Consider the following 109,460-nt stretch of genomic DNA (forward strand, 5'->3'; position numbering starts at 1 on the left):
CCGCTAGGCGAGTGCGGCGCGCGCAGGACCGGTCCGCAAGCGGCGGATGGCGATGCCGGCGACAGCCAGCTCGTGGGCGGCCCGCGATGCCGGCGGCAGCGGCGAGGGATCGAAGCCGTCCAGCCTGCGCTCGGCTTCGTCTAGATGACCAATCAGCAGCAGGCGCCGAACTTCGAGGTTGCGCGCATGCGCGGCGTTGACGCGGTCGCCATGCTTTTCAAGCGTCGCCCGCGCGGTGTCGAGTGCCTTGGCCGGCCAGGCGAGGTCGCGCGAGACGAGCGCGATCTCGGCCTCGGCGACGATACACCTCGCGCGGGCCACGGCCTCCCTCGGGCTGAATGCGTGCGCCGCCCTCTTGAGAAGAACCTTCGCCCTATTCAGGTCGCCAAGCTGCGCCATCGCGATACCGCGCAACGCAAGGGCCGGCGCATCGTCGCGCAGCGCAACCCGTTTCAAGGCGCCGAGCGGATCGCCCGCCGCGAGCGCATGCGCCGCGGCCGTGATCAGCGAGTCCATCGGAATCCCGTCACACTTGTCACTCCCATGGCTTCGACATCCGGCGCTAAGTCCATCTCACCAACCAGTCGTATCGAGAATGGCGACTGTAGCCAACCTGAGTTGCGACGCGCCTGAGTTGCGGCGCGATTATGCACTGAGCTCGAACACAACGATAAGCACTAGGAGAGACGCAATGAAGATCGAAGGCACAACTATCCTGGTGACTGGAGCCAATCGGGGCATCGGTCGGGCACTGGTCGAGGAAGCCCTGAGCAGAGGCGTAAAGCGCGTCTATGCCGCAACCCGCCAAGCCATGGCTCACCCCGACCGGCGTGTAACGTCCCTGACCATGGATGTAACGAACGCCGCGCAGATCCGGGAGGCCGTCGAGAAAATCGATGCTCTCGATATCCTCATCAACAACGCCGGCGTATCGCCCTTCGACGACCTCAGCGACCGTCGCGTGCTCGAACAACAGCTCGCGGTAAACCTCTTCGGCGCGTATGACGTGACCCAGGCTCTGCTGCCGTTGCTGGCCCGGTCGCGGGGAGCCATCGTCAACATTCTGTCGCTGGCCTCGATTGCCGCCGTGCCGTTCAGTCCGGCTTACTCGATCTCGAAGGCGGCCTCGTTCTCACTGTCACAGTCGTTGCGCACCCTCTTGGCCGGACGGGGTGTCAGCGTCCACAGGGTCCTTCCCGGCCCCGTGGACACGGACATGACACGGGGCCTGGACATCCCGAAGGCCTCTCCGGAGTCTGTTGCGCGAGCGATCCTGGACGGCGTGGAGAACGGCGAGGAGGAAATCTTCCCCGATCCCATGTCGGAATCCGTGGCGGAGGGTTGGCGCAGCAGTGCGGTCAAGGCGCTTGAACGCCAGTTTGCAGCCTATGCGGAAGCAAGCCCGTCAAGTGAAGCAAGCCCGTCAAGCAGTGGGCACGAAAGAAGCAGCGAAACGATTACCCGCGAGGCCCATCCTTGCTGCTCGGCCTGAAATTGCGGACGCTTGTGCAGGGGGCGGCGGCATCGCCGCTCTGGGCGGAAGCGAATCCCCACAAGCGAAACGGAGCATCATTTTCGCTTGTCGAAATGCGCTTCAGCTTCTTGTCGCCTGATACGCCTCTGATATCGCCGCCGGGCGAAAAAGACGATCAAGTCTGCCAGCCAACCTGGAGCATTGAGATGGAGCAAGGCATCACGCGCGCTATCAATTTGCCGACCATTCATCGCTACATTGGAAAAATCCGAGGGTTCCGTTTGTCGAGCTTCGACCCATTGACGAATACTCGCCCCGTCCGGCAGTTTCGCCGCAAAAGCCAGTTCACGTCTCATGCAAACCCACTCCACCCGGTGGCGCAATTCCTCCTCATAGCCAATGCCTCGCTGATGGAGACGCGCATGCGTCGCCTCATGCACTATCGCGCTGGCGATCTGGTCGGTCAGCGTGTGCTCGCCTAGAACAAATCGCCGATCAAGCTCGCAAGTCGAAGTCGATTTCACAAATTGCGCAGCGGCACCTGGATTGATTGTGATCCAGATCCGTTTGAGATCGCGGACCAGACGGCTGTATCGAACAGGGTCAAATTCTTGAATCAATCGCAGCGCGGCGGCAACCTTATCTGCATCTTTCCCACCGCTCTCGCCATTATAGAAAACTGGCAACCCATCGATCGTTCTCTTGTCGATCGACTTTATAGCCAACCAGCTGAAAACACGGATCACTATCTCTGAACCACGCCGCTTTTCAGTCTTCTCCGGATGGGGCAAGACTTTCCTCAGTTGCGGTCGTCGGGGAAACTTGGAATAGGCATGAACTCGACGCCGTCGTCGGCGAGGCTCTTGGCCTCGTCCAGCGTCGCCTCGCCATAGATGCCGCGCGGATCGCTTTCGCCGAAATGGATCTTGCGCGCTTCCTCGGCGAATTTGTCGCCGACATAGTCGGCATTCTCGCGCACCTTGTCGGCCATGGCCTTGAGCTGCGCCAGCGCCTGCTTCTGCGCCTCGCCCATGGCCAGCGCGATGCTTTCGCGCTTGCGCCCGGTGGAGACGGCAGGCGCCATCAGCGCCTTGTCGACCCTGTGCGAGCCGCAGGTCGGGCAGTCGACGAAGCCGCGCTTCTTCTGGGTGTCGAAATCGTCGTTGCTGCGGAACCAGGCTTCGAATTCGTGCTCGTGTTCGCAGATCAGGGAAAAGCGGATCAAGAGGCGGCACCCCTGAGACGCGGCGCCTGCGCCAAACCGGCGTTTACGGCAAAATCGCGTGCGTTTTTGAGATTCGGTATCTTCTTGCGCGCTGCGACCGACTGCGCCGGGTCGATTTCGGCGACGATCACCGCCGGCTCGTCATGCGCTGCTTCGGCGATGATGCGGCCCCAGGGATCGACGATCAGCGAATGGCCATAGGTTTCGCGACCGTCTTCGTGCACTCCGCCTTGCGCGGCGGCGACGACATAGGCGCCGTTCTCGATGGCGCGCGCCCTGAGCAGCACATGCCAATGCGCTTCGCCGGTCTGGCGGGTGAAGGCGGCGGGCACCGCAAGCAGATCGGCGCCGGCCAGCGCCTCGGCGCGGAACAGCTGCGGGAAGCGCAGATCGTAGCAGACGGCAAAGCCCAGCTTCGCGCCATCGATTTCGGTGACGACAGCCTCCGTGCCCGGCTCATAAGCGGCGGATTCGCGCCAGCTCTCGCCATTGTCGAGATCGACGTCGAACATGTGGATCTTGTCATAGGTGGCAATCGTGGCGCCGTCAGGCCCGAACAGAAGTGCGCGGTTGGCGAGCTTGCCGTCGGCGCGCAGAATGGCGGTCGAGCCGATATGCAGGAAGATGCCGAGTTCGTTGGCCAGCTTCCGCGACGTCGAGACGATGATGTCTTTGTCTTCGGAGGTGAACGAAGCGGCCCGGGCTTGGCTGTCGCGGATCAGCGCGCCGGTCATTTCCGGGGTCTGGATGTAGCTCGCGCCCAGGCCTGCCGCCTCGCGCACCAGCCGTTCCAGATCGACCGCATTGCGCTCCGGGCTGGTTCCCGAACGCATCTGGATCGCCGCCGCCTTGAAACCAGTCATCGTCATGTCCTTACCTGGCCGAGCCGTTGGCGAGCAATCTGTCCAGCCGTCCTTCCGCCTCCAATTCGTGGAGATCGTCGGAGCCGCCGACATGCGTGTCGCCGATGAATATCTGCGGAAAGGTGGAACGGCCGTGAGCCCGGGAGATCATCTCCTGGCGCAGCTCCGGCGAGAAGGAGGCGTCGTGCTCGGTGTAGGCGACACCCTTCCTGTCGAGCAGCCGCTTGGCCGCAGTGCAATAGCCGCACATCATCCGCGTGTAGATCGTCACATCGACCATCGGTCAGCAACCCTGCCTCGTTCCGCTGTCATATAGGCTATATAGGCGCCGATTCGTCGGCCCGAAAGTCCCCCGGCAGCACGCGCGCGAAGGTCAGTACGTCGACTGCGCCGGCACCGCCCTTTTTTAACGCCCTGGCGACCGCACGGACCGTGGCGCCGGTGGTGTAGACATCGTCGATCAACAGCACCCGGCGGCCGGCGATTTCGATCTCCGCTTCATCAGGCACTGTGAATGCGGCGCGCACATTTTCCTCGCGTTCCCGCCGCTCCAGCCCGACCTGCTGGCGCGTGAGTTTGACGCGCTTGATGGCTGATGGCGCGAAGGGCCGATCGCCGAGCTGCGCCACCGCCCGCGCCAGTTCCGCCGACTGGTTGAACTGCCGCCTGAAGAAGCGCCGCCAGTGCAGCGGCACCGGCACGACCACGTCGGCCTCGGCGATGAGCTCGGCACCGGCGCGAAGCATCCAGCGCGCCATCCACGGCGCCAGATCGGTGCGGTCCTGGTATTTCAGCCCTTGCACCATCTGGCGGGCCACGCCGGAATAGGCAACCGCCGCGCGCGCGCGCTCGAATGGCGGCGGGTCGGCTATCGCCTCCGCCGACAGGAACCCCTCACCCATATTGTGGGTGAACGGCGTGCCCATCACCGGGCACCATGGCCGTTCCAGCAGCCTGAGTTTCGGCCAGCAGGCGCCGCACAACACGCCGGGTTGCGAGACATGGCGGCGGCAGCCGGCGCAGACCGGCGGGAACAACAGGCGCGCCGGCCAGCCCAATGCCTTGCGGGCAATGCTCTTGATCGCAATACGCTTGATCTCCGGCATGGGATCGGCCACGTGGTTGGTCCTCCGCATCACTATATCAGAGAGCGAAGCACAAGGACCTGCCCATTGCAGCTTGTAATCGACACCTCGCTCTGGCTGGCGCACAAGCGTCGGGCACTGGCCCGCCCTATCGCCGGGGCGGATTTCCTCATGCGGCGGGCGGCCGAGGATCTTGCCGACCGGCTCGGCGCCGTCGAACGCAAGTTCGGCAAGGCGGCCTCATTGTTTTGCCAGACGCCGGCAGCAGCAGAGGTGCTCGCAGAAAGCGGCAAGGTAGCGGAAAACGTGCGCGTCGAGGCCGACGCCGCTTTCCTCGACGGCCGGCCAGGAGTGGTGGCGCCGTTGGAAACCGTGCCATTCGAGCCGGAAAGCCTCGATCTCGCTGTCTCGCTGCTGTCGCTGCAGGCGATGAACGACATTCCCGGCATGCTGGTGCAGATCCGCCGGGCGCTAAAGCCGGACGGGCTTTTCCTCGGCGCCTTCGCCGGCATAGGCACGCTCTCCGAACTGCGCGAAAGCCTGCTTGCCGCCGAGACCGAGCTCTACGGCGGCGCCAGCCCGCGTGTGATCCCGTTCACCGATGTCCGCGACGCCGGCGTGCTGCTGCAGCGCGCCGGCTTGGCGCTGCCGGTTGCCGACGTCGAGACGATTACGGTGCGCTACGATTCCCTCTTTGGCCTGGTCGCCGACCTGCGCGCAATGGGCGAGACCAGCGCGCTTGTCGACCGCAGCAGACGGCCGGGCACCCGAGCGCTGTTCGCGCGCGCCGCCGAAATCTATGCGGAGCGGTTTTCGGACGCCGATGGCCGCGTCAGGGCGAGTTTCTCGGTGGTCTGGATGTCAGGCTGGGCGCCCGATGCCTCTCAGCAAAAACCGCTGAAGCCGGGCTCCGCAAAAATATCGCTGAAGACGATCCTGGAAAACCCCAGCGGCCCCTGAGCATATCCCTGCGCAAAAGCTAGGCGTAGCCCCTGCGCAACAGCCGAGCGAATCACTGCGCAAATGCGTTGGCAAGCCTGCTGCTGTTGTCGCTGAACAGCCACTCGATCGCACCGGCAGCCTGGCCGATGCCTGTGACAATGGCAAGCGACAGCACGGCCACGATCAAACCATATTCGATAGCCGTCGCACCCCTCTCGTCTTCTAAAAATCGTTGCAGCAAGATTTTCATGGGCGCCCATCCCTCTTGCCGGAACCTAGCGCCGACCCGTTAAGAAAGGTTAACGTGACAGGCTTAACGCGCGGTGAAACAGCTGCATTCCAATGCATGTCGCGCAAAAGTGTGCAGCGGTTTTGCGATAACGACATGCATCGAAACATAAGCGCGTCGCACGAGGCCGGTCGAACGCGACGCGCTTCAGATATCTGTTGAGGACGTCAGCAGTCACCGCTGCTTCTGCCATCGGCCCGAATGACGCAAACCGAACTGGGCAGCGGCTGCAGCACGCTCTTGCGCAGCGTATAGCTGTCGCGCTGGCCGATCGAGCCGGTGCTCATTGTATCAAGCCCATCGCGGGCAAACTGCGATCGGGTCCGGCTGTCGAGGTAGGGTGTCGCGATCAAGGCCAGAGCCACCGCGGCCGAGCCGAACAAAAGGGCGATGCGCAATATTCCCATGCCAGCATTGGCGGCGCCAGGAAGGCGATCGGGCCAAGGCAAGTCCCAGTCCTTGTCGAAGCTCATGCAAATCGCTCCCCAGCGGTGGAATCGGCGTAACCGCTTTGCGTCAATTTTTCACGGCCAGATAAATCTTTCATTAACGCTGCTGATATCGCTTCGCGGAGCTGCCCGGTTTATGGGAGATCGGCCGTTACAGCAGATCGATGAGGAACTGGATCAGCGGGGCATCGGCCGGCGGCATTGGAAAATCGCGCATCTGGCGCGGCCGCACCCATTTCAGCACCTGCCGTTCCTTCGGCTGGGCAATGCCGCGGAAGCGACGGCAGACGAACAGCGGCATCAGCAGGTGAAAATCATCGTAGGAATGGCTGGCAAAGGTGAGTGGTGCCAGGCAAGGGATATCGGTCTCGATGCCGATCTCCTCATACAGTTCGCGGATCAGGCATTGTTCCGGCGTTTCGCCGGGCTCGACCTTGCCGCCCGGAAACTCCCATAGGCCGGCGAGTTGCTTGCCTTCGGGCCGCTGCGCCAAAAGCACGCGCCCGTCGGCATCGACTAGCGCGCAGGCCGCAACCAGGAGCAGGCGCTTGCCGAGCGTGTCTGAGCCGCTCATGCGCCTTGTGGCCGGCGATAGTGATAGCGATAGACTTCGTCGAATCCGAGCGAACGGTAAAGCGCCAGCGCCGGCGCGTTGTCCGCCTCGACTTGCAGCCAGGCTTCCCGCGCCCCGCGCAGTCGCGCCCATTTCAGCGCCGATCGGATGAGGTGGCGGCCATGGCCCTGGTTGCGCACCGATCTGTCGGTGGCGATCTCGAACAGCCCGGCAAGGTCGCCGTCATGCACGCAGATCAACGTTGCCAGCGGCTCGCTGCCGTTCTCCAGCGCAAACAGCCCGGCCTCCGGCTGGATGGCGCCAATGATCTCCGACAGGCCGGGCCGTAGCGACACGTCCGAACCGCTCACCTTGAGCGCTGCGCCGATGAAACGGCTGATGTCCTTCAACGGAATCTGGTCCATGGCGTCGTCGAGCATGGCGTCCGCCAGCGGCAGCCGCATGACCAGCGACTCCGCGAATGTGCTCCAGCCCTCGCCGTCGAGGTACTTTGAGAGGTCCGGCCCAGACAGCGGCGAGACGCGAAAGGTCAGCGGCCTGCCATAGGCGTCGAAGCGACGGCTGGCGCGGCCGATGCGCTCGGCAATGTGCTGAATGTCGCCCGGATCGAGCGGATTGACCGAATTCAGCCGCTTGGCCGGATGGCCGGCCGTCAGCCGCACGACCCAGGTGCCGTCATAATGGACGGCGGCCGCCGGCCAGGCGCGAAAGCCAGCCGCCTCGTAGCGGCGCACGATCGCCAACACGCTTGCCGGATGTCTGGAAGCCAATGTCATCAGCTCCGATAATCGCCATTGATGGCGACATATTCCTTGGTGAGATCGCAGGTCCACACCGTCGCCTTGCCGCGGCCGATGCCGATATCGGCGCGGATGCGGATCTCGTCGCGCTTCATATACGCCGAAGTCGCCGCTTCGGAATAGGCGGCGTCGCGCTCGCCCTGATATGCCAGGCGGTTGTCGCCGAACCAGATCGACAGAAGGTCGCGGTCGGCCGGTTCGCCGGCCTTGCCGACGGCCATGACGACACGGCCCCAATTGGCGTCCTCGCCGGCGACTGCCGTCTTGACCAGCGGCGAATTGGCGATCGACAGCGCGATGCGCTTGGCCGAGCGGGCCGATTTGGCCCCGGTGACGGTGACCTCGACCTGCTTGCGGGCGCCCTCGCCGTCGCGCACCACCTGTAGCGCCAGCGACTTCAACACCTTGCCGAGGGCACGGCGGAACGCGCCGAGGCGCGCATCCTTGGGGTCGGAAATCGCCGGCGCGCCACGCCTGGCGGCAGCAGCTGTGGCGAACATCAGCAGCGTGTCGCTGGTCGAGGTGTCGCTGTCGACGGTGACCGCGTTGAAGGTCTTGGCCGTGCCGCGCGACAAGAGATCCTGCAGCGCCGGTGCTGCGATCGGCGCATCGGTGGCGATGAAGGAAAGCATCGTCGCCATGTCGGGCGCGATCATCCCCGCGCCCTTGGCGATGCCGTTGATGGTGACGTCGGCATTGCCGAGCTTGACCGTCGCGGTCGCCAGTTTGGGATAGGTGTCGGTGGTCATGATTGCCTTGGCGGCTTCGGTCCATAATTCCGGCTTGCCGTCCTTGATCAGCCCGGCCAGCAGGTGGCTGAACTTACCAGTATCGAGCGGTTCACCGATGACGCCGGTCGAGGCCAGGAACACCTCGCCTGGCGTGCAGCCGGCCGCCTTCGCCGCCGCCTCGCCCGTGAGTGCGGTCGAAGCGCGGCCCTTCTGGCCGGTAAAGGCATTGGCATTGCCGGAATTGACGACCAGAACGCGCGCCTTGCCCGCCGTGAGGTTTTGCCGGCAGAAGTCGACCGGCGCCGAGGGGCATTTCGACCTGGTGAACACCCCGGCGACGGTGGTGCCGGCGTCGAACACCATGGCCAGCAGATCGGTACGGTTCTTGTATTTTATGCCGGCCTCGGCGGTGGCGATGCGCACGCCCTCGATGGTCGGCATCTTGGCATATTTCTTCGGCGCGAGCGGCGAAACCTGTGCGGACATGGAAGACCCCGGGCGGGAAAATCGCGAAAGGAACGCCGGTTTGCCCGATAGCGCGCGTCGGCGCAAGCCGTTTTCACAGCCGTTACGGGTGCCGGACGCCTGACACTGCCTCATGCCGCAAGCAGGGCTGTTGCAAATTTGTTGGCATCGCTGCGGCCGATAGCGCTATGATCCTGCCCCATGGGCAGGCTTGTGGTCTTGGCACTGGCGTTTCTGGGCTTTCTGCTGCTGCGCGCGGATGCGCAGACGGCGCGGCGCGTGGCGCTTGTGGTCGGCAACGGCAGCTACGCCAAAGCCGGCACGCTGGCCAATCCCGTCAACGATGCGCTCGACATTGCCGACAAGCTGCGCGCCATCGGTTTCGAAGTGATCGAAGGCAACGATCTCGGCAAGCGCGAGCTCGAACGCAAGATCGGCGAATTCTCCGATGCGCTGCAGGGCGCCGGTGCCGGGCTGTTCTACTATGCCGGCCACGGCCTGCAGGTCGACGGGCGCAACTTCATCGTGCCGGTCGACGCCAGGCTGGACATGCCGGTCAAGCTGCAGCTCGAGGCGGTGCCGATCGACGAGGTCCTCGACATCATGGAGCAGCAGACCAAAGTCAGCCTGGTCTTCCTCGATGCCTGCCGCAACAACCCGTTTGCCCGAAGCCTCAGCCGCAGCGCCACGACGCGCTCGGCGACGGCTCTCGCCGGCCTCGCCCAGTTCGAGTCGACACGCGGCTCGTTCATCGCCTTCTCGACGGCGCCCGGCGCCGTCGCAATGGACGGGACGGAGCGCAACTCGCCCTTCGCCGCCGCACTTTTGCGGCATATGGCGGAACCCGGACAAAGCATCAACGACATGATGATCGCGGTGCGCCGCGATGTCGTTTCCGCAACGCGCGAGGCGCAGCGTCCCTGGGAGCAGGGATCGCTGCTCGAGCGTTTCGAATTTGTGCCGGGCGGAGACAGTGCCCAGCAACCGAAACCGGCCGTCACCCCGGCGCCCGCGTCTGAGGTCGCAGCGCTCGAACGCTCCGTCGGCGACAAGGGCGCCATCGAGCAGTTTCTGCGCCACGACTATCTGGCGCCTGATGCCAAGGCGATGCGCGAGACCGTCAAGCGGCTTTACGGTGCGTCGGCCACCATCTACGGCACGCGCTACGACAGCGAGGCCATCGTCAAGGTCAAGACTGACTGGTTCGCGCAATGGGCGTCGTGGTCGTTCGGTCTTGAGCCCGGCAGCCTTGAGGTGACGCCGCACGGCAAGGACCGCGCCGATGCGGTTTTCGCCATGACCTACGATTATGTGCCGAAGGACCACTCGGCGCAGCGGCTGACCGGCAAGGCACGGGTCATGCTGGAACTCGTGCTGGCCGACGGCGAGTGGCGCGTTGCGTCGGAAACGTCGCAGGCGCTGGAATGAACATCACCGGACCGCTGGGTTAATGAACCCGCGAAACGCCCGCTGCACGCCCGGAATCAGTCCCCAGATCATGATCGAGACCATCAGCGGCGCGATGACCAGTGTACGCTGCCAGATTTGCCACTCCTTGGTCAGCGGAAAAACCATGTACAAAATGGCAGTGATCAGCGGGTAGACGCCGAGCAGCACCAGCAGGGCGAAGCGCAAGCGCGAAAACGCGTGGCGACAGTCGAGGTCATTGCTGTTCTCCTTATCGTTACGGAACGTTCCGTTACATATGAAACGGATCGTTTCGTTTCGTCAAGGGGCTGTGTATGATGGCTGCTGAGATCATCGGCAAGGAAGACGAGATGGGCGAAACCACCGATCCCGGGCGCAAATCAGCCGGCGCACGGCGCAGCCCCGAAAGCGCCGATGCCATTCTCGATGCCGCCGAAGCGGTACTGGTCGAAGCCGGCTATTCCGGCTTCTCCATCGAGGCGGTGGCGCGGCGGGCGCGCGCCGGAAAACCGACGATCTATCGCTGGTGGCCAAGCAAGGCCGCTCTGCTGCTCGACGTCTACCAGCGGCAAAAGCGTGTCGACAATCCCGACACCGGGAACCTTGAGCAGGACCTCGTCGGCTTCCTGAAGAGCTTGTTTGCGCACTGGCGCGACACATCGTCGGGCAGCGTGTTCAGATCGCTGATTGCCGAGGCGCAGTCGGACGAAAAAGCGGCCGCCGCCCTTGCCGAATACGCGAGAGGCCGTCGTGTCCACACCGGCCAGATGGTCGAACGCGCCAAGGCAAGGGGAGAGGTGGCAGCCGATGTCGATGCCACTGTCGTCGCCGACCTGATCGCCTCGTACGCCTGGACGCATCTTCTGACGAACCGCCTCGACGAGGACGAAGCGACGCTGCACAGGGCGGTCGGCTATGTCTTGAAAGGCATCGTCGCTGGCGATGCCGGCGATGCCACGGCGGTCCGGCGGCGGCGTCGACGCATCATCGTTCGCCCTACCAAATAGAAGCGACAGGGCGGCAGCGCGCCCTGTCGTAGCTCAATCTGGCCTATTTCGCGCTTTCCAGTGCGTCGACCGTCTTCTTCAGGTTGGCATCGGGGATGTCGACCTTGGCGTTGGCGCGCAGCGACTTGACCAGCGCGAAATACTTGTCGCGGATGACCGCCTGGCGGGCCTGGTCCTTGACCTCGTCGAAGGCCGGCGGCTGCTTGGTGCGCTTGTCCTCGACCTTGATGACGTGCCAGCCGAACTGCGACTGTACCGGCTGCTCGGTGTATTTGCCGACCGCCAGCGCAAACGCCGCCTTGTCGAATTCCGGCACCATCTGGCCAGGCCCGAACCAGCCGAGATCGCCGCCGCTGGTCTTGCCGCTCGGATCGCTGGTGTGCTCGTTGGCAAGCTTCTGGAAATCGGCACCGCCGTCGAGCTGCTTGATGATGGCGTCCGCCTCTTCCTTCGTCTTCACGAGGATGTGACGGGCGTGCACCTCGTTGGTGGGCGGCGTGTTGGCGATTTCCTGGTCGTAGCGGGCGCGGACCTCGGCATCGGTAACTTTGTTGACGACGCCCTTCTCGACCATTTCGCCATGCAGCGCGCGCTGCTGCAGGAATGCCATGCGGCGCTGGAAGTCGGGATCCTTGTCGAGGCCGGTGGTCACCGCCTGGGCCGCCATCACGCGGATTTCGATCGCCGCCGACAGCGCCGCGGCGCGGCGCTGCTCGGGCGGAAGCTGCGCGAACTGCTGCGACAGCTCGCCCTCGGCAAGCCCAAGGTCTGCCTCGGTCAGCGTCTGGCCGTTGATGGTGGCGACCACGGCGTTCGGATCGACCGGCTTGGCCGCCGGGGCGGGTGCCGCCGGCTGGGCAGGGGCGGCTTCCTGCGCCATCAACGGCGACAGCGAGAGGGCCGACAGCCCGAATGCCAGACCAAGGCTGGCGAGCGACGCGCGGCGGAACAATACAGACATTACGATTATCTCCAAAGCGGGGTAGCTAGAGCGGAATGGCTTCCAGACCAGCAGGATTGTGGCGGAATTTGGCGCGGTCGACAGGGCGAGCGCGGCGTTGACATCGAATGAGCCCCCTCTTATCTGTCCAACGACTTTGCGTCCAGAACCGTTTTCCGGGCGCTTTTTGCGTTTGTCCGCGTTCACGCGGATTTGATGGGGGCCGGCCGGCGCCCGTCGCAATGACTTGGAATGCTATCGAAAGGGCCATTGGATGGTCAGTCTCGGCGGTCTCGCCCGTAAGGTTTTCGGCTCCTCCAACGATCGTCGGGTCAAATCGACCCGGCCGCGCGTCGAGGCGATCAATGCCATGGAAAACGAGATGCGGGCGCTTTCCGACGCCGAGCTTCAGGCCCGCACCGACAAATTCCGCCAGGACATCGCCAACGGCGCCAGCCTCGACGACCTTCTGGTGCCGGCCTTCGCTACCGTGCGCGAGGCCGCCCGCCGCGTGCTCGGCATGCGGCCGTTCGACGTGCAGCTGATCGGCGGCATGGTGCTGCACAATGGCGGCATCGCCGAGATGCGCACCGGCGAAGGCAAGACGCTGGTGGCGACGCTGCCGGTCTACCTTAACGCGCTCGCCGGCAATGGCGTCCATGTCGTCACCGTCAACGATTACCTGGCCACGCGCGACTCCGAATGGATGGGCCGCGTCTACAAATTCCTCGGCCTCAAGGTCGGCGTCATCGTCCACGGCCTGTCCGACGAGGAGCGCCGCGTCGCCTACGCCGCCGACGTCACCTACGCCACAAACAACGAGCTCGGCTTCGACTATCTGCGCGACAACATGAAATACGAGCGCGCCCAGATGGTGCAGCGCGGTCACAGCTACGCCATCGTCGACGAAGTCGATTCCATCCTGGTCGACGAAGCCCGCACGCCGCTGATCATTTCCGGTCCGCTCGAGGACCGTTCGGAAATGTACAACACCATCGACACCTTCATCATCCAGCTGCAGCCGCAGGACTACGAGATCGACGAGAAGCAGAAGACCTCGATCTTCACCGAAGAAGGCACCGAGAAGCTGGAGAACATGCTGCGCGATGCCGGCCTGCTCAAGGGCGAGTCGCTCTACGACGTCGAGAATGTCGCCATCGTCCATCACGTCAACAACGCGCTGAAGGCGCACCGGCTGTTCCAGAGGGACAAGGACTATATTGTCCGCAACGGCGAGATCGTCATCATCGACGAGTTCACCGGCCGCATGATGCCCGGCCGCCGCTATTCGGAAGGCCTGCACCAGGCGCTCGAGGCCAAGGAGCATGTGGCGATCCAGCCGGAGAACCAGACGCTCGCCTCAGTCACCTTTCAGAACTATTTCCGCCTCTACAAGAAGCTGGCCGGCATGACCGGCACGGCGCTGACCGAGGCCGAGGAATTCGCCAACATCTACAATCTCGACGTCACCGAGATCCCGACCAACCTGCCGGTCATCCGCATTGACGAGGACGACGAGGTCTACCGGACGGTAGAGGAGAAATACAAGGCGATCGTCAAGGAGATCAAGGAAGCCCGCGCCAAGGGCCAGCCGACGCTGGTCGGCACGACTTCCATCGAGAAGTCGGAGCAACTGGCTGAACGCCTGCGCAAGGAAGGTTTCAAGGATTTCGAGGTGCTGAACGCCCGCCACCACGAGCGCGAGGCGGCGATCGTCGCCCAGGCGGGCAAACCGGGCGCCATCACCATCGCCACCAACATGGCCGGCCGCGGCACCGACATCCAGCTCGGCGGCAATGCCGACATGCGCATTGCCGAGGAGCTTGGCGACATGCCGGCCGGCCCCGAGCGCGAGGCCAGGGAAAAGGACATCCGCGACGACATCGCCCGGCTGAAGGAAAAGGCACTCGCCGCCGGCGGTCTTTATGTGCTCGCCACCGAACGCCATGAATCGCGCCGCATCGACAACCAGTTGCGCGGCCGCTCGGGCCGCCAAGGCGATCCCGGCCGCTCGAAATTCTTCCTGTCGCTGCAGGACGACCTGATGCGCATCTTCGGCTCCGAGCGCATGGACGGCATGCTGCAGAAACTCGGCCTCAAGGAAGACGAGGCAATCATCCATCCGTGGATCAACAAGGCGCTGGAAAAGGCGCAGAAGAAGGTCGAGGCGCGCAACTTCGACATCCGCAAGAACCTGTTGAAATATGACGACGTCTCGAACGACCAGCGCAAGGTGGTGTTCGAGCAGCGCATCGAGCTGATGGACGGCGAAGGCTTGTCCGAGACCATCACCGAGATGCGCGAAGGCGTCATCGAGGAGATCGTCGCCAAGAACATTCCCGAAAACGCCTATGCCGAGCAGTGGAACGTCGCCGGGCTCAAGGCCGAGATCGCCGAATTCCTCAATCTCGATCTGCCGGTCGAGGACTGGGTCAAAGAAGAAGGCATTGCCGAGGACGACATCCGCGAGCGCGTCAGCCAGGCTGCCGAAGCCGCCGCCAAGGAGCGCGCCGAGCGCTTCGGCCCCGACGTGATGACCTATGTCGAGCGTTCCGTGGTGCTGCAGACGCTCGACCATCTGTGGCGCGAGCACATCGTCAATCTCGACCATCTGCGCTCGGTCGTCGGCTTCCGCGGCTATGCCCAGCGCGATCCGCTGCAGGAGTACAAGGGCGAGGCGTTCGAGCTGTTCCAGGCGATGCTGGGCAATCTGCGCCAGGCCGTCACCGCGCAATTGATGCGCGTCGAGCTGGTCCGCCAGGCGGCGGACGCGCCGCCGCCCGAGGCCCCTGACATGTTCGGCAGCCATATCGACGGCAGCACCGGCGAAGACGATTTCGACGGCGGCGAGACGGCCGTGCTGGTCCGCCAGGAAAGCAACGCCATCGTCGCCCCCGAAGACCGCGACCCGAAGAACCCGGCAACCTGGGGCAAGGTCGGCCGCAACGAGGCCTGCCCGTGCGGGTCGGGCAAGAAGTACAAGCACTGTCATGGGGCGTTTGCGTAAGGCTGCGCTTTCCTTCTCCCCGTGATGGGGAGAAGGTGCCCTAAGGCGGGGCGGCACGGACGTCTGCGACTAGCCAATCTCCCCACCTGAGGGGGAGATGGCCGGCAGGCCAGAGGGGGGCGGTGTCCCGCCGACACCAAAATACGCATTTCGAATTTTCTGTATCTCGACCGGCGGTGGTGTTTGAGTTTGAAATCTAATAGCCGGGTGACGCACGCGCTGATGTCCGCGCTTCATGAAGATCGGAACCTGCTAAAGTGGGTAAAGACACTACTTTGATTCAATAACCCCGTTCGAGGTCGATCTTGTTGGACAGAGGCTCTCCTCTGGCGACTTGACCGCAGAGATCGGCGGCCTGGTCGATTCCAGAATCCACCCAGAAGCTCGCGACATGAGGTGTGACGGTCACCTTGGGATGAGTCCACAACGGCGATGAAGCCTCCAGCGGTTCACGCTCAAACACGTCAAGACAAGCACCAGAAAGCTGACCTTCGTCGAGAGCGCGGATCAGGTCGGCTTCGTTGACATGCGCGCCCCTGCCGACATTCAAAGGTAGGCACCTCGCTTCATTTTTCCAAAGGCACTCAAGTTCAGTATCCCACGAGTCTCACCAGTCAGGGGAAGTGAACAGATAACGTAGTCCCGACTTGTGAGTGCGCCCGCAAGCTGGGCACGGCCAAAGTAACTGTGTATGCCAGGAAGCGTCTTTTGATGACGAGACCAGACTGCTGTGTCGTAGCCAAAGTCCGCAAACAGCTTTGCGGCCCAGCCACCGATCCGGCCCGCACCAAGCACAACTATTCTTGTCTCGGAGATCTTCCGCGGCGCGATCGGATTCCACAACTTGCGGGCTTGTAGACTCATGTAATCCGCAACATGCCGTTGCTGGCAGAGAACGCGAAGGACGATGTACTGCACCACTTCCGAAGCCTGCTCACGCGTTGCGAGCCTGATGAGCGGAACACTCTTGGGAAAGCTCTGAAGATCAATACCCTCGACACCGGCTCCCAAATAGACGACGGCGCTTAGCCCCGTCATGGCATCAAAAAAGCCAGGACTGGCGCCCTTGTCGATCAGCACAATATCTATGTCACTTTTGTTCCCGGCGTCTGGCCAAAGCCTGAACTCCAGCTGCGGCACACGGGTTTTCAGCTCAGCAGCCCACACTTGTGCATCAATGTAGTCAGGATACTCATTGACCATCAGAACGGTAATGGGCTCGCCTAACACTTCGCCCCTCCCAGATTCAGGTAATCAGGCATCCACCGGATTACCGTTCTGTTGAGACTGAGGTTTGCGCAAACTGGCACCAGTTGCAAGATCAGACCCCGGCAAAAATGGCGTTGGTGATCCGCCAAAGCCGTGATGTCTGCCCGCTGCTGGCCGAGGATGTCGATTTCGCTTTCTTCAAGGCATAGTTCTCCCCTTGTTTTGCTGAAACGCATGACAACCGGGCCGGTCACGCCGGTGATGGATGGGGCGATGGCCGGAGTTCCGCGATCAGCCGCAGGATGTCGGTGAAGAGTTGCCTCGGGATAGCGACCTCCGCATCTGGAAGGCGACATAACGCCCATGGCTGATAACCTCGGCAACGATCTTGATGAGCTTCTTTGTGAGCTGGTAAGTGGTGCCAGAACATCCTTCCTGGCCTTTAGGTCCGGTTGGCATTCTTAGTTCTCCGCATGGCTAAAGACGACAGCGCCGTTGTCCTTACGAACTTCAACGGACACGATTCCATCGTCACCCTTTCGGGTTTGGAACATGGAGGTTGCATGATCTTTCGCGGTCTTCTCGTCGTCGAAGATCACCTTGTCGACGATGCCCTGCCTTCCATACCAAATGACAGTGTAGACCATTGTTGCTGCCATGCGTTCCGCTAAGCATATAGGCGTTTTCGCATATGGGGCAAACGAGATAGGCGTTTCCGCGTATTTCAAACTGAGACACTAAAGAGCAGGGTGAAGGGTTGCGCGAATGATGAATATGAAGCAGCGCGCCGCCCCTCATCCGCCTGCCGGCACCTTCTCCCCGTGAACGGGGCGAAGGAACACCCACCCAACCGTTTCTTAATGTGTTTTCGCTACACGCATAGCCAGAAAAGAAGCGGAAAACGGAGTGTGATCGGGGTGCGCTTTTCCGCGGCGACGACAGCCGGGCGGTTCCTGCCGCAGCGCTTTGCGCTGCGCATAAGGCCGCTGCTTGGCCTGATCGATGCCGTGCTGTTCAGCGCCGGCGAGCGCGGCGAGGCCGGCCGCATGTCGCTGATCGCCTTTTCGGTCCGCATCGTCAGCGCCGTCATCGCCTTCGTCAGCCAGGTCTTGATGGCGCGCTGGATGGGCTCGTTCGAATACGGCATTTTCGTCCTCGTCTGGGTAACGATGGTCATCGTCGGCAACCTCGCCTGCCTTGGCTTCCACACCTCGGTCATCCGCTTCATTCCCGAATATCGCGAGCGCGGCATGCTGGCCGAATTGCGCGGCATCGTGCAGGCCAGCCGGCTGTTCGTGCTGGTTGCCTCCACGGCGATCGCCGGGCTCGGCGCGCTCGGCGTCTGGCTGCTGTCGCCCTTTATCGAAGACTATTATGTCGTGCCGTTCATCCTCGGCATCATCTGCCTGCCGATGATCGCCATGTCCGATCTTCTGCAAGGGCTGGCGCGCGCCAATTCCTGGGCGCTGTTTGCGCTGTCGCCGACCTTTCTGGTGCGGCCGCTGCTGATCCTGGCGTTCATCGCGCTGATGCTGCTGGTCGGCTACGCGCCGGATGCCAAAACGGCGATCTTCGCCGCGATCGCCGCCACCTATGCCACCACGCTCGGTCAGCTCATCGGCGTCACTTCACGCATGGACAGAAGGATCCCGGCCGGGCCGATGAAGCTGCATTTCGGCCAGTGGTTCATCGTCTCGCTGCCGATCTTCCTGGTCGAGAGCTTCTTCTTCCTGCTCACCAATGCCGACGTGCTGATGGTGGGCGCCTATCTCGATCCCAACGACGTCGCCGTCTATTTCGCCACCGTCAAGACGCTGGCGCTGGTGCATTTCGTCTATTTCGCGGTCAAGGCCGGTGTCGCCCAGCGCTATGCGCAGTTCACTCATGGCGAGCCGCAAAAGCTCGCCGCCTTTGCCCGCGAGACGGTGTCGTGGACGTTCTGGCCGTCGCTGGCGATGGCGCTGCTGGTGCTGACGCTGGGCGAGCCGATGCTGACCCTGTTCGGCCCGGAATTTGCCGCCGGCTATCCGCTGCTGTTCCTTTTGGTGTTCGGCGTCGTCGCTCGGGCCGCCGTCGGCCCTTGCGAAAGCCTGCTCACCATGAGCGGCAACCAGAATATCTGCGCCGCCGTCTACGCCATGACCCTGGCCTTCAACATCGCCCTCAACGTCGTGCTGATCCCGCTCTTCGGCCTGTGGGGCGCGGCGATGGCCACCGCCTTCGCCATGATCTTCGAGGCCGGCGCGCTGTCCTTCACGGTCTGGCGCAAGCTCGGCATCGTCATGGTGATTTTCGTGCCCGCCAAAGGAGCCGCCTGATGGCTGCCGTCCCCTTGCTCGAGGAAACCAGCGGCGGCCCGGCCGGTGCCATGGTGTCCGGCCTTGCCGGGCTTGCCCGCGAAGCTGATCCCGCCCATATCGAGATCCTCGCCAACAACCGGCCCGAGCGCAAGCTTGCCATCTATCCGGCCTCCGCCGGCTTCGACCTGGTCGAGGAGCTCGACTATCTCTGCACCCGCACGATCGAGCCGAACGTCTTCTTCAATCCGCGCTTCCTGGCTCCGGCCATGCCCAGGCTCGAGGACCGCGAGGTGCGGCTGGCGGTCATCCGCGACGGCGACCAGTATCGCAACCGGCTGCGCCTGCTGGTGCCGTTTTCGGTCGAGCGGCCGATGGTGCCGCTCGGGGTTCCCGTCATGCGCACCTGGTCGAGCCCGTTCGGCCCGATCGGCACGCCGCTGGTCGACCGCGACGATCCGATCGGCGTCATCGAGGATTTCTTCTCGATGCTGTCCAGGCCGCATCTCAAGCTGCCGAAGGTCTTCGTGCTGCCCGACATAAGGCTGGATGGCCCGGTGGCCAGCCTGCTCGCCAGCGTCGCCGAGACGCGCGGCCTGACGCTGGTCACCACCGGCAAGGCCGACCGCCCGGTGCTCGAAAGCGAGCTCGACGGCGAGGCGTATCTGAAGGCTTCGCTGCGCGCCCACCATTATCGCGAGTTTCGCCGCCTGAAGCGCCGCCTCGCCGACCTCGGCCGGCTGGAGCATGTCGTGGCGCGCGGGCCCGACGAGATCCGCCACGCCATCGAAAATTTCCTGACATTGGAGGCCGCCGGCTGGAAAGGCCGCGAGCGCACCGCCATGGCCATCGACCGCTACCGCGCCGCCTTCGCCCGCGAGGCGGTGCACCGGCTGGCCGAGCAGGATCTTTGCCGCATCCATTCGCTGACGCTCGACGGCCGCACCATCGCCTGCCTGGTCGTCTTCGTCGAGGCCGGCGTCGCCTATACCTGGAAGACCGCCTATGACGAGACGCTCGCCGCCTATTCGCCGGGCACGCTGCTGATGATCGAGGTGACCAGGCAGCATCTCGACGACCCCAACATCATGATGACCGATTCCTGCGCGGTGCCCGACCACCCCGTGATGAGCCGGCTGTGGAGCGAACGCAAGCCGATGGGCACGCTGGTGATCGGGCTGACGCCGGACGCCGACCGCCCCGCCCGCCAGGCGGCCTCGCAGCTTCACCTCTACCGCGAGACCCGCAACATGGCGCGCCTGCTGCGCAACCGGATGAGAAGCCTGCTGCGGCGACGGTAGCGCATCGGGTCCAAAGGGGGACCCGGCCCAGCCGACCGTCTCCGCACCATCGACCTGCTCGGGCCTAGGTCGTCAGGGTTAATTCTCCCGATCAGCGGAAAGGATTAGCATCGACGCAGTCCCAACAGGGATGAGGCGATCAATTACGGCCGCGCGTCCAGCATCACTGCCGCCTCGGTCCTGCACGGCCAGAAGAAAAATCTGGGAGGAATGCATGACGAAAACAACTCACCTCAGGCGTCTCGGTATCCTCACATTGGCAGGTCTCGTCGGCGCGTGTCTGAACGCCGCCGCTCCTCGGGCCGCCGAACCCGACAAGGCCGAGATCGATGCCCTGCGTAAATCGCTGTCCAGGTATGAAGACTACAAGGTTGCCATTCGCGAGCTTTATCTGTCGACGGTTGGATGCGTCTTCTACAGCGGCGAAAAGGTAGAGGGAGCGATGGACTACCCGAAGGGCGCGATGGGCATCCATTTCGTCAACGTCACGACTGTCGGCCCGACCGCGGATCCGACGCGCCCCAATGTGCTGATCTATGAGCCGGTCGGCGGCGAATTGCGCCTGGTCGGTGTGGAATGGCTCGTGCCCTTGACGCCGGACACCAAGGAGCCGCCGAAGCTCTTCGGCCAGACATTCATGGGGCCTATGGAGGGGCATTATCCGCTCATCCCGAAGGAGTTCCACCACTACGACCTTCACGCCTGGCTGTTCAAGGAGAACCCACTCGGAATGTTCAGCCCGACGAACCCGGACGTGAAATGCGACAATTATGCGTTTCCGATGCCGGAGCAGCCGACCAAGATGGTGCCGGGGCCGATGTGATAGCGGCTCGGGCTGCGATCCGCAGCTTGCCAGGAAGGGCTGCCGGATCTCAGACGTTATCCCAGAGGACGCTCCTGGGATAACGCCCAAGTAACCTCTCGAGGTTTCCCGGAAGAAAATGGTGCCCTCAGCCCGGATCGAACCGGCGACGCATCGGCAGCCTAGGGCAATTTCGCCATAGCGCATTCGCTGCGGGGCCGTTGGGCTCGCAGCGCGGTCGCCTATGACTTTGCGGGCATGGCTTGGACGAAAGCCGCCATCTGGCGTTCGAGCGCCTTGAACGCGCTGCCGCGCCAGCTCTCGGCCATGGACGCCGATTTTGGATCGGGGAAAATTTCCTCCTCCCCTCGCGCCATGCCGTCCAGGATACCTTTCGCGACGCTCTCCGCGGAGCTCTTCGGTATGTCGGCGTCTCTGCTCATGTCGGTGTCTATGGGACCAGACAGGACCGCATGAACGCTCACGCCACGAGCGCCGGCGAGAGCACGTAGCGATTGCGTCATGGAGAACGCGGCGGCCTTCGACAGCGAGTAGGACGGAATAATGGGGAAGGGAACGAGGGCCGCTTCCGACAGGATGTTGACCACGGCGCCGCGCGAACGCGTGAGCAGCGGCAGCAATGCGTGGGTTACGCCGTGCACGCCGAGCAGGTTGACGGCGAGGTGTCGCTCGAGCGCAGCACGATCGCCGAGGTCGTCGTAGAGCCCGATGCCAGCATTGTTGATGAGGATATCGAGGGACCCGATCCGCTCGACAGCCGCCCCAATCTGCGCCGTATCGGTCACGTCCAGGATCAGCGGCGTGATACGCTGATCCGCGTGGGCGAGCGGTTTGCGCGCGCCAGCATAGACGCGCTTGGCACCCCGCCTCAATATTTCCTCGACCAGCGCCTTGCCGAGGCCGCGGTTGGCCCCGGTTACCAGAACGGCCTTGTCTGTGACTTCCATCGATTTTGGCACGGCGATCTCTCCTCCTACTTGCATGAATGCAAGCCATTCGTTCTTGCATCATGCAAGTAGGTTATAGGTTTCTGTTCCATGCTTGGATGCCGTCCCCCTTTGCGTTGCTCCAGGGCAGCCGGCACCGGCACCGTCGCCGGGCGAACCCTTGCAATCAGGACCCGACTTCCAATGTCGTGTAGGAGATCGGCGATGGGCGCTCCAGGAAGGCGCCGGTTATGGCCGAGACGAAATTCTTCGCGTCCGCCGAGCGTAGAAAAGCGTCGCGCTCCTGCTTCGATATCCAGCGCTCGACGCAGATCGTAACATGGGGCTCCGCCTCCGAGCGAAAGACGCTGTAGTCGATGCATCCGCTTTGCCTGCGGGCCGCCCCTGCTACGTCCCGCAGGGCATTCCGCACCTTGCTCTCGATGCCGGGCTTCGCCGCTGCCGTCGTCATGACGATCATCTCGGCGCCATCGCTCGCTGTCTTGCGCTCGAGGCCGATGTTCTCGTTTTGCGGCACGACCGTTGGATTGGCGTTCTCTTCGCCCTTGTTGGGCTGCCCCTTGCCCGTCGAAATCAGGTCGCGAAGACTCGCGACATAGAAGCGCCAGGAGTCATGGCAGACGTCGTAGCATTCTTCACTCGGCTTCAGCCCGACATGGGTGAAGCGCAGCTCGGTACCCTTGTCGGTCGGCGCGATCTCGAAGACCACGTCCGTGCCGGTCCACTCGGTCGCATCCTTGACGAAGTTGAAGTAGTTCTGGACGACGTGCCAGACGACCTTCTTGCCGGGCACAAGCTCCGTAACCTTGAAGGTACCGCGGTGGATATCCTTGAAGTGATAGTAGAATATCGCACCGAGCTTGTTGGTATCGCCGTCGATGTCTTCGGACCACCAGGCGCGCGGATTGACAACCGCCGCAAAAAGCTCTTCCGGGCTTTGCTCAACGACAAATGACGTCGTGTAATCTTCATCCTTTTTCATGACATATCTCCTGTCTGGATCCGACGGTTGATGGGCACCCAAGTCTCGGGCGATGAAGTGAGCGACGCTCTCTCGAGCTCCATCGCTTGCATCATGCAAGCACAATGCATACTTGCATGATGCAAGTCAACAGGGTATGTTCACGCCATGCTTGGTCGTCTTTATGAAAAACAGAACTGCTCGGCCTCACGCGCCCTGGAGCTGGTCGGCGAGCGCTGGAGCCTGTTGATCCTGCGCGACGCGATGTTCGGCGGCTACACGCGCTTTTCGCAATTCCAGAAGAGCCTGGGGATTGCCACCAACATCCTGGCCAAGCGCCTCGAGGATTTCGTCGAGGCCGGCCTGATGGACCGTCGTCCGGGTGCCGCCGGCGAGCAGGCCGAATACGTCCTGACCCGAAAGGGGCTGGAATTCAAAACGGTCATCATCGCGCTGACCGAGTGGGGCGACAAATGGGTGCGGCCCGGACCCATCTTCTACTGCGACCAATCCGACGGCAGGCCCGTCGAGGTGCAATTGCGCCGCGCCGACAATGGCAAGCGGGCCGATTTCGCCGACGTCGTGGCGGCCCTCCGCTAGGCACGGCGGCGGGTCCGGCCCGCAGCACGATCCAAGACGAAGCTGTTTCGAATTGTGCCATAAATGTTACCGCATAGCTCACCTCTCCAGGTTGCATCTGTGGCTCGGGTCTGGTGGATAGTCCGCGGGAGGAAACATGTCCGTCGGACAGCGATCGACTTTGCGGCAGCGTCTTTTTGCGTTTCTCGTCGCCGGCCTTGGTGGCCTCGCGGCGGCCGCCGCGTCATTCGCAATGACGGTGTATGACGCATCCAACTCGCGGCCAACTCCAACGGTCGCAGCCGGCGAGCCCATCGACACCGGGCGCTGGGTTATTACGTTTCGCGGTGCCCGAACCGGCTCGGTTCCGCCGCCGGGAACCGAGCCGTCCCAGCCGAAGACCTTTTTGATGGTCGAATTCGACCTCGACAACCGCTCGGCGGCGACCAGCAACGCCTTCGCGTCCATGTTTGACATCGACCCGCCGATCACGGACGTGCAGGCGCCGGCCTTCTATCTTGCACGCGACAAATGGATCGCAAGCGGCGTCCATCCCGGCATACCGGAACACATGATCGCCGCCTGGGAGTGGCCGAAGGCGCAGCCGCTGCCGCAGGATCTGCGTCTCGTGGTGGGCAGCCAGATCTACAAGCGGCGTGACAATCTCTACGGCGGCTCGGGCTGGTTCGATCGCGATCCGGTCGCGATCGTGGCATTGCCGGTAAAGACCGAAATGGTCGTCGGGCCGGGGCAATGAGAACAGGTCTCAAGGAAACCGGCGCGATCATCTTCGCGGCGGCGATCCTCTACGCAATGCAGCGGACTACCCCGCTCTACAGCAACATCACCTCGCCCGTCTCGATTGCTGGCGAGCAGGGTAAGCGCACCGACGCACGCGCCTTCGCGCTGGCCGTCGGCGACGTGCATCTCGCGCGTACCGTAAGGATCGAGCGCTTTGGCCAGACCCGGACCTACACCACTTCCGGGGTCTGGGTCCTGGTCGAGGCCGCCGCCGAAGCAAAACGCGAGAGCCTGACCCTGACCTCCGCCGAATGGCTCGGCCCGAGCGGGTTGCGCTATTCTCTCAGCCAGCGCATTTCCACCATGCCGGCAATGCTGCCGGCAGAGCGGCTGGAGCCGGGACTGCCAAAGCCCGTGCTCATGGCTTTCGAAGTCCCGGAAAACGAACTTGCGGGCGGAACCGTGCTGGTCGCGCCATCGGCATTCACACCGCTGGGTGAAGAGGTCCGGGTGGCAATCACCGAACTTGCGGTGGGCGACATCCCTGGCGCCGTGACGATCCGCCGGAGCGATGGCCCGATGCCTTGGACGCTGGAGACCGAGTGATGGCGGAGGCCATTTCCCGTGCCGAGAGACGCCGCTACTGGCTGAGCCTTGCTGGGCTGGGCTTCGCCCTGCCGGCTGCAGTGCTGGTGCATTCCTGGGAAAGCCTGGAGGCATGGCGATCCGGTAGCGACCGCGACCCGATCGCGGTCGACAGGGGTGAGTCGCAGCGCTACGCCGGGGCCGAATGGCGGCTGACAACGCTGTCGCGCCTGCCCGGCGGCTCGGCAGATGAAGCCGTCGTGCTGGCCGAATTCGAGGCGAGGATCGAGGATCCTGGTCTCCTTGCAGAAAGCCCCTGCGCCGTTGTGCTCACAGACGCCGAAGGCCGCCGCTGGCTGCCTGCCTTCCTGACCCGGCCCGTCGTGCGCAAGATGCAGCCCGAGGCAGCCGACAAGCCCCGCTGCGGCGGGCTGGCCTTCCAGGGCGCCGGCACGCGCGGCACGGCGCGCATGGCCGAGACTTTCGTCATTCCGGCGACGGCAAGCGGCCTTGCGCTGTCGGTCACGCTGGCGAACGCCAGGCCGCGCCATCTGCTCTTCAGGTAGCGACCCTCAGCGGCTGCCGTTGCGCCGCCACCGCAAATTCAAGCACCGCCGCCAGCAGCGCGATCCTCAAGGCGTCGAGCACTATGCCGCCGTCAAGATCGCTCGGACTGCCGATGAACACGCTGGCGAAGCTGAAGACGACCTGCCATCTATCGAGGTCTGGCGCGCCGAGCGTCCGCGTCGCGCCAAACCACAGCCAGGCGCAAAGCCAGCCGACAGCCGGTAGGCGACGACGAAGGTGAGCAGCGTCGCGAGTCCTGCGCCGAGCGTGAGCTTGAGACAGGCCCAAATCGGCGCATAGCGCGAGCGGTAGCCGCCGAGGAAATGCGTGATGAAGTCGCTCAACCATTTGCGCCAGGTGGACCCGCGCGACGGCGGCGGCGCGGCCGCTGCCGAAGCGGCCGTCAGCTCGTAGCCGTTGATGATCGCCGCCATGACCAGCCAGACCATTGGCAGAAGCGCATAGAAGAACAGGCTTTGCGCCTGTTCCAGGATGCCGGGCTGCCTGAACTCGGCCGGCGTGAAGCCTTCGGCAGCGTGAGCGGCGATCGACAGGACAAGCGATCCTGCGCCCATGCTGAGTTCGCTGCGCAACGCACTAGCCCCGATCCAGGTGATGAACTCGTCCTTCCAGATATCGAGCGCATAGAGCCCGATAAAAATCCAGCTTGCATCCGCCGCCACGACGAGCAGCCGCCAGTAAGGCCTGCGCGCGCCTTTGTTCATGCGCTTCGCGAACCAGCGGACCAACCAGCAGCCGACAATCGACGCAATGAGGCCGCTGGAGCGCAGCAGGCCGAATATGTCGGCGCTTTCTCCCAGCGGAATGCGTTCGAGCGCCAGCCGCGAATATTCTCGCACACTGTCGCCGAGGAATCCCCATGCGGCGTAATAGGCGAAGAAGGGCAAGATGGCGGCCGCGGTCACCGCCAGCAAGTGGTCGGCGGGCTGGGATGTTTTCTCCTGTTTCGCACCGCTTGCCGACATTTGGCGAAGCGAGGCGAGTGCCGGCAGTCCCGGACGCAGGGCGACGAACATCGCCACGATGACCAGAAGCTTCGTCAGCACCACCAGCGAAAGCACAACCATCCCGCCGAGGGGATTGACGAGGCCCACCGTGACTGCCGCGTTGAGCAGGAGGTCGCGCGCTACATAGCCGATGGCGCCGAGAAGCAGCAGTTGCGGCCAGAAGCGGGCAATAAGACCCACGGTAAGGGAAAGAGGCCTGACAATATCGTCGGTCGTTGTCATGCCATGTGCATAGCCGAGCAAGACCGGCGCCTCAATCCACGGAATGTCCGGTTCGGCTATACCAGCTGACCGCGGAGTTGGCGGCGCATCCCTCGTGATGGCGGGGACCGCAGCACGCCCGATTGCGGTGGTGAGGAACGCCCAATTGCGCTTGGGTCTAGTCCGCGCACCGTTCAGCGGAAGCTTGGGCAGCTTGCGGCAACAGGCAAGACGCAACCATTCGATGCCGTCGAGGGCGTCGTGGACGATCCCACCGACGCCCTTGGGTTTAATAAGAAGTGGCGTGGGAATTTAAGAAATGGTGCCCCTAGCCGGGATCGAACCAGCACTCCTTGCGGAACTCGATTTTGAGTCGAGCGCGTCTACCAATTCCGCCATAGGGGCTCAGGCCGGGCGGCCTGGATGGGCGCGGACTATACGGTTGGAGGCCTGTTCGTCAACTGGCCAATTCCCGAGACCCTATCTAGCCCAAGCCCAGGCTTTCGATTTCGTCGATCGGAGGCTTCGGTCCATAGTGGGCATCTCAGCCCGTTTGAACCCTTCTACCTCAACAGCGGCCACAGAATGCCGATGAATGCTGACACCCCATCCATGAGCCAATGCGCCGTCGCCAGCGGCAGGATGCGGCGCACGCGCAGGTACACGAGGGTGATGAATGTCGAATGGGCGATAGGCGCCAAGAGCCGGTAGAGCATGAAGTGTGGCGTCAGCGGCATCACGGCGTGCTGAAACGACCAGGAAAACGCTACGACGGCAACGGCAAATCCCGTGCTTCCCGACAAGACTTGGAAACGCGGCAGAAGATAGCCGTTATAGGTGGTCTGCTCCGTAATGCCCCAGACCAACGGAAAGATCGGCACCCCGTAAAGCGCAGGCAAGAGCGGCAAAGGTCCGTATATTTGCAGTGCATCAGGGTTGCCGTAGACCAACAGGCTGCTGGCGATGATCCCACCGTAGATGAAAACGAGGCTCGGGAGGATGAGCGCGACGCCCAACAACAGATCGCGCCCCAAGCGTTTGCGATCGAAGCTGATAAAATCGAGCAGCGTGATGCCCTCGCGCCCGTGCAAGCCACCACAGGAGACCAAGGCAGCCCGCGTCGATCAAACTGCCGTATGCCGGCAGCCAAGCCCCTGCGTCGCGCCAGGGCGTTGCCGAACCGTGCGCTGCATAAATGGCCGCAACCAGGCCCTGCGCGGCAACAGCGAACGCCGAGCGCGCGAACAACATCAAGGCGGGGCCGGACCATGTCAGCACGCCGGCAGATCGCCGCTCGAGAATGGCGGCACGGGAGTTCGGGACTGTGGCTTCGCTCATGATCGGCTTCCGAACGCTACGGTGGAAACGAGTTCAGCCAATTCCGGTTTCTGGAGTGAAAGCAGAATGTGTCGAGCCGGCCATGAGCAAAACATCATCACCGAGGGCGGCTCACATCTCCTCGATGGCGTCGGCAATGTAGCCGCCGGTCTGACGCTTCCACAGTCGGGCATAGAGCCCGTCGCGTTCCAACAGCGCCGATGGTTTTCCCTCCTCGACGATGCGGCCTTTGTCGAGGACGACGATCCGGTCCATCCTGGCAATGGTCGACAGGCGATGGGCGATGGCGATCACGGTCTTGCCCTCCATCAGAACCGCGAGCTTGGACTGGACCGCCGCCTCGGCTTCGCTGTCCAGTGCGGACGTCGCCTCATCGAGAACCAGGATTGGCGCATCCTTGAGCAACACCCGGGCGATCGCGACGCGTTGGCGCTGGCCGCCGGAAAGCTTCACGCCGCGATCGCCGACGAAAGCGTCGTAGCCGGTGCGGCCTTCAGCATCTCTGAGATCGGCGATGAAGCCGTCGGCCTCGGCCAGCATCGCGGCGTGCTCCAACGTCTCCGGCGGGGCATCGGGCCGGCCGTAGCGGATGTTGTCGCCGACGGAGCGATGCAGCAGCGAGACGTCCTGGGTGACGACGCCGATGCTCTCCCGAAGGCTGGCCTGGGTCACGCTGCGGAGATCCTGTCCATCGATCAGGATCGCGCCGCCCTTCAGCTCGAAGAACCTTAGGAGCAGGCTGACAAGGGTCGACTTGCCGGCCCCGGAGAGGCCGACGAGCCCGACCTTCTCGCCTGCGCGCACGGTGAGCGACAGGTCTTCGATCACCCTTTGGCCCTCGCGGTATTCGAACTGGATGTTCTTGAACTCGACTTCGCCGGCCGTGACGTCGAGCGGGTTGGCGTTCGGCGCGTCTTTTGTAGTCGGCGGCGTCGTCACGACCGGCATTGCGTCGCGGATGGTGCCCACCGCCTGGAAAATCTGCTGGCCCATCTGCAGGAAGGCACGGGAGTTGGCATTGAGCCGCTGAACGATGGCGATCGATGCGGCGAACTGGCCAATCGTGACAAAGCCGGCGACAAATCCCCAGAGCCCTATGGCAACGTTGGTGAGAAAGAGCGCAACATTGAGCAGGACGACGCCCACGTCGGTCGTCAGATAGATGCGCCTTTCGCGCTGCTGGGTCTCGATGGCGTTTTCCATGACGGTGCGCATTGCGCCCGCCTCGCTGTCTTCCGCCGCAAACAGCTTGACCATCTGGATGTTGCTGTAGAGGTCGGTCATGGCGCCGACAACAAGGCTGCGCCCCCGCGTCGAGCGGCGCGAGCGTTCGGAATATTGGGGCACCGCCACCACCGCAATGGCGATGTTGGCGGCGATCCAGACGAACACCGGAAGCGCCAGCGGCCAGGATACCGCGCCAAGCAGAACGAGCGAACCGACGAGCTGCACCAGAAATAGCGGTATTCTGTAAAAGGCCACGACGATCTGCTGCTGCACGGCGGATGCGACTTGCGAAATGCGCGACGCAACCTGACCTGCGAAGAGATCGTGGAAGAAGGCAAGGTCCTGGCGTTCCACCGCCTTGTGGCCCTGCCATTGCATCGCCGCCGGCATGCATACGGCCACCGTCTGCGAGTTCAGCGCATTGCCCAGGAAGATGAGCAACGGCAGCACGGGGAAGACCAGCACGCCGAGCACGACCAGCGTCGGCCAGTCCTCGTGCAGGAAAACCGCCGCGCCCTTCGCGCTCACCCCGTCGACGACGAACGAGGCCCCCCAGATCGTCGCAAGGTTGATCCCCTCGATCGCCATCATCAAGACGGTAATGGCCGCAAGAGTGCCGCGGAACATCCTCGCGAAATGCAGGAGCAGCGCAAACGGCCCGCTCGCTGGCAGCGGCCCGGGTGAAATATCCAGCGGACGGATGAGCGTCTCAAAGGGGCGGTAAATGAAATCGGAGAACGTCATGGCGGCGCAAAGGGCGGATGGAAAGACAGGATGTGACAAAAATCGCCGTATTTAAACACGGATCGTGTTCGACGGGAAAACCCACGATTGACGCACTTCAGGCGGGCAGGTGCTCGATGCCATGGCCTGGTCGTCAACTGGCCAAATCCCGACATCTGGGCTCGCTCAAGCCTCAGCCTTTCGATTTCGTGAAGCAGCTGCCATTGTGCAGCGCGGAAAATCTTTCTAGACAGGCGGCGCATGTCATTGAAGCGCACCTTGTCCGACGAGATTGATACGGCGCGCTTCCAAGTCTTGTTTGTACATGTCGTGACCCAAGACCACTACCGGTTTGGGCGTGCATTAGGAGTGCCGATGCTTCGCGGACTTTACGACTGGACCTTGTCGCTGGCGGCCAGCAAATCGGCCGAATGGTGGCTGGCCTTCATCGCCTTCGTCGAGAGCTCGGTGTTCCTGGTGCCGGCCGACGTGCTCTATCTGCCGATGGCGCTTTCGCGGCCGGATCGCGCCTATCGTTACGCGCTGGTCGCCACCGTCGCCTCGGTGCTGGGCGGCATCGCCGGCTGGTTCATCGGGCACTACGCCTATGACGCGGTGGCGCGGCCGATCCTCGAATTTTACGGCAAATATGACGAGTTCGAGGCGATGCGCGTCTCGTCGGGTGTTGGCTTCATCATCCTGATGCTGGTCACCTCCGGCCTCGCCCATCTGCCGCCGATCAAGGTGGTGACAATCCTGTCCGGCGTCATCGGCGTTCCTTTGCTGCTGTTCATCGTGCTGGCAATCGTTGCGCGCGGAGCTCGCTTCCTGTTTCTCGCCTGGCTCTTGCGCCGCTATGGCGAGCCGATCCGCCACTTCATCGAAAAGCGCCTTGGCCACATTGCGGGCGCCGGCGCCGCTGCCCTGATTTTGCTCTATATCGTCGTCAAATACGCCGTCTGAACGGCATCGAACCGAATGGACTGAGTCCGATGACAGCGACCGTGAATGCCGATACCGGACGCCAGCGGCTGCGCACCGCCCTGTTCCTCGCCGTCGCCATGGCCGCCACAGTCGGCTCGGCGCTGGCCTTCCAGTATGTTGGCGGCTACATCCCTTGCAAGCTCTGCCTCGAGCAGCGCACCCCTTACTATGCCGGCGTGCCCTTGATGCTGCTGGCGGTGCTTGCGTCGGCCTTTAAGGCGCCCGCCTGGATAAGCCGTGGCCTGCTGGCCATTGGCGGCCTGCTGATGCTCTACGGCCTCTATCTCAGCGTTTATCACTCCGGCGTCGAATGGGCGTGGTGGCCGGGCCCGACCGATTGCACCGCAGCCGCCGGACCGGTGGACACCGGCGGCAAGGGCGTGCTCGACGCGCTCGACAAATTCGTCCCGCCCTCCTGCGACAAGGCGGCGCTCCGCATCCTCGGCCTGTCCTTGGCCGGCTGGAACGCCATCGCCAGCTTTGTCCTGGCAGTCGTAGCCTTCCGCAGCGCCTTTGCCCGCGATTGAGCGGTTCACCCTTGCGCCGACGCGAGATTATTCAAGAATTCGGCAGGCTGAGTCGTATCAAGTGATTATCGAGAACCGGAGCGGAGCGTACTAAAGTACGTGAGCACCGGCCTACGCCAGCCGTAGCCTTAACTACCACACCACGACCGCTCATAAATGCTTCGGCCGGCGAAGGCCGGAAGCGCAGAAAATCGCTTCAGACGGCCAGCCTCCCGAATTATCGGATGATCTCAAGGCTCCAGTTCGACATCCCAGTACAGATAATCCATCCAGCTTTCGTGCAGATGGTTGGGCGGGAACAGCCGGCCGTTATTATGCAAATCATGCACCGTCGGCTGGTAGGGCTTCTGCAGCGGCCACATCTTGGCGTGGGCCGGCATCATGCCGCCCTTCCTCAGATTGCAGGGCGAGCAGGCAGCGACGACATTCTCCCAGGTCGTGGCGCCGCCGCGATGGCGCGGAATGACATGGTCGAACGTCAGATCGTCCGGCGTGCCGCAATATTGGCACTGGAAACGGTCGCGCAGGAAGACGTTGAACCGGGTAAACGCCGGATGCCTCGACGGCTTCACGTAGGCCTTCAGGCTGACGACACTCGGCAGCTTCATCGAAAAGGTCGGCGAAGAGACGGCGTGTTCGTATTCGGCGACGATGTTCACCCTCTCGAGGAACACCGCCTTGATGGCATCCTGCCAGGACCAGAGCGACAGGGGGTAATAGCTGAGCGGACGGTAATCCGCATTCAGCACCAGCGCTGGAAGCCCATCCGGAGATACGGCAACCGTCACGTCGTTGACCTCCTTCACCCTAGAACCGGTCGACGCGGATACTGTAAGCCCGACATGACAGGGATGTGAAGCGGATTGTCGATCATGCCGGGTCTCAAAAACGCATGATTTCAATGCTTTTTTGCGGATTCAGGCCGGAGGCGCGGCATCCCTGCCCTTCAATTCGCGATAATAAGCCCAGAAAAGCCGCGATGCGACACCGCGCCACGGGCTCCATGATTCGGCAAGCTGGATCAGCATTTTCTCCGGCGGACGCGGGTCGATGCCGAGCGCATGGCCGACCGCGCTCTGCAAAGCAACGTCGCGCGCCGGAAAGATATCTGGGTGTCCGGCGGCAAACAAAAGGTAGACTTCAGCCGTCCACGGGCCGATGCCTGGCACCTTGGTCATGGCTGCGATCGCCTCCGTCGCATCGAGTTGGCAGAGGTGATCGAGGTCGAGCCCGTCGGCCACCGCCTGGGCGACGGCAATCAGGCCGCGCTGCTTGGGCCGCGACAGCCCGACCTCGCGGAAGACCGCCTCATCGGCGGCTAGTATCGCCTGCGGCGTCAGCGGATCGAGCAGTTTCGTCAGCCGGCCGAAGATGGCATCGGCGCTCGCGCGGGACACTTGTTGCGAAACGACGATCGAGGCAAGGCTCCTGAAGCCCGGCTCCGACAGCCTGAGCGGCACCTCGCCGGCCATGCCGCGCACCTTGTCCAGGCGCGGATCTAGCAGGCACAGCGCGTCCAGGCCTTCTACAATGTCGTCAAGGTTGGCGATGCGTTGCATGTCTGCTTGTTCCAAAATCAAAAGTGCCGCACACGCTTCGTCACGCGTCCCTCTGGACGCGCGACGCTGCCGGCGCAAAGTAGCAATTGGCGAAAGCGCCGCACAACCCGATTGCCGCCGGACAATGACACTGCTGACATTCCGCTTCGCGCCGAGCCCGAATGGCGAATTGCATCTCGGCCACGCCTATTCGGCACTGCTCAACCAGGCAATGGCCAAGGCGGCGGGCGGACGCCTGCTGCTGCGCATCGAGGACATCGACACGACACGCTGCACGCCGGAATTCGAGGCGGGCATTTTTCGCGACCTGAAATGGCTGGGGCTTGGCTGGGAGGAACCGGTGCGCCGCCAGTCCGAGCATTTTGCCGAATATCAGGCTATGCTCGAGCGTCTGATCGAAGAGGAGCTTGTCTATCCAGCCTTCATGAGCAGAAGTGAGATCCGCGCCTTCATCGCCGACAGCGAAAAGCGCGGTCGCGACTGGCCGCGCGACCCGGACGGCGTGCCCCTCTATCCCGCCGCCGACAAGGCGCTGCCGGCGAGCGAGCGTAAGCGGCGCATCGTCGAAGGTGCACCATTTGCCTGGCGGCTAGACGTCGATGCGGCAATGGCGCGGGTCGGCAGGGACCTGACATGGGCCGAATACACGGACGAGACGCTCTCCGAGGCGCGTCGTGTCGAAGCCCATCCGCAGGATTGGGGCGACGTGGTCGTGGCGCGCCGCGAAATCCCGACCAGCTATCATCTCGCGGTCACCATGGACGACGCGCTGCAGGGCGTCAGCCATGTCGTGCGCGGCCAGGACCTTTATTCCGCGACCAGCGTGCAGCGGCTGCTTCAGCAACTGCTTGGCCTGCCGCAGCCGGCCTATTTTCACCATCGCTTGATCCTCGGCCCGGATGGACGAAAACTGTCGAAGAGTCTTGGCGATACCGGCCTTGCCGCCCAGCGTAAGGCGGGCGCCTCGCCCGACGATGTCAGGCGGCTGGTCGGTCTTTAGACCGGTGAGCCGACGGCCATCAACGGCGCTCCTTCAATTCAAATGACTCTATGGATCAACCGTTTGGTTTTGCTTGCCGGCCCGAACGGCATTAAGCAATCGCCGCAGTCGATCCCTCACCCGAATTCACCGCGGCCTCCGGAAAATGCACAGCCTCAAGCGGTTCATCCCCGCCTCTTTCGTCGTCCTGTGGGCGACCGGCTTCATCGGCGCGCGCTATGCCATGCCGTGGGCGGAGCCTTTTACTTTCCTGGCTGCGCGCTTTGTCCTGGCCGCAATCTTGCTTGTCGCGTTGATGGCCGCGCTTGGTTCGAGCCGCGCCACCCGCGACGAGGCGCTGCACGCGGCCGGCGCCGGCATCCTGATGCATGGGGTCTATCTCGGCGGCGTGTTCTGGGCCATCCACCGGGGCATGCCCGCAGGGCTTTCAGCCCTGATCGTCGGCCTGCAGCCGCTGATCACGGCAGTGCTCGCCGGCCGGCTTCTGGGCGAGGCCATCCTGCCGCGTCACTGGGCCGGTCTCGGCCTCGGGTTGATCGGCGTGGTAATCGTGCTCTGGCCGAAGCTCGGCGCGCTCGGCGGCGGCGTGACCGCCGAAACATTGGGCGCCTCGCTGGTCTCCGTACTCGGCATGAGCGCCGGCACGATCTGGCAGAAGCGTTTCGCCTCCGGCGGCGATCTGGTGGCTGCCACGTTCTGGCAATATGTCGGCGGCGCATCGGTGATGGCTCTGGCCTCGCTCGCCTTCGAGACCCGAACGGTGATCGTCAACGGCGAACTGATCTTCGCCACGGCCTGGCTCGTGCTGGTGCTGTCGATCGGTGCCATCTTCCTGTTGATGGTAATGATCCGCGACGGCGAGATGTCGAAGGTCGCCTCGCTGTTTTACCTCGTGCCGGCCGTCACCGCGGTCATCGCCTGGGCATTGTTCGGCGAGCAGCTGAGCCCACTCCAGATCGCCGGCATGGCCATCGCGACGCTCGGCGTCGGGCTGGCGACGGCTCAGCCACCGACGCGGGCGCGCGCCTCCAAATAGCGGCTGATCGCGGCGTTGAGCTCGCCGCCGAGGATGAAGATCGCCGAGACGATGTAGAGGAAGACAACGGCGATCATGATCGAGGCGAGGCCGGCATAGGTCGTCACATAGGACGAGAAATGGTCGAGATAGGCGGCGAAGATGGTCGACCCGATGAGCCAGCCGACCAGCGTGAAGATAATGCCAGGCACGATCGAAACGAACCGGCGCTTGCCGGCCGGCAACCAGAAATGCACGGCGAACAGGCCGCCGATGATGACGACCGAGGCGATGACGTAACGCCAGAGGGTGATCGTGCCCATATAGGGTTTTATCCATTCAAGATGAGATTCGGCCAGCCGCGCCAGCAATGGCGCAAAGACCAGCAGCACGCTGATCGCCAAAAACCCGGCCGTCGCGATCAGCACGAAGATGATGCTCTGCACCCGCCGGTAGATGATGCCGCGCGTTTCTGAGACACGATAGGCGCGGTTGAGCGAGGTGCGCAGCGCCTCGATGCCGTTCGAGGCGAAGTATCCGGCAAGCACGATACCGTAGGTCAACAGGTCGCTGCGCCTGACGGTAAGCACGTTGAGCACTTCGCGCGCGATCGGTTTGGCGATCTGCTCGGGCCATGTGTCGAACACAAGGTGCACGGCGGTGTCGGCGAAAGCCTGCGCGCCGAAAAAACTCGCCAGCGTCGTGGCGAAGATCAGGAAAGGAAAAAGCGCCATCAGCGCGGTGATCGCCAGATGGCTGGCCATTGCCCAGCCGTCGTCGGTGTTGAAATGGCCGAGCGCGTCGTAGAGCACGCGTTTGAGGGCTACGATCTTCCGCAACAAGAACCGCGTTCCCTTCGATTGTCCCGACGCCGCGAATATGGGAAGGGTTTGCGGCAAATGACAACCCTCGGTCAAACCACCATTCCTCCCGAAGAAGAGTTGCGCACCATCATTGTCACCGGTGCCTCTTCCGGAATAGGCGCCTATTGCGCCCATGCTCTTAAGAAGGAAGGCTGGCGGGTGTTCGCAACGGCCCGAAAGCCGGAAGATATCGCTGCGCTCGAGGCCGACGGCATCGACGCCTTTTATCTGGACTACACCGAGCCCGGATCGATCGAGGCGCTGGTGGCGTCGGTGCTGGAGCGGACCGGCGGCCGGCTCGATGCCCTTTTCAACAACGGCGCCTACGGGCAGCCCGGTGCCGTCGAGGATCTGCCGGTCGAGGCTTTGCGGCAGCAGTTCGAGGCCAATGTCTTTGGCTGGCATGACCTCACTCGTCGTGTCGTACCGGTGATGCGCCGCCAGGGTCATGGCCGTCTCGTTCATTGCTCGTCGATCCTCGGCCTCGCGCCGTTGCCTTTCCGTGGCGCTTACTCGGCATCGAAGCACGCCGTCGAGGGGCTGATGCTGTCCCTCTATCAAGAACTGCTCGGCAGCGGCATCCATGTTTCGCTGATCGAGCCGGGGGCGGTGAAATCGAAGATCGCCAGCAACAGCCTCCCCTGGTTCCTGGCGAACATCGATCACGAGAACTCAGTCCATCGCCTCGCCTATGCAGTGCAACTCAAACGGCTGCGGGCCGGCGGCAGCACATCGCGGCTGAAGCCCGGGCCGGAGGTGGTTTATGCCGCCTTGCGCCATGCGCTTCTGTCGCGGCGCCCGCGCCCGCATTATGTGGTAACAGTGCCGGCCAGGACCGGCGCGATCCTTAAACGCATCCTGCCGTCATCGGTACTTTACCGTCTGCTCGCCAAACGGGCCTGAACGCAATCCAACTGGAACACACCATGGCAACCGTCTTCAACATCCTCGCTGTTCTCGTTATGGTCGCCGTGGTGATCGTGCTGATCCGCGGCCTCATCAACCTGATGCGCGGCGGCTCCAGCATGACCTCCAACAAGCTGATGCAGACGCGCGTGCTGTTGCAGTTCGTGGCCTTGGTGCTGATCATGCTGGCGGTGTATTTCACCCGTAAGTGACGCACCGGCCGGCAGCCGGGAGGTAACCCGTGGTCAAGCTCAACAAGATCTACACCCGCACCGGCGACGATGGCACCACCGGCCTCGGTTCTGGTGAGCGGCGGCTGAAATCCGACCTTCGCATCGACGCCTACGGCACGGTCGACGAGGCAAATGCCTGCATCGGCATGGCTCGCATCCATACAGCGGCGGTAAATCCGGCGATCGATGCGATGCTCGGCCGCATCCAGAACGATCTTTTCGATCTCGGCGCCGATCTGGCAGTCCCCGATAATGGCAAGCCGCTCGACTACGAGCCGTTGCGCATCATCGCCTCGCAGACCGACCGCATCGAACAGGACATCGACCTCCTCAACAAGGACCTCGAGCCGCTCAAATCCTTCGTGCTCAACGGCGGTACGCCGGCAGCGGCTGCCCTTCACCTCGCCCGCACGGTGGCCCGCCGCGCCGAGCGCATCATGGTGGCGCTGTCACAAGATCCAGACGAGCACGTCAACCGCGAGGCGATAAGATACATCAACCGTGTCTCGGACTTTCTGTTCGTCGCCGCACGCGCGGTCAATGACAATGGAAATGCCGACGTGCTATGGATTCCCGGCAAGAACCGCTGAATCCGCCGGAAGCGGGAGAGGCCCGATGTTCATCCCGCTTTACGACACCAACCGGCTGCGGCACATCAAGCTGCAATATGTGACGATCAGCCTGATCGCGCTCAATGTATTGATCTATTTTGTAACAACACTTGGCGGCGAGGACTTCGCCAACGCCGCGGTATTGGGCCTCGGCTTCATCCCGTCGGTTGTGCATGACAGCGTCGAGCTCGCTCCGCAATTTGTCGTCATTCCGGAGAGCCTGAGCTATCTGACCTATTCCTTCCTGCACGCGGATATCTTCCACCTCGGCGGCAACATGCTGTTCCTGTGGGTGTTCGGCGACAATGTCGAGGATGCGCTCGGCCATGTCCGCTATCTCGTCTTCTACCTGCTTTGCGCCATTTCCGGCGCTTTCTTCCAGGGCTTGGTGGCCTGGGATTCGCAAGTGCCGCTGATCGGCGCGTCGGGCGCCATCGCCGGTGTCGTCGCCGCCTATCTGATCCTTTATCCGCGGGTGAAGGTATGGGTGCTGGTCTTCGCCCGCATCCCGTTGCGCATCCCGGCCTTCATCCCGCTCATCCTGTGGATTCTGTTCCAGATCTTCATGTTTGCCCAGGGTGGCGAGGACCAGGTCTCCTGGGCCTGCCACATCGGCGGCATCATCGCCGGAGCCGTGCTGGTGCTTGTCTTGCGCAGCCGCGGCGTGCCGCTACTCGCCGGCGCCGACGAGGAGCCAGCCGTAGTCGCCGGGCCGGCGCCTATTGCCGTGGAGCCGCCGGCAAGCGATCTGCCGCCCGCCCAGCCGGCGCCGCGCTGGGGCCGGGGAAGCGTTTCCGGGCCGGACTGAACCGATTTGAATGCTTTGCCGAGGATCCGAGTGCGCCCCGGATATTGACGGGCGGGGTCGCCGCAACTACGGAAGCGCCACCCTACTGGCGTGGCGAGACCAGAATTCCGTCCGGAATGTCGGCTTTCGACAACTCTGAAGAGGTGCACGCTGCTATAGCGCGCCCGACGAGCGTGAAGAGACTATCGTGAAAGAGGTGACAGGCAAATGAAGATCCTTGTGCCCGTGAAGCGGGTTGTGGATGCGAACGTCAAGGTCCGGGTGAAGGCGGACGGTTCGGCGGTGGAACTCGCCAACGTCAAAATGGCGATGAACCCGTTCGACGAGATCGCGGTGGAAGAGGCGATCCGGCTGAAGGAAGCTGGCAAGGCCGAAGAGATCATCGTCGTGTCGATCGGGCCGCAGCAGGCACAGGAGACCTTGCGCACGGCGCTCGCCATGGGCGCCGACCGCGCCATCCTGGTCAAGACCGACGAGCAGACTGAGCCGCTGGGCGTCGCCAAGGTGCTGAAGGGGGTCGTAGAGGCAGAACAGCCCGGCCTGGTCATTCTCGGCAAGCAGGCGATCGACGATGATTCCAACCAGACCGGCCAGATGCTGGCTGCACTTCTCGGGTGGGCGCAGGGCACCTTCGCCTCCAAGATCGTGCTCGACGGTGACAAGGCCACGGTGACGCGCGAGGTCGATGGCGGCCTGCAGACGCTGGAACTGAAGATGCCGGCAATCGTCACGGCCGATTTGCGGCTGAACCAGCCACGCTACGCGTCGCTGCCCAACATCATGAAGGCCAAGAAGAAGCCGCTCGACGAGAAGAGCCCTGCCGACTACGGCGCCGACGTCAAGCCGCGGCTGAAAGTGATCAAGACCGAGGAGCCGGGCGGCCGCAAGGCGGGCGTTAAGGTCAAGAGCGTCGCCGAACTGGTAGACAAGCTGAAAAACGAAGCCGGCGTGCTGTAAGGCCAGGAAGGGACAACAAAAATGACAATTCTTCTGATTGCCGAACACGACAACGCGACGCTTTCCGGCCAGACCGCGAAGGCGCTTTCCGCGGCGCTGCAGATCGGTTCGGACGTGCATGTGCTGGTTGCCGGCAAGGGCGCCAAGCCGGCAGCGGACGCCGCCGCCAAGCTCAAGGGCGTCACCAAGGTGCTGCTCGCCGACGCCGACGAACTGACCGAGCGTCTCGCCGAACCGCTGGCGGCGCTCGTCATTTCGCTTGCTGAGCCATACGACACGATCATTGCGCCGGCGACCTCGTCGGGCAAGAACGTCTCGCCGCGCGTCGCGGCCCTGCTCGATGTCGCCCAGATATCGGAAATCATCGAAGTCGTGTCGCCCGACATCTTCAAGCGGCCGATCTATGCCGGCAACGCCATCCAGACCGTGCAGTCGAGCGACGCCAAGAAGGTCATCACCGTGCGCACTGCTTCCTTTCAGGCAGCACCCGAGGGCGGTTCCGCGCCGGTCGAGACGGTTCAGGCGGCAGCCAATCCCGGCCTGTCGAGCTTTGTCGAGAACAAGCTGTCCGAGACCGACCGCCCGGAGCTGACCTCGGCCAGGATCATCATTTCGGGCGGCCGTGCGCTGGGCTCCTCCGAGAAGTTCCAGGAAGTCATCCTGCCGGTCGCAGACAAGCTCGGTGCGGCTGTCGGCGCATCTCGCGCCGCGGTCGATGCCGGCTATGCGCCGAACGACTGGCAGGTCGGCCAGACCGGCAAGGTGGTGGCGCCCGATCTTTATATTGCCGTCGGCATCTCCGGCGCCATCCAGCACCTTGCCGGCATGAAGGATTCAAAGGTCATCGTCGCCATCAACAAGGACGAGGAAGCGCCGATCTTCCAGGTCGCCGACTACGGCCTCGTCGGCGACCTCTTCGTCATTCTGCCGGAACTGCAAAAGGCGCTTTGACGCCCTCTGCCAAAGCGTATTAAATTCTGCGGGGTGGGGTAGACGAAGTCGCCCCGCCCTTTTAGTTTGCACTGCACAAAAAGCAGGCCGCAAAGGCCTTGACGGGATCGGGTAATGAGCAAGATCGAGACGATCGGCATCATCGGCGCGGGCCAGATGGGTGGCGGCATCGCCCATGTATCGGCGCTGGCGGGCTACAAGGTGCTGGTTTACGACATTTCGCCCGACCGCATCGAAAAGGGCATTGCTACGGTCAGCGGCAACATGGCCCGTCAGGTCGGCTCCGGCAAACTTGAGGAAAAGCTGCGCAACGAGGCGATGGCGCGCATTTCCGCGGCGCCGGCCATGGCCGACCTTGCGGGCGCCGATCTGGTGATCGAAGCGGCGACCGAAGACGAGACAGTCAAACGCAAGATCTATGCTCAGCTCTGCCCGCAGCTCAACCCCGAGGCCATCCTGGCGACGAACACCTCGTCGATCTCGATCACCCGGCTGGCTTCGCAGACCGACCGCCCGGAACGCTTCATCGGCATACATTTCATGAACCCGGTTCCGGTGATGAAGCTGGTCGAGCTGGTGCGCGGCATCGCCACCGAGGACCAGACCTTCGAGGCAGCAAAAACCTATGTGAAGCAGCTCGACAAGACGATCACCGTCTCGGAGGATTTCCCGGCCTTCATCGTCAACCGCATCCTGCTGCCGATGATCAACGAGGCGATCTACACGCTCTATGAAGGTGTCGGCTCGGTCGACGCCATCGATACCGCCATGAAGCTCGGCGCCAACCATCCGATGGGGCCGCTGCAGCTTGCCGACTTCATCGGGCTGGATACCTGCTTGTCGATCATGCAGGTGCTGCATGACGGCCTGTCGGATTCGAAATACCGCCCCTGCCCGCTGCTGGTCAAATATGTCGAGGCCGGTTGGCTCGGCCGCAAGACCGGGCGCGGCTTCTACGACTATCGCGGCGAGCATCCCGTTCCGACGCGCTGATCGCCACCGCTACCAGCGCACGAAAAGCCGTCCGCCGACCGCCCCGAGCGCGGCAAGGCCGGCGATCGCGATCGTATACCAGGTGCCGACGAAAAGCGGCGAATCGTCGAAGCAATGCGCTGCATAGAAGGTCGCCGCCAGCCCGCCGGCAAGCAGGCCCGCGGTCGCACCGGCAAGCACCGGCCTTGTTGGCGCGCCATGGCGCAGCACCGCGAGAAAGACGGCAAGCGGGCCGATGCCGATCAACGGAATGAAGGTCAGGCAGATGACCATGTTCGTGCCGACCAGGCGCGTGCCCCAGTCGGACACAGGCACGACGAGGAGTTCGAGAATCACGGCCATAATCACCAGCAGCGGCGCGGCGATCATCCAGCTCGCCGCCCGCCCTGTCGATGCACCGGGCGTCGACAGCGCGCGGACGAGGGCAAAGGCGCTGACGGCTAGAGCAATCGTGAAGACGAATTTGGACAGGAACCGCATCGTGTGCATGGCAAATGCGATGTCGGGACGTGGGCCGATCGTCAGCCAGAAAACCGCGGCCGCGATCACGATGGCCGCGCCGGTTGCAAGCAACCAGGCGGCGCCCAGCGGCAGCGCCTTGCTGCGGACATCGGCATCGAGCGCCTTGATAAGATCTTCGGTCCTCATGCTATTCCCGCCCCGCCCCGAACCGTTTGGCAATGGCGGCAAGCCCGCGGTGTAGTGACACCCGCACAGCCGTCTCGCTGATGCCGAATTTCGCCGCCGTCTCGCCGATCGAACGGCCTTCGACCGACACGGCCGAGACGACCGAACGCTGCGCCGGCGACAGGCAGTCGAGTGCCCGGTTGACGTCGCGCTCGCTGATCGTCTCCGATTCCGGCTCGGCAAAGGTCTCGGCGATTTCGTCGATCTCGATCTCGATCCGCCGGCCGCGCCGCCGGAACGCATCGATCAGCTTGAAGCGGGCTATTGCATAAACCCAAGGCAGCACCGGCGCATCATGGCGCCAGGTATGTCGTTTCACATGAATGGCCAGCAAGGTTTCCTGCACGACGTCCTCGGGATCGACCCCGCCCTGCACGATCTTGCGCCGGGCAAAGCCACGAACGAGGGCGGCGATCCGGTGCAGAAAGTCGGCATAGGCCCTTTCGTCTCCGGCGATTGCGGCCCGCAGCAGCCGGGAAAGCTCGGCTTCGTCCTTGCCGCTCACAAGAGTTCACTCCCCGATATTCGCGTCTCGGCGCTGGTTTGTTACGTGGCCGGCGAAATAATGTCCAAGGCAAATTAGCTGGGCATCACGAAAGTTTGCTCCTTTTGAGCGATTGAGCGGGCCAGCAATGTTGACTGCGCTAGTCATGTATTGATAGGTGCAGCATACCAAACCAAAGACCATCGAAATCGAGGACGATGCCATGAAATATGCTCTTTCCGCCCTTGCCGGTGCGACAGCACTTGCAATCAGCCTGATCGCCGGCCCGGCGTTAGCCGAGGACGAGGGCATCGTCGTCTACAACGCCCAGCACGAAAACCTGACCAAGGCCTGGGCGGAAGGATTCACCAAGGAAACCGGCATCAAGGTCACCGTCCGGAACGGCGGCGACAGCGATTTCTCCAATCAGATCGTTGCTGAGGGGTCCTCTTCGCCAGCTGATGTGTTCCTGACGGAAAACTCACCGGCCATGGTGCTGGTCGAGACAGCCGGCCTGTTCGCGCCGGTCAACGCCGAGACGCTGGCCCAGGTTCCGCAGGAGTACCAGCCGGCGAGCGGCAAATGGGTCGGCGTTGCCGCGCGCAGCACCGTCTTTGCCTACAACAAGACCAAGCTGACCGCCGACCAGCTGCCCAAATCGCTGCTCGATCTCGCCGATCCGAGCTGGAAGGGCCGTTGGGCCGCTTCGCCCTCCGGCGCCGATTTCCAGGCGATCGTCAGCGCCTTGCTGCAGCTCAAGGGTGAGACTGCCACGGCCGACTGGCTGAAGGCGATGAAAGAGAATTTTACCGCCTACAAGGGCAACAGCACGGTGATGAAGGCGGTCAATGCCGGCGAGGTCGAAGGCGGCGTGATCTATCACTACTACTACTACGGCGATCAGGCCAAGACCGGCGAGAACAGCAAGAATGTCGAGTTGCACTATTTCAAGCACGAGGACCCCGGCGCTTTCGTCTCGGTTTCCGGCGGCGGTGTGCTGGCCTCGAGCAAGCACCCGAAGGAAGCCCAGGCTTTCCTGAAATGGGTCACCGGCAAGGGCGGCCAGGACGTGCTGAAAACCGGCGATTCGTTCGAATACGCAGTCGGCAAGGGCGCCGAGTCCAATCCGAAGCTGGTGCCGCTGGCCGATCTGCAGGCGCCGAAAGTCGACCCGACGGCGCTGAACTCGAAAAAGGTGACCGACCTGATGACGGCGGCCGGCTTGCTTTAGCCGGCGTTCGTCCTAAAAGGGCAACCGACTGCGCTCCTGTGGGAATTCGCTTTCCGCGGGAGCGCTCTGTTTTCAAAATGGCATTTGCCCATGACCACAAGCTGCTCGCCACATTGTCGGCCGCCGATCGTTTCCGCCTCCGGGCGGACCCGGCGCAACGTCTGATCTGATGCAGTCTGCGATCGATCTCGCACCTTCAGGCTTGCCGGCCGACACCACGGCCGTGCGGGCACGTCGTTGGTCGGTCTCATGGATTGCGTTGGCTGCCGTCTTTGTCTCGCTTTTCGCGCTGCTGCCGCTTGCCTTCATCGTCTGGGTGGCGGTGCAGACCGGCTGGGAAACGGTGGCGGCGCTGGTGTTCAGGCCGCGCGTCGGCGAGCTTCTGGTCAACACCAGCCTGCTGGTGGTGCTGGCGGTGCCGATCTCGATCGTGCTGTCGGTGGCGCTGGCTTGGCTGACGGAGCGCAGCGATCTGCCGGGTGCCCGCTTATGGGCCTGGCTGTCGGTGGCGCCGCTCGCCATTCCCGCCTTCGTCCACAGTTACGCCTGGATCACCATGGTGCCCAGACTGCACGGCCTGTGGGCCGGCGTGCTTGTGTCCGTCATCGCCTATTTCCCCTTCCTTTATCTGCCGGTGGCGGCGGCATTGCGCCGGCTCGATCCCGCTCTCGAAGATGCAGCGGCAGCCCTTGGTCTCGGCCCGTGGCGCGTGTTCAGGCGTGTCGTGCTGCCGCAGCTCCGGCTCGCCATTTGCGGTGGCTCCCTGCTGGTCGGCCTGCATCTCCTGGCCGAATACGGGCTCTACGTGTTCATCCGCTTCGATACATTCACCACCGCGATCGTCGACCAGTTTCAGTCGACCTTCAACGGTCCCGCCGCCAACATGCTGGCCGGCGTGCTGGTGACCTGCTGCTTCGTGCTGCTCGGGCTGGAGGTGCTGGTGCGCGGCGAGGAGCGCTATGCCCGCGTCGGCTCGGGTGCTGCGCGCCACCAGCAGCGCACGAGCCTTGGGCGCGCCACCATTCCTTGCCTGCTGCTGCCCGCTGTTACCACGCTGCTGGCGCTCGGGGTGCCGTTCGTCACTATCGGTCGCTGGCTCATGGCCGGCGGCGCCGATATCTGGCGGCTCGACGAGATCGGCCTGGCGCTTGGCCAGACACTGTTCCTGGCGATTGCAGGCGCGCTGCTCGCCACCGTCGCGGCAATGCCGATGGCGTGGATTTCGATCCGCGCGCCGGGAAGGCTGCAACGCGTCCTGGAGGGCTGCAACTATATCGTCGGCGCGTTGCCCGGGGTTGTCATCGCCCTGGCGCTGGTCACCATCGCCGTGCGTATCGCCATGCCGCTCTACCAGACCCTGTTCACCATCCTGGTCGCCTATGCGCTGATGTTCCTGCCGCGCGCTCTGATTAGCCTCAGGGCGTCGATCGCACAGGCGCCGGTCGAGCTCGAACGCGCCGCCTCCAGCCTCGGCCGGTCGCCGCTCAAGGCGCTGTGGTCGACGACCATCCGCCTGTCGGCGCCGGGTGCCGCGGCCGGCATGGCATTGGTCGCGCTCGGCATCATGAACGAGTTGACCGCAACCCAGATGCTGGCGCCCAACGGCACCCGCACGCTGGCCATGGCGTTCTGGTCCTATAGCGGCGAGATCGACTATGCGTCGGCGGCGCCTTATGCCTTGATCATGGTGGCGATGTCGCTGCCTTTGACCTGGCTGCTCTACGTCCAGTCGAAGCGGATGGCCGGGCGATGAGCTTTCTCGAGCTGAGCGGCATCCACAAGCACTACGGCCCCGTGGCAGCACTTGCCGGCGTCGACCTCAGCGTGGCCAGCGGCAGCCGTACGGCGATCGTCGGGCCATCCGGTTGTGGCAAGACCACCTTGCTGCGGCTGATCGCCGGCTTCGAGGCGCCCGACCAGGGCCGCATCGTGCTCGATGGCGAGGTGCTGGCCGATGGCGACACGGCCGTGCCGGCGCATCGCCGCGGCATCGGGCTGGTGGCGCAGGACGGCGCTCTGTTCCCGCATCTGAGCATCGCCGCCAATATCGGGTTCGGCATGGGCCGTCACGAGGAAAAGCGGAGCGAGCGCATCGCCGAGCTCGCCTATGTCGTCGGGCTGGACAAAGGGATCCTGAAGCGCCGCCCGCACGAACTCTCCGGCGGCCAGCAGCAGCGCGTCGCGCTCGCCCGCGCCATGGCCATGAAGCCGCGGCTGATGCTGCTCGACGAGCCGTTCTCGGCGCTCGACACCGGCTTGCGCGCCTCAATGCGCAAGGCCGTGGCCGAGCTCCTCGAAACGGCCGGCATCACCACCATCCTGGTCACCCATGATCAGGCCGAGGCGCTGTCATTCGCCAGCCAGGTCGCGGTGATGCGCGACGGCAAATTCTCGCAGGTCGGCACGCCGCGCGAGCTCTATTTCAAGCCGAAGGACCGGATGATCGCCGAGTTCCTCGGTGACGCCATCGTCCTGCCGGCCAGGATCGCCGATGGCGTTGCCACCTCGCCGCTCGGCCGCATTGCCGTCGACAGCACGGAGCGGCGCGACGTCGCGCGCATCATGCTACGGCCGGAGCAGGTGCTGCTGAAACGGACATCGCGTGAAGGCATGTCCGGCACGCCGGACATGCTGTTCGGCGAGGTGACGGAATCCGAATTCGCCGGCTCGATGTGCACGATCGCGGTGCGTCTCTTGAACAGCCCCGATCCGCCCGATGCCGCCGCCATCGGCAACACGCCGTTGATCCTGCGCAAGCCGGGAATGGACGCGCCGGCGATCGGCGAGATCGTCCGGCTGACCGTGTCGGGCAAGGCGCATGTGTTTGCCTGAACGGTTTTGCGCAAGGCCGACCTCAATCGACCCGTTTACCGGCATGATCGAACCAGTGCAGCTTTTCAGACCTGGCCACGACGCGCAATTGGTCGCCTGGCTTGGCGCTGGCGCGGCCTGAGACGCGCACGACGATACGGCTGCCGGCTGCCGCGCAGTGGAGAAAGCTTTCGGCACCGACCGGCTCGACTGCTTCCACTGTCGCCGGCAACGCGAGCGCGCCGGCCGGCGCCTCTGCCGTGAAGGTGATATCGGCATCCTCCGGACGAAAGCCGAGTGTCACCGCCTTGCTTTGTCCAGGCGCCGAGCCAATCACCGTCCCGTCCGTCAGTACCGAGCCTGGAGAGGCCCCCGTGAGGGCCAGCAGATTCATCGGCGGCGCGCCGATGAAGGAAGCAACGAAGATCGAGGCCGGCTTCTCGTACACGTCGAGCGGCGCGCCGATCTGCTCGACCAGGCCGGCGTTCATGACGACAAGGATGTCGGCCAGCGTCATCGCCTCAAGTTGGTCGTGGGTGACATAAACCGAGGTGACGCCAAGCGAGCGCTGCAAATTCTTGATCTCGACGCGCATCTGCCCGCGCAATTTCGCATCGAGGTTGGACAGCGGTTCGTCGAACAGGAAGACTTTCGGGTTGCGCACGATGGCGCGGCCCATGGCGACACGCTGGCGCTGACCGCCGGAAAGCTCGCGCGGGCGCCGGTCGAGCAGCCCCGAAAGCCCCAGCACCTTGGCAGTCGAGCGCACCCTGCTGTCTATCTCGTCCTTCGGCGTGCCGCGGTTGCGCAGACCATAGGCCATGTTGTCGTAGACCTTCATATGCGGATAGAGCGCGTAGTTCTGGAACACCATGGCGATGTCGCGCTCGGTCGGGCCAATGGCGTTGACCACCTTGCCGTCGATGGCGACTGTACCGACCGAAATCGTCTCGAGCCCGGCGATCATCCTCAGCAGCGTGGACTTGCCGCAGCCGGACGGGCCGACCAGCACGCAAAGCTCCTTGTCGGGAATGGCGATGGAAACGCCCTTCACGGCCTCGACGCCGCCGGGATAGATCTTCTTGACATCCTTCAGATCGACGGTCGCCATCGGCTTCTCACTTTTCGGATTCGACCAGGCCGCGCACGAACCAGCGTTGCATCAGCACCACGACCAGGATCGGCGGCACGATGGCCAGCATCGCGGTGACCATGACCAGGTGCCATTGGGTGTCGGCATCGGCGAAGGAAACCATCTTTCGCAGCGCGATGACGATGGTGTTCATGTCGTTGCTGTTGGTGACGAGCAGCGGCCAAAGATACTGCGTCCAGCCGTAGATGAAGAGGATCACGAACAGCGCGGCGATGTTTGTCCGCGACAGCGGTACCAGAATATCGAAAAAGAAGCGCCATGGACCGGCACCGTCGACACGCGCCGCCTCGACCAGTTCGCCCGGGATGGTCATGAAGAACTGGCGAAACAGCAGCGTTGCGGTGGCCGAGGCGATCAGCGGGATGATCAGGCCGGCATAGGTGTCGATCATGCCGAGATCGACCATCACCTTGTAGGTCGGCAGAATGCGCACCTCGACCGGAAGCATCAAGGTGATGAAGATCAGCCAGAAGAAGGTCATGCGCAGCGGAAAGCGGAAGAACACGATCGCGTAGGCCGACAGGATCGAGATGAAGATCTTTCCCACCGCGACGCCGAGCGCCATGATCGTGGTGTTGAGGAGCAGTCTGCCCACGCTGACACCGCCGATACGACCGATGCCGCCGAACAGCGCCTCGCTGTAATTGTTCCATAGCTGGTCGCCGGGCAACAGCGGCAGCGGCGGCCTGAGGATCGTTTGCAGCGTGTGCGTCGAGGCAACGAAGGTGTAGTAGATCGGAAAAGCCACGATCAATATGCCAAGGATAAGCACGGCATGGGCGATGACGGTGCGGAGCGGAGATTGGCCGATCATCGCTGCCCTCAGCCGTAATGGACTTTGCGTTCCACATAGCGGAACTGGATGGCTGTGAGCGCGATGACGATGGCCATCAGGATGACCGACTGCGCCGCCGAGTCACCCAGGATCAGATTGACGAAGCCGTCATTGTAGACCTTGTAGACCAGCGTCTCGGTCGTCTTGCCCGGGCCGCCGCCGGTGACGGCATGAACGATGCCGAACGTGTCGAACAGGGCATAGACGGTGTTGACGACCAGCAGGAAAAAGGTTGTCGGCGCAAGCAGCGGGAAGACGATGGTCCAGAAGCGCTTGGTCTCGCCGGCGCCATCCATGGCCGCCGCCTCGATCAGCGTTTTCGGCACCGCCTGCAGGCCGGCGACGAAGAACAGGAAATTGTAACTGATCTGCTTCCAGGCAGCCGCCGACACCAGCAGGATCATGGCGTGGGTGCCGTTGAGCAGCGGGTCCCATGCGATGCCGAGGCTTCTCAGCAAATAGGCCAACGAGCCGATCGAAGGATTGAACAAGAAAAGCCACAGCATGCCGGCAATCGCCGGCGCGACGGCATAAGGCCATATCAACAGTGTGCGGTAGAGGCCTTTGCCGCGCACGGCCTTCTCGGCCATGACCGCGAGCAGCAGGGCCACAACCATGGCAACGATCGCGGTCGCAAGCGAGAACACCACGGTGACCTTGATCGAGTTGAGGTAGGCCGGATCGGCCAGCACCTTCCGGAAATTGGCAAACCAGACAAACCTGCTCTTCAGCCCGAACGGGTCTTGCCTGAGCATCGACTGGTAAAGCGCCTGACCGGCCGGCCAGTAGAAGAAAACCAGGGTGATGGCGAGTTGTGGCGCCACCAGCAGGTACGGCAGGATCTTGTTGGGAAATACGACGCGTGGAGACAGGCTGATTTCCCTCGCTATCCAGGTATCGCCCACGCGAGCTCGCGTGGGCGATATTCCAACCGACTAATGCATGTCGCCCAAAAGTGCGCAGCGGTTTTGAGATAACGACATGCATAAGAACAAGAGCTTAAAGCGCGTCGCATGTGGCCATTCAAACGCGACGCGCTTTAACCGAGATAATCTCGTCAGTTCTCCAGCGCTTCCTTGATCGCGGCGTTGCCGCGTGTGACCGCATTGTCGAGCGCCTGCTGGGCGGTTTGCTGGCCGGCCAGCAGCTTCTCCAACTCCTCATTCTGAATATCACGCACCTGCGGCAGATTCGGCAGGCGCACGCCCTTCGAGTTGTCGGTCGGCGCCTTGCCCGTCATCTGCAGGATGGGTGTCTCGCGGCCGGGGTTTTTGTCATAGAAGCCTGATTTCTTGGTCGCCTCATACGCGGCGAGCGTCACAGGCAGGTATCCCGACTTCTGGTGCAGATATTCCTGCACATCGGTCTTGGACAGATAGGCAAAGAAGGCGGCAACACCCTTATATTCCTCGTCCGACTTGTTGCCGAACACCCACAGGCTGGCACCGCCCGGCGTGGTGTTCTGTGGTGCGCCCTTGGCGTCGCTATCGTAGGGAAGCTGGCCGATGCCATAGTTCATGCCGGACTTGACGATATCGCCGAGGCCGCCCGACGATTCGGTGAAGATGCCGCATTCGCCGGCGAGGAATATCTGCTTGGCTTCGGAGGTGCGCCCGCCATACTTGAACGTGCCGTCCTTGGCTAGGTCCGCGAGTGCCTGGAAGTGGTTGACGAAAATCGGCGCATTGATCTTGAGTTCGACATCGCCGCCGGCCAGGCCGTTCTGCTGAGTGGCCCAAGGCACGTCATTCCACGCCGCGAAATTCTCCAGATGGATCCAGGTCAGCCAGGTCGAGGTATAGCCGCAAGGGGCGGCGCCGCTCGTCTTGATCTTCCTGGCAGCTTCCCACACCTCGTTCCAGGTCTGGGGCGGGCTGTTCACGTCGAGGCCCGCCTTCTGGAAAATGTCCTTGTTGTAGTAGAGGATCGGCGACGAGGAGTTGTAAGGGAACGACAGCATGGTGCCGTCCGGCTTCGAATAATAGCCGACGATGCCGGGCAGATACTGGCTCTTGTCAAAGGTCATCCCGGCACTGGTCAGCACATCGGCCGCCGGCTTGATCGCACCCTCGGCCGCCATCATCACGCCGGTGCCGACGTCGAACACCTGGAGGATATCGGGCGCCTGGCCGGCGCGGAAAGCGGCGATGCCGGCATTCAGCGTCTCCGGATAGGTGCCCTTGAACACCGGAACGAGCTCATAGTCGCTCTGGCTGGCGTTGAAATCCTTGGAGATCTTGGCGACGACCTCGGCGTTGGCGCCGGTCATGGCGTGCCACCAGCTGATCTGCGTGACGGCGAAGGCGGAGGTGGTGGAAAGCAGGGTCAAGGTGGCGGCAACACCGGCCGCGAAGCCGAAGAACTTCATGTTTCATCTCCCGTTTGTCATTGGCGAAAGGGGCACTCTCGCAAAGCCAATATGTGGCGCTGATGACAATCGGACAACGGTTTTGTTGCGGGTCAATGAACATCGCTTCCGGCTAAAGTGCGCTCGCTACCGAAAGCGTCGCCAGGAACTACATCACCGCCTTCTCGGCGGAGCGCATCGGTTTTCCCCCGAAAAGGCCCGCCTCATGGCCCGCGGGTTAACCATTCGTTAAAATCTCCAAGAGCTAATCAGTCACACCTCCCCTGTTATTTGGCAGACCGAGTGAACCCAGGATGCTGACGGTCTATAATTGTATTGTAAGTCAGCACGACCTGAGACTGGTCGCACTTGCCGCCCTCGTCTGCGGCATTTCTTGCTTCTCTGCAGTAAATCTCCTTAAGCACGTCGGCCGATCGACCAACCGAAACCGGCTTGTCTGGCTAATGATCGCCGCAACTTCGACCGGGTTCGGCATATGGGCGACGCATTTCATCGCCATGACTGCGTTTACGCCGGGAATACCAAACGCATACAATCCGGGATTATCCGCCTTTTCGCTTGCCGCCGCCGTCATCCTGACCGCGCTTGGGATGTGGGTTGCCACCTTGCGCCGCGGCATCGACCATTTCCTCGTCGGCGGTGCCATTCTCGGTGGTGCCATCGCGACGATGCACTACATCGGCATGGCGGCGTTCGAGGTCGAGGGCCGGATCGTATGGAACCTGCTCCTTGTCGCGATATCGCTTCTGGCCGGCGGGACGCTCGCGGCAATGGCGCTCCTTGTCGTCTTGCGCCGCCCGTCCGCGCTCGCAACACTTGGTGGCGCCGCGCTTTTGACGCTGGCGATTTGCAGCTTGCATTTCATCGCGATGGGCGCGGTGTCGATCATTCCGGATTCCTCGATTGAAATATCCGAACATTCCATCGAGCCCATTTCCCAGGCCTTTGCCGCAGCGGTCGCCAGCCTGGTAATCCTTGTGCTGTCAGGCGCCGCGCTGTGGATCGACCTGCGCTTTCGCCGGCAGAGGCTCGAGGCCGATCGCATGCACGATCTCGCCAATGCCGCGGTCGAAGGGCTGATCGTTTGCGATGGCACACGCATAGTCAGCGCCAATGACAGCATGGCGAAACTGACGGGCACGGCGACAGCCACCCTGAACACGATGCAACTCGGCGAGCTGTTCGATGGACAGAGCGCAGCCGATGTATCCGGCTTCGGCGAACAGGCACAAGAAACGAAATTGAGGGGCAGCGACGGCACGAGAATTCCTGTCGAGCTGATCGCCAGGAAGATCGCCTACTGCGGCAGGCCTCATACGGTGCTTGCCGTTCGCGACATCCGTGAGCGCAAGAAGGCGGAAGAAGAGATCCTCCGTCTCGCGCATTTCGATCCACTTACCGGGCTTGCCAATCGGCGGAGCTTTTCTTCCCGGCTCGAAGCAGAAATCGCTTCGATGGAGCGTGGCAGCAAGGATGGATATCTGGCGCTCCTGCTGCTTGACCTCGACCGATTCAAGCAAGTCAACGACCTCTACGGCCACAGCGCCGGTGACGCCATGCTGCAGAAGCTGGCGCACTGCATTTCCGGCATTCCGCGCCACGGACAGATGCTCGCGCGTCTCGGCGGCGACGAGTTTGCCGTCTTAGCTCCGAACCTCCCCGACCCCCTGGCCGCAGGCCGCATAGCCGAGGACTTGCTGGCGGCGATCCGGGAGGAAAACAGGGTTTCAGTCGGCTCCGGCCTTGTTTCGGCCAGCATCGGCATCGCCTTCTTTCCGCTGGATGCCGAAGATCAGGCCGGCCTGATCGGCCATGCCGATACGGCACTCCATCGCGCCAAGACCGAGGGCAGGGACACGTATCGTTTTTTCGAGATAGCCATGGGCACCGCGGCCCGCGACAAGCGCGTGATGGAGCATGAACTGCGCCAGGCGATCGCCCGCAAGGAGTTCCACCTCGTCTACCAGCCGCAGAAGGAAATCCGCAGCGGCAAGATGATCGGCTTCGAAGCCCTGGTCCGTTGGCAGCATCCGGAGCGGGGCGACATTTCCCCGGCCGTTTTCATCCCCGTGGCCGAGGACAGTGGCGCCATCGCGCAGATCGGCGACTGGGTGCTGACGACGGCTTGTAACGATGCTGTTCGCTGGACAAATCCGCTGATGGTCGCCGTCAACGTCTCCGCCGTGCAGCTTCACAATCCGAACTTCAGCCGCAAGGTGCACGACGCACTGTCGAGATCCGGCCTCGCACCCGGCAGGCTCGAACTGGAGATCACCGAAACGGCCCTAGTGAAGGACATGCCCCGCGCATTGGCAACCTTGAGGCAGGTCAAGGCGCTTGGCGTGCATGTGGCGATGGACGATTTTGGCACCGGCTATTCTTCGCTGTCCAACCTTAGCGCCTTTCCCTTCGACAAGATCAAGATCGACGGGTCGTTCATCAAATCGGTCGACAAGAACGGCCAGTTCGCGGCGATCGTCCGCGCCGTGCTGGGGCTTGGACGCGGTCTCGGCCTGCCGGTCCTGGCGGAGGGCATCGAGACGCCGGGCGAATTGCAGTTCCTTGACGCCGAGGCTTGCGAGATCGGGCAAGGCTATTACCTCGGCAAACCGGCTCCGATCGAGACATTCGGCGAGTTGACGGGCGTCACGGCTCCGGCAGTCCGCACCGCCAGCCGGCGCGGCGCAAGCATCGCCGTGCTCAAGCCGCGCCTGCGCACGGTCTGAGCCTATCCCGGCTGAAGCGCTGCCTCGACCAGACGCTTGGCATCCGGCCCCGACCATTCGGCCGGGCCGTTCATATGGGCGATCAGGCAGCCTTGCCCATCGATCAGCATGGTGACCGGCAGACCGAGCGCCAGGCCGCGCGTCTTGACGTCGTTGAACAGTGCCATGGTGGCATCGCGATAATAGCCGAGCGCCTTGACGCCGGTGTCCTCGAGGAACTTCTTCGGCTTGGTATCGTCGCCGGCATCGACGTTGACTGCAACAACCTGAAACGCGTCGCTGCCCATCTCCTTCTGCAGTGCATCGAGCGCCGGCATTTCGGCGCGGCAAGGTGCGCACCATGTTGCCCACAGATTGAGCAGCACCGTCTTGCCGGCATGATCGGCGATCGTCGTCGGCTTGCCGTCGGGGCCGTTGAAGGCGAGGCTTTTCAGCGATTGCGGCGGATCCGCCGGCAAAAGCGCGGCGACTTGACCGGTAGCGGCCGCGGCGATCTTCTTGGCATGGTCGGTCTTGGCGGCGCAGGCGACGTCGTCCTTGCCGCCGCCGGCGGCCACTTGCGCGGGCGCGTTGTTGCCAGAACCGCTTTCCCTGACATATACCGCGACCGCGCCGGCCAGCACGCCCGCAACCAAAGCGGCGAGGATGAGACGCAAAGCCGGGAAAAATCTATTGCCGTCTGCCATTTTTCAAAAACTGCTCCGGAGCACGGGTTATAGCGATGAGCGACAAGAAGGCCAGCAACCAGATGTGGGGCGGACGTTTTGCCTCGGGTCCGGCCGCAATCATGGAAGCGATCAACGCGTCGATCTCGTTCGACCGCAAACTCTATGCCCAGGACATTCGCGGCTCGATCGCCCATAGCGAGATGCTGGCGCAAACGGGCATTATTTCGGCGGCCGATCAAGAAAAAATCAGTCACGGGCTGAACACGATCCTGGCAGAGATCGGGGCCGGCACATTCGAGTTCTCGACCAGGCTGGAAGACATCCACATGAATGTCGAGGCCCGCCTCGCCGATTTGATCGGCCCTGCCGCCGGCCGCCTGCACACTGCCCGCTCGCGCAACGACCAGGTGGCGGTCGACCTCAGGCTCTGGGTCAAAGACGAGTGCTTTCGTGTCGCCGAGGCGCTGAAAGGCCTGATCACAGCGTTCCTCGCCCGGGCCGAGGAGCATGCGGCAACGGTGATGCCGGGCTTCACCCACATGCAAGCGGCGCAGCCGGTGACCTTCGGCCACCACTGCATGGCCTATGTCGAGATGTTTGCGCGCGACCTGTCGCGCGTCCGCGATGCGATCGAACGGATGGACGAAAGCCCGCTCGGTGCGGCCGCCCTTGCCGGCACCAGCTTTCCGATCGACCGGCACCAGACGGCAACGGCGCTTGGTTTTCGCGAACCGATGCGCAATTCGCTCGACAGCGTTTCGGACCGCGATTTCGCGCTGGAATTCTTGGGGCTGGCGGCGATCTGCGCGACACATCTGTCGCGGCTGGCCGAAGAGATCATCATCTGGTCGACCCCGCAATTCGGTTTCGTCAGGCTGTCGGATAGCTTCTCGACGGGTTCGTCGATCATGCCGCAGAAGAAGAACCCCGACGCCGCCGAACTGGTGCGCGGCAAGACCGGCCGTGTCACCGGCCATCTGGTCGGCCTGCTGACGGTAATGAAGGGCATGCCGCTGACCTATGGCAAGGACATGCAGGAAGACAAGGAATCCGTCTTCGACGCGGCAGAGACGCTCGACCTGATGCTGGCGGCGATGACCGGCATGGTGCGCGACATGACGGTGAACACTGCCGCGATGAAAAAGGCGGCCGGCGCCGGCTATTCGACTGCGACCGACCTCGCCGACTGGCTGGTACGCACGCTCGGCCTGCCGTTCCGCGAGGCGCACCATATCACTGGCCGGGCGGTGGCGCTGGCCGAGGACAAGAAGGTCGGGCTCGACAGGCTTTCGCTGCAGGATTTGCAGTCCATTCACCTCGGTATCAGCGCCGACGTGTTTTCGGTTCTGGCCGTGCAGAATTCTGTAAAGAGCCGCACAAGCTTCGGCGGCACCGCGCCGTCCGAGGTGCGCAAGCAGATCCGCTACTGGAAAAAGCGGCTCGCCAAGGCGTAAGACGCGGGGTGCAATGGCCGCAAAACTCGGCTAGAAGCGCTGCGGGCAACAGTTTCGGACGGATGACGCGATGACCGGAAGCAGGATTTTGGTGACGCTGACGCTGCTAGCGGCGATGGCGACCGTTGCGGCCTGCGGCAGGAAGGCTGCGCTCGATACGCCCTACGCGGCAGCCGTGCAGGCGCGCAAGGACGCCGAGAAGGCCAAGCAATCTTTGCCGCCGGAGCCGGAAAAACCTGTCGAGGACAAGAAATTCATCCTCGACCCGCTGCTCTGATTTTCGGACCGATCTCGTGAACCATTTCGACTACCGCGACGGCGTACTGCATGCCGAGGACGTGGCAATATCAGATATCGCCGCCAGTGTTGGCACGCCGTTTTATTGCTATTCGACGGCGACGCTGACCAGGCATTTTCGCGTCTTTGCCGAAGCTTTTGCCGGGCTCGACGCCCTCGTCTGCTATGCCATGAAGGCGAATTCCAACCAGGCTGTGTTGAAGGTGCTGACAAGGCTCGGCGCCGGCGCCGACGTTGTCTCGGAAGGCGAACTGCGCCGCGCTTTGGCCGCCGGCATTCCGGCAAGCAAGATCCTGTTTTCAGGCGTCGGCAAGACCGCGCGCGAAATGGATTTTGCGCTCTCGGCCGGCATTCTCTGTTTCAACGTCGAATCCGAACCGGAGCTGGAGCTGCTGTCGGCCCGCGCCACCGCGCTGGGCAAGATCGCGCCGATCTCGCTGCGCATCAACCCGGATGTCGACGCCAGGACGCACAAGAAGATTTCGACTGGGAAGGCCGAGAACAAGTTCGGCATTCCCTGGCAGCAGGCGCGGAAGGTTTATGCCCGCGCGGCTGAGTTGCCGGGCATCAAGATCACCGGCATAGATACCCATATCGGCAGCCAGATCACCGAATTGCAGCCCTTCGACGACGCCTTCGCGCTGCTGGTGGAACTGGTCGGCGCGTTGCGTGCCGACGGGCATGCCATTGAGCATATCGATGTCGGTGGTGGCCTCGGCATTCCCTACCGCGTCGACAACAACCCGCCGCCTTTGCCCGAAGCCTATGCCCAGATCGTCAGGAAGCATGTCGCCAAGCTCGGGCTGAAAGTGATGTTCGAGCCGGGCCGGCTGATCGTCGGCAATGCCGGTATCCTGGTCTCGGAGGTCATCTTCGTGAAAGAGGGCGACGCCAAGAACTTCCTCGTCGTCGACGCCGCGATGAACGATCTGATCCGGCCGACCCTTTACGACGCCTTCCACGACATCAGGCCGGTGGTGCAGCAGCCGGTCGCAGCACCGCGCATGAGGGTCGACGTCGTCGGCCCGGTCTGCGAGACCGGCGACTATCTCGGGCTCGACCGTGACCTGCCCAGGCTGAAAGCCGGCGACCTGATCGCTGTCGCCACCGCCGGCGCCTATGGCGCCGTCCAGGCCGGCACCTACAACACCAGGCCGCTGGTGCCGGAAGTGCTGGTCGACGGCGACCGCTTCCACATCGTGCGCCCGCGCCAGACCTATGACGAATTGATCGGGCTGGATTCGGTGCCTGATTGGTTGACCTGAGAGATACCTTGCAGCGCTACAGCCGGTGCTGGATGAGCGCCCTGGCCTCGGCGATCCTGTCCTCGTTCCGGCGATAGAATATCCACTGCTTGATACGCTTGCTGCGCAAAAGCCCTGCCTGGGTGAGCACGCGCATATGCTCGCTGAGCGTCGCCTGCGTGATCCCCAGCTTTTCCGCGATCAGCAGCGCGCAGACCCCGTCCTCGACCAGATCACCGTCCGCCTGCGGCGGAAAATGCGCGCGCGGGTCCTTGAGCCAATCGAGGATCTGCAGTCTGCGCTCGCTGGCAATCGCTTTGAAGACGTCGACCTCTTGCATTTAGGCACTTTGCCAAGTTACTAAGTAATGTCAACTCTGAATGTCAACTCTGGGAGTGAAGCATGCTGCATGGCCACACGATCACCCGCGAGCGCATTGCGGCGATGGAACCCCGCATCCGGCCCTTCGTGCGCCACACGCCGGTGCTGCGCGTCGACATGGCCGATTTCGGCCGCCCGCCTCTGCCTGTCGACCTGAAGCTCGAATGCCTGCAGCATTCCGGCTCGTTCAAGGCGCGTGGCGCGTTCACCAATCTCCTCGAACGGCCGGTTCCCGCAGTTGGCGTCGTCGCCGCATCGGGCGGCAACCACGGCGCCGCGGTCGCCTATACCGCCATGCGGCTCGGCCATAAGGCGACCATCTTTGTTCCCGAAGTGAGCCCGCCGGCCAAGCTGGACCGCATCCGCGGCTACGGCGCCGAGCTGATCGTCGGCGGCGCCCGTTATGCCGAGGCGCTGGCCGCCAGCGAGAGCTTCGCCGAAAAATCCGGCGCGCTGCAGATCCACGCCTTCAACCAGGAGGAGACGCTGGTCGGGCAAGGCACGCTGGGCCTCGAGATCGAGGCCGACCTGCCGAAGCTCGACACGCTGCTGGTCGCTGTCGGCGGCGGCGGCTTGATCGGCGGCATCGCCGCCTGGTTTTCCGGCCGCATCAGGATCATTGCCGTTGAGCCGGAGGGTGCGCCGACGCTACACCGCGCTTTCGAGGCTGGCCGGCCTGTCGATGCCCCGACCGAGGGCATCGCCGCCGATTCGCTCGCGCCGAAGCGTGTCGGCGAAATGATGTTTCCTATCGCCGAGGCGTTCGTCGAGCGCTCGATCCTCGTCGGCGACGACGACATTATCGCCGCCCAGGCGGCGCTGTGGGACCGGGTGCGAATCATCTCCGAGCCGGGCGGTGCGGCGGCCTTCGCGGCGCTCCTGTCCGGCCGCTACAGGCCGGCTGTGGGCGAGCGCGTTGCCGTTCTGGTCTGCGGCGCAAACGCCAATCCAGCGAAATTTTGACAATATCCGGGGCATTATTGTTCACGTTTTGGGGAACCGCCTCGCCTTCGCCGTGTTTGTTGGTATCCTTAGGGCGACGTGCAGCCGCCTGAATGCACGACGTATGCGCTAAGATTTTGGGTCTTCGCATCGTGCTTCCCGAAAATCGACTTTTCGGGCCCATGCGATAGACTCGTGAGGTCCGGGCTATCCCGCCCGGCCAGGAAGGGCCGATGACGCAACGACCCGTCTTTACCAGCGATCGCAGCCTGGCCGGGCGCCTTGCCTTGAGCCGGCTGGCGACGCAGGTCTCGATAATCGTCGAGCGCGGCTGGCCGTTGCTGCTGCCGCTGATCATCGTCGCCAGCCTGTTTCTCAGTATCTCGTGGCTCGGTCTGTTCCCGCTTTTGCCCGATTTAGCGCGATTCGGTCTCATCACGGCATTCGGCGTCGCAGCGCTTGCCGCACTCTATCCATTGCGTTTCTTCCGCACGCCATCCAGTGCCGAGGTCGACCGCCGCATCGAGGCGGCCAACCGGTTGCTGCACAGCCCGGTGCAGGTCCAGACCGATCGCCCGAGCGGCAAGGAAAGCATTTTTTCGCGAGCCCTGTGGCGCGAGCATCAGCGGCGCATGGCGGACCGGCTGGGCGAGCTTGGCGGCGACGTGCCGCGCACGCGCGTCCCCGAGCATGACCCGTGGGCGTTGCGCGCCGTTGCGGCGCTTTTGTTGGTCACCGCCTTTGCCTTCTCCTTCGGGCCGTCGGGCGGCAAGCTGAGTGACGGGTTTGTTGCCCGTGCCGCGCGCGACGTCGTGCCGCCGCGCATTGATGCCTGGGTGACGCCACCGGCCTATACCGGCTGGCCACCAGTATTCCTCAACGCCCCTGTCCTTGCCAACAATGCCAATCAAGCGGCGCCGACCTTCACCGTTCCGGAGGGCAGCGACGTGTCGCTGCGCGTCACGGGCGGTTCGGGCGAGGAAACGCTGAGCTACGCCGACGCCGGCGGCAACACCCGCGCCATCGATCCGACCGGGCCGCAAGCCAAGCCAGAGGCAAATACTGCAACGCCTTCCACCGTGCGCCAGTTCAGCGGCAAGTTGACGGCCGACGGCATGCTGACGCTGCAATCCGGCGACGGCGAGCTCGGCCGCTGGGCCTTCGCCATAATCCCCGACAAGCCGCCGCAGATCCGCTTTGTCGGTGAGCCGAAACGCGCCGTCAACGGCGCCTTCGAGCTCAACTACCAGATCGACGACGACTATGGCGCGGCCTCCGCCAAGGCGGTTTTCGCATTGGCCGATCCGCAGGTGCCCAACGCGCATCCGCTCTATGGCCCGCCGGATATGCCGCTGACGTTGCCGCGCCGCGGCGGCAAGGCCAATGCCGCCAAAACGACGAAGGATCTGACCGACCATGTCTGGGCCGGTGGCAACGTCAAGCTGTCGCTTGTCGCCACCGACGGCGCCGGACACACGGCGACCAGCGAAACCAAGACGCTGGTGATGCCGGAGCGGCCATTCTCCAACCCCTTGGCGCGGGCCGTGGTCGAGCAGCGCCGCATGCTGGCGCTCGACGCCTATGCCAAGGACCGCGTCCTCGACCTGATGGATGCGATCACGCTCAGGCCCGAAGACACGTTCGACAATATGGCGCACTACCTCGCCATCATGAGCGCCCGCACCCGGCTGAAGATGGCCGACAGCGACGACCAGTTGCGCGACGAGGTCGCTTACCTCTGGGAGATCGCGCTCGGCATCGAGGAAGGCAATCTGTCGGCGGCGGAGAAGCGGCTGCGCCAGGCGCAGCAGGCGCTGCAGGATGCGATCAAGAACGGCGCTAGCGACCAAGAGATCGAGAAGGCGATGAAGGAACTGCGCGAGGCGATGAACCAGTTCCTGCAGGAATTCGCGGCGCGGGCGCAGCAGAATCCGAATGCGCCACAGATGCAGCAAAACGGCCAGGAACTGCGCCAGAGCGACATCGACCGCATGATGGACCAAATCGAGAACCTGGCGAAATCCGGCAATCGCGACCAGGCGCAGCAATTGCTGTCGGAGCTGCAGGACATGATGAACAATCTGCAGGCAGGCCGCCAGCAGCAAGGCGGCCAGCAGGACAGCGAGATGCGCCAGCAGATGGACAAGCTGGGCGAGATCATGCGGCGCCAGCAGGAGATGATGAACGACACCTTCCGTATGGACCAGATGCAGCGCGGCCAGCAACAGCGCGGGCAGAACCGCGACGAGCAACTCGGCGAGAACGGTGAGCAAGGCCCGATGGGCGAAGAGGGCAAGCCCAGCCCGGGCGACGACCGCGATCCGCTCGGCCGGCCGAAGCCGATGACGCCGCAGGAATTTGCCGATGCGCTGAAGCAATTGCAGGAAGGCCAGGGCAAGCTGCAGAGCGAGCTCGATCAATTGAGGAAGGGCCTCGAAGGCATGGGCCTCGACCCCAATGAGGGGTTTGGCGAAGCCGGCAAATCCATGGGCAATGCCGAACAGGCGCTCGGCGAGGGCGAGGGCGACCAAGCCGTCGGCCACCAGGGCCGCGCATTGGAAGCCTTGCGCAGGGGCGCCAAGGATATGATGAAGCAATTGCAAGCGATGCAAGGCGACCAGGGCGGCAACGGGCAGGGCGGACGCCAGCAGAATGCCGACCGTGACCCGCTCGGGCGGCCCCGCACCAGCGAGGGTCCCGATGACGGAAGTTCGGTGAGAGTGCCTGACGAGATCGACGTGCAGCGCGCGCGCCAGATCCTCGAGGCAATCCGCAAGCGGCTCGGCAACGCGCTCAGCCCCGATATCGAGCGCAGCTATCTGGAGCGGTTGCTGGAGCTGAAGTAAGGCTGCACTCTACATTTTTGGAAGATCGCCGTGCGCGGTCCTCCGTGGTGGCAGCTATGGCCGGACCGAGCGACGTGTTTAACGGTTGGTGAACGCCTCGCGGATCGCCTCTTCCATGCCGTCGATCGCCTCGCCGGAAGCGTTCGGATTGCGCCGCAGCACTACGTTCGAGGAATCGATGTCGCCGAAGCCGTCGGCGGCCGTAAGTTCGCGGCAGCCGGCCGGAATGTTGCTGCGCGAGATCGGCGCAATCGCCAGCCCGGAGGTGACGGCGAGCCGCAGGCCGCCATTGGTATCGCTGGTGTAGGCGACACGATAGGCGAGACCGCGCTGTTCCAGCGACTTTATCGCGAAATCCTTGCACCAGCCGGCGCGGTTGTAGAGCGCGATCGGCACCGGCCGGTCCTCATGCATGTGATGCAGCTCCGACGTCACCCATACGGTCGGATCATGCATCAGCACCTCACCGCCCGAGAGATCCTGCCATTCGAACACCACCGCCAGATCGAGCTCGCCGGCGGCGAGCGCCGCGATCTGCGCACCGGAATGCGCGTAGCGGACGGTGATGTCGACCTGAGGATGGCGCTTGGCAAAGGCACCGAGCGCGCGCGACAGGATCGCGTGGCCATATTCCTCCGGGATACCGATGCGCACCGGCCCGCCAAGCGGCGCCGCGACCATCGATGCCGCCGTCTCGTCGAGCAGCGAAACGATGCGCCTGGCGTTGGCGATGAGCTCGCCGCCGCGCCGCGTCAGCGCCACACCACGCGAGCCGCGCTCGAACAGGCTGTCGCCGACCATGCTTTCGAGCTTCTTCATCTGCATCGAGACCGCCGACTGGGTGCGGCCGGCCCGCTCCGCCGCCTTGGTGAAATTGCCGGTGTCGGCGACCGCGACGAAGGTGCGCAAGAGGTCGCTGTCGAGATTGGGTCGCATGTGCCCGCCATAAGAAAATCTGATTGCTGGCATCATTCCAATTCGTTTGCAACATGTCAAACGGCGGACGATAGTCGCCTCACCCATTGGATATGCGGCCGCGAAATCGGCCGCGGACCAATCAAAAGTCCTCACTCGTACCCGCTGCCCGAAACGGTGGCGGGTTCTTTTTACCCGGATGCAGGCCTGCTTCCGGCCGGCGCGCAGGAGACCGGAGCGCCCATGCAGAATCGGCTTGTGCTCGGCATCCTCAGCCTCTGTCTCGGCGTGTTGGTCTTTTCACTGCAGGACCCGCTGGTCAAGGCGGTGTCGAGCCGCTATCCCGTCACCGAGGTGATGGCGATCCGCTCGATCGTCGCCCTGCCGATCCTGGTTTTCCTCGTCCACGCCGACGTCGGATTGCAGGCGATCCAGTCGAAGCGGTTCGGCATGTTGACGATGCGCGCCTTCATCCAGTTCACCTCCTACACGGCCTACTATCTGGCAATCGCCGCCCTGCCGCTGGCCGACGCGGTGGCGCTCTATTTCATGGCGCCACTGTTCATCATGGCGCTGGCCGGCCCGTATCTCGGCGAACGCGTGTCCTGGCAGGCGCTCGCCACCGTCCTGGTCGGCATGCTCGGCGTGCTGGTGATGGCGCGCCCGGGTGCCGGCGTGTTCGACTGGGCGGCGCTGCTGTCGCTAGGCTCGGCTCTGCTCTACGGTTTTTCGCAACTGATGGCACGCAAGATCGGCGACACCGAATCCTCGACCGTTATGGCGTTTTACCAGAACGGCGCCTATCTGGCCGGTGCTGCCCTGGTGGCGGGGCTGTTTTGGCTGGCAGACATCGACCATGCCGTGCATCCGAGCCTCGAATTCCTAGTCCGGCCATGGGTCTGGCCGACGACGCCGGATCTGCTGAAGATGGGGGCATGCGGCTTCGTTGCCTCGGCCGGCATGATCCTGTTGTCGCAGGCCTACCGGTTGGCGCCCGCCAACAGCGTCGCCACCTTCGAATACACCGGTATCATCTGGTCGCCGCTATGGGGTTTTCTGTTCTTTGCCGAAGTGCCGCGACCGGCGACGGCGGCCGGCGCAGCCCTCATCATCGGCGCCGGCCTGTTTGCGCTCAATGCCAGCCGGCGCCGGAGCGGCGCGCCAGCCATCGCTGCGACCTGCGACCCTGCGTGAAGGCGGTCGGCCTTGGGCTTTAGGCGAAACAGGCGAGCGCCTGTTCGACGCGGGCGCGAATTTCAGCCAGCGTGAACGGCTTTTGCACGACATCGAGAATAACGCCGTCCAATTCCTCGGCGCGCTCGCGCTGATCGGCAAAGCCGGTCATCAGCATGATCTTCATCGCCGGGAACAGCGCCGCTGCCGCCTTGGCCATCTCGATGCCGTCCATCTCCGGCATGCGGATGTCGGACAGCACAAGGTCGTAGCCCCCTTGCGCCGCCCGGATCAGAGAAAGACCGTGCGCGCCGTCGGCGGCAATAGTGACATTATGCCCGGCGCGTTCGAGCGCACGGGCGGCGAGGGTGCGGACGGATTCATCGTCCTCGACGATCAAGAGCTTTGCCATGGGCAGGATATTTGGCGAGGAAAAGTTGATGTTTCCTGAAGGCGCTGAGTGTCGATGAGGCCTTTTCAGAATTCGCTCCGGCGAGTCAGATGGCGTGGTTTTCGAGAACCGGAGCGGAGCGGACGTTCGAGTCCGGGAGCTTCGCGCTTGATCCCGAACTCGGTTTCGATTTCGGAAAGCATCATGCGCAAAATCAAAAGTGCTACAGCGTCCTTTGCGCGTCCAAAGGACGCGCTGCGCTGCAGGAAGCGCAGAACACTGCGTCAGGTGGCCGCCGGAGTAGAATTATCAAAAAGGCCTCAAGCGTCGCCCTTGACCATGCCGACGAACGGCAATTCGCGAAACGCGTGGGCGACGTCCATGCCATAACCGACGACGAAATAATCGGGGCAGTCGAAGCCGACATAGTCGGCGTTGAGCGTGGTCTGGCGGCGCATGCGCTTGTCGAGCAGCACGGCGATGGCACAGCTCCTCGCGCCGCGCGACAGCATGAGGTCGCGGGTGAAGCTCAGCGTCTTGCCGGATTCGAGAATGTCGTCGATGAGAAGCACATCGCGGCCGGCGACCTCGTTGTCGATGTCGCGCAGCACCCTCACCTCACCGCTGGTTGTCCCGGCGCCATAGCTCGAGATGAAGATGAACTCGACCTCCGGCGACAGGCCGACATCGTGCATGGCACGGATAAGATCGGCGGCGAAGATGAATGATCCCTTCAGCACCGAGATTACCAGAAGGTCGTGGTAGTCGTGCCCGGCGATCTCCTTGGCAAGTTCCAGATTCCGCCGCGCGATGGCGGACGCCGAAAACAGGACTTCGATGTCCTTGCCGCGCACAACTGGCATTGGCCGCCTTTCCAGAAATGATCGCCTTGTAGGCGAAGCTGACCGAAAACGGTCTTCAACCCCGTTTCTAGGCATGTCGAGCCGTCTGGCAAGGCCAAATCTTTGGCAGGGCGCCGCGAACGGTCTCCAGCGCGTCGCGAATCGTTTATCTGGTGACCTGTTGATTTTCTGGTGCCGTTCTAACGAACCAGCGCATGGCCGCCCGAAATCCAGAAGGCGGCAAAGGCGGCACCGACGCCGGCAATCCAGAAGATCGGCCCACCGTGCACCCACAACGGCCGTTCGACGGCGGTTTCGGGCTTGCGCAACATGTCCATGCCTTCGATCGAAGGCGTAGAAATCATGCGCGCAGGCGGCGGTGCAAAGTCTGGACTCGTAAAATGGCGGGGCAGCACCTCATAATCGGCATCGATGACGTCGGCGGTCACGTCGCGCATGATGCGTTCCGGCTCGGCGGCCGGATCGGTCATGATTTCGCCGGAAACCGGGCGCGCGGTTCGATCGTCAGCCATCGTGGCCCAACACTACGGCACCTGTTCGCTGTTCGTTTCTTTTGGGTAAACGGAAATGGTTAACGCTTCCCCACCGGAACCCCTGTGACTCGTTTGAAAAGCCCCCAAATTAACCGTCGGTTAACCATGCCGGCCGATGGTCTTTCCACAGAAAGGGCTGGCATCTTGCCGCCGAGAATTTCAGGTCGTCGAAAGTGATCCGCTTCGAAAATGTCGGCCTCCGCTATGGCATGGGTCCGGAGATCCTCCGCGACATCTCCTTGCACATTCCGGAGCGCTCCTTTCAGTTCCTGAGCGGACCTTCAGGCGCCGGCAAGACGACGTTGCTGCGGCTTCTGTTCATGTCGCTGAAGCCGACGCGCGGCCTGATCACCATCTTCGGCAAGGACCGCTCGCGCATCTCGCGCACCGAATTGCCGCATCTGAGACGCCGCATCGGCGTGGTGTTCCAGGATTTTCGCCTGCTCGACCATATGACCACCTACGAGAACGTGGCCTTGCCGCTGCGCGTGCGCGGCCGCGAGGAGGCGACCTACCGCACCGACGTCACCGAGCTGCTGAAATGGGTCGGCCTCGGCGAACGCATGCATGTGCTGCCGCCGGTGCTGTCAGGCGGCGAGAAACAGCGCGCAGCGATCGCCCGGGCGTTGATCGAGCAGCCCGAGATCCTGCTCGCCGACGAGCCGACGGGCAATGTCGATCCACCACTGGCGCGACGCCTGCTGCGGCTGTTCATCGAGCTCAACCGGCTGGGCACTGCCGTGGTGATCGCCACGCACGACCTCGGCCTGATGGAACAGGTCGACGCACGGCGCATGATCCTGGCCGGCGGAAGGCTGGACATCTATGACTGAGCTCTCCGTCGAACATTTCGAGGGTCACGACGCCGCGGCGGCCAAGCCCCGCGTCCAGCGCAAGATGGCGCCGATCGTGCCGGCGCAGAACATCGCCGGCCGGGCGCTGGTGCTGGTCATCGCCATCATGACGTTTCTGTCCTGCCTGACGTTTGGCGCAGTCACGCTGGTGCGTGACACCGCCTCGGTCTGGGAGAACCAGATCTCGCGCGAGGCGACCATCCAGATCAAGCCGGTCGACGGCCTCGACATGGAGGCCGCACTTGCGCTGGCCTCGCAGATCGCCGGCGAATTCCCCGGCGTGAAAAGCGCCAGGATCGTCGACCGCGAAGCGACGGCCCGGCTGCTCGAGCCTTGGTTGGGCTCGGGCCTGAACATCGATGAGCTGCCGGTGCCGCGTCTGATCATCATCACCATCGACGAGAACAGTCCGCCCGATTTCGCCGCACTGCGCGCGGCGATCACGCCGAAGCTGCCGAGTGCCTCGCTCGACGATCATCGCACCTGGGTCGACCGGCTGGTTGCCATGGCCCGCACCACGGTAACGATCGGTATCGCAGTGCTGGCACTGATGCTGTCGGCGACGGTGCTGACCGTGGTATTCGCGACGCGCGGCGCCATGGCCGGCAACGGCCACATCATCGAGGTGCTGCATTTCGTCGGCGCCGAGGCGCGCTTCATCGCGCGCGAATTCCGCCGGCATTTTCTGGTCACCGGCATGAAGGGCGCCGCGGCGGGCGGCGCCGCGGCAATCCTCGTCTTCATCGTCTTCTCCTGGTGGTCGTCACGCAACATGGCAACGCCGCAGGCCGACCAGGCGACCGCCCTGTTCGGCAATTTCGCCATCGGCTCGGCGGGTTATCTCGGGGTCGCTGTCATGGTGCTGGTGATCGGCGCGCTGACCGCGGCAACCTCCCATTTCACCGTGGTTACCTATCTCAGCGACATCGACATTCGCCAGCCGGACGCCGGCTAAAGGAAAGATCGATCACGGATGAAAACGCATCGTCACGAAAATTGCATTTTTTTCCTACCAAAGGCCGTATTTCGGGGTTAACCATTTCATGATGGACGTTCGGGACTCGACCGATACCGCTGGGTGCATGCCAGTGCTGGTTGCGCGTCCGCATGAATTCGCCGGGCCTGATGAATTTGCCAAGCCGGATCAGTTCGCCAAACACGGGCGGCTGCTGGCAGCCCGCTCCTTGCGACTTTCGGCCCTCGTTCTGCTCGCCCTTGTGGCGCTGTTTGTCGCCGGCTTCGGCTGGTTCGCCAACACCGTCAGCCGTCTGACGACGCCCGCCGATCCGGCAAGGGCCGACGCTATCATCGTGCTGACCGGCGGTCAGTCGCGCCTCGACGCCGCGATGGGCCTGCTTGCGTCCGGCAAGGGCGAGCGGCTTCTGATCAGCGGCGTCCATCCTTCCGCCAGCCGCCGCCAGCTTCAAGCCGCGACCGGCGGCGACAAGAGGCTGTTTTCCTGCTGCGTAGACATCGACCGCGCCGCGCTCGACACGATCGGCAATGCCGAGGAAAGCGCCAAATGGGTCGAGGACCATGCCTACGGCACGGTCATCCTCGTCACCAACAATTATCACATGCCGCGCAGCCTGCTGGAAATGGGCCGGCTGCTACGCGGCGCCAGGCTTGAACCCTATCCGGTGGTCAACACCAACCTCGGGAATGGCGGCTGGCTGACCAAGCCGGAAGCGCTGCGCGTGCTGTTCACCGAATACAGCAAATACCTGCTGGCGCTGGCGCGTGGCATCATGCCGGTGAAGCAACCGCCCAACAGCGTCACGCTGGCCGACGCCGCGGGCGGAAACTGAACGGCACCGGCAGTTTTTATTCCCTGGCTGTTGCACCCGAGCGCAAGCGCGCGATCTCCTGCTCGAGCCGTTCTATACGCCTGTCGCGTTCGGCCAGAGCCGCCGCCACATCGGCCGCTTCGAAACGCTGCGGGATGTGCTGTGAGCAATTGGAATCCCAGGCAGAAACGGTAAACAGGATGACCTGTTCGGGTCGCGCTTTGTAGTCTTGCGGCATCAGCTTTGCCATCAGTTCGGCATCGCCCTCGACGACCTGCGCTGTGCCCCAGATCTTGATGCGCTGCCGGTGGGCATAATCGATGAGGAACAGGAAAGCCTGTGGGTTGTCGCTGAGATTGCCTTGGGTGATGAACTGCCTGTTGCCGGAAAAATCGGCAAAGCCGATCGTCCGTTCGTCGAGCACCTTGAGGAAACCGGCAGGCCCACCGCGATGCTGGATGTAAGGCTGCCCGTCAGCATTGGCGGTCGACAGGAAGACGCTGGTCTGCGCCTCGATGAAGGCGGCGAGATCGGGCGTGATTGCCGCCTGCCAGCCACCACGCTCCTCGACACGGGCATAGGCCTGGCGCGAGCCCTTGCGGGCTTGGATCGCCTTCACCGTCGGTGTGAAGGCAACATCGCTGGTGTGAGCGTTCATGAAGACCCTCCTCAACTGCCGAGTACGCTGCATTACTCACCGAAAAGTAGATACTTCCATCTTCGAGAAGCAGATGCCATATCTGCGATGCGTCCTTCCATTCTTCGGAAGGGCCAATTTTTTCGGGAAAGTTATGGATCGCCTCCACTCCATGTCGCTTTTCGTTGCCGCGGCGGAGACAGGCAGCCTTTCGGCTGCCGGGCGTCGCTTCGGCATTCCGCTGACGACGGTCAGCCGCAAGGTTTCGGACCTGGAAAGGCACCTGAAGACACGGCTGTTGAACCGCTCGGCGCGGCAGCTGTCGCTGACCGATGCCGGCCACGCCTATCTCGCCGCCTGTCGTCGCATTCTCGACGAGGTCGGCGAGGCCGAGCGAATAGCCGCCGGCGAGTACAGCGCCCCGACCGGCGAACTGATCGTCACCGCGCCGATCGTCTTCGGCCGCCTGCATGTGCTGCCGGTCGTCACCGCCTTTCTCGCCGCCTACCCCGACGTAAGTGTGCGGCTGACACTCGCCGACCGGATAACCCAGTTGGTCGAAGAGCACATCGATCTCGCCATCCGCATCGGCGCCCTTGCCGATTCGAGCCTGGTCGCCGTCCGCCTGGGTTCGATCCGCCGCGTCGTTTGCGCGAGCCCGGCCTATCTCGCCGAGCACGGCACGCCGAAAACGCCGCAAGAGCTTGCAGCACACAGTGCGATCACCTTCGAAGGGCTCAACGCCTCCGCCTGGAGTTTCGCCACCGGCAAGGCCGAATTCACCGTACCGGTCCGCTCCAGGTTACGGGTCAACACCGCTGAGGCGGCAATCGATGCGGCGATTGCTGGCGTCGGCGTGACGAGGCTGCTTTCCTACCAGATCGCCGCCGCGGTTCGGTCGGGTACGCTGCGCCCCGTGCTGCAGGAGTTCGAGCCCGAGCCATGGCCGGTGAGCCTCGTCCACGCCGGCCAAGGGCTGCTGCCGGTGAAGCTGCGCGCGTTCCTCGACTTCGCCGCCCCACGCCTGAAGCAGCGCCTGCTGCAGGCGGCGTGGCAGGCGTGACGAAGGACGGCCTACCGCAAAACCGGGCCGATCGCCCGCCTCGCACCGTTTCCTTTTTGCCGGCGCTTGGTGTAACCAACGCACACCTCCTCACCGGGCACTTGCTGTATGCTCTATTTCCGCTCGCTGGCGTTCAATCTCGCCTTTTACCTCAATCTGATCGTCCAGATGATCCTCTGGACCCCGTATTATTTCCTGTCGCCGCGCCACCGCGCCTGGTTCGTGCCGAAATTCTGGTCGCGCACCAGCATGTGGCTCTACGACAAGATCGCCGGCACCAGAAGCGAGATCACCGGCCAGGAGAACCTGCCTGAAGGCTCCTTCATCCTGGCGCCGAAGCACCAGTCCTTCTGGGACACGATCGCTTTCCTGCCGTTCCTCGACGATCCCGTTTACATATTGAAGCGGGAGCTGACCTGGATCCCGTTCTTCGGCTGGTACATCTTGAAGATGCGGATGATTCCGGTCGACCGCGGCAGCCGCTCGAAGGCATTGAAGATGGTGATCGCCGCGACCAAACAGGAATTGGCGCGCAATCCCCGCCAGCTCATCATCTATCCCGAGGGCACGCGCCGGGCGCCGGGCGACGAGCCGGTCTACAAATACGGCATCGTCGAACTCTACGCGCAACTTGGCATTCCGGTGGTGCCGGTCGCTCACGTCGCCGGCCTCTATTGGCCGCGCCGCAAATTCCTGCGCTATCCCGGCACGATCAAGGCGCGCTTCCTGTCGCCGATCCCGCCCGGCCTCGGCAAGGACGAATTCATGCAACGGCTGATCGGCGAGACGGAGGCCGCCTGCGACCAGCTCCTCGTCGAGGCGTCGCAAACGCCGAACCCGCCGCCGATGCCGCCGACTGCGGTGAAAAGGCTTGGTGAGCTGGACGCGAAACCTGAATTGAAAGGCTGAGGCAACGGCCTCAGATGCCACAAGGGCTCACGGCAGGGCAGCCAGGGCGGCTGTTGCAACCAGCGTCACGGCAAACACCAGATTGATGATCCGCGAAGCCAGCGGTTTGCGCAGCAAACGTGCAAAGGCTGCGCCGGCGAGAAGCCACAAGAGATGAATGGCAACGATCATCAAGGTGAGAACCCCCAGCTTGGCTGAAATACCGAGACCGACGGCGCCGGAAGACGCGCTGGCGAACACGGCGGCAATCGCCACATAGGCTTTCGGGTTGGCAACAGCCAGAAGAAACCCGCCAAGGAAAGTGGGAAGCGCCGCTCCACGGACGCGTGCCGTCAGTGGCGGCGCCGTCGCTATCTTGAACGCCAGGTAAAGGATGTAGGCTGCCGAGGCGACCGCCAGCAGCGCCGCGAGCTTCGGCAACGCGGCGAGAACGGCCATGATGCCCGTCGCCACCACCACGAGCACGAGGATCGTGCCAACAACGATCCCCGAGGCATAGCGGAGCGAATCCCGCAGGCCGAACGCGGCGCCGACCGCGGTGACGCTTATCGTCGCCGGCCCCGGGCTGCCCATGACGATGGCCGATGCCAGCACAAGCGCCAGCAATTGCTGCCATAGCTGCTGATCGAGAAGAACCTGTCCGGCCATGCGGCGTCCCTGCATCCTGTGACGATGTAGGACGGTAGGCAAGGCAGCGGTGCGGGTCTTGAACGATCGTGCGCGGCTATGCGCTGGCCTTGTCGAGCTCGGCGATATCGTCCGGACTGAGCTGCAACGACGCCGCACGCACCAGGCTGTCGAGCTGGCCGAGCGTCGTCGCGCTGGCGATCGGAGCGGTGACGCCGGGGCGCGCCATGACCCAGGCCAGCGCCGCTTCCGCCGGCTTGGCCGAATGTCTGGCCGACACGGCGTCGAGCGCTGAGAGAATGCGCATGCCACGCGCGTTGAGATACCCTTTCGCACCGCCGCCGCGCGGGCTTTTGCCGAGATCGGCTTCGCTGCGGTACTTGCCGCTCAAAAACCCTTTGGCGAGGCTGAAATAGGTGATGACGCCGATGTCCTCGGCCACGCACAGATCACGCAGCGGACCATCGAAGAACGAGCGGTCGTAGAGGTTGTATTCCGGCTGCAGCACCTCGTAGCGCGGCAGGCCGCGCAGGCTTGCTACGTCGAGTGCGGCGCGCAATTGGGCGGCGTCGAGGTTGGAAGCGCCGGCATAGCGGATTTTGCCCTTGTCGAGCAGTTTCTGGTAAGCACCGAGCGTTTCCTCATACGGGGTCGCAGGGTCGGGCCAGTGCGACAGATAGAGATCGACGGTATCGACCTGCAGCCGCTTCAGCGAGGCATCAATGGCCTTTTCGATATAGGCGGCGGACAGATCCCTTTTGCCCTGCCCCATGTCCGAACCGACCTTGGTGATGACGACAACCCTGTCGCGGTTGCCGCGGCTCTTCATCCATTTGCCGATGATGGTTTCGGATTCGCCGCCCTGGTGGCCGGCAATCCAGCGCGAATAGGAATCGGCCGTGTCGATGGCGTTGAGACCGGCGTCGACAAAGCGGTCGAGCAAGTCGAACGAGGTTTTCTCATCGGCGGTCCAGCCGAACACATTGCCGCCCAGAACCAATGGCGCGATGGATAGGTCGGTGCGACCGAGACGACGTTTCTGCAAGGCTGATCTCCATGGTGATTCATGCTGAGGCGGGTGGGAGCCGCCGACCGGGCTAACCTATGTCGCGCCATGGCAACGTCAAACGCATAGCCTCTTTTCCAACCCGCTGGCGCTTCACAAAACCGCGACCCGCCGCGCCGTGTCCGGCTTCCAAACCAGCCCCTCTGAGGAAATTGGCAAGTTTAGCACATAGATTGTCAAATCTGCCAATTCTGGCCTTTGCCGGCCGGCCATAAGTTCCGCGGCGCCGACGCAAATTTCGGCACGGTCTGGCCAAGCCCAGACTGTTTGCCCCGGATCGTTTGTTATGGAGACCGGCATGAAAGCAATTGTATTTGACGCCATCGGCTCGCCGCGCGACGTGCTCTACGTTGACGACCTGCCGATGCCGCGGATCGGCGATGGCGAGGTGCTGGTCAGGATGGTCTCGGCCTCGATCAATCCGGGCGACTTCCTGTTTATCCAGAACCTCTATCCCGAACCGAAGAAGCCGCATTTTCCCCAGCAGATCGCGGGAAACCATGGCGCCGGCATCGTCGAAGCCGTTGGCGCGAACGTTTTGCTGGAACCGGGCACGCTCGTCGCGTTCAGCTATTATGGCAGTTGGGCCGAGTACGCGGCCATTCCCGCCGAATGGCTGATCCCGTTGCCTGCCGGCTATCCGGTCGAACGCGCCGGGCAGATGGTGAACCCCATTACCGCGTGGGATCTGATGGTGGATTCCCGTGTGCGGCCTGGCCAGTGGCTGGCTGTCACGGCCGGCTATTCGTCGATTTCGACAATGGTGATGCAGTTCGCCCAACGACGCGGCATCAACGTCATCGCGCTGGTGCGGCGCTCGCACCAAAGCTTCGATCTGAAGACGCTTGGCGTCGCCGCCATTCTTGACCTTTCGGACTTGAAGGCAAGTATCCGGGAAGCCGTGATGGATATCACCGGTGACGCCGGATTGAACGGGATTATCGACAATGTCGGCGGACCTGTCAGCGGCGAATTGATCCGCACCCTGGCGCTCGGCGGGCAGATGGTGATCAATGGCGGCATGAGTGCCGAGCGCTTCGAACTTCACAATTTCGATGTGTTGCTGAGCGGCGTGGAGATCAGGGCGAATATCTATCGCTACTTCTTTTCGCCGCCGGTCGAAGCCGACCGACCTGTGCTACGCGAGATCATCGACATCTTCGGCCAGCCCGGCTTCCACGTTCCTGTCGGCGGTCTCCGCCCGTTGACCGAGTTCAAGCTCGCCGTGGCAAACAGCCTGGATCGCGCCGATCTTGGCAAACAGATTTTCAGGATGTAGCCCGGACCACGACGCCGAAAGCATCATGGTCAACGACCAAAGAAGCTACGTCGCGACCCGTCTTGTCACCTCTTCCAGCCAGCGATCGCTTATACCCAGTGCTTCGAGGTGCTCCAGCGTGCTGAGCACGTAATCCTCATTCCTCCCCGACTGGCCGACGGCGCCGCGAACGACGGCTGCTGCCTCGGCGGCGTCGAGCGCACCGGCGTATTGCTCATGGCTGCGGTCCACGACATAGGCGATGGCTTCGACCGTCTCGCCCCCATCCGTTTCACGCTTGTCGAGGCGGACGCTGAGCACACGCTCGAGATAGACGTTGGTGACCAGCTCGCGTTCGCGCAGATAGGTGACGACCTCGTTGCGCAGCTCGCCTGGAACCCGGAACGCCAGCCCGATGCAGGAGCCGCCGCGGTCGAGGCCGAGCACCAGGCCCGGCCGTTCGCGCGAGCCGCGATGCACGAAAGAATAGACGCAGAGCGAACGGCGATAGCCATGCAGGCGGGCACGCCGCGTCTCGACATGCGCGAATCCCGGCCGCCAGATCAGTGAGCCGTAGCCAAAAACCCAAAAATCGCCCATATCGCCAAGCCTGATTGTGACGAACCACTCCACCGGTGGTGTTTCAGTCCGTCTACCTGTTGTTGCCGCAAGCGACAGCCCGCCCGTGCCACCCGCGTTAACGAAAGCCGCAGCATGACGTCAAGTGACGAGCGCCCACCGCCCAGCCAACGTCGCCGCCTGTTGTGGCTTGCCGCTTTCGTCCTCGTGCTGTTCGGCATCTACAGCGCCGGCTGGTTCTACCTGGCGGACCTGGTCGAGAGTGCAACCGACAAGGCGGTCGCCGATCTCGACGACAAAGGCATCAAGGCCGACTGCGCCAATCTCGCGGTCAGCGGCTATCCCTTCACCTTCACGCTTTCTTGCGAAAGTCTGGCTTACGAGGACGACAGCCGCAACGTCGCTGCATCGACAGGCAAAATCAACGCCGCCACGCAGATCACGCGGCTTCTGTCGCCTGCCGCCGAGTTCAGGGGGCCGCTCAGGACCTCTGTTCCCGGCACGACGTCGCTGTGGATCGACTGGGATGATCTGCGGGCCGACATGAAGCTGTCCTGGCCGCTGCCGGGGCGCCTCTCGCTGCAGGCAGAAGGCCTGTCCGGCCAGACCGATCCGGCGGACGACACCGATCCTGTCTCGCTGTTCAGCGCCGGAACCGCCACCGGACAATTGCGCCCAAACGGCCCGGACATCGACTATGCCGGCAATTTCACCGATCTCGAAATCGACGCAGAGGCCATCGGCGGGCGCGTCTTGCCGCCACTCGACGGCAGCGGCGACGTGACATTGAAGAACGGTGTGACGCTGATCAAGGCAAATCCGAAGAGCCTGCGCGGCCAGGCGGTCGAAATCCGCGAGCTCGATCTGTCGTCCGGAACTGCGCGCATCACCGTTTCCGGACCGCTGTCGGTCGACAATGATGGTCTCATAAATGCCGACCTGATGATCAAGCTCAATGATCCGAAGGCCGTGGCGGCAATCCTCGCCACCGCCATCCCCGAGCAGAAGAAAGAAATCGAGACCGGCTTCGCCGGACTGGCGCTGCTCGGCAACGCACCGTCGATGCCGCTGAAGATCGTCAAGGGCAAGGCCTCGCTCGGCTTCATCCCGCTCGGCAAGATCAAGCCGCTCGACTAGAGCAATTCCAGGAAATTGTGAACGGTTTTCCGTCCGGATTGCGTCAAACAAAAAGATAGACCGGTTCGGCGTTTCCGTGAAACGATGAACCGTTCTGGGGCGGTACGGCCTGCGATCGGCTTGCCGCGGCTTATCCCTTCGGCGGGTGTTCGACTGCCTGGCGGCCGAAATCCGGTACGTCGATGTCCTGGCCGGCCTCGATAATCGAGCGGCGGACAGCGCGGGTGCGGGTGAACAGGTCGAACAGCTTTTCGCCGTCGCCCCAGCGGATCGCCCGCTGCAGCGAGGACAGATCTTCCGAGAACCGCGCCAGCATTTCGAGGATGGCGTCCTTGTTGTGCAGGCAGACGTCGCGCCACATGGTCGGGTCGGACGCCGCGAGACGGGTGAAGTCGCGAAAGCCGGAAGCCGAGTATTTGATGACCTCGGACTTGGTCACCGACTCCAGATCGTCGGCGGTACCGACGATGTTATAGGCGATGATGTGCGGCAGGTGCGAAACGATGGCCAGCGTCATGTCGTGATGCTGGGGGTCCATCGTGTCGATGTTGGAGCCGCAGCGGCGCCAGAATTCCGAGAGCTTTTCCAACGCCACGGGATCGGTGCCGGCCAGCGGCGTGAAAATGCACCAGCGGTTCTCGAACAGTTCGGCAAAACCGGCATCCGGTCCCGATTTTTCGGTGCCGGCCAAAGGATGGCCGGGGATGAAGTGCACGCCATCAGGCACATGCGGCTGCATCTGCGCGATCACCGATGCCTTGGTCGAGCCGACATCGGTGAGGATGGCGCCCTTCTTCAGCGCCGGTGCGATCTCCTGGGCGACCGTGCCTGAAGAGCCGACCGGCACCGAAACGATGACCAGATCGGCATCGCGAACCGCTTCTTTCGCATCTGTCGTGTAGGTGTCGCCAAGGCCGAGTTGGCTCGCCCGCTCCAGCGTCGCTTCGCTGCGCGTCGAAATGGCGACTTGGCCGGCAAGTCCCTCGCGGCGGATGACGCGGGCCAGCGACGAACCGATCAGGCCGATGCCGACCAGCGCGATCTTTTCGAACATCGGTGAGGTCATGGTGCCCTAGCTTTTCAGGAATGTCGCGAGTGCTGCGACAACGCCGCGATTAGCCTCTTCGGTGCCGATGCTCATGCGCAGCGCGTTGGGAAAACCGTAGCCGGAAACGCGCCGCAATATGTAGCCGCGCGCACTGAGGTAGTCGTCGGCGGCCGCCGCCGAATGCTTTTTGTCCTCGGGAAAGTGGATCAGGATGAAATTGCCGACGCTCGGGGTCACCCGCAGCCCGAGCCCGGTCAATTGCTCGCTCAGCCAGGCCAGCCAGGTCTCGTTATGCGCGACGCTGCGCTCGATATGAGCCCGGTCGCGGATCGCCGCGATGCCTGCCTCGATCGCCGTCGCATTGACGTTGAAGGGCCCGCGCACGCGGTTGATCGCGTCGATGACGTGCGTTGGCGCATAGATCCAGCCGATCCTCGCGCCACCGAGGCCCAATTTCGAGAAAGTGCGGGTCATGACTACGTTTTCCGCGCTGCCCACCAACTCGACGCCAGCTTCATAGTCGTTGCGCCGGACATATTCGGCGTAGGCGGCATCCAGCACCAGAAGCACGTTTCGCGGCAGGCCCGCATGCAGGCGGCGCACCTCCTGGAACGGCACGTAAGTGCCGGTCGGGTTGTTCGGATTGGCAAGGAAGATGATCCTGGTACGCGGCGTCACCGCGGCGAGGATCGCATCGATGTCGGCGCGTTCATCAGTCTCCTTGACCGTTACCGGGACGGCACCGGCCGACTGGATGTAGATCTTGTAGACCATGAAGCCGTGTTCGGTGATGATGGCTTCATCGCCGGGCGCGAGGTAGGTCTGCGCAAGCAGGCCCAGGATCTCGTCGGAACCGTTGGAGCAGACGATGTTCGCCGGATTGAGCCCATGCACCTCGGCGATCGCCTCCCGCAGGCGCCTGGCGCTGCCGTCGGGATAGACCGCGAGCTTGTCGGCGACCGCGCGCGCGGCCTCTATCGCCTTTGGCGAAGGACCGAGCGGGTTCTCGTTCGCCGACAGTTTGTAGACTTTGGCGACACCTTCCGGCGCCGCGCTCTTGCCGGGCACATAGGCTTCGATGTCCATGATGCCGGCGCGGGGCGTTGGACGTGTCTGATCCGGTGTCTGGCTCATTCCATGAAATCCGTCGAGGATGCCTCCATCCGGAGGCCGCAGCGGAAATACAAGCCGTGGCCAGGAATGTCGAGGGGCGGCAATTCGGGATCAAGAACTTGCCGTTGACGAAGCCATGCGTCAGTCCTAGAAGAGCATCGACAGTTCCGTGGTGATTTGGCCGGTCGGCTTGCAGCCACGTTAAACAACTTGCTAAAGGGCCGTTTGCATCTTGTAACCGGCTTTGCGAAGGCATGGCCGGTTTTTTTGTTGCCCAGACCGGTGGACAACTAAAGCCCGGGCAAGGAGATGTGATGGTCGCTTTGCGCGCTCGAAAAACCAACAACGAGGCCGACCAGCCGTCGAGCCCAGTGTTGCGTTTCGGCGCCGACAAGCCGCTCAAGCTCGACGCCGGCACGCTGCTGTCGCCGTTCCAGATCGCCTACCAAACCTATGGCACGCTCAACGACGCGCGCTCCAACGCCATCCTCGTCTGCCATGCGCTGACCGGCGACCAGCATGTCGCCAACACCAATCCGGTGACCGGCAAGCCGGGCTGGTGGGAAGTGCTGATCGGCCCCGGCAAGATCATCGATACCGACCGTTTCTTCGTCATCTCGTCCAACGTCATCGGCGGCTGCCTCGGTTCCACCGGCCCCGCCTCGACAAATCCCGCAACCGCCAAGCCTTACGGGCTCGACCTGCCGATCATCACCATCCGCGACATGGTGCGGGCGCAGCTGATGCTGGTCGAGCATTTCGGCATCGAACAGCTGTTCAGCGTGTTGGGCGGCTCGATGGGCGGCATGCAGGTGCTGCAATGGGCCTCCAGCTATCCCGAGCGCGTCTTCTCGGCCCTGCCGATCGCCACCGGCGCCCGCCATTCCTCGCAGAACATCGCTTTCCACGAGGTCGGCAGGCAAGCGGTGATGGCCGACCCCGACTGGCATGGCGGCAAATATTTCGAGCACGGCAAGCGACCGGAAAAGGGGCTGGCGGTGGCGCGCATGGCCGCCCACATCACCTATCTGTCGGAAGCAGCGCTGCACCGCAAGTTCGGCCGCAACCTGCAGGACCGCGAAGCGCTGACCTTCGGTTTCGATGCCGACTTCCAGATCGAGAGCTATCTGCGCCATCAGGGCATGACCTTCGTCGATCGCTTCGATGCCAACTCCTATCTCTACATGACCCGGGCGATGGACTATTTCGATCTCGCCGCCGACCATGGCGGCCGGCTGGCCGATGCCTTCGCCGGCACCAAGACCCGTTTTTGCCTGGTCTCCTTCACCAGCGACTGGCTGTTCCCGACCGAGGAGAGCCGCTCGGTCGTTCACGCGCTGAACGCGGCCGGCGCCTCGGTATCGTTCGTCGAAATCGAGACCGACCGCGGCCACGACGCCTTCCTGCTCGACGAGCCGGAACTGTTCGCCGCCATCAAAGGCTTCATCGCCTCGGCGGCCCGGGCTAGAGGGCTCGGCGCATGACCTCGAAAAGTTGCACGCTTTTCGGATCAGGACCATGTGCCAGGCATCAGCGCATGACCCTGAAAAGTTGCAGACTTTTCGGATCAGGATCATGCGCCAGGCATCAGCGCATGGCCCCGAAAAGTTGCAGACTTTTCGGATCAGGACCATGCGCCAGGCAGGAGCCGAGCCCATGAGCGTCAACCGCGCCCAGCGCGTCGACCTCGAAGTCGTCGCCGATCTCATCCCGCCGCAGTCGCGGGTGCTGGACGTCGGTTCCGGCGACGGCCTGCTGCTCGAATTGCTGCAGGCGACCAAGAAGGTCGACGGCCGCGGGCTGGAACTGTCGCAGCGCGGCGTCAACGAATGCGTGGCGCGCGGCCTGTCGGTCATTCAAGGCGATGCCGACAAGGACCTCCAATTCTATCCCGACAAGGGCTTCGACTTTGTCGTCTTGTCGCAGACCTTGCAGGCGACCCGCAATCCGAAGCTGGTGCTCGACGAACTGCTCCGGATCGGCAACCGCGCCATCGTCTCATTTCCCAATTTCGGCCACTGGCGGGTGCGCTTTTCGCTGCTCTTCAACGGCCGAATGCCGGTGACCAAGGACCTGCCCTATTACTGGTACGACACCCCCAACATCCATTTCTGCACCATTCGCGATTTCGTCAATCTATGCGACGAGCTGGGCGCGACGGTGGAAAAGGCAACCGCGCTCGACGCCAACGGCCAGCGGATCGGCTTCTCGATGCCGTGGTGGTTCTGGAACTTTTTCGGCCAGCAGGCGGTATTTCTGCTGAAACGGTAGCAGGCCGCCCGTGAGCCGATCATTCCCCTTATTCAAGTACGTCGGTGGCCTTGTGCGGATGCGCAACGCCGTCGACAAGGACCACATCGGACTGAGAATTCTCGGTGCGCAGCGGCAAGATCTCCTGATAGGCGGCCGAGCGGTACCATCCGCGCGCCTGCTGCATGTCTGGAAATTCGATCATGACGAGGTGCCCCGGCCAGGTGTTTTCAACCACGTCCACCTCGCTGCCATGCACAATGAAGCGCCCGCCGAACGGCTCAAGCGTGGCATCGATCTTCTGCAGGTACTCGACGATCGGCGGCCCCGGCGTGACCTGGCGCATATGGGCGACGGCGTAGGCGGTCATGGTGTAACTCCTTGTGGTCGAAAGCCGGACAACCGGCTTGATGGGAGCAGTTTGCCGGGACGTTGCGCGCTGGTCGATTACCCCCGAGGTAATGACACCGAATACAAAACTGGCGCGCCGCTGCCGTCACCTGAAAGATATTTCTGCCTGGCACCGATGATTTCCGCCCACCTGCGCTGTCCTTATCGATGGGCGCGCCTGGATGGTCCGGCGGCCGGGAACAGAGAGGTGATCCATGGGATCGTTGCAAAATCAGAATGTCGTCGTCGTCGGAGGCAGCCGGGGTGTCGGCCGCTCCATTGCGGAGGTCGCCCTCAAGGAGAAAGCGACGGTGCTGGCGGTCGCCCGCGGAAAACAGGCCCTGGCGCAATTTGCCTGGGAGGTCTCCGGCGTGAAGACGCTCGCGATCGATGCGACGGTGGACTCCGCCCCCGATAAGGTCTTCGCCGCGCTTGAGCCGGACGTGCTGGTGATCTGCGCAGGTGCGCTGGCCCCTTCCGCGCCGGTGCATGAACAGAACTGGAAGGCCTTCTCGGCAAATTGGGACACCGACGTCAAGGCGTCGTTCCTGTTTTGCCGGGCCGCTCTGCGCCGTCCGCTCAAGCCGGGAACCCGGATCGTTCTGATCTCCAGCGGCGCGGCCTTGACCGGCGGACCACCCAATGCCGGCGGCTATGCCGGCGCAAAACGCATGCAGATGTTCCTGGCCGGTCATAGCCAGAAGGAGTCGGACCGGCTTGGCCTCGGCCTGCGCTTCATGGCGCTCGCGCCGATGCGGATCATGCCGGAGACCGGCGTGGGCAAGGCCGGCGTCGACAGCATCGCGGCCTATATGGGCATCCAGCCGGCGGACTTCATCGCCGCCATGACCGACATGCAGACGCCGGCCGATGTCGGACGGGCGGTGGTCGCACTCGCCACCGGCCAGGCGCAAGGCAGTTCCTTCATGGTGAGCGGGAGCGGGCTTGCCCCGGCCGCCTGAGGCGCGCGTAATGCAAACCTGACCCGGAACCCGAAAGTAGCATGACAGACGCTCAACCACCTCTGGAACCGGCACGCCAGCCGATCCTCGATCGGCTGGCCTTCGAGAAGGTCACGGCCGCGCATCGCCGCGAGCTCAAGCTGCATTGCTATCGCATGATGGGTTCGCTGCACGAGGCCGACGACCTCGTCCAGGACACGTTGCTTCGCGCCTGGCGCGCAAGGTCGGAGTTCGACGGGCGGGGTTCGGTTCGCGGTTGGCTCTATATGATCGCGACCAATGCTTGCCTTAACGCCATCAAGGCGAGGTCGAGGGCGCGTCGCATTCTCCGGGAACCCGGACGGCCGCCGTCGCACGGGGCGGCCATAGGCGGGGCCGTAGCTGACGTCGCGTGGCTGGAGCCCTACCCCGACGCCGAGCTTCCAGACATTGCCGGCAGCGAGCCAGGTCCGGAAGCCCGTTACGAGAGCCGCGAGGCCGTCCAGCTCGCCTTCGTCGCCGCTATCCAGGATCTGCCGCCCAGGCAGCGGGCCGCGCTGCTGCTTGCCGACGTCCTGGGATGGTCGGCCGTCGAGACGGCGCGTTTGCTGGGCGGATCGACGGCTTCGATCAACAGCGCGTTGCAGCGCGCCCGCGCAACGCTGACGGCGCGCTATCCTGGCGGACGGCCGGCCAGCCGATCACGGCCCAACCCCGAAGAAGGCCTGCTGCTCGAACGTTACATGCAGGCCTGGCAGGCCGCCAATCTCGAAGGTTTGATCGAGCTCCTGCGTGAGGACGCCATCTATACCATGCCGCCTTGGCGCGAATGGTATCAAGGCCGCGAAGCGATCCGCGGTTTCTTCGAGACCGTCTGGCCGAGGTTCGGCGGCTTCCGCACGCTGGCCACCGCGGCCAATGGCCAGCCGGCGGTCGGGGTCTATTCCCGCAGCCACGATGACCCGGCGTGGCGGGCCCATTCCCTGCATGTGTTCGAGCCAGCCGAGGGCGGGATCGCTTCCTTGACGATCTTCATAGGGCCGCTCGGGCCATCTCTGTTCCCGGCCTTCGGCCTGCCACCGGCCTAGCTTACCCGTGGGCAAGCCTTACCGGTCGAGTTCCGGGAAATACGGGTCGGAGAAAAACCGCCGGTCGCGCTCGCCTTGCAGGCAGTCGATCGGTGCGTCGATGCGGATCGTCCTCGGATCCTCCTTGGGATACTCGACGCCGCTGACCTCGAGGATCAGTTTGCGGCGAGTGGCGGTGGCGAATTCGGAAACCGCGTAGATCGGTAGCACGAACGAGCCCGGTCCGCCGGTGACGCATTCGGCATAATACCGGTCGAGATGGCTGAAGGTCGGTGACGGGCTGATCAGGATCGGCAACCCGTTGATGACGATGCCCTTCGCCAGCGCCGCATCGCGTGCCGTTGTGACCGGCAAGCCGGTGTTGTTTGGGCCATCGCCAGAGACGTCGATGACGCGGCGTTTGGCCACGACGGCCGTGCCATCGAAAAGCTCGGCGCCGAAGGCCACGGCACCGGAAATAGAGGTGCCGCGAAAGCTCCTGAACGGGCGGGCCGCGATCTTGTCGGCGAAAGCGTTGGCGCTCTCCTTGCTGTCGATGACGTGCCAGGCAATGACCGCATCGTCGCGGATGGTGCCGGCCCATTCGAAATAGGCGATGGCGATGCGGCCGGAAGGGCCGGTACGCACGGCATTGATGAAGTCGGGATGTCGCAGCGCCGCGACATAGCCGGCGCGCTGCAGGGCGAACTCCCTTTCATCCATCGACTGCGAGATGTCGACGGCCAGCACCAGCTCGACGTCGACGGCAATGGCATTGGCGGGCGCGGCCACAGGTGCTGCCGGGGCACAGGCAAGGCAGGCGAGCAGGGCGAGAGCGTCAAGCATTGCCGATCGGAACGTTCCCATCTGAAACGATCGCGATAGTTTTTCGCCGCGATCGCGGCGAAATAAAGCTTGGCTTCTATTTCTTTCGGCGAGCCGAGGCGATAATCGGGGGCGGTTCGATGGCGCCTGCCCTGACACGGGCCGGCTTGAGGGGCGGTTGGCCGGCATCCTTGACGATGGTCAACGCTCGCGGGAAGAAGCGGGTATTGTGCTGGCCGCGGCCGATATTGAGGATCGCGGCGTCGGGCAGGCGCTTGTCCAGCATCGACAGCACTTGCCTCAGCGTCGCGCCGTCGAACGCGTCCAGCGCCTCGTCGATGATAACCCATTTCGGCCGTCGCAAGGCGAGCCTGGCAAAGGCCAGCAGACGCTGCTCGTCGTCGCTGAGCTCACGCTCCCAGCGCGCCGAGTGATCGAGCGAGGACGACAGGCGTTGCAGCCCGACATCGGCCAGCACCTCCGAAATCTCGGCATCGCTCGCCTCCGCCGCGCCGTCTGAATGGTTGAGCACCTCGCGCAGCCTGCCGAGCGGGAAATAGGGAGTACGCGGAACGAAGATCGGCGCTTCTCCGGCCGGCATGCCGATCCGGCCGCTGCCCCATGGCCACAGACCGGCAATGGCGCGGAAGAAAAGCGTCTTGCCGGCGCCCGGATCTCCGGTGATCATGACGCGGTCGCCGGCGCGGATTTCGACATGCGGCTCGGCAAGCTTGGTGCATCCGTCCGGCGAGGCGATCTCGAGCTTCTCGAAGGTCAGGCTGCCGTCGGGATTTTCGCCGAACGAAATGCGCCTTTCCGTGTCGTGCAGCGCGTCGGTGTCGCCAAGCGCGATGCGGAAGTCGGCGACCCGCATCAGCGTGGCGCGCCAATCGGCGATGCCGCCGATATTGTTGATGAACCAGCGCAGCGAGGAATGGACCTGGTTGAAGGCGCCGACCGCCATCATCAAGCCGCCAAAGCTGATATCGCCGGCAAAATAGACCGGGGAAGCGACGAGGATCGGCGCGACGACAGTGATCCAGCCATAGGTGTCCGTTACCCAGGAAAGATTGATCTGGGCGCTGTAGATGCGCCGCATGGCGCCCAGCACCATGCCAAGGTCGAATTCGAGCCGGCGCCTGGCATCGGCCTCGCCATGCGCAAGCGCGATGGCATCGACATTCTCGTTGACGCGAACCACCGAGGAGCGCAGTTCCGCCTCACGCGTATAGCGATCGTTGTTGAAGCGGATCAGCGGCCGCCCGACCAGCCAGCTCAACCACGAAGCTGTGCCCGCATAGAGGATCGCCGCCCAGACCATGTAACCGGGTATGGCCAGCGAATGGCCGCCTATGTGGAAGACGAAGCCGGAAGACAGCGACCACAAGACGCCAACGAACGAGGCAAGCAGGATGCAGGACTGCAGCAGGCCGATGCCGAGACCGGTCGAAAGGTCGGAGAGATGCCCGGCATCCTGCTGCAGGCGCTGGTCGGGATTGACGCCGATGGCGCCGGCATGGGTCAGCCGGAAGGCACGCGCCGGCCGCATCCATTCGCCGATCAGGTCGAGCGTCAGCGCCTCGCGCAGCTTCAGGCGAAGCATCTGGTCGAGCCAGGTCTGGCTGACATTGAGCACCACAAGCCCGCCGGCGATGCCGGCGAAGACCAGAAGCTGATGCAGGAAAGCCGGCATGTCGCGCCGCGCCAGCGCGTCGTAGAAAGGCTGGTTCCAGCGATTGAGCAGAACCTGCCCGATCGAGCTCGCCACGATGACGGCGACGATGCCGATCGCTGCCCAAAGCAATTGTTTTCGCACTGGCGAGGTGGTCAGCGCCAATTTGATTGTTGCCAGCTGCTCACGCAGGCTGCTGGCTTCGATCGACGTGGCAAGCTTCTGGGCGCTGGGCTCGACATCCGGATGATCAGCCATGAGTGGATCCTTGCATTCGGAAGCGGTGCTAAACCCCGGTGATAGGATCGACCGCATATGCCTTCAATCGGGCAGCGAACCCGTCCGCGACAGATAGGTGAGAAAAAGCCTGCGTCGGATCACGAACGCGTCATCCTGGCGACGCCGGACGTTCGGCCCCCGACAGCCGGCCAAGCGTCGGCGCGCCATGCGGCGAGAGAACCGGCACGAAGACGCGGCGGGAGGCGCGCTGCGCCACCGGGACGCCCTGATAGAGCCGCTTCTGCGCCTCGACAACGATGACGCCCGAAAAGATCGGCCAGAAGCGCCGGCCGGCACGCTCCAGCACATTGTGGAACTGCATCATGAAACGTCGCGGCGACGGCGGAAAGAACAGCGCATCGGACCACGCCGCCGGCGTGAAATTCGCTTCGCGCAGCAATTCGGTCAGCTGGCCGCGCGAGAACGGCCGGCCATTGCCGAAAGGCGTATGCTCGAAGCGCGCCCAGACGCCGCGCCGGTTGGGCACGACGATGACGACACGGCCGGCCGGCGACAGCACCCGCCAGATCTCGTTCAGCGTCTCGCGCGGGTTCTCGACATGTTCGAGCGAATGGACGAGCAGCATGCGGTCGATACAGGAATCGACCAGCGGCAGCTCCTCGTCGAAGACCAGGGCGGTCGCCGTCGGCCCCGTCGCCGGCCAGACCACCGCGCCCTGCGTCGCCGGCATGAAGGCAAAGACGCGCTCGGCATCGCTGCCGAAGCGCTCCAGCCATGGCAAGGTGTAGCCGAGGCCGACCAGCCGCTCGTTGGGCACAACAGCCCATAGCGAGGACAGCGCCATGGTGATCGAGCGTTCGGCCAGGCGCCCGAGCGTGGTCGAATAGAAGGAACGGAGGTCGACAATATCTGAATGCATGGGCGGAACGGTAGCTTCGAAGCAGTCCAAGTTCAACAAAGGCAGATGACATCGGCTGGCAGGCGCCCTATGTCTGCGCCTGTAAACGGAGAGATATGATGCCGGTCGAGATCGAACAATTCATGTGCCGCAGCGACAATTTCGGCGTGCTGGTGCATGACCCCAAAAGCGGCCAGACGGCGCTCATCGACGCACCAGAAGAGGCGCCGATCCTGGCCGCCATCAAGCGCACCGGCTGGACACCGACGATGATCCTGACCACCCACCACCATCTCGACCACGTCGAGGCCAATCTGGCGCTGAAGGAGCGTTTCAAGCTGCGCATCGTCGGGCCGGAAGCCGAAAAGGCAAAGATTCCCGGCATCGACGAAACCGTCGAGCAAGGCTCGGTCGTCCACCTCGGCGATGAGCGGATCGAGGTCATCGCCACACCCGGCCACACCGCAGGCCATGTCACCTATCACCTGCCGGCGTCAAAAGTGGCATTCGCCGCGGATACGCTGTTTGCGCTCGGCTGTGGGCGGCTGCTCGAATGCAAGCCGCCGGTGATGTACGAATCCCTGAAAAAGCTCGCAGCGCTGCCGGCCGAGACGGTCGTCTATTGCGGACATGAGTATACGCTGGCCAACGCCCGTTTCGCGCTGACCGTCGACCCGACCAATTCGGCGCTGAAAGAGCGTGCCGCCAAGATCGAGGCGCTGCGCGCCGACGGCAAGCCGACGCTGCCGACGACGATCGGCGAGGAACTGTCGACCAATCCGTTCCTGCGCTGGCACGATCCGGCGATCCGCAGGCATCTCGGCCTGGAAAAGGCCTCCGACGCCGAAGTGTTCGCCGAGATCCGCAAGCGCAAGGACAATTTCTGAGCGGCACCAGGAGCTAGGGCATGACCAGTTCCGCCGAAATCATCGCCCTGCTCGGCCTGAAGCCGCATCCGGAAGGCGGCTGGTATGCCGAAACCTTTCGCGACGGCGCGGCAGGCACGCGCGGCCATTCGACGGCGATCTATTTCCTTCTGGAGAAGGACCAATTGTCGGCCTGGCACCGGGTCAAGGACGCGGCCGAGGTTTGGCACTTCTATGACGGTGCGCCGCTGGCGCTGTCGATACATCGAGAAGGCGGTCCCGTCATCGAGGAGATCCTTGGCACGGCGCTTGCCGCAGGCGAGCGGCCGCAGATCGTCGTGCCGGCAGGCTGGTGGCAGTCGGCACGCAGCCTCGGCGAATGGACGCTGGTCGGCTGCACCGTGGCGCCGGGCTTCGATTTCGCCGCCTTCGAATTGGCCGAACCAGGCTGGCTGCCGGGCACGCCGTAGTGGTGAAGACCTGACGCTTGGTACCCAACGACAACAGCCGCTCAGGATGGAAAGCCGTCGTTCAGGTTGTCGCAAGAGTCACTCTCGAACCTCCGAAATTTTGCAACGGAAACTACCCTTGATATTCAGGGGGCGACCAATATGTCCCAACACTTAGGATTTCTGCGAAACTACCCGACGATGATCACTTGGCCGGTGATGGCCCCTTCCACGCTCTTCGCATAGGCGAGCCCCACCCGTTTCGACGAAACGGGCTCGTGACCGGGGAACCACTCGCCATATCTCGGCACGGACACGTCCAGAAGTCCGGGACTCACAACATTGATGCGAAGACCGCGCGGCATCTCGATCGCCGCACCAAGGACAAAACCGCCGAGCGCGCCGTTCGCTGTTGCCGCCCCTGTTCCCATCCGAATGGGATCGCGGTCGAGCACTCCGCTAGTCAGTGTGAACGAGCCGCCATCGCTGACAGTGGCCAACCCTGCCAACACCAGATTGACCTGGCCCATGACCTTATGGCGCAGGCCAAGCATAAACGTCTCTTCGGTGTACTTGCCAAGCGGCCCGAAATGGACATTGCCTGCGGTAGAGATGACGGCATCCACTTTGCCACATTTGGCGTACATGGCATCGAGCGATGCGCGGTCAGCCATATCAACCTGAAAGTCGCCACTAGAGCGGCTGGCCTTGATGATCGCGTGGCGGGAACCCAACTCGTCGCAAACCGCTTTGCCGATGTCACCTTCCGCGCCGACGACAATAATTCTCATGATATTTCTTCTGCCATCTCGTCATATCGTTTGAGCTTGTAGGCAAGGAGTTCGGCGCAGCCATCCAACGCAGCTCGCCGCTTGTCCAGATGCGCTGCGTGATCAAGAAGAACCGCTTTCCGTTCGGGCAGAGTCTCGCTGCCCCGCTGATAAAGCCGCGCAAAGTATCGCATCTGCTCCATGGGCATACCTGTCTCGCGCAGCGAGGACAGGAGTATTAGCCATTCGACATTCTCTGCCGAGAAGTCCCGCCTCCCGTCACGTCCTCGCCTGACCTTCGGAAGCAAACCCAATTTTTCATAATAGCGGATAGTGTCGATACCCAGTCCGCTTGTAGCTGCCGCCTCCGAAATGCGCATGTGTCGCCTACCCTGCCGATTGTGCGCTAGGCTACCAAGCTGGAGCAGCTCTAGGTCAAGCGAGAATTTTTACCCTCTGATCTGACGACCTCGAGGATTGCGTCACAAAGGCTTGCCCATGGGCACCAAGCGTCGGATCTTTCGCCGTTTGCAGGCCGGCATCATCTGAATATCGACATGCCTAGCCTAAAACGAAACCCAGGGTGATCGCCAGCTGACCGGCGTAATACAGCGCCCAGACCGCATGGCGCATCCAGGCACGGTGCGGCGAGATGGCGGGCAGCAGGAACTTTTCCGCGGCAAGCAGCCCGTCGGACAATATGAGCAGGGCGACGCCACCGATGACCCAGGCACTACTCAGGGTAAGCGCGCCAATGCCCATGGCGAGGATTGCCGCCACACGAAGGCCTATCGGCAGGCGCAGTGCCGGGCCGACGCGGCGCCGGAGCGCGAAAACCATCGCCAGCGCCAACACGACCATCGCCAGCACGATCGCTGCCCGCCACGGCTCGGCCAAAAGCAGCCCGAGGCCGCCGCCGGCACGCAGGAACAGCACGACGTAAAGCACATGCGCGGCAAGAAAACTGGCCGCGCCGCCAAGAAATGCCTTCTCGCCGTCGCGCGACAGGAAGGCGTCGCCGACGGCGCTGACGCCCAGTGCGGCGACGAGCAGCCATGGGCCGCTCTGCTGCACGACCAGCACCGCCAGCATCGCCACCGCCAATGTCCTTGCCGCCGACCGCGAAAGACGCGGCGGCATGCCGAGGCTGAACGCATAGATCACCGCCGCCGCCAATGAAAACAGCAGCGTCGCATTGGCATTGGCATCGATGCCGCCGGGAAACGGCATCAAGCGTTTGCCTCGCTCGTGGCCCTCTTGCGCAGCAACAGCGATTTCGCCGCCAGTGCCGCGCCGCCGGTGATCAGCACGCAGGCGGCGAGGATGCGCCATGACGGCTCGGCGAAGCCGGCGGCGATCAGCACCAGTGTCGACAGCAGCGGCGCGGCGTAGCTTGCCGCCCCCAGCACCTGGATGTTGCCGCGCTTGACACCGATGTCCCAGGCATAGAACGCCGCCCCTACCGGCATCAGACCGAGGCCGAGCACGGCCAGCCACTGGCCGGCGCCGTTGGGCAGCACCGTTTCTTCCAGCAACAGATGGCAGACGAGCGAAAGTGCCGCCGTGGCGGCGCAGAACCAGGTGACGATGCTGGTCGGCACCGACGGGAAGCGCCGCGATAACAGCGAATAGGACGACCACAACACGGCACAGACGGCGGCCATCGCATAGCCGAAGGCATAACGTGCATCGAAGGCAAGTCCGCCGCCCTTGGTGACGATCAGGACCGTGCCGGCAAGGCCGAGCAGCGCGCCGACGATATGGTTCCAGGCCAGCCGCTCGCCAGGCATCAGCGCCGATCCCAGCACGATCAGCAGCGGCCACAGATAGGCGATAAGGCTGGCCTCGACGGCCGGCGCATTGCGCAGCGCGGTGAAGTAGAAGAAGTGGTAGCCGAACAGGCCGGCAATGCCGATCACCCAGACTTTGCGTGGTATTTTGACTTGGCGCGGTATCTTCGCGGCGCCATCGGCTGCCGGCATGAACAGCCGGGCAACCAGGCCGACGCAGGTGCCGATCGTAAAGGTGATTGCCGAAAGCAGGAACGGCGGCACCGAACCCGAAGCATCCGTAAACAGCGCCAGCAGCGCCCACATGGCGACCGCGGAGAAGCCGATCAGTGTTGCGCGCGCCATACCCGTCGCCCCGTGGCCCATTGGCGGCGCACCATCACGCCTATTCGTCTGCTTCGAACCGCTCCGCGCTGACCGTCAACGGGCCGATTTGCGTGCTGACCGTGGCGCGGATCGGCGCATATACGCCGCTTTGGCCGACCGGTGCAAACGTCACCATGATGCGGCTGCGTTTCTTCAGGTAGTTCAGCGCCTTGCGGTTCTTGCGGTAGCCGGCCACCGGCTCGAAACCCAGCCTGCAGGTGACCGTATCGCCCTCGTAGCCGGCCACCGAGATCGACCCTTTCGACTCGTAGGTCAATTTCAGATCGGCACGCATTTCGCCGTCATAGAGCTTCACCGTGCGCCCGCAGACCTGGTCGAGGCTGTCGGCATGGATGACGGTCGCGGCCATCGGATCGAGAACGGATACGAGATCGCTGCCGACCAGCGGTATCCAATTCTCGGGATTGCGCTTCTTTGGCTCAGGCACGACCTTGGTCGAGGTGACCACGCCGTTGGCAAACTGGATGTCGATCATCGACGCCTTCTTGCCGGACGTGTAGTCGGCGCGAAACGCCTGCGGCTGCAACTGCTTGCCCGAAATCTTGCCCTTCGATGAGATCGTGCCTCGCGTATCGTCGAACAATGTGGCGAGCCCGGCGCTGGAGACGCTGCCCTCGATCGAATAGGTGTCGCCCTCGTAATGGCTGGAGAATTTCGCCTTGGCCACGGAAAGGCCGAGGAACGACACCGAATACTCGCCCGTGAAGGATTGCGGCTCGGCGGCCGAAACCGTCGTCGACAGCGCGACGGCGAACAGCACGACCAGGGCATGGAGGAAAGAACGAGGCATGGCGGGTCCTTGATTGTCGACCGGAGACGGGCGATCTGGCATGTCCCTGTGTGACCGCTTATAGGCTGAATTCCGGCCTTAATGTGAAGGCGGCGTCGGCAGGGAACGCTGGGGCTGGTCGGTGGGAGGTGACGGAAGCCAGAAATGAAAAACCCGCCTCGGCGGGCGGGTCGTCGGCGCGAATCAGCACCATACCCAAATTAGTAGCATAGCTGCCGGCACAAAGCAAGAACAAAATGTGGCGCTCGATGAATTTGTCGATCTCCCCCTTGCGGAGGAGATGCCCGGCAGGGCAGAGGGGGTGGGAAGGATCGCCAAGATCCAGCTTATCCTCCCAGTGCCGAGAGTTTTGGCTGCAACGGAGCTAAGTCGGAGGGACAGCACCCCCTCTGGCCTGCCGGCCATCTCCCCCGCAAGCGGGGAGATCGGCAGCTTCGCCACTGGTGCTCATCTCTTGAAGGTGCAATTCCCTCTCCCGAACCAACCCCAAGCTTGACGCATCGGCGAAATGCAACTATGGAACGCCAACTTTTCCATAAGGCCGCCTGACCGAAACCGCGCGCCACCCGGCGCGGGTCGAATGTTTGGCCAGGACCGAGAACCGAAGGTTAGTATCATGTCCCGCACCTGCGAACTCACTGCCAAGGCAGTCATGTCCGGCAACAATGTGAGCCACGCCAACAACAAGACCAAGCGTCGCTTCCTGCCCAATCTCGTCAATGTGACGCTGATCTCTGAAGCGCTGAACCAGAATGTGCGCCTGCGCATTTCGGCCAACGCGCTGCGTTCGGTCGAGCATCGCGGCGGCCTCGATGCCTTCCTGGCCAAGGCCGATGCCAAGCAATTGTCGCAGCGCGCCCGCCTGTTGAAGAAGCAGATCGCCAAGAAGCTCGCCGAACAGCCGGCCGCCTGAATTTTTCGGCGGCAGCCGCCTTCCAGGGCGTGATCCGAACTCCGGATCGCGTTCCGCTGGTTCCATTACCCAGGATAAAAAAATGATTTTCCTCTCGCGATACCTGCCCTTCGTGGCCGCCATGGCGCTCGTCGTCGTGGCCGCGAACATCCTCGTGCAGTTTCCGATGCAGGGCGCAATCGGCGGGTTGTCGCTGGCCGACATCCTGACCTGGGGCGCCTTCACCTATCCGTTCTCCTTCCTGGTCACCGATCTCGCCAATCGCCGCTACGGCCCGGCGGTGGCGCGCAGGATCGTCTTTGTCGGGTTCATGACAGCGGTGGTCTGCTCGATCGTCATCCCGCCCTTGCTGTTTCGCCACGGCCTGATCGAATTCGAGACCGCCGCCGACCGGCTGGTGCGTATTGCCGCGGCGTCGGGTGCGGCCTTCCTCACCGCGCAATTGCTCGACGTCACCGTGTTCAACCGACTGCGCCGGCAGAGCTGGTGGCGCGCGCCGATCGTCGGCACGCTGGTCGGCTCCGTTTTCGATACGGTGGTATTTTTCACCGTCGCCTTCGCGGCGGCTTTCGCCTTCGCCGGGCCGAACGATGGCTTTGCGCTGGAGACCGCACCGCTCATGGGCATGCTGCCAGTCGAGACGATGCGCTGGATATCCTGGGCGCTCGGCGATCTCAGCGTCAAGCTGATCATAGCGGTGGTAGCGCTGATCCCTTACCGGCTGCTTGCCGCCCGCTGGAGCCAGCCGGCACTGGCGGCATAGAGCATGATCCCGAACCGAAGGTCCGCGTTAGCGAAAAGTGGGAACCGGTTTTCGGACAAGATCATGCTCAAAGACTATCGAGCATGATCCCCTGGCTTCAGCTGGACTCGGCAAAAACGCCTGACGGCGGACAGGAGCTTCGCCTGAAACGGCGCGGCGGCGAATTCTCGATCATGCTTGGCGCCAACGAGCTGATGAACAGTCGGCTCAGCGGTTCCGAAGAGGCGCTGGCCAAACTGTCCCGTCAAAGGATTGCCGGCCGCCGGAACCCAAGCATCCTGATCGGCGGCCTGGGCATGGGCTTTACCTTGCGCGCGGCGCTGGCCGAGCTCGGCGACGATGCGCAGGTCACTGTTGCCGAACTGGTGCCGGCAGTCGTGACGTGGGCGCGCGGCCCGATGGCCGAGGTTTTCGACGGTTGCCTTGACGACCGGCGCGTCAGTGTTCACGAGACCGATGTCGGTCAGCTCATCCGTTCGCAAGCATCGGCCTGGGACGCGATCCTGCTCGACGTCGACAACGGTCCCGAGGGCATCGTCTACAAGGCCAACGATGCGCTCTACAGCGGCACCGGCCTCAACGCCGCACGCGCCGCGCTCAAGCCCGGCGGTGTGCTGGCGGTCTGGTCGCAGGGCCCTGACGCAGGTTTCACCCGAAGGCTCAAGCAGGCGGGCTTCACGGTCGACGAGGTTAAGGTGCGGGCTCACGGCAAGCGCGGCGCTCGTCACATCGTCTGGCTCGCGAGTAAAGCATAGCGGAAGCAATTCGGGCGGATTGCTGTTTGGGCTCCGCCCGGCATGCCGACACCTACTACTTCGCTTTCTGAAGCTCGGCCGCGAGCGCCTGCAGCAGCCCGCGCGTGCCCTCTTCGCGTCCTTGCGCTGAATCAATGCCATCGAAAAACGCACCCTGTTCGGTATAGGTCAGGCGAGTGCCGTCGCCGGAGGGTGCGAGCTCGACGGTGGTGAGCGACGCCGACAGCGGCTGCGGCCCGACCGCCATCCGGTAGGAAAATACGATGCGTCGGTCAGGGACGATGTCCTGGAACTGCGCATCGAGCCTGATTTCCGGGCCGCCCTGATAGCTGAACCGCGAAACCTCGCCGCCGCCGACATGGAAATCGAAGGTGAACTCGGCGATGGTGAAGCCGTCACCTTCGACGCGCCAGCGCCGCACTGTCGCCTTGTCGGAAAAGGCGAAGAAGACGCGCTCGGGCGATTGCGGATAGGTCCGCTCGATCGTGAAGGTCGAATGGATGACGGAGTGGTCGTTCACGGGCGCAATCTGGTTCATTTCTCTTCGTCCTTTTCCTGGTCGTGGAGTGTTGCGTTCGGTTGGTCAGTCTCCGCCAGAATCTGGCCGAGACGGTCGAGGTGGCGTTCGGCCGGCGTGCGGCGCGCGGCGATCCAGTCGGCGAGCGGGGCGAGCCCGCCGGGCTCGATCCGGCAGGTGCGCACGCGTCCGATTTTTTCGCTGCGGATCAGCCCGCACGCTTCCAGCGCCTGGAGATGCTGGAGCACCGCGGCGAAGGTCATGCCGAACGGCTCCGCCAACTGGCTGACGGTGGCCGGCCCGCGGCCCAGCCTTTCCAGGATTGCCCGCCGCGTCGGCTCGGCAAGAGCCCGCAGGATGCTGTCGATCTCGGAATAGTTAAGCATGGACTTGAGTATTTCGCCGATGACACAAATTGTCAAGCCACAACTAAAGTATTTTTGCAGATGGTGAGAGCCGGTTGGAAACGCGCGACGCGGGTCATTGCGAGGGGAAATCGCCATGGGAAATTGCATGCGCTGCGAAACGGCGCGGAAATGCCAGCATCGCCAACAGCCGATCAATGGCCGATCGCGCGTCAATCCTCGTGCAGGATGAATTCCAGATAGAGGTTGCGCTGCAGGATCGAGTGGTTGTCGTCGGACATCAGCGACACGATCAGCGCGCCGTCGTCGCGGGTCCAGACGTCGAGCGCTTCCATGTTGTCGATCTGGTAATCCATGTCCGCTTCAAGCAGCACCGGCCCGTCGGCGACGGCGCCCTTCTCGACGCTTTCGCCATAGATGCGCCGCAGCCGCATCTTGACGCCGCCGGCCATCGAAAAACTGCGCTCCAGAAGCAACAGGTCGCCATCCGGCAGGAAGGCGCCGTCGGTGATGTCGAAGTCGCCATTGCGCTTGACGGTGAAGACGCCCTTATGCGGCCCTTCGATGATCGCCGCGAAGATGTTACCGGCCTTGTCGAGGCTCTTTTCCGACACCACGACCAGCCCGCCCGCGTGCTGTCCGTAAGGATGGGCGCGGGCGACGGTCTCAAAGCCGCGATTGCGGCGAAGTTCCCAGGCCGGGATCAGGAAGTCCAATTGCTTGAACGGCGCCTTCATGTCGTCCGGATCGATCTTGAACTCTGCGATACGGTGATCGCGCTCGAAGCCGACCGTGGCGATGCCGTCCTGGACCGCGAGGCCTTCGGCATCGACCGCCCATTTCAGGTCGATGGCCTGGCCGGCCGCATCGACCATCTGCTGCATGCGAAAATTCTGAATGCCGGAAGGCCGCTTGTCGGCATCGTGGACAAGGGTGCCGAAGAACCAGAAGCCGGTATCGGCGACGCCGATGAAATCGCTGCCCGGCTTGAGGAACCGAAGCGCCGACAGCGCGCCGAAATCGCGCGTCGGCGAGGTCATTTCGAGCCCGCCGACGAATTCGAGCGGCCCGAACTGTTTGTCCGGCCGGCCGATATGGAATTCGCTGATCGGCCGTGCCGAGATTTCGGCCGGCTCGACCGGGGCCGGCCCGGCAGCGACAGCCGGCGCCAAACTGATGCCTGACAACGCAATGGCGGCCAAAAGCGTCTGCCAAAGGCCGCCGCGGGAAAAAATCATCCGGCGCGCCGCATGCCGCCGCGCCGCGTGTCGCGCACGGTTTCCTCGGCGAACAGCGAGGCCAGCTGCTCGGTCATGGCGCCGGCCAGTTCTTCGGCATCGACGATGGTGACGGCGCGGCGATAGTAGCGGGTGACGTCGTGGCCGATGCCGATGGCCAAAAGCTCGACCGGCGAGCGCGTCTCGATGAGCTCGATGATGGCGCGCAGATGCCGCTCGAGATAATTGCCCGGATTGACCGACAGCGTTGAATCGTCGACCGGCGCGCCGTCCGAGATCATCATCAGGATCTTGCGCTGCTCCGGCCGCGCGATCAGCCGGTTGTGCGCCCAAAGCAGCGCCTCGCCGTCGATGTTTTCCTTGAGCAGGCCCTCGCGCATCATCAGGCCGAGATTGCGGCGCGCCCGCCGCCACGGATGGTCGGCGGATTTATAGATGATGTGGCGCAGATCGTTGAGCCGGCCGGGGTTCGGCGGCTTGCCTTCCTTCAGCCATTTCTCGCGCGCCTGCCCGCCCTTCCAGGCGCGGGTGGTGAAGCCGAGGATTTCGACTGAGACGCCGCAGCGTTCCAGCGTGCGCGCCAGGATGTCGGCGCAGGTGGCCGCGACCGTGATCGGCCGGCCGCGCATCGAACCCGAATTATCGAGCACCAGCGACACCACCGTGTCGCGGAATTTGGTGTCGCGCTCCTGCTTGAAGGACAGAGGCTGCATCGGGTCGATGACAACGCGCACCAGCCGCGCCGGATCGAGATAGCCCTCTTCGAGGTCGAAATCCCAGGAGCGGTTCTGCTGCGCCATCAGGCGGCGCTGCAGCCGGTTGGCCAGCCGCCCGACGACGCCGGAAAGGTTGGCGAGCTGCTTGTCGAGAAAGGCGCGCAGCCGGTCGAGCTCCTCCTCCTCGCAGAGTTCTTCCGCACCTACGGTCTCATCGAAGGCCGTGGTGAAGACCTTGTAGTCGATCTCTTTCGGCAGATTGGTGAAGGGATTGTCGTTGCGGCGCGCCTCGCCGGGCGTCTCCGCGTCGGCGTCGTCATCGTCGGAAAGGTCGTCGGCAGTGGCGTCGGAGGCCTCGGTCTCGGCCGATTGCTCGTCGTCGGACGATGCCTCGGTATCTTCGGACTGCGACTGCTCGGAGCCGGAATCGTCTTCGCCGCCCTCCTCGCTCTGCTCCTCGCCTTGCGGCTGGTTTTCGTCGTTGTCCTCCGAGTCTTCCGTCTCCTGGTCGTCGCCGAGTTCCTCGGCCATTTCCATGGAGGCGAGCATTTCGCGCACGACGCGGGCAAAGGCCTGCTGGTCGTCGAGCTTTGCCGACAGCCCGTCGAGGTCGGCGCTGGCCTTTTCCTCGACCCAGGGGCGCCAGAGATCGACCAGCCGTTCGCCGCTCTTCGGCACAGTGCGGCCGGTCAGCTTTTCGCGCACCATCAGCGCCAGCGCTTCCTCGATCGGCGCGTCGGCCTTGTCCTTGACGTCGACGAGGTTGGCCCTGGCGTATTTGTCCTCGAGCATCGAGCCTATATTGTCAGCGACGCCCTGCATGGCGCGAGAACCGATCGCCTCCACCCGGGCCTGCTCGACCGCGTCATAGATGGCGCGGGCCTGCTTGCCTTCCGGCGCCAGCCTGGTGTGGATGCGCGCATCATGGCAGGCGCGCTTCAGCGCCATGGAATCGCCGAGCCCCCGGGTGATGGCGATATCGGCTTTCGATGCCTTCTTCGGCAGTTCGGGCAGCCGGGCGCGGCTGCCGGCCAGCGCCGGCCGGTCCTTGGCGAAGCCGACTTCGAGGTCCTTGTCGCCGGCGATGGCGCGCATGCAGACGGTAACCGCGCGCTTGAAGCTGTCGTTCTCAGCGCCGGTCTTGGATTTGTTTCGCGTGTTGTCGCCCGGACCCGCCATCGAGACTCTGCTTAGCCCAGCACCACATTGGCAGCCGATTCCGGCAGATCTTCGCCGAAGGCGCGCTGGTAGAACTCGGCGACCAGCGAGCGTTCCAGCTCGTCGCATTTGTTGAGGAAGGTCAGCCGGAACGCCATGCCGATATTGCCGAAGATCTCGGCATTCTCGGCCCAGGTGATGACCGTGCGCGGGCTCATCACCGTCGACAAATCGCCGTTGATGAAGGCCGAGCGCGTCATGTCGGCGACGCGCACCATCTTGTTGACGATCTCCTTGCCCTTGCCGTCGCGATAGTGCTTGGCCTTGGCCAGCACGATGTTCACCTCATTGTCGTGCGGCAAATAGTTCAGCGTGGTGACGATCGACCAGCGGTCCATCTGCGCCTGGTTGATCTGCTGGGTGCCGTGATAGAGTCCGGTGGTGTCGCCCAGCCCAACCGTGTTGGCGGTCGAAAACAGCCGGAAGGCCGGATGCGGGCGGATGACCCGGCTCTGGTCGAGCAGCGTCAGCCGGCCCGACGATTCCAGCACGCGCTGGATGACGAACATCACGTCCGGACGCCCGGCATCGTATTCGTCGAAGCACAGCGCAACATTGTGCTGATAGGCCCAGGGCAGGATGCCGTCGCGGAATTCGGTGATCTGCAGCCCGTCCTTGACGACGATGGCGTCCTTGCCGACGAGGTCGATACGGCTGACATGGCTGTCGAGATTAACGCGCACGCAGGGCCAGTTGAGGCGGGCGGCGACCTGCTCGATATGCGTCGATTTGCCGGTGCCGTGATAGCCCGACACCATGACCCGGCGGTTGTAGGCAAAGCCGGCGAGGATCGCCATGGTCGTGTTCTTGTCGAACAGATAGTCCGGGTCGATGTCGGGCACATGCTCGCTCGTCACCGAATAGGCCGGCACCACCATCTTGGAGTCGAAGCCGAATGTCTCCTTCACCGACACCGTGGTGTCGGGCAGGTTGGCGATATCGCGATCGACCTTGTTCATCTCTATCAACGTCTCCACAAGCGAAACGCCGCGTTTCGCTGGCAATCGATTTTGTTCGGGGGCGGTCTTAGAGCCTTTTCCAACCTTATGAAAGTTGGAAAGCGACACGAACCGTAAGGTCGCTCAGCACAAACCTGCCTGCTTGAGCACGCGATAGGCCTGGAGCACATCGCGGAACCGGTCTTCCGAACCTCTGTCGCCGCCATTCGCATCCGGATGGTGGCGTTTCACAAGTTCCTTATAGCGCGCCTTGATATCCTTGCCAGTCGCCTTTGTATCAAGGCCAAGCGTTTCCAGTGCCTTGGCCTCAAGCGGCTTGGCCTTGCGCTCGCGTGCTTCGCGCGGGTCCTTCGGGCCTTTGAACAGATCGAACGGATCGCGCATGCGGTTGTAGTAGCCGGCGCGACCGGAGCGCGCCTGGGCGAAGTCGGGCGAGGAGCGTGTCGAAGCACCGTTGACGCCCATTTTCCAGGTCGGCCGGTGGCCGGTCATGGCCTCCTTCTGGAAGCGGGCAATCTCGGTGTCGGGAACGCCCGAGAAATAATTGAAGCCCTTATTGTACTCGCGCACATGATCGAAGCAGAACTGGAAGTACTCGCCTTCCTTCATGCGTCCGACCGGGGCGCGGTGGGTGCCGGCCTCCTTGCAGCCATCCCACTGGCAGATCGGTGAGCGCGACTTCAGCTCCGCGTCCTTCTCCGGGCGGATGCGAATCTTTTCGAAATATTTTGGGTACGGCTTCATCTCACCCATTTATGGGCTGTTCGCTGATGCGAAACAAGAATTGACATTTTCGCGATGATCGCCCTAACCGCTGAATCGCGGCATAAAACCGGCGAACGGCGAATTTTGTGCGATGACATAGATGTGGTGAAGGGAAGCGGCGATGTCCATACAGGCAACGATGGAAGACAAGCTGAAAAAGGCGTTTTCGCCGGAACGGCTGGCCGTCATCAACGAAAGCCATCTCCATGCCGGCCATCATCATCTGGATTCCGGCCATCACGCCACCTTCGACGGCACCGGCGAGACGCATTTCCGCGTCCGCATCGTCGCGCCCGCCTTTGCCGGCATGAGCCGCGTCGAACGCCACCGCGCCGTCAACGCATTGCTGGCCGAGGAATTGAAATCCGGCGTCCATGCCCTGGCGATCGAGCCGGCGGCGCCCGGCGAAAAGACCCGCTGGTAACTCAGCCGAGGCTCGCCCTCAGGAAAGCCATCACCGCGGCGGTCAACGCATCGCCTTCGGTGCCGAAGTCGCGATTGATCGACATGTGCGAATAGGCGCTGCCATCGAACAGCGTGACCCTGGTTCCGGTGGCGCCCAGACGCCCGGCAAAGGCCTGCGCGTCCGCCGCGCGGGTTTTCGCCCGCGAATAGGCGATGAACGTCGGCGGATGCTTGCGGCCGTCGACATAGGTGACCGGCGACAGCGCCCGCCACTGCGCCGGATCGGGAAAGGCGCGGGCATAGACCCCTGCCATGCCGCCGCTCCTGGCCAACGCCTCCAGATCATAGGCCCTGGTATCGTCGAGGACCAGCGCCGCGACGCCGGGCAGGCCGCCGCGCAGGCCGGTCAGCGCGACGAGATGGCAGCCGGCCGAATGGCCCATCGCGACGATCCGGTCCGGATCGCCGCCATGGCTGGCGATGTTGGCGCGAACGTAGCGATACGCCAGTTCGACATCGGCGGCCTGGGTGGCGACGTCGGCTTCAGGCAGCATCCGGTAGTCGATCGAGACGAAGCAGAAGCCATTGTCGAGCAGGAATTGCGGCTTGGAGTTGACGTTGTTGCGGTTGCCGACCCGCCAGGCGCCGCCATGGACGAAAAAGACGACCGGCAGGCCGCTTGCGCCATCGCGGGAATAAATGTCGAGCTTGGCCGGCCCATAGTCGAAGGTTTCGGGTGATGGCGGACGCAGCTGCAATGCCGCTGCAGCCTGACCCGGCAGCAGCGCCGCCATCGACACCAGAAGCAGGGTTCGCCGATCGATTGTCATAGACTCCTGACTGCCCACGGCTGCCATAAGGCGTGCACTGTCATTCGCCAAGCATCGCCGGCTTGATCCTCAGCCGCGCGATCCGATTCTTGTCGCGTTTCATGACGACGAAGCGCTTGCCGTGAAACGTAAAGGCCTGCTTTTCGTCCGGAATCGACTGCGCCTCGTGGATGACAAGGCCGGCAATGGTGGTGGCTTCCTCGTCCGGCAGGTTCCAGTCGAGCGCCCGGTTGAGGTCGCGGATCGACACCGTGCCGTCGACGACGACGGAGCCGTCGGCTTCCTGCTTGACGCCCTGGATGTCGATGTCGTGCTCGTCGGCGATCTCGCCGACGATCTCCTCGATGATGTCCTCCAGCGTCACCAGTCCCTCGACCTCGCCATATTCGTCGACGACGATGGCGAAATGCGCCTTGCGGCGCAGGAAGGCGTTGAGCTGCTCCTGCAGCGTCGTGGTGTCGGGCACGAACCACGGCCGCGACGCGATCTTCATCACGTCGATCCTGGAGAAATCATTGCCGACCTCGTTCAGCGCGCGCAGCAGGTCCTTCGCGTGCAGCACGCCGACGATGTTGTCGAGCGAGCCCTTCCACAGCGGCATGCGGGTATGCGGGCTCTGCAGGATCTCGCGCACCACCGCTTCCGGCGGGTCGTCGGCGTTGACCGAGCGCATATTGGTGCGGTGGACCATCACGTCCGACACTTCGAGCTCCTCAAGGTCGAACAGGCCGCCAATGCGGGCACGATCCTCGCGCACCACCTGGCCGTCGCGGCGGAAATCGTCGACGGCGCCACGCAATTCCTCATGCGTCGAGCGCTGCGGCTCGATACGCTGCAACTCGTAGCCGAAGGCGGCGAACAGGTGCCGACGCAAGACGAAGCCCAGCAGGCCGAGGCCGGCAAGCGCAGCAGCCGCGATCCAGCCGGCCTGGCTCATCCCGGATGGTTCTCCCCGAGGAACGCCAGCACTTCCGAGGCCGGCACATCCCTGGCGATGAAGGCCTGACCGATGCCGCGCGTCAGGATGAAGGTCAGCGCGCCGCGCGACACCTTTTTGTCCTGGGTGATGAAGGAGAACAGCTTTTCGGCGTCAGGCAATTCGCCTGGAATGTCGGCCATGCACCACGGCAGGCCGACGACGCGAAGGTGCGCCTCGACGCGCGCCGCATCGTCGGGGCTCGCCAAATTGAGCCTTGAAGAAAAACGGTGCGCCAGCGCCATGCCGATGGCAACGCCCTCGCCATGCACCAGCCGCGTGCCGTCATAGCCGGTCGCCGCCTCGAGCGCGTGACCGAAGGTGTGGCCGAGATTGAGCAGCGCACGGTCGCCGGTCTCGAATTCGTCGCGTGCAACGACGTCGGCCTTGGCGCGACAGGCCTCGGCAATCGCTTTTGCCCGCTCCGGCCCGCCGGCAAACACGCGAGACCAGTTTTCCTCCAGCCAGGCGAAGAACTCCGGCCGGTCGATCAGCCCGTATTTGGCCAGTTCGGCATAGCCGGCGCGAAACTCGCGGATCGGCAGCGTGTCGAGCACTTCGGTGTCGGCCAGTACCAGCCTCGGCTGGTGAAACACCCCGACCAGGTTCTTGCCGCGCTTGCTGTTGATGCCGGTCTTGCCGCCGACGGAGGAATCGACCTGCGCCAGCAGCGAGGTCGGGATTTGCACGAAGTTCATGCCGCGCCGCGCGATGCCGGCGGCAAAGCCGGCGAGGTCGCCGATGACGCCGCCGCCGAGCGCGACGACGACATCGCCACGCTCCAGCTTGGCGGCCAGCACGCCGTCGACCACCTCTTCCAGGTGCGCAAAGCTCTTGGTCTTTTCGCCGGGCGGCAGCGTGATGACTGCATGTTGGATGCCACCGCTTGCCAGGCCGGCCGCAAGCGTTGCGAGATGCGCGCTAGCGACGTTTTCGTCGGTGACGACCGCCGCCCTTGTGCCCGGCAGACGGCGCGCAATTTCGGCGCCGGCGCGTGACAGCAGGCCGGGGCCGATCAAAATGTCGTAGGTACGCTCGCCAAGCCCGACTTCGACAGAGACCGTTGCATCAGCGCTCACGACCGCACCTCGTCGATGTCGGCAACGCCGAGATGGCCGCGCAGCGCGTCCACCACTTCGGCGGCAATGATCTCCTTGCGGTCGTCGCGGGTCGGCACGATGACATCGGCCGCGGCGTAAACCGGGTAGCGTTCCGCCATCAGCCGCTCCAGCACCCCCCGGGGATCGGCGCTTTTCAGCAGCGGCCGGTTCTGCTTCTTGGAAACGCGCTCCATCAACAGGTCGATCTCGGCCTTCAGCCAGACCGAAACGCCATGGCTGGCGATCGCCTCGCGCGTCTGCGCATTCATGAAGGCGCCGCCGCCGGTCGACAGCACCTGGGGCCCGTGCTCCAGCACGCGCAGGATGACGCGCTGCTCCAGTGCCCGGAACTCCGCCTCGCCATAGCGCTCGAACAGGTCCGGGACGCTCATGCGCGAAACACTTTCGATCTCCTGGTCGCTGTCGATAAAGGGTAGCGCCAGCATCGCCGCCACCTTGCGGCCGATCGCCGTCTTGCCGGCGCCCATCAGCCCGACAAAGACGATGGAACGGTCGCCCAGCCGGCCGAGCAGCGCGGCATGGCTCTCGCCCGGAGGGTTTGCTGGTAACGCGTTCATGTTTCTAGGGCCTCTTTGCCGGCGTATCGACATCAAAAGCCTGTTTGCGTCAAGCGCGGCGCGCCCGGGACCTGTTATCGGCTTCACCCTTGAATTGGTGGGATTGGCGTCTCATAAGGGCACAGGGTTGGAAATGCAGAACAAGACGACGGGCGAAAATTAATGCCGACACTGTTTCGCTTTGTCGTGACGCTCGTGATTCTGGCCGGCATTGTCTACGGCGCGATGTTCGCCCTGGTCATGTTCGTCGAGCCGAGAAAGGCGGAAATGAGCGTGCGTATCCCTCCGGAAAAGCTCAATCCCAAAAAATGAACAGCGCCGCCCGCATCGAAGCCTTTCTCGAGATGATGAGCGCCGAGCGCGGCGCTGCCGAAAACACGCTTTCCTCCTATCGCCGCGACCTCGAGGACGCTTCCGCCGGGATCGGCGGCGGGCTCGCCGCTGCCACCAGCACCGACATCCGTGCCTATCTCGACGACATCGCCGCGCGCGGCTTTGCCGCCACCTCGCAGGCGCGCAAATTGTCGGCAATCCGTCAGTTCTTCAAGTTCCTCTACGCCGAAGGCCTGCGCGGCGACGATCCGACCGGCACGCTGGACAGCCCGAAGAAAGGCCGGCCGCTGCCGAAGACGATGAGCGAGGCCGATACCGGCCGGCTGCTCGACCGCGCCACGCAGGAGGCGATCGACCCCTCGCTCAACGACGACGACAGCCTGGCGGCGCTGCGCCTGCACGCACTGGTCGAGGTCCTCTACGCCACCGGCCTGCGGGTTTCGGAGTTGGTCAGCCTGCCGGTGACGGTGGCGCAGCGCGACGACCGCTTCTTCATGGTGCGCGGCAAGGGCAACAAGGAACGCATGGTGCCGCTGTCGGCCAAGGCGCGCACGGCGATGCGGACCTGGCTTGCCGCACGGGCGGCGGTGCCGGCTCTTGCCGACAGCCCGTTCCTGTTTCCGGCCGCCTCCGAAAACGGCTATCTCTCGAGACAGGTCTTTGCCCGCGAGCTGAAAGGGCTTGCCGCGCGAGCCGGCATTGCCGCGGCGAAGATATCGCCGCATGTGCTGCGCCATGCTTTCGCCAGCCATCTGCTGCAGAACGGCGCCGATCTCAGGGCCGTGCAGCAGCTGCTCGGCCATGCCGATATTTCAACGACGCAGATCTACACCCATGTACTGGAGGAGCGGCTGGTGCGTCTGGTCAACGATCATCATCCGCTTGCCGACTAGGCGTCATGTCGCTATGTGAGAACGACGTTCCACCGCGCCCAGCCTGCATTTTCGGGCTTGCGTCAGTCATTGCCTTCCGACCTGCCGGTTCGCCCAAGAATGTACAATTACCTCGATTTCGAAAAGCCTGTGCAGGATCTCGAAGGCAAGATCCTCGAGCTGAAGAAGCTTGCCGAGAACGGTGAGGCGGTCGACGTCGGCGATGAGATCGCCCGTCTCGAGAAGCGCTCACGCGATGCGCTGCGCGACGCCTATAAGGCGCTAACGCCATGGCAGAAGGTGCAGGTGGCGCGCCATCCGGACAGGCCGCATTGCATCGACTACATCAAGGGCCTGCTTACCGATTTCACGCCGCTCGCCGGCGACCGCAATTTCGGCGAGGACCAGGCGATCGTCGGCGGCTTCGCCCGCTTCCGTGGCGAGCCGGTGGCGATCATCGGCCAGGAAAAAGGTTCCGACACGGCAAGCCGGCTGAAGCATAATTTCGGCTCGGTGCGGCCGGAGGGCTACCGCAAGGCGGTACGGCTGATGGAACTCGCCGACCGCTTCCAAATCCCGCTGCTGACGCTGGTCGACACTGCCGGCGCCTATCCCGGCGTCAACGCCGAAGAGCGCGGCCAGGCGGAAGCCATCGCCCGCTCGACCTCAGCCTGCCTTGGCCTGAAGGTGCCGTCGATCTCGGTGGTGATCGGCGAAGGCGGCTCCGGCGGCGCCATAGCGATCGCCACCGCCAACCGCGTCTACATGCTCGAACACGCCATCTATTCGGTGATCTCGCCGGAGGGCGCCGCCTCGATCCTGTGGCGCGACACCACCCGGTCCAGGGATGCTGCGACCAACATGAAGATCACGGCGCAGGATCTGCTGGAGCTGAAGATCATCGACGCCATCGTCGCCGAACCGCTCGGCGGTGCCCATCGCGCCCCCGAAACGGTGATTGCCGCCACCGGCGACCTCATCGCCGGGACGATGAAGGAATTTTCCGGCGCCAACACCGACTTCCGCGAGCATCGCCGCGAGAAATACCTGGCGATGGGCCGCAATCTGTAGCCAACGCAGGTGCGCGGCCTGAAATGTGACGGCGTGGAGCAATTTCGCCACAAAAATGCCGCTGCGTTCGTCACAGTGAGCTTGCCGTAGGGGACGCGCCAATTTCGTTTGGGGCAAGAGGGCTGCTTGGCGCAAGGTCGCTTGCGGTAAGGAATTTTCAAGGTTAACGGGCTTAAGGTCCGTCAGTGGTCAGTTTAGCAGCCGCGGCATCCGCGGCGCAGAGATGAAGACGATAGCCATATCCATGTTTGCCAAGCTTGCCCGCACCGGAGTTCTGATCGCTGCGATCGGCGTCGCCGGCTGCAATGATGCTTCGATGAAGGATTTTGCACCGCAGGCCAACAAGCCGCTGCCGGACAAGATCCTGGCCGAGATGAGGGCCAAGGGCATGGTCCGCACCTCTTCGGTGATGGCCCGCATCTTCAAGGAAGAAGGCAAGCTCGAAATCTGGAAGGCCAAGACCAACGGCCGCTACGACCTGGTCGCCAGCTACGACATCTGCAAATGGTCGGGCAAGCTCGGGCCGAAGTTCACCGAAGGCGACCGCCAAGCGCCGGAAGGCTTTTACACGGTCCGCCCGGCGCAGATGAACCCGCGGTCGAATTATCACCTGTCCTTCAACATCGGCTACCCGAACGCCTATGACCGCGCCAATGGCCGCACTGGTTCCAACCTGATGGTCCATGGCGCCTGCTCGTCGTCGGGCTGCTATTCGATGACCGACGCGCAGATCGAGCAGATCTACGCTTTCGGTCGTGACGCCTTCCAGGGCGGCCAGACCGAGTTCCAGATCCAGGCTTTTCCGTTCCGCATGACTGCAGCCAACATGGCGCGCTACCGCAACGACCCGAACTACGAATTCTGGAAGATGCTGAAGGTCGGCTACGACAATTTCGAAGTCACCAAGGTGCCGCCGAAAGTCGACGTCTGCGAGAAGCGCTACGTCTTCAACCAGGTTGCGGCCGACGGCTCGACCTTTAATCCGACCGGCGCTTGCCCTGCGACCACCCAGCCCGATTCACTGAAGAGCGCCATCAACGCCTATCAAAGCACCTATGAGGCGGCCTTCAACGGCGCCGTCAAGGCCAGCGTGCCGGCACCCAAGCCGACCATCGCCGGGATCAAGGAAGCCAGCATCGTTTCCGACTGGTCGAAACGGCGTGCCCGCGGCGAACGCGTGCCGATCGAGCCGCCGTCGCTCAACCCAGACGGCACGGTGACCGAGACGGCGCGCATGGGCCGCGTCGATTCGCCGGCCGGCCGCAAGATGGCGGCACTCGACGCCGAAAAGGCCGCCAAGCAGAAGGCCGAGGAACAAAGGCTAGCCGCCATTGAAGCGGCCAAGGCCGCCAAAGAGGCAGCCAAGGCGCAGGCGCTGGCCGAGAAGGAAGCGGCCAAGGCGCAGGCACTGGCTGAAAAGGAAGCTGCCAAGACCGCCGCCGAGATGCCTGTCGCCACCGCCACTGTAGCGCCATCGGAGGCCGCCCCGGCAGTCGAAACGCAGGCTGCGGACGCCGAAAGCACGGCGACAAGGTTGAAGAAAAAGCTGCTCGGCATGTTTGGCGGCTGAGCTTCATGCTTGAACAAGAAGATGGGGGCCAAGGAGACAGGCCCTCAACCAGCCCCGCCGCCGTCTACGACCTCAAAGGTCTGAACTGCCCGTTGCCCGCGCTCAAGGCCAAAAAGCGCTTGGCCGCAATGCCGCCGGGTAGCCGCCTCTGGCTCGAAACCACCGACCCCCTCGCCGTCATCGACATCCCCGCCTTCTGCGCCGAGAGCGGCCATCGGCTGATCGAAACGGCGGCAATATCGGGCGGCCACCGCTTCCTGGTCGAGCGCGGCGGCGGCCGAGCCTGGACTTAGCTCGTTCTGCTGACGGTGCGCTGCCCCTCATCTGCCTGCCGGCATCTTCTCCCCGTATAGTGACGGGGAGAAGGGGCTGGCCGCAACTTTGGCGCTCTTTCTGCGGCGCTGGAGATTGGCGAAATCGTCGACGAGAGCGTCCTTCTTGAGAAGATGCCGGCAGGCAGATGAGGGGCAGCGCGGCGTTCGACTTAAAACTGATGAAAGCCTCTACCGCCCGGCAATAGCCAGCGGGTTGCTTTCCAGTGCCGCGCGGTCCGGCGTGTCGATCGACGGCCGGTTGGTGAAGGCGGCGAACAGCCGGCGGATATAGTCTTCCGGCATGTCGAGCGTGATCAGCACCAGCCTGGTGCCGCGCTGGCTGTCCGGCCAAGCCGGCAGTTGCACCGGCGGATGCAGGATCTTCTGCACGCCATGGATAACCAGCGGCCGCGACGGGTCTTCTGCAAGCTCGATGACGCCCTTCATCCGCAACAGGCGCTCGCCATGCGCCGAGCGCAGCAGATCGAGGAACATCTCGATTGCCGAAAACGGCACCGGCCCGTCATGAACCAGCGAATACGCGCGGATGCGGGAATCGTGCCTGTGGCCATGGTCATGGTGACCGTGGTCGGCATGACCATGACCGCTGTGGTCATGGCTGCCAACATCATGGTCGTGGCCGGCTTCTTCGCCGAGCCAACGCTGCACATCGACGGATTTGGTGGCCGGATTGTAGAGGCCGCAATCGAACAGGGTCGCCGCGCTTGCCTGGCTCGCGTCGAGCACCACGGCGCCCGGGTTGATCTGCCTGAGCCGCGCCCGCAACGCCTCCGCGTCGCCTGCATCCGTAGCCAGGTCGGCCTTGCTGAGCACGATGCGATCGGCGACGGCCACCTGCTTCACCGCCTCGACATGGGCATCGAGCGTCGCATTGCCGTTGATGGCGTCAACCAGGGTGATGACGCCGTCGAGCCGGAAGGCCTGGACCAGGGCCGGGTGTGCCATGATCGACTGCAGCACAGGGGCGGGATCGGCGAGCCCGGTGGTCTCGACGACGACGCGGGCAAGCCGGTCGATGCGGCCGGTCTGCAGCCGGTCGACGAGATCGGCCAGCGTGTCGACCAGCTCGCCGCGCACCGTGCAACAGAGGCAGCCATCGGAAAGCTGGATGATGCCGTCGGACGCCTGCTCGACCAGAAGATGGTCGATCGCCACTTCGCCGAACTCGTTGATGATGACGGCGGTGTCGGCGAGCGCGGGATCCCGGAGCAGCCGGTTGAGCAGCGTCGTCTTGCCGGCGCCGAGAAAGCCGGTGAGCACCGAAACGGGGATCGGGAAGCCGGCCATACGGCTAGTTCAGCGCCTTGGCCGGCCGTTGGACCTGCGCGGCGGTGGTGGACCCGGCCACGGCCGGCTCAGCGCCGGCCGGCGGCGCCCGGTCCGGCCGCCATGTCGGCAGCGGCACGTCGGGATATTCCTGCCCGGAGGCATCGAGCATCGCCTTCGGCTTCGGCCCCGTGGCGCCGCCGAGGCCGACGGCGATCAGCGTCGGCACATGGTCGAGCTTTTCCTGATAGGGCGATTTCGGCACGTCCTTGCCCTTGTCGCCGACGGCGGGTGCGGCTTCCGACTGCTCCTCGACCGGCTTCTTCTTGCAGATCTCGTCGTTCATGTCGTTGGCCGACATGGTGTCGCCATAGGCAGGCAGCGCTGCGACCGTCAGCCAACTCGGGGCCGGGGTTGCAAAGCCCTGGTCGAGCAGTTTTGCCGCCGCCTCGGCGCGGGTGACGGCCGATTGCTCGCCGAGCACCACGGCGACCAGGGTGCGGCCGTTGCGGGTAGCCGAGCCGATCATGTTGAAACCGGACGAGCAGACGAAACCGGTCTTCATGCCGTCGGCACCCGGATAGCGGCCGATCAGGAGGTTGTAGTTGGAGATCGCCTTCTTGCCGACGGCAAGGCCTTCGATCGAAAACCAGGGGGCATATTGCGGAAACTCCTTGCGGATCGCCATCACCAGCAAAGCGAGATCGCGCGCTGTCGTATACTGGTCCGGCGAATAGAGCCCGTTCGGATTGACGAAATGGGACCCGCTCATGCCGAGCCTCCGCGCCTCCGCATTCATGCGTTCGGCAAAGGCCGCTTGCGAACCGCCGATATTCTCGCCGACCGCCATGGCGATATCGTTGGCCGATTTGACCAGCATCATCTTCAGCGCATTGTCCAGCCGCATCACCGAACCCGGCTTGAAGCCCATCTTGCTCGGCGGCTCGCCGGCGGAATGTTTCGTCACCTTGATCGGCGAATCGAGCTGGACCTCGCCCGCGGCAATCGCACGAAACGCCACATAGGCGGTCATCAGCTTGGTCAGCGATGCCGGGTACCAGCGCCTGAACGCCTCCTGATGCTGCAGGATCTTGCCGCTGTTCAGGTCGAACAGGATGGTCGGATTGGCCAAGGCAGGCCCGGCCAGCGCCGCAAGCACCACCGCGCCCGCCACCAACAGTTTGAGGAAATGCCTATAGCGCATCATGAAAACCGAAATAGCCTCTTGCCGCAGTCGCCCCTGGCTCCGTAAGATTTCGTTACACGATCGCCAGGATAATGGTCCGG

The 109,460-nt window shown here is 63.5% G+C and carries 114 protein-coding genes, 1 tRNA gene, 3 pseudogenes and 1 riboswitch; of the genes and pseudogenes, 55 read left to right on the top strand and 63 right to left on the bottom strand.

The features are described from left to right. Positions 1-9: 9 nt before the first annotated feature. Positions 10-516: pseudogene (locus tag NKH71_RS24860) on the bottom strand (helix-turn-helix domain-containing protein); the annotation flags it as partial. A 175-nt stretch (positions 517-691) separates the two neighbouring features. On the opposite strand from NKH71_RS24860, the gene NKH71_RS24865 reads away from it, so the two are divergent. Beyond that, entirely contained in the window at positions 692-1,492 is an 801-nt protein-coding gene (locus NKH71_RS24865) for an SDR family NAD(P)-dependent oxidoreductase (RefSeq protein ID WP_352591071.1), read from the top strand. 77 nt (positions 1,493-1,569) lie between these two features. Here the strand turns inward: NKH71_RS24865 and NKH71_RS24870 are convergent, their stop codons facing one another. Genes NKH71_RS24870 through NKH71_RS24890 form a run of 5 tightly spaced genes read right to left on the bottom strand, consistent with a single transcriptional unit; the run spans position 1,570 to position 4,680 of the window. Next, on the bottom strand, positions 1,570-2,265 hold the full coding sequence (locus NKH71_RS24870) for a hypothetical protein (protein ID WP_352591074.1): 696 nt from the start codon (positions 2,263-2,265) through the stop codon (positions 1,570-1,572). An 8-nt stretch (positions 2,266-2,273) separates the two neighbouring features. After that, positions 2,274-2,699, bottom strand: a complete 426-nt coding sequence (locus NKH71_RS24875; RefSeq protein WP_352895383.1) for a DUF1178 family protein — start codon at positions 2,697-2,699, stop codon at positions 2,274-2,276. Further along, positions 2,696-3,562, bottom strand: a complete 867-nt coding sequence (locus NKH71_RS24880) for a carbon-nitrogen hydrolase family protein (RefSeq protein ID WP_352895384.1) — start codon at positions 3,560-3,562, stop codon at positions 2,696-2,698. The genes NKH71_RS24875 and NKH71_RS24880 overlap by 4 nt, the downstream gene beginning before the upstream one ends. 10 nt (positions 3,563-3,572) lie before the next feature. Beyond that, positions 3,573-3,842 (bottom strand): glutaredoxin 3, encoded by a 270-nt coding sequence (gene grxC, locus NKH71_RS24885; RefSeq protein ID WP_023721036.1) that lies wholly within the window; start codon positions 3,840-3,842, stop codon positions 3,573-3,575. Between the two features lie 37 nt (positions 3,843-3,879). Further along, on the bottom strand, positions 3,880-4,680 hold the full coding sequence (locus tag NKH71_RS24890) for a ComF family protein (protein WP_352847635.1): 801 nt from the start codon (positions 4,678-4,680) through the stop codon (positions 3,880-3,882). 54 nt (positions 4,681-4,734) lie between these two features. Here NKH71_RS24890 and NKH71_RS24895 point away from each other — a divergent pair, with 54 nt between their 5' ends. Beyond that, positions 4,735-5,607 (top strand): methyltransferase domain-containing protein, encoded by an 873-nt coding sequence (locus NKH71_RS24895; protein WP_352895385.1) that lies wholly within the window; start codon positions 4,735-4,737, stop codon positions 5,605-5,607. A gap of 52 nt (positions 5,608-5,659) precedes the next feature. Here NKH71_RS24895 and NKH71_RS24900 read toward each other — a convergent pair whose 3' ends face one another. The 5 genes from NKH71_RS24900 to argJ all read right to left on the bottom strand — a co-directional run bounded on the left by NKH71_RS24900 (position 5,660) and on the right by argJ (position 8,918). Beyond that, positions 5,660-5,839 carry a Flp family type IVb pilin gene (locus NKH71_RS24900; protein WP_023721039.1) on the bottom strand — a complete coding sequence of 60 codons (180 nt, stop codon included), beginning with the start codon at positions 5,837-5,839 and terminating at the stop codon, positions 5,660-5,662. Between the two features lie 206 nt (positions 5,840-6,045). Beyond that, positions 6,046-6,351, bottom strand: coding sequence for a hypothetical protein (locus tag NKH71_RS24905; RefSeq protein WP_023721040.1), 306 nt, complete (start codon positions 6,349-6,351; stop codon positions 6,046-6,048). A 127-nt stretch (positions 6,352-6,478) separates the two neighbouring features. After that, positions 6,479-6,901, bottom strand: a complete 423-nt coding sequence (locus tag NKH71_RS24910; protein ID WP_352895386.1) for a (deoxy)nucleoside triphosphate pyrophosphohydrolase — start codon at positions 6,899-6,901, stop codon at positions 6,479-6,481. After that, positions 6,898-7,677 (bottom strand): GNAT family N-acetyltransferase, encoded by a 780-nt coding sequence (locus NKH71_RS24915; protein ID WP_352895387.1) that lies wholly within the window; start codon positions 7,675-7,677, stop codon positions 6,898-6,900. Before NKH71_RS24915 ends, NKH71_RS24910 begins: the two co-directional genes overlap by 4 nt. After that, positions 7,677-8,918, bottom strand: coding sequence for a bifunctional glutamate N-acetyltransferase/amino-acid acetyltransferase ArgJ (argJ, locus tag NKH71_RS24920; protein WP_352483539.1), 1,242 nt, complete (start codon positions 8,916-8,918; stop codon positions 7,677-7,679). The genes NKH71_RS24915 and argJ overlap by 1 nt, the downstream gene beginning before the upstream one ends. 180 nt (positions 8,919-9,098) lie before the next feature. On the opposite strand from argJ, the gene NKH71_RS24925 reads away from it, so the two are divergent. Beyond that, on the top strand, positions 9,099-10,325 hold the full coding sequence (locus NKH71_RS24925; protein WP_352895388.1) for a caspase family protein: 1,227 nt from the start codon (positions 9,099-9,101) through the stop codon (positions 10,323-10,325). 3 nt (positions 10,326-10,328) lie between these two features. Here the strand turns inward: NKH71_RS24925 and NKH71_RS24930 are convergent, their stop codons facing one another. Further along, entirely contained in the window at positions 10,329-10,532 is a 204-nt protein-coding gene (locus NKH71_RS24930; RefSeq protein ID WP_352895389.1) for a putative antibiotic biosynthesis monooxygenase, read from the bottom strand. Between the two features lie 143 nt (positions 10,533-10,675). Here NKH71_RS24930 and NKH71_RS24935 point away from each other — a divergent pair, with 143 nt between their 5' ends. Beyond that, complete coding sequence (locus NKH71_RS24935) at positions 10,676-11,332, top strand: TetR/AcrR family transcriptional regulator (protein ID WP_352483567.1); 657 nt, start codon at positions 10,676-10,678, stop codon at positions 11,330-11,332. 43 nt (positions 11,333-11,375) lie between these two features. On the opposite strand, the gene NKH71_RS24940 is transcribed toward NKH71_RS24935, so the two are convergent. After that, on the bottom strand, positions 11,376-12,293 hold the full coding sequence (locus NKH71_RS24940; protein WP_023721047.1) for a peptidylprolyl isomerase: 918 nt from the start codon (positions 12,291-12,293) through the stop codon (positions 11,376-11,378). Between the two features lie 253 nt (positions 12,294-12,546). Between NKH71_RS24940 and secA the strand changes: the two genes are divergently transcribed. Further along, positions 12,547-15,279, top strand: coding sequence for a preprotein translocase subunit SecA (gene secA, locus NKH71_RS24945; RefSeq protein WP_023721048.1), 2,733 nt, complete (start codon positions 12,547-12,549; stop codon positions 15,277-15,279). Positions 15,280-15,559: 280 nt separating this feature from the next. Here the strand turns inward: secA and NKH71_RS24950 are convergent. Both NKH71_RS24950 and NKH71_RS24955 read right to left on the bottom strand, forming a co-directional pair. Next, positions 15,560-16,482, bottom strand: a pseudogene (locus tag NKH71_RS24950) (2-hydroxyacid dehydrogenase). Positions 16,483-16,949: 467 nt separating this feature from the next. Then, on the bottom strand, positions 16,950-17,135 hold the full coding sequence (locus NKH71_RS24955) for a hypothetical protein (protein WP_031194557.1): 186 nt from the start codon (positions 17,133-17,135) through the stop codon (positions 16,950-16,952). A gap of 270 nt (positions 17,136-17,405) precedes the next feature. Between NKH71_RS24955 and NKH71_RS24960 the strand changes: the two genes are divergently transcribed. From NKH71_RS24960 to NKH71_RS24970, 3 genes are all read left to right on the top strand, one after another. Next, positions 17,406-18,806 (top strand): lipopolysaccharide biosynthesis protein, encoded by a 1,401-nt coding sequence (locus NKH71_RS24960; protein WP_352641410.1) that lies wholly within the window; start codon positions 17,406-17,408, stop codon positions 18,804-18,806. Then, the gene (locus tag NKH71_RS24965; RefSeq protein ID WP_352641392.1) at positions 18,806-20,086 is read left to right on the top strand and encodes a GNAT family N-acetyltransferase; all 1,281 of its coding nucleotides are present in this window, start codon (positions 18,806-18,808) and stop codon (positions 20,084-20,086) included. Before NKH71_RS24960 ends, NKH71_RS24965 begins: the two co-directional genes overlap by 1 nt. 214 nt (positions 20,087-20,300) lie before the next feature. Next, positions 20,301-20,909, top strand: a complete 609-nt coding sequence (locus tag NKH71_RS24970; protein ID WP_023721053.1) for a hypothetical protein — start codon at positions 20,301-20,303, stop codon at positions 20,907-20,909. A gap of 221 nt (positions 20,910-21,130) precedes the next feature. On the opposite strand, the gene NKH71_RS24975 is transcribed toward NKH71_RS24970, so the two are convergent. Further along, entirely contained in the window at positions 21,131-21,868 is a 738-nt protein-coding gene (locus tag NKH71_RS24975; RefSeq protein ID WP_352495603.1) for an SDR family NAD(P)-dependent oxidoreductase, read from the bottom strand. A gap of 154 nt (positions 21,869-22,022) precedes the next feature. Continuing rightward, the gene (locus NKH71_RS24980) at positions 22,023-22,838 is read right to left on the bottom strand and encodes an antibiotic biosynthesis monooxygenase (RefSeq protein WP_352789498.1); all 816 of its coding nucleotides are present in this window, start codon (positions 22,836-22,838) and stop codon (positions 22,023-22,025) included. Between the two features lie 147 nt (positions 22,839-22,985). On the opposite strand from NKH71_RS24980, the gene NKH71_RS24985 reads away from it, so the two are divergent. From NKH71_RS24985 to NKH71_RS25000, 4 genes are all read left to right on the top strand, one after another. After that, positions 22,986-23,417, top strand: coding sequence for a winged helix-turn-helix transcriptional regulator (locus NKH71_RS24985; protein ID WP_023721056.1), 432 nt, complete (start codon positions 22,986-22,988; stop codon positions 23,415-23,417). 136 nt (positions 23,418-23,553) lie between these two features. Further along, on the top strand, positions 23,554-24,153 hold the full coding sequence (locus NKH71_RS24990; RefSeq protein WP_352895390.1) for a hypothetical protein: 600 nt from the start codon (positions 23,554-23,556) through the stop codon (positions 24,151-24,153). Beyond that, the gene (locus NKH71_RS24995) at positions 24,150-24,743 is read left to right on the top strand and encodes a hypothetical protein (RefSeq protein ID WP_023721058.1); all 594 of its coding nucleotides are present in this window, start codon (positions 24,150-24,152) and stop codon (positions 24,741-24,743) included. The genes NKH71_RS24990 and NKH71_RS24995 overlap by 4 nt, the downstream gene beginning before the upstream one ends. Then, positions 24,743-25,288: a hypothetical protein gene (locus NKH71_RS25000; RefSeq protein WP_352789504.1), complete on the top strand. Its 546-nt coding sequence runs from the start codon at positions 24,743-24,745 to the stop codon at positions 25,286-25,288. Before NKH71_RS24995 ends, NKH71_RS25000 begins: the two co-directional genes overlap by 1 nt. Here the strand turns inward: NKH71_RS25000 and NKH71_RS25005 are convergent. The 4 genes and pseudogenes from NKH71_RS25005 to NKH71_RS25020 all read right to left on the bottom strand — a co-directional run bounded on the left by NKH71_RS25005 (position 25,281) and on the right by NKH71_RS25020 (position 29,827). Next, a pseudogene (locus NKH71_RS25005) lies at positions 25,281-26,539 on the bottom strand (hypothetical protein). The gene NKH71_RS25000 and the pseudogene NKH71_RS25005 overlap by 8 nt on opposite strands. Before the next feature lie 299 nt (positions 26,540-26,838). After that, positions 26,839-26,923 (bottom strand) — tRNA-Leu (locus tag NKH71_RS25010). Between the two features lie 158 nt (positions 26,924-27,081). Continuing rightward, positions 27,082-27,609 (bottom strand): CPBP family glutamic-type intramembrane protease, encoded by a 528-nt coding sequence (locus tag NKH71_RS25015; RefSeq protein ID WP_352789507.1) that lies wholly within the window; start codon positions 27,607-27,609, stop codon positions 27,082-27,084. 358 nt (positions 27,610-27,967) lie between these two features. Then, positions 27,968-29,827, bottom strand: a complete 1,860-nt coding sequence (locus NKH71_RS25020) for an ABC transporter ATP-binding protein (protein WP_352895391.1) — start codon at positions 29,825-29,827, stop codon at positions 27,968-27,970. 354 nt (positions 29,828-30,181) lie between these two features. Here NKH71_RS25020 and NKH71_RS25025 point away from each other — a divergent pair, with 354 nt between their 5' ends. Together NKH71_RS25025 and NKH71_RS25030 are read left to right on the top strand one after the other, a co-directional pair. Further along, entirely contained in the window at positions 30,182-30,769 is a 588-nt protein-coding gene (locus tag NKH71_RS25025) for a YqaA family protein (protein ID WP_352483530.1), read from the top strand. A 29-nt stretch (positions 30,770-30,798) separates the two neighbouring features. After that, entirely contained in the window at positions 30,799-31,317 is a 519-nt protein-coding gene (locus NKH71_RS25030; RefSeq protein WP_352789512.1) for a disulfide bond formation protein B, read from the top strand. A 230-nt stretch (positions 31,318-31,547) separates the two neighbouring features. Here the strand turns inward: NKH71_RS25030 and NKH71_RS25035 are convergent, their stop codons facing one another. Both NKH71_RS25035 and NKH71_RS25040 read right to left on the bottom strand, forming a co-directional pair. Next, positions 31,548-32,105, bottom strand: coding sequence for an HNH endonuclease (locus NKH71_RS25035; RefSeq protein WP_023677956.1), 558 nt, complete (start codon positions 32,103-32,105; stop codon positions 31,548-31,550). A 129-nt stretch (positions 32,106-32,234) separates the two neighbouring features. Further along, entirely contained in the window at positions 32,235-32,876 is a 642-nt protein-coding gene (locus NKH71_RS25040; protein ID WP_352789515.1) for a DNA-3-methyladenine glycosylase family protein, read from the bottom strand. 124 nt (positions 32,877-33,000) lie between these two features. Here NKH71_RS25040 and gluQRS point away from each other — a divergent pair, with 124 nt between their 5' ends. Together gluQRS and NKH71_RS25050 are read left to right on the top strand one after the other, a co-directional pair. Next, on the top strand, positions 33,001-33,876 hold the full coding sequence (gene gluQRS, locus NKH71_RS25045) for a tRNA glutamyl-Q(34) synthetase GluQRS (RefSeq protein WP_352789517.1): 876 nt from the start codon (positions 33,001-33,003) through the stop codon (positions 33,874-33,876). Between the two features lie 145 nt (positions 33,877-34,021). Continuing rightward, entirely contained in the window at positions 34,022-34,912 is an 891-nt protein-coding gene (locus NKH71_RS25050) for a DMT family transporter (RefSeq protein WP_352483529.1), read from the top strand. Here the strand turns inward: NKH71_RS25050 and NKH71_RS25055 are convergent. After that, the gene (locus NKH71_RS25055) at positions 34,879-35,733 is read right to left on the bottom strand and encodes a YihY/virulence factor BrkB family protein (protein WP_031194564.1); all 855 of its coding nucleotides are present in this window, start codon (positions 35,731-35,733) and stop codon (positions 34,879-34,881) included. The two genes, NKH71_RS25050 and NKH71_RS25055, sit on opposite strands and share 34 nt — an antisense overlap. A gap of 57 nt (positions 35,734-35,790) precedes the next feature. Here NKH71_RS25055 and NKH71_RS25060 point away from each other — a divergent pair, with 57 nt between their 5' ends. The 7 genes from NKH71_RS25060 (at position 35,791) to NKH71_RS25090 (ending at position 41,213) form a co-directional block, all read left to right on the top strand. Next, positions 35,791-36,657, top strand: a complete 867-nt coding sequence (locus tag NKH71_RS25060; protein WP_352789520.1) for an SDR family oxidoreductase — start codon at positions 35,791-35,793, stop codon at positions 36,655-36,657. Positions 36,658-36,680: 23 nt separating this feature from the next. After that, positions 36,681-36,872, top strand: coding sequence for a twin transmembrane helix small protein (locus NKH71_RS25065; RefSeq protein WP_352789523.1), 192 nt, complete (start codon positions 36,681-36,683; stop codon positions 36,870-36,872). A 29-nt stretch (positions 36,873-36,901) separates the two neighbouring features. Beyond that, a complete protein-coding gene (locus tag NKH71_RS25070; protein WP_352789526.1) occupies positions 36,902-37,483 on the top strand; it encodes a cob(I)yrinic acid a,c-diamide adenosyltransferase in 582 nt (193 codons plus the stop codon). Positions 37,484-37,508: 25 nt separating this feature from the next. Further along, positions 37,509-38,312: a rhomboid family intramembrane serine protease gene (locus NKH71_RS25075; RefSeq protein WP_352895392.1), complete on the top strand. Its 804-nt coding sequence runs from the start codon at positions 37,509-37,511 to the stop codon at positions 38,310-38,312. A gap of 207 nt (positions 38,313-38,519) precedes the next feature. Next, positions 38,520-39,269, top strand: a complete 750-nt coding sequence (locus NKH71_RS25080) for an electron transfer flavoprotein subunit beta/FixA family protein (RefSeq protein ID WP_023677947.1) — start codon at positions 38,520-38,522, stop codon at positions 39,267-39,269. 21 nt (positions 39,270-39,290) lie between these two features. After that, entirely contained in the window at positions 39,291-40,220 is a 930-nt protein-coding gene (locus NKH71_RS25085; protein ID WP_352895393.1) for an electron transfer flavoprotein subunit alpha/FixB family protein, read from the top strand. 114 nt (positions 40,221-40,334) lie between these two features. After that, positions 40,335-41,213 carry a 3-hydroxybutyryl-CoA dehydrogenase gene (locus NKH71_RS25090; RefSeq protein ID WP_023721073.1) on the top strand — a complete coding sequence of 293 codons (879 nt, stop codon included), beginning with the start codon at positions 40,335-40,337 and terminating at the stop codon, positions 41,211-41,213. A gap of 9 nt (positions 41,214-41,222) precedes the next feature. On the opposite strand, the gene NKH71_RS25095 is transcribed toward NKH71_RS25090, so the two are convergent. Continuing rightward, complete coding sequence (locus NKH71_RS25095) at positions 41,223-41,861, bottom strand: NrsF family protein (protein WP_352495609.1); 639 nt, start codon at positions 41,859-41,861, stop codon at positions 41,223-41,225. A gap of 1 nt (position 41,862) precedes the next feature. After that, positions 41,863-42,405 (bottom strand): sigma-70 family RNA polymerase sigma factor, encoded by a 543-nt coding sequence (locus tag NKH71_RS25100; protein WP_352483526.1) that lies wholly within the window; start codon positions 42,403-42,405, stop codon positions 41,863-41,865. A gap of 202 nt (positions 42,406-42,607) precedes the next feature. Here NKH71_RS25100 and NKH71_RS25105 point away from each other — a divergent pair, with 202 nt between their 5' ends. The 3 genes from NKH71_RS25105 (at position 42,608) to NKH71_RS25115 (ending at position 46,447) form a co-directional block, all read left to right on the top strand. Beyond that, positions 42,608-43,615 carry an iron ABC transporter substrate-binding protein gene (locus NKH71_RS25105; protein ID WP_352483525.1) on the top strand — a complete coding sequence of 336 codons (1,008 nt, stop codon included), beginning with the start codon at positions 42,608-42,610 and terminating at the stop codon, positions 43,613-43,615. 169 nt (positions 43,616-43,784) lie between these two features. After that, a complete protein-coding gene (locus tag NKH71_RS25110; protein ID WP_352483524.1) occupies positions 43,785-45,368 on the top strand; it encodes an ABC transporter permease in 1,584 nt (527 codons plus the stop codon). Next, the gene (locus tag NKH71_RS25115) at positions 45,365-46,447 is read left to right on the top strand and encodes an ABC transporter ATP-binding protein (protein WP_023721080.1); all 1,083 of its coding nucleotides are present in this window, start codon (positions 45,365-45,367) and stop codon (positions 46,445-46,447) included. Before NKH71_RS25110 ends, NKH71_RS25115 begins: the two co-directional genes overlap by 4 nt. 22 nt (positions 46,448-46,469) lie before the next feature. Here NKH71_RS25115 and ugpC read toward each other — a convergent pair whose 3' ends face one another. The 4 genes from ugpC to ugpB form a co-directional block, all read right to left on the bottom strand. After that, positions 46,470-47,537, bottom strand: coding sequence for a sn-glycerol-3-phosphate ABC transporter ATP-binding protein UgpC (gene ugpC / locus NKH71_RS25120; protein ID WP_352483523.1), 1,068 nt, complete (start codon positions 47,535-47,537; stop codon positions 46,470-46,472). Between the two features lie 7 nt (positions 47,538-47,544). Beyond that, complete coding sequence (gene ugpE, locus NKH71_RS25125; RefSeq protein ID WP_352483522.1) at positions 47,545-48,393, bottom strand: sn-glycerol-3-phosphate ABC transporter permease UgpE; 849 nt, start codon at positions 48,391-48,393, stop codon at positions 47,545-47,547. Between the two features lie 8 nt (positions 48,394-48,401). Further along, positions 48,402-49,286, bottom strand: coding sequence for a sn-glycerol-3-phosphate ABC transporter permease UgpA (gene ugpA / locus NKH71_RS25130; RefSeq protein ID WP_352483564.1), 885 nt, complete (start codon positions 49,284-49,286; stop codon positions 48,402-48,404). A gap of 185 nt (positions 49,287-49,471) precedes the next feature. After that, positions 49,472-50,782: a sn-glycerol-3-phosphate ABC transporter substrate-binding protein UgpB gene (ugpB, locus tag NKH71_RS25135; protein WP_352591114.1), complete on the bottom strand. Its 1,311-nt coding sequence runs from the start codon at positions 50,780-50,782 to the stop codon at positions 49,472-49,474. 293 nt (positions 50,783-51,075) lie between these two features. Between ugpB and NKH71_RS25140 the strand changes: the two genes are divergently transcribed. After that, the gene (locus tag NKH71_RS25140) at positions 51,076-53,508 is read left to right on the top strand and encodes a bifunctional diguanylate cyclase/phosphodiesterase (protein ID WP_352789532.1); all 2,433 of its coding nucleotides are present in this window, start codon (positions 51,076-51,078) and stop codon (positions 53,506-53,508) included. A 2-nt stretch (positions 53,509-53,510) separates the two neighbouring features. On the opposite strand, the gene tlpA is transcribed toward NKH71_RS25140, so the two are convergent. After that, positions 53,511-54,194 carry a thiol:disulfide interchange protein TlpA gene (tlpA, locus tag NKH71_RS25145; RefSeq protein WP_352641354.1) on the bottom strand — a complete coding sequence of 228 codons (684 nt, stop codon included), beginning with the start codon at positions 54,192-54,194 and terminating at the stop codon, positions 53,511-53,513. A 35-nt stretch (positions 54,195-54,229) separates the two neighbouring features. Between tlpA and argH the strand changes: the two genes are divergently transcribed. From argH to lysA, 3 genes are all read left to right on the top strand, one after another. Continuing rightward, positions 54,230-55,630, top strand: coding sequence for an argininosuccinate lyase (argH, locus tag NKH71_RS25150; RefSeq protein WP_352495613.1), 1,401 nt, complete (start codon positions 54,230-54,232; stop codon positions 55,628-55,630). Between the two features lie 70 nt (positions 55,631-55,700). Then, the gene (locus tag NKH71_RS25155) at positions 55,701-55,907 is read left to right on the top strand and encodes a hypothetical protein (protein WP_352495614.1); all 207 of its coding nucleotides are present in this window, start codon (positions 55,701-55,703) and stop codon (positions 55,905-55,907) included. A gap of 16 nt (positions 55,908-55,923) precedes the next feature. After that, positions 55,924-57,192: a diaminopimelate decarboxylase gene (lysA, locus tag NKH71_RS25160; protein WP_352495615.1), complete on the top strand. Its 1,269-nt coding sequence runs from the start codon at positions 55,924-55,926 to the stop codon at positions 57,190-57,192. A 16-nt stretch (positions 57,193-57,208) separates the two neighbouring features. Here lysA and NKH71_RS25165 read toward each other — a convergent pair whose 3' ends face one another. Then, positions 57,209-57,511: an ArsR/SmtB family transcription factor gene (locus tag NKH71_RS25165; protein ID WP_352483516.1), complete on the bottom strand. Its 303-nt coding sequence runs from the start codon at positions 57,509-57,511 to the stop codon at positions 57,209-57,211. Positions 57,512-57,573: 62 nt separating this feature from the next. Here NKH71_RS25165 and NKH71_RS25170 point away from each other — a divergent pair, with 62 nt between their 5' ends. Further along, on the top strand, positions 57,574-58,515 hold the full coding sequence (locus NKH71_RS25170; RefSeq protein WP_352789535.1) for a threonine/serine dehydratase: 942 nt from the start codon (positions 57,574-57,576) through the stop codon (positions 58,513-58,515). Between the two features lie 212 nt (positions 58,516-58,727). Beyond that, a complete protein-coding gene (locus NKH71_RS25175) occupies positions 58,728-61,340 on the top strand; it encodes a TIGR02302 family protein (RefSeq protein WP_352895394.1) in 2,613 nt (870 codons plus the stop codon). Positions 61,341-61,418: 78 nt separating this feature from the next. Here NKH71_RS25175 and NKH71_RS25180 read toward each other — a convergent pair whose 3' ends face one another. Next, entirely contained in the window at positions 61,419-62,276 is an 858-nt protein-coding gene (locus NKH71_RS25180; RefSeq protein WP_023721091.1) for a LysR substrate-binding domain-containing protein, read from the bottom strand. Positions 62,277-62,498: 222 nt separating this feature from the next. Between NKH71_RS25180 and NKH71_RS25185 the strand changes: the two genes are divergently transcribed. Beyond that, positions 62,499-63,449, top strand: coding sequence for a DMT family transporter (locus NKH71_RS25185; RefSeq protein ID WP_352895395.1), 951 nt, complete (start codon positions 62,499-62,501; stop codon positions 63,447-63,449). A gap of 19 nt (positions 63,450-63,468) precedes the next feature. Here NKH71_RS25185 and NKH71_RS25190 read toward each other — a convergent pair whose 3' ends face one another. The 3 genes from NKH71_RS25190 to NKH71_RS25200 form a co-directional block, all read right to left on the bottom strand. Further along, a complete protein-coding gene (locus NKH71_RS25190) occupies positions 63,469-63,840 on the bottom strand; it encodes a response regulator (protein WP_023721093.1) in 372 nt (123 codons plus the stop codon). A gap of 299 nt (positions 63,841-64,139) precedes the next feature. Continuing rightward, complete coding sequence (hpt, locus tag NKH71_RS25195) at positions 64,140-64,682, bottom strand: hypoxanthine phosphoribosyltransferase (RefSeq protein WP_023721145.1); 543 nt, start codon at positions 64,680-64,682, stop codon at positions 64,140-64,142. A gap of 179 nt (positions 64,683-64,861) precedes the next feature. After that, entirely contained in the window at positions 64,862-65,194 is a 333-nt protein-coding gene (locus NKH71_RS25200) for a hypothetical protein (protein ID WP_352895396.1), read from the bottom strand. A gap of 194 nt (positions 65,195-65,388) precedes the next feature. Between NKH71_RS25200 and ftsE the strand changes: the two genes are divergently transcribed. From ftsE to NKH71_RS25215, 3 genes are all read left to right on the top strand, one after another. Further along, on the top strand, positions 65,389-66,048 hold the full coding sequence (gene ftsE / locus NKH71_RS25205) for a cell division ATP-binding protein FtsE (protein ID WP_023677923.1): 660 nt from the start codon (positions 65,389-65,391) through the stop codon (positions 66,046-66,048). Then, positions 66,041-67,024, top strand: a complete 984-nt coding sequence (locus tag NKH71_RS25210; protein ID WP_352495619.1) for a cell division protein FtsX — start codon at positions 66,041-66,043, stop codon at positions 67,022-67,024. Before ftsE ends, NKH71_RS25210 begins: the two co-directional genes overlap by 8 nt. Before the next feature lie 88 nt (positions 67,025-67,112). Beyond that, a complete protein-coding gene (locus NKH71_RS25215) occupies positions 67,113-67,877 on the top strand; it encodes a YdcF family protein (protein ID WP_352789542.1) in 765 nt (254 codons plus the stop codon). A gap of 16 nt (positions 67,878-67,893) precedes the next feature. Here NKH71_RS25215 and NKH71_RS25220 read toward each other — a convergent pair whose 3' ends face one another. Beyond that, a complete protein-coding gene (locus NKH71_RS25220; protein WP_352515876.1) occupies positions 67,894-68,514 on the bottom strand; it encodes a pyridoxamine 5'-phosphate oxidase family protein in 621 nt (206 codons plus the stop codon). Positions 68,515-68,647: 133 nt separating this feature from the next. Between NKH71_RS25220 and NKH71_RS25225 the strand changes: the two genes are divergently transcribed. Both NKH71_RS25225 and NKH71_RS25230 read left to right on the top strand, forming a co-directional pair. Beyond that, complete coding sequence (locus tag NKH71_RS25225; protein ID WP_023721098.1) at positions 68,648-69,556, top strand: LysR family transcriptional regulator; 909 nt, start codon at positions 68,648-68,650, stop codon at positions 69,554-69,556. Between the two features lie 108 nt (positions 69,557-69,664). After that, positions 69,665-70,465: a lysophospholipid acyltransferase family protein gene (locus tag NKH71_RS25230; RefSeq protein WP_023721099.1), complete on the top strand. Its 801-nt coding sequence runs from the start codon at positions 69,665-69,667 to the stop codon at positions 70,463-70,465. 27 nt (positions 70,466-70,492) lie between these two features. On the opposite strand, the gene NKH71_RS25235 is transcribed toward NKH71_RS25230, so the two are convergent. Further along, on the bottom strand, positions 70,493-71,113 hold the full coding sequence (locus NKH71_RS25235; protein WP_352789545.1) for a LysE family translocator: 621 nt from the start codon (positions 71,111-71,113) through the stop codon (positions 70,493-70,495). 76 nt (positions 71,114-71,189) lie between these two features. After that, complete coding sequence (locus tag NKH71_RS25240) at positions 71,190-72,137, bottom strand: aldo/keto reductase (protein ID WP_352789548.1); 948 nt, start codon at positions 72,135-72,137, stop codon at positions 71,190-71,192. Positions 72,138-72,456: 319 nt separating this feature from the next. Between NKH71_RS25240 and NKH71_RS25245 the strand changes: the two genes are divergently transcribed. Next, on the top strand, positions 72,457-73,437 hold the full coding sequence (locus NKH71_RS25245) for a quinone oxidoreductase family protein (protein WP_352789551.1): 981 nt from the start codon (positions 72,457-72,459) through the stop codon (positions 73,435-73,437). 45 nt (positions 73,438-73,482) lie between these two features. On the opposite strand, the gene NKH71_RS25250 is transcribed toward NKH71_RS25245, so the two are convergent. Next, the gene (locus NKH71_RS25250) at positions 73,483-74,016 is read right to left on the bottom strand and encodes a gamma-glutamylcyclotransferase (protein WP_023721103.1); all 534 of its coding nucleotides are present in this window, start codon (positions 74,014-74,016) and stop codon (positions 73,483-73,485) included. Positions 74,017-74,130: 114 nt separating this feature from the next. On the opposite strand from NKH71_RS25250, the gene NKH71_RS25255 reads away from it, so the two are divergent. Next, on the top strand, positions 74,131-75,132 hold the full coding sequence (locus NKH71_RS25255) for a DUF2125 domain-containing protein (protein WP_352895397.1): 1,002 nt from the start codon (positions 74,131-74,133) through the stop codon (positions 75,130-75,132). Positions 75,133-75,262: 130 nt separating this feature from the next. On the opposite strand, the gene NKH71_RS25260 is transcribed toward NKH71_RS25255, so the two are convergent. After that, positions 75,263-76,198, bottom strand: coding sequence for a prephenate/arogenate dehydrogenase family protein (locus NKH71_RS25260; protein WP_352483504.1), 936 nt, complete (start codon positions 76,196-76,198; stop codon positions 75,263-75,265). 6 nt (positions 76,199-76,204) lie between these two features. Further along, positions 76,205-77,314, bottom strand: a complete 1,110-nt coding sequence (hisC, locus tag NKH71_RS25265; RefSeq protein WP_352789556.1) for a histidinol-phosphate transaminase — start codon at positions 77,312-77,314, stop codon at positions 76,205-76,207. 138 nt (positions 77,315-77,452) lie between these two features. Next, a riboswitch (SAM riboswitch) is annotated at positions 77,453-77,530 on the top strand. A 77-nt stretch (positions 77,531-77,607) separates the two neighbouring features. Here hisC and metX point away from each other — a divergent pair. Both metX and metW read left to right on the top strand, forming a co-directional pair. Next, positions 77,608-78,777, top strand: coding sequence for a homoserine O-acetyltransferase MetX (gene metX / locus NKH71_RS25270; RefSeq protein ID WP_292661143.1), 1,170 nt, complete (start codon positions 77,608-77,610; stop codon positions 78,775-78,777). 172 nt (positions 78,778-78,949) lie between these two features. Continuing rightward, positions 78,950-79,564 (top strand): methionine biosynthesis protein MetW, encoded by a 615-nt coding sequence (gene metW / locus NKH71_RS25275; RefSeq protein ID WP_023721109.1) that lies wholly within the window; start codon positions 78,950-78,952, stop codon positions 79,562-79,564. 28 nt (positions 79,565-79,592) lie between these two features. On the opposite strand, the gene NKH71_RS25280 is transcribed toward metW, so the two are convergent. Beyond that, the gene (locus tag NKH71_RS25280) at positions 79,593-79,913 is read right to left on the bottom strand and encodes a DUF1330 domain-containing protein (protein ID WP_023721111.1); all 321 of its coding nucleotides are present in this window, start codon (positions 79,911-79,913) and stop codon (positions 79,593-79,595) included. A 235-nt stretch (positions 79,914-80,148) separates the two neighbouring features. Between NKH71_RS25280 and NKH71_RS25285 the strand changes: the two genes are divergently transcribed. Beyond that, positions 80,149-80,895: an SDR family NAD(P)-dependent oxidoreductase gene (locus NKH71_RS25285; RefSeq protein WP_352789562.1), complete on the top strand. Its 747-nt coding sequence runs from the start codon at positions 80,149-80,151 to the stop codon at positions 80,893-80,895. A 41-nt stretch (positions 80,896-80,936) separates the two neighbouring features. Then, complete coding sequence (locus NKH71_RS25290; RefSeq protein ID WP_352895398.1) at positions 80,937-81,962, top strand: RNA polymerase subunit sigma-70; 1,026 nt, start codon at positions 80,937-80,939, stop codon at positions 81,960-81,962. 18 nt (positions 81,963-81,980) lie between these two features. Here the strand turns inward: NKH71_RS25290 and NKH71_RS25295 are convergent, their stop codons facing one another. The 3 genes from NKH71_RS25295 to NKH71_RS25305 form a co-directional block, all read right to left on the bottom strand. Then, complete coding sequence (locus tag NKH71_RS25295; RefSeq protein ID WP_352789567.1) at positions 81,981-82,787, bottom strand: DUF1194 domain-containing protein; 807 nt, start codon at positions 82,785-82,787, stop codon at positions 81,981-81,983. Between the two features lie 76 nt (positions 82,788-82,863). After that, a complete protein-coding gene (locus NKH71_RS25300; RefSeq protein ID WP_023721115.1) occupies positions 82,864-84,696 on the bottom strand; it encodes an ABC transporter ATP-binding protein/permease in 1,833 nt (610 codons plus the stop codon). 130 nt (positions 84,697-84,826) lie between these two features. After that, positions 84,827-85,597, bottom strand: a complete 771-nt coding sequence (locus NKH71_RS25305) for a class I SAM-dependent methyltransferase (RefSeq protein ID WP_352483498.1) — start codon at positions 85,595-85,597, stop codon at positions 84,827-84,829. Positions 85,598-85,695: 98 nt separating this feature from the next. Here NKH71_RS25305 and gloB point away from each other — a divergent pair, with 98 nt between their 5' ends. Together gloB and NKH71_RS25315 are read left to right on the top strand one after the other, a co-directional pair. Then, a complete protein-coding gene (gene gloB, locus NKH71_RS25310) occupies positions 85,696-86,463 on the top strand; it encodes a hydroxyacylglutathione hydrolase (protein ID WP_023721117.1) in 768 nt (255 codons plus the stop codon). Positions 86,464-86,483: 20 nt separating this feature from the next. Further along, positions 86,484-86,912 (top strand): cupin domain-containing protein, encoded by a 429-nt coding sequence (locus tag NKH71_RS25315; protein WP_352483497.1) that lies wholly within the window; start codon positions 86,484-86,486, stop codon positions 86,910-86,912. A gap of 170 nt (positions 86,913-87,082) precedes the next feature. Here the strand turns inward: NKH71_RS25315 and NKH71_RS25320 are convergent, their stop codons facing one another. The 5 genes from NKH71_RS25320 to NKH71_RS25340 all read right to left on the bottom strand — a co-directional run bounded on the left by NKH71_RS25320 (position 87,083) and on the right by NKH71_RS25340 (position 90,628). Beyond that, positions 87,083-87,682, bottom strand: coding sequence for a short chain dehydrogenase (locus NKH71_RS25320; protein WP_352495626.1), 600 nt, complete (start codon positions 87,680-87,682; stop codon positions 87,083-87,085). Continuing rightward, the gene (locus NKH71_RS25325; protein ID WP_352495627.1) at positions 87,679-88,041 is read right to left on the bottom strand and encodes a MerR family transcriptional regulator; all 363 of its coding nucleotides are present in this window, start codon (positions 88,039-88,041) and stop codon (positions 87,679-87,681) included. Before NKH71_RS25325 ends, NKH71_RS25320 begins: the two co-directional genes overlap by 4 nt. A 181-nt stretch (positions 88,042-88,222) precedes the next feature. Continuing rightward, on the bottom strand, positions 88,223-88,891 hold the full coding sequence (locus NKH71_RS25330) for a lysoplasmalogenase family protein (RefSeq protein WP_352495628.1): 669 nt from the start codon (positions 88,889-88,891) through the stop codon (positions 88,223-88,225). Continuing rightward, positions 88,891-89,796 (bottom strand): aromatic amino acid exporter YddG, encoded by a 906-nt coding sequence (gene yddG / locus NKH71_RS25335; RefSeq protein ID WP_352495629.1) that lies wholly within the window; start codon positions 89,794-89,796, stop codon positions 88,891-88,893. The genes NKH71_RS25330 and yddG overlap by 1 nt, the downstream gene beginning before the upstream one ends. A gap of 40 nt (positions 89,797-89,836) precedes the next feature. Next, positions 89,837-90,628, bottom strand: coding sequence for a DUF3108 domain-containing protein (locus tag NKH71_RS25340; protein ID WP_352495630.1), 792 nt, complete (start codon positions 90,626-90,628; stop codon positions 89,837-89,839). A gap of 616 nt (positions 90,629-91,244) precedes the next feature. Here NKH71_RS25340 and rpmB point away from each other — a divergent pair. From rpmB to NKH71_RS25355, 3 genes are all read left to right on the top strand, one after another. Beyond that, positions 91,245-91,541, top strand: a complete 297-nt coding sequence (gene rpmB / locus NKH71_RS25345; RefSeq protein WP_023721124.1) for a 50S ribosomal protein L28 — start codon at positions 91,245-91,247, stop codon at positions 91,539-91,541. 82 nt (positions 91,542-91,623) lie between these two features. Continuing rightward, positions 91,624-92,304, top strand: coding sequence for a queuosine precursor transporter (locus tag NKH71_RS25350; RefSeq protein ID WP_352495631.1), 681 nt, complete (start codon positions 91,624-91,626; stop codon positions 92,302-92,304). A gap of 83 nt (positions 92,305-92,387) precedes the next feature. After that, positions 92,388-93,059: a spermidine synthase gene (locus tag NKH71_RS25355; RefSeq protein WP_023721126.1), complete on the top strand. Its 672-nt coding sequence runs from the start codon at positions 92,388-92,390 to the stop codon at positions 93,057-93,059. Between the two features lie 55 nt (positions 93,060-93,114). Here NKH71_RS25355 and NKH71_RS25360 read toward each other — a convergent pair whose 3' ends face one another. From NKH71_RS25360 to NKH71_RS25385, 6 genes are all read right to left on the bottom strand, one after another. Then, positions 93,115-93,597 carry an SRPBCC family protein gene (locus tag NKH71_RS25360; RefSeq protein WP_352483490.1) on the bottom strand — a complete coding sequence of 161 codons (483 nt, stop codon included), beginning with the start codon at positions 93,595-93,597 and terminating at the stop codon, positions 93,115-93,117. Next, entirely contained in the window at positions 93,594-93,962 is a 369-nt protein-coding gene (locus NKH71_RS25365) for an ArsR/SmtB family transcription factor (protein ID WP_352483563.1), read from the bottom strand. Before NKH71_RS25365 ends, NKH71_RS25360 begins: the two co-directional genes overlap by 4 nt. A 191-nt stretch (positions 93,963-94,153) precedes the next feature. Beyond that, the gene (locus NKH71_RS25370) at positions 94,154-95,179 is read right to left on the bottom strand and encodes an esterase-like activity of phytase family protein (RefSeq protein ID WP_352483489.1); all 1,026 of its coding nucleotides are present in this window, start codon (positions 95,177-95,179) and stop codon (positions 94,154-94,156) included. Next, complete coding sequence (gene cobT / locus NKH71_RS25375) at positions 95,176-97,074, bottom strand: cobaltochelatase subunit CobT (RefSeq protein WP_023721130.1); 1,899 nt, start codon at positions 97,072-97,074, stop codon at positions 95,176-95,178. The genes NKH71_RS25370 and cobT overlap by 4 nt, the downstream gene beginning before the upstream one ends. Positions 97,075-97,085: 11 nt before the next feature. Beyond that, positions 97,086-98,072, bottom strand: a complete 987-nt coding sequence (cobS, locus tag NKH71_RS25380; protein WP_023721131.1) for a cobaltochelatase subunit CobS — start codon at positions 98,070-98,072, stop codon at positions 97,086-97,088. 123 nt (positions 98,073-98,195) lie between these two features. Then, on the bottom strand, positions 98,196-98,825 hold the full coding sequence (locus NKH71_RS25385) for a J domain-containing protein (protein WP_036238769.1): 630 nt from the start codon (positions 98,823-98,825) through the stop codon (positions 98,196-98,198). A gap of 133 nt (positions 98,826-98,958) precedes the next feature. On the opposite strand from NKH71_RS25385, the gene NKH71_RS25390 reads away from it, so the two are divergent. Further along, a complete protein-coding gene (locus NKH71_RS25390) occupies positions 98,959-99,261 on the top strand; it encodes a BolA family protein (protein WP_023721132.1) in 303 nt (100 codons plus the stop codon). A gap of 1 nt (position 99,262) precedes the next feature. Here the strand turns inward: NKH71_RS25390 and NKH71_RS25395 are convergent, their stop codons facing one another. Genes NKH71_RS25395 through NKH71_RS25410 form a run of 4 tightly spaced genes read right to left on the bottom strand, consistent with a single transcriptional unit; the run spans position 99,263 to position 102,726 of the window. Beyond that, positions 99,263-100,072 carry an alpha/beta hydrolase gene (locus tag NKH71_RS25395; RefSeq protein ID WP_352483488.1) on the bottom strand — a complete coding sequence of 270 codons (810 nt, stop codon included), beginning with the start codon at positions 100,070-100,072 and terminating at the stop codon, positions 99,263-99,265. A gap of 40 nt (positions 100,073-100,112) precedes the next feature. Continuing rightward, positions 100,113-101,009 carry an HlyC/CorC family transporter gene (locus NKH71_RS25400; RefSeq protein ID WP_023721135.1) on the bottom strand — a complete coding sequence of 299 codons (897 nt, stop codon included), beginning with the start codon at positions 101,007-101,009 and terminating at the stop codon, positions 100,113-100,115. Further along, positions 101,006-102,127, bottom strand: a complete 1,122-nt coding sequence (gene aroB, locus NKH71_RS25405) for a 3-dehydroquinate synthase (RefSeq protein WP_352483487.1) — start codon at positions 102,125-102,127, stop codon at positions 101,006-101,008. The genes NKH71_RS25400 and aroB overlap by 4 nt, the downstream gene beginning before the upstream one ends. Continuing rightward, positions 102,124-102,726, bottom strand: a complete 603-nt coding sequence (locus NKH71_RS25410; protein WP_352483486.1) for a shikimate kinase — start codon at positions 102,724-102,726, stop codon at positions 102,124-102,126. The genes aroB and NKH71_RS25410 overlap by 4 nt, the downstream gene beginning before the upstream one ends. Positions 102,727-102,888: 162 nt before the next feature. On the opposite strand from NKH71_RS25410, the gene NKH71_RS25415 reads away from it, so the two are divergent. From NKH71_RS25415 to NKH71_RS25435, 5 genes are all read left to right on the top strand, one after another. Then, complete coding sequence (locus NKH71_RS25415) at positions 102,889-103,038, top strand: hypothetical protein (protein WP_023721139.1); 150 nt, start codon at positions 102,889-102,891, stop codon at positions 103,036-103,038. Continuing rightward, the gene (locus NKH71_RS25420) at positions 103,035-103,952 is read left to right on the top strand and encodes a site-specific tyrosine recombinase XerD (protein ID WP_352495633.1); all 918 of its coding nucleotides are present in this window, start codon (positions 103,035-103,037) and stop codon (positions 103,950-103,952) included. The genes NKH71_RS25415 and NKH71_RS25420 overlap by 4 nt, the downstream gene beginning before the upstream one ends. Before the next feature lie 99 nt (positions 103,953-104,051). Further along, a complete protein-coding gene (locus NKH71_RS25425) occupies positions 104,052-105,002 on the top strand; it encodes an acetyl-CoA carboxylase carboxyltransferase subunit alpha (protein WP_352789573.1) in 951 nt (316 codons plus the stop codon). 244 nt (positions 105,003-105,246) lie between these two features. Continuing rightward, a complete protein-coding gene (locus NKH71_RS25430) occupies positions 105,247-106,572 on the top strand; it encodes a L,D-transpeptidase family protein (protein ID WP_352483562.1) in 1,326 nt (441 codons plus the stop codon). Positions 106,573-106,577: 5 nt separating this feature from the next. Then, complete coding sequence (locus tag NKH71_RS25435) at positions 106,578-106,865, top strand: sulfurtransferase TusA family protein (protein ID WP_352483484.1); 288 nt, start codon at positions 106,578-106,580, stop codon at positions 106,863-106,865. Positions 106,866-107,075: 210 nt separating this feature from the next. Here NKH71_RS25435 and NKH71_RS25440 read toward each other — a convergent pair whose 3' ends face one another. Then, entirely contained in the window at positions 107,076-108,194 is a 1,119-nt protein-coding gene (locus tag NKH71_RS25440) for a CobW family GTP-binding protein (RefSeq protein ID WP_352483483.1), read from the bottom strand. A gap of 4 nt (positions 108,195-108,198) precedes the next feature. After that, positions 108,199-109,377, bottom strand: a complete 1,179-nt coding sequence (locus tag NKH71_RS25445) for a D-alanyl-D-alanine carboxypeptidase family protein (RefSeq protein ID WP_352483561.1) — start codon at positions 109,375-109,377, stop codon at positions 108,199-108,201. Between the last annotated feature and the right edge of the window lie 83 nt (positions 109,378-109,460).

The sequence above is a fragment of the Mesorhizobium sp. M0983 genome (assembly GCF_040318975.1).
Taxonomy (GTDB): Bacteria; Pseudomonadota; Alphaproteobacteria; order Rhizobiales; family Rhizobiaceae; genus Mesorhizobium.

What these genes read in the sequence shown, in the direction of transcription:
- NKH71_RS24865 (WP_352591071.1), top strand. Translation starts at nt 692, where the DNA reads ATGAAGATCGAAGGCACAACTATCCTGGTGACTGGAGCCAATCGGGGC.
- NKH71_RS24880 (WP_352895384.1), bottom strand. Translation starts at nt 3,562, where the DNA reads ATGACTGGTTTCAAGGCGGCGGCGATCCAGATGCGTTCGGGAACCAGC.
- grxC (WP_023721036.1), bottom strand. Translation starts at nt 3,842, where the DNA reads ATGGTCGATGTGACGATCTACACGCGGATGATGTGCGGCTATTGCACT.
- NKH71_RS24900 (WP_023721039.1), bottom strand. Translation starts at nt 5,839, where the DNA reads ATGAAAATCTTGCTGCAACGATTTTTAGAAGACGAGAGGGGTGCGACG.
- NKH71_RS24905 (WP_023721040.1), bottom strand. Translation starts at nt 6,351, where the DNA reads ATGAGCTTCGACAAGGACTGGGACTTGCCTTGGCCCGATCGCCTTCCT.
- NKH71_RS24910 (WP_352895386.1), bottom strand. Translation starts at nt 6,901, where the DNA reads ATGAGCGGCTCAGACACGCTCGGCAAGCGCCTGCTCCTGGTTGCGGCC.
- NKH71_RS24915 (WP_352895387.1), bottom strand. Translation starts at nt 7,677, where the DNA reads ATGACATTGGCTTCCAGACATCCGGCAAGCGTGTTGGCGATCGTGCGC.
- argJ (WP_352483539.1), bottom strand. Translation starts at nt 8,918, where the DNA reads ATGTCCGCACAGGTTTCGCCGCTCGCGCCGAAGAAATATGCCAAGATG.
- NKH71_RS24925 (WP_352895388.1), top strand. Translation starts at nt 9,099, where the DNA reads ATGGGCAGGCTTGTGGTCTTGGCACTGGCGTTTCTGGGCTTTCTGCTG.
- NKH71_RS24935 (WP_352483567.1), top strand. Translation starts at nt 10,676, where the DNA reads ATGGGCGAAACCACCGATCCCGGGCGCAAATCAGCCGGCGCACGGCGC.
- NKH71_RS24940 (WP_023721047.1), bottom strand. Translation starts at nt 12,293, where the DNA reads ATGTCTGTATTGTTCCGCCGCGCGTCGCTCGCCAGCCTTGGTCTGGCA.
- secA (WP_023721048.1), top strand. Translation starts at nt 12,547, where the DNA reads ATGGTCAGTCTCGGCGGTCTCGCCCGTAAGGTTTTCGGCTCCTCCAAC.
- NKH71_RS24955 (WP_031194557.1), bottom strand. Translation starts at nt 17,135, where the DNA reads ATGGTCTACACTGTCATTTGGTATGGAAGGCAGGGCATCGTCGACAAG.
- NKH71_RS24965 (WP_352641392.1), top strand. Translation starts at nt 18,806, where the DNA reads ATGGCTGCCGTCCCCTTGCTCGAGGAAACCAGCGGCGGCCCGGCCGGT.
- NKH71_RS24970 (WP_023721053.1), top strand. Translation starts at nt 20,301, where the DNA reads ATGACGAAAACAACTCACCTCAGGCGTCTCGGTATCCTCACATTGGCA.
- NKH71_RS24980 (WP_352789498.1), bottom strand. Translation starts at nt 22,838, where the DNA reads ATGAAAAAGGATGAAGATTACACGACGTCATTTGTCGTTGAGCAAAGC.
- NKH71_RS24985 (WP_023721056.1), top strand. Translation starts at nt 22,986, where the DNA reads ATGCTTGGTCGTCTTTATGAAAAACAGAACTGCTCGGCCTCACGCGCC.
- NKH71_RS24990 (WP_352895390.1), top strand. Translation starts at nt 23,554, where the DNA reads ATGTCCGTCGGACAGCGATCGACTTTGCGGCAGCGTCTTTTTGCGTTT.
- NKH71_RS24995 (WP_023721058.1), top strand. Translation starts at nt 24,150, where the DNA reads ATGAGAACAGGTCTCAAGGAAACCGGCGCGATCATCTTCGCGGCGGCG.
- NKH71_RS25000 (WP_352789504.1), top strand. Translation starts at nt 24,743, where the DNA reads ATGGCGGAGGCCATTTCCCGTGCCGAGAGACGCCGCTACTGGCTGAGC.
- NKH71_RS25020 (WP_352895391.1), bottom strand. Translation starts at nt 29,827, where the DNA reads ATGACGTTCTCCGATTTCATTTACCGCCCCTTTGAGACGCTCATCCGT.
- NKH71_RS25025 (WP_352483530.1), top strand. Translation starts at nt 30,182, where the DNA reads ATGCTTCGCGGACTTTACGACTGGACCTTGTCGCTGGCGGCCAGCAAA.
- NKH71_RS25030 (WP_352789512.1), top strand. Translation starts at nt 30,799, where the DNA reads ATGACAGCGACCGTGAATGCCGATACCGGACGCCAGCGGCTGCGCACC.
- NKH71_RS25040 (WP_352789515.1), bottom strand. Translation starts at nt 32,876, where the DNA reads ATGCAACGCATCGCCAACCTTGACGACATTGTAGAAGGCCTGGACGCG.
- gluQRS (WP_352789517.1), top strand. Translation starts at nt 33,001, where the DNA reads ATGACACTGCTGACATTCCGCTTCGCGCCGAGCCCGAATGGCGAATTG.
- NKH71_RS25050 (WP_352483529.1), top strand. Translation starts at nt 34,022, where the DNA reads ATGCACAGCCTCAAGCGGTTCATCCCCGCCTCTTTCGTCGTCCTGTGG.
- NKH71_RS25060 (WP_352789520.1), top strand. Translation starts at nt 35,791, where the DNA reads ATGACAACCCTCGGTCAAACCACCATTCCTCCCGAAGAAGAGTTGCGC.
- NKH71_RS25065 (WP_352789523.1), top strand. Translation starts at nt 36,681, where the DNA reads ATGGCAACCGTCTTCAACATCCTCGCTGTTCTCGTTATGGTCGCCGTG.
- NKH71_RS25075 (WP_352895392.1), top strand. Translation starts at nt 37,509, where the DNA reads ATGTTCATCCCGCTTTACGACACCAACCGGCTGCGGCACATCAAGCTG.
- NKH71_RS25080 (WP_023677947.1), top strand. Translation starts at nt 38,520, where the DNA reads ATGAAGATCCTTGTGCCCGTGAAGCGGGTTGTGGATGCGAACGTCAAG.
- NKH71_RS25085 (WP_352895393.1), top strand. Translation starts at nt 39,291, where the DNA reads ATGACAATTCTTCTGATTGCCGAACACGACAACGCGACGCTTTCCGGC.
- NKH71_RS25090 (WP_023721073.1), top strand. Translation starts at nt 40,335, where the DNA reads ATGAGCAAGATCGAGACGATCGGCATCATCGGCGCGGGCCAGATGGGT.
- NKH71_RS25095 (WP_352495609.1), bottom strand. Translation starts at nt 41,861, where the DNA reads ATGAGGACCGAAGATCTTATCAAGGCGCTCGATGCCGATGTCCGCAGC.
- NKH71_RS25105 (WP_352483525.1), top strand. Translation starts at nt 42,608, where the DNA reads ATGAAATATGCTCTTTCCGCCCTTGCCGGTGCGACAGCACTTGCAATC.
- NKH71_RS25110 (WP_352483524.1), top strand. Translation starts at nt 43,785, where the DNA reads ATGCAGTCTGCGATCGATCTCGCACCTTCAGGCTTGCCGGCCGACACC.
- NKH71_RS25115 (WP_023721080.1), top strand. Translation starts at nt 45,365, where the DNA reads ATGAGCTTTCTCGAGCTGAGCGGCATCCACAAGCACTACGGCCCCGTG.
- ugpC (WP_352483523.1), bottom strand. Translation starts at nt 47,537, where the DNA reads ATGGCGACCGTCGATCTGAAGGATGTCAAGAAGATCTATCCCGGCGGC.
- ugpE (WP_352483522.1), bottom strand. Translation starts at nt 48,393, where the DNA reads ATGATCGGCCAATCTCCGCTCCGCACCGTCATCGCCCATGCCGTGCTT.
- ugpB (WP_352591114.1), bottom strand. Translation starts at nt 50,782, where the DNA reads ATGAAGTTCTTCGGCTTCGCGGCCGGTGTTGCCGCCACCTTGACCCTG.
- NKH71_RS25140 (WP_352789532.1), top strand. Translation starts at nt 51,076, where the DNA reads ATGCTGACGGTCTATAATTGTATTGTAAGTCAGCACGACCTGAGACTG.
- tlpA (WP_352641354.1), bottom strand. Translation starts at nt 54,194, where the DNA reads ATGGCAGACGGCAATAGATTTTTCCCGGCTTTGCGTCTCATCCTCGCC.
- argH (WP_352495613.1), top strand. Translation starts at nt 54,230, where the DNA reads ATGAGCGACAAGAAGGCCAGCAACCAGATGTGGGGCGGACGTTTTGCC.
- NKH71_RS25155 (WP_352495614.1), top strand. Translation starts at nt 55,701, where the DNA reads ATGACCGGAAGCAGGATTTTGGTGACGCTGACGCTGCTAGCGGCGATG.
- NKH71_RS25165 (WP_352483516.1), bottom strand. Translation starts at nt 57,511, where the DNA reads ATGCAAGAGGTCGACGTCTTCAAAGCGATTGCCAGCGAGCGCAGACTG.
- NKH71_RS25170 (WP_352789535.1), top strand. Translation starts at nt 57,574, where the DNA reads ATGCTGCATGGCCACACGATCACCCGCGAGCGCATTGCGGCGATGGAA.
- NKH71_RS25175 (WP_352895394.1), top strand. Translation starts at nt 58,728, where the DNA reads ATGACGCAACGACCCGTCTTTACCAGCGATCGCAGCCTGGCCGGGCGC.
- NKH71_RS25180 (WP_023721091.1), bottom strand. Translation starts at nt 62,276, where the DNA reads ATGCGACCCAATCTCGACAGCGACCTCTTGCGCACCTTCGTCGCGGTC.
- NKH71_RS25185 (WP_352895395.1), top strand. Translation starts at nt 62,499, where the DNA reads ATGCAGAATCGGCTTGTGCTCGGCATCCTCAGCCTCTGTCTCGGCGTG.
- NKH71_RS25190 (WP_023721093.1), bottom strand. Translation starts at nt 63,840, where the DNA reads ATGGCAAAGCTCTTGATCGTCGAGGACGATGAATCCGTCCGCACCCTC.
- hpt (WP_023721145.1), bottom strand. Translation starts at nt 64,682, where the DNA reads ATGCCAGTTGTGCGCGGCAAGGACATCGAAGTCCTGTTTTCGGCGTCC.
- NKH71_RS25200 (WP_352895396.1), bottom strand. Translation starts at nt 65,194, where the DNA reads ATGGCTGACGATCGAACCGCGCGCCCGGTTTCCGGCGAAATCATGACC.
- NKH71_RS25210 (WP_352495619.1), top strand. Translation starts at nt 66,041, where the DNA reads ATGACTGAGCTCTCCGTCGAACATTTCGAGGGTCACGACGCCGCGGCG.
- NKH71_RS25215 (WP_352789542.1), top strand. Translation starts at nt 67,113, where the DNA reads ATGATGGACGTTCGGGACTCGACCGATACCGCTGGGTGCATGCCAGTG.
- NKH71_RS25220 (WP_352515876.1), bottom strand. Translation starts at nt 68,514, where the DNA reads ATGAACGCTCACACCAGCGATGTTGCCTTCACACCGACGGTGAAGGCG.
- NKH71_RS25225 (WP_023721098.1), top strand. Translation starts at nt 68,648, where the DNA reads ATGGATCGCCTCCACTCCATGTCGCTTTTCGTTGCCGCGGCGGAGACA.
- NKH71_RS25230 (WP_023721099.1), top strand. Translation starts at nt 69,665, where the DNA reads ATGCTCTATTTCCGCTCGCTGGCGTTCAATCTCGCCTTTTACCTCAAT.
- NKH71_RS25235 (WP_352789545.1), bottom strand. Translation starts at nt 71,113, where the DNA reads ATGGCCGGACAGGTTCTTCTCGATCAGCAGCTATGGCAGCAATTGCTG.
- NKH71_RS25245 (WP_352789551.1), top strand. Translation starts at nt 72,457, where the DNA reads ATGAAAGCAATTGTATTTGACGCCATCGGCTCGCCGCGCGACGTGCTC.
- NKH71_RS25250 (WP_023721103.1), bottom strand. Translation starts at nt 74,016, where the DNA reads ATGGGCGATTTTTGGGTTTTTGGCTACGGCTCACTGATCTGGCGGCCG.
- NKH71_RS25255 (WP_352895397.1), top strand. Translation starts at nt 74,131, where the DNA reads ATGACGTCAAGTGACGAGCGCCCACCGCCCAGCCAACGTCGCCGCCTG.
- NKH71_RS25260 (WP_352483504.1), bottom strand. Translation starts at nt 76,198, where the DNA reads ATGACCTCACCGATGTTCGAAAAGATCGCGCTGGTCGGCATCGGCCTG.
- hisC (WP_352789556.1), bottom strand. Translation starts at nt 77,314, where the DNA reads ATGAGCCAGACACCGGATCAGACACGTCCAACGCCCCGCGCCGGCATC.
- metX (WP_292661143.1), top strand. Translation starts at nt 77,608, where the DNA reads ATGGTCGCTTTGCGCGCTCGAAAAACCAACAACGAGGCCGACCAGCCG.
- metW (WP_023721109.1), top strand. Translation starts at nt 78,950, where the DNA reads ATGAGCGTCAACCGCGCCCAGCGCGTCGACCTCGAAGTCGTCGCCGAT.
- NKH71_RS25280 (WP_023721111.1), bottom strand. Translation starts at nt 79,913, where the DNA reads ATGACCGCCTACGCCGTCGCCCATATGCGCCAGGTCACGCCGGGGCCG.
- NKH71_RS25285 (WP_352789562.1), top strand. Translation starts at nt 80,149, where the DNA reads ATGGGATCGTTGCAAAATCAGAATGTCGTCGTCGTCGGAGGCAGCCGG.
- NKH71_RS25290 (WP_352895398.1), top strand. Translation starts at nt 80,937, where the DNA reads ATGACAGACGCTCAACCACCTCTGGAACCGGCACGCCAGCCGATCCTC.
- NKH71_RS25295 (WP_352789567.1), bottom strand. Translation starts at nt 82,787, where the DNA reads ATGCTTGACGCTCTCGCCCTGCTCGCCTGCCTTGCCTGTGCCCCGGCA.
- NKH71_RS25300 (WP_023721115.1), bottom strand. Translation starts at nt 84,696, where the DNA reads ATGGCTGATCATCCGGATGTCGAGCCCAGCGCCCAGAAGCTTGCCACG.
- NKH71_RS25305 (WP_352483498.1), bottom strand. Translation starts at nt 85,597, where the DNA reads ATGCATTCAGATATTGTCGACCTCCGTTCCTTCTATTCGACCACGCTC.
- gloB (WP_023721117.1), top strand. Translation starts at nt 85,696, where the DNA reads ATGCCGGTCGAGATCGAACAATTCATGTGCCGCAGCGACAATTTCGGC.
- NKH71_RS25315 (WP_352483497.1), top strand. Translation starts at nt 86,484, where the DNA reads ATGACCAGTTCCGCCGAAATCATCGCCCTGCTCGGCCTGAAGCCGCAT.
- NKH71_RS25320 (WP_352495626.1), bottom strand. Translation starts at nt 87,682, where the DNA reads ATGAGAATTATTGTCGTCGGCGCGGAAGGTGACATCGGCAAAGCGGTT.
- NKH71_RS25325 (WP_352495627.1), bottom strand. Translation starts at nt 88,041, where the DNA reads ATGCGCATTTCGGAGGCGGCAGCTACAAGCGGACTGGGTATCGACACT.
- NKH71_RS25330 (WP_352495628.1), bottom strand. Translation starts at nt 88,891, where the DNA reads ATGCCGTTTCCCGGCGGCATCGATGCCAATGCCAATGCGACGCTGCTG.
- yddG (WP_352495629.1), bottom strand. Translation starts at nt 89,796, where the DNA reads ATGGCGCGCGCAACACTGATCGGCTTCTCCGCGGTCGCCATGTGGGCG.
- NKH71_RS25340 (WP_352495630.1), bottom strand. Translation starts at nt 90,628, where the DNA reads ATGCCTCGTTCTTTCCTCCATGCCCTGGTCGTGCTGTTCGCCGTCGCG.
- rpmB (WP_023721124.1), top strand. Translation starts at nt 91,245, where the DNA reads ATGTCCCGCACCTGCGAACTCACTGCCAAGGCAGTCATGTCCGGCAAC.
- NKH71_RS25350 (WP_352495631.1), top strand. Translation starts at nt 91,624, where the DNA reads ATGATTTTCCTCTCGCGATACCTGCCCTTCGTGGCCGCCATGGCGCTC.
- NKH71_RS25355 (WP_023721126.1), top strand. Translation starts at nt 92,388, where the DNA reads ATGATCCCCTGGCTTCAGCTGGACTCGGCAAAAACGCCTGACGGCGGA.
- NKH71_RS25360 (WP_352483490.1), bottom strand. Translation starts at nt 93,597, where the DNA reads ATGAACCAGATTGCGCCCGTGAACGACCACTCCGTCATCCATTCGACC.
- NKH71_RS25365 (WP_352483563.1), bottom strand. Translation starts at nt 93,962, where the DNA reads ATGCTTAACTATTCCGAGATCGACAGCATCCTGCGGGCTCTTGCCGAG.
- NKH71_RS25370 (WP_352483489.1), bottom strand. Translation starts at nt 95,179, where the DNA reads ATGATTTTTTCCCGCGGCGGCCTTTGGCAGACGCTTTTGGCCGCCATT.
- cobT (WP_023721130.1), bottom strand. Translation starts at nt 97,074, where the DNA reads ATGGCGGGTCCGGGCGACAACACGCGAAACAAATCCAAGACCGGCGCT.
- cobS (WP_023721131.1), bottom strand. Translation starts at nt 98,072, where the DNA reads ATGAACAAGGTCGATCGCGATATCGCCAACCTGCCCGACACCACGGTG.
- NKH71_RS25385 (WP_036238769.1), bottom strand. Translation starts at nt 98,825, where the DNA reads ATGGGTGAGATGAAGCCGTACCCAAAATATTTCGAAAAGATTCGCATC.
- NKH71_RS25390 (WP_023721132.1), top strand. Translation starts at nt 98,959, where the DNA reads ATGTCCATACAGGCAACGATGGAAGACAAGCTGAAAAAGGCGTTTTCG.
- NKH71_RS25395 (WP_352483488.1), bottom strand. Translation starts at nt 100,072, where the DNA reads ATGACAATCGATCGGCGAACCCTGCTTCTGGTGTCGATGGCGGCGCTG.
- NKH71_RS25400 (WP_023721135.1), bottom strand. Translation starts at nt 101,009, where the DNA reads ATGAGCCAGGCCGGCTGGATCGCGGCTGCTGCGCTTGCCGGCCTCGGC.
- NKH71_RS25410 (WP_352483486.1), bottom strand. Translation starts at nt 102,726, where the DNA reads ATGAACGCGTTACCAGCAAACCCTCCGGGCGAGAGCCATGCCGCGCTG.
- NKH71_RS25415 (WP_023721139.1), top strand. Translation starts at nt 102,889, where the DNA reads ATGCCGACACTGTTTCGCTTTGTCGTGACGCTCGTGATTCTGGCCGGC.
- NKH71_RS25420 (WP_352495633.1), top strand. Translation starts at nt 103,035, where the DNA reads ATGAACAGCGCCGCCCGCATCGAAGCCTTTCTCGAGATGATGAGCGCC.
- NKH71_RS25425 (WP_352789573.1), top strand. Translation starts at nt 104,052, where the DNA reads ATGTACAATTACCTCGATTTCGAAAAGCCTGTGCAGGATCTCGAAGGC.
- NKH71_RS25430 (WP_352483562.1), top strand. Translation starts at nt 105,247, where the DNA reads ATGTTTGCCAAGCTTGCCCGCACCGGAGTTCTGATCGCTGCGATCGGC.
- NKH71_RS25435 (WP_352483484.1), top strand. Translation starts at nt 106,578, where the DNA reads ATGCTTGAACAAGAAGATGGGGGCCAAGGAGACAGGCCCTCAACCAGC.
- NKH71_RS25440 (WP_352483483.1), bottom strand. Translation starts at nt 108,194, where the DNA reads ATGGCCGGCTTCCCGATCCCCGTTTCGGTGCTCACCGGCTTTCTCGGC.
- NKH71_RS25445 (WP_352483561.1), bottom strand. Translation starts at nt 109,377, where the DNA reads ATGCGCTATAGGCATTTCCTCAAACTGTTGGTGGCGGGCGCGGTGGTG.